We start from the raw sequence: 115,343 nt of genomic DNA on the forward strand, positions 1-115,343 counted from the left end.
CAGCCGACACACAGCATTTGGGCAATGTGTATTACTCCAGCGAGCCATTTCAGGCGCGCTCTTAGCGTAAGCGAAATCCAGCGCTTACGGAGACTTATGCGTGAGGGCTCTCCCGAACGCATTAGTCGCAGTTAGCGATTAGTTCGCTGGAGCGTTGCGCCGGCGAGTGAGTAATACACATTGTCCAAATGCGTTCGCATTGAAGAACTTTTAATCAATTAAATAGCAACTTTCTTAGCGTCCTAAATAAATTTTCAGAAACTCATAAATTTCTTCTTCAGTTGGCGGACATCCTTCCAGGTGGTTGGTGAAGTGGCGGGTGCAGTGGCCGATTCCCAGGGTGCCTTCCTGGTTTCGGTAACCTTGACCGATGGAGATTCGGGTGGTCAGGTTTGAAAGGAGGCCTTCTTGCTTCAGGCGGTCAAGGGCAGGGATCAGGTTGCCGTAGCATGCGCTGCAGGATTCTACTTCTTCTACAGCGTCGGCAAGCTCTACCACTTTTCGGGATTTAGGAATGGGAGCGCCGGGGTTGCCGTCGAGGGCGTGGATTTCTGCCTGGCGGATGTCGGCGCAGCCAACACCAAGGGTGGCAGCCTTTGTGATGTAGGGAACCTCTTCTACCTGGTAGTACATCATGTCGCAAACGTAGGCATCCATAAGAACCGGATCCACAGCTGCCAGAACGCGGTTCATCTCTACGGGGTTGCCGCCATCCTCGAAATCCAGGTCTCCGCAAATATTGTCTACCACGATGAAATCCTGGTGGATAGCAAGGCCCAGGTGAGCGATGGGGTCATGGAGACCTAATGCGTGAAAACGGCGCTTCTCAGAATTAGGGAGAAGACCTTTCATGTTCTTCAATGCACAGGTGATTTTGGTCTGACAGTGACCTTTTAGTACCGGAACATTAATAAGGAAGTCCAGGTCAAGGACACTTTTACAGATGTTTAAGATCATATCGCCACATTGTACAGGCACTCCCTTTTCCTTTTGCATGTCAAGGAACGGAACGTTATATTTTTCACAGAGGGACTTGAAACCACAGACTTCGTAGGATTCGGAGGTCTTATCTCCTACCCAGGAACCTTCCATGATCACCAGATTGGAAAACCCTTTTTCCTGAAGATATTCTACGATTCCGGCGACTACCTCTGGGTGAGTGGTGCCGCCCCAGTAGGCTTCCATGGGGGCGACCAGGTTTGGCTTGATGCCGATCCGCATATTGTACAAACCAAATTCTGAATTCTGTTTTTCCACAGAATCCGAAGAATAAAAACAGTCCACTTCTGCTTCAGAGTTGTCAATAAGACTGCTCTTTGTTTCAAACTTCGCTTCTGTTATAATCTTCTCACTATTCTGCTGTAAACCTGCCCCGGAATTTTCTGAAAGCACCTTCAATCCGCATTTCTCAAACTTCTTCTCTATCTCCCCTGCCAGATTGCACGCCTCCAGCAGTTCTTTCGTCATCTCCTTATATTCAGTTCCGCATTTTATAAAAATCTGATTCTTCTTCATTTCCGGATCAGTACTCCTTTTTCTCCATAATCTTTATGGATATTGTACAGGAAATCAGAAGCATTAGCAACATAAGAACAAATAGCATCGCCAGACAGACTGGGATTCCAAGGTTCCAAATGCGCAGGCCCAGATTTTTCAGACCTGAAAAATCCACTTTCATTTTCTGGCATAGTTCTACGCCAATCCATCCTACAGCCATGATGCCAAATACAAGAACAAGTAGCACCAGCCTTCCTGTAGAGCTTCCATATTTCAACTGTACCGGAAACACAACCGCATTTGCGAAAACAGCAAGAAAAAGACCGGCAGCTGCAGAAGCGATCAGTTCTTCCCAGGACACCATACGATATCCGGAAGCATTTACACCAATTGCAATTGCAACAGCAACAGCCCACAATACCGTGACCATCCCTGCACCCAGCAGATACTTCTCCTTCACATATTCTTTCCTGCTGATAGGAAAAGTAAAAATATAAGGCATACCATTATCCATATCATCACTTGCTATGGTATTCAGTGCCATAACAGCAGCCAGAACAGACACATAACTGATTAGAAAAGAAGGACCTGCGGAAGTACTAAGGAAACAGAAAATGGCTATAATATATACGCCAATGAACGTTTTCATGTTTCCCCTCATAATTTCCATGTCTTTTACAAACATACCTTTCATAATACTTCCCCCTTGATCATCATAGTAATAACCTTGTCCACAGACCCACGTTCTATTGCAAGCTGCGGGTAGTTCTCCGCATAAAATGCACGCTCATCTGTGAGACAGCTGTAGCCGTATTGCTCCTTCTTCACCTTGAGAATATGCTGCTTATCAAGCAATTCATATTGCTTCTCGTCAGCCTTGATAAGACCATATTCATCCAGCAGCACATCTGTATTCTCATGAAGCACGATCCGTCCCTTATCAATCATATAGATATCATCACACAGGCTCTCCAGATCTGAGGAAATGTGGGAGCTGATCAGAATACTTCTTCCTTCCGTCTCCATATATTCCCGAAGGAGTTCCAGAATGCTGTCCCTGGCAATCACGTCCAGACCGGCTGTAGGCTCATCCAGAACAAGAAGTCTGGCATCAAAGCTGGTGGCTGTCAGCACTTTTAACTTTGCTTTCATTCCTGTGGAAAACTCTTTTAGTTTCTTATCCATGGGGATGGAAAACAGGCTGCACCGCTTCTCAAACATCTCCCGGTCAAATTTCTCATAAGTCTCTGTCAGAATATGCACAATCTGTTTCACGGTCAGACAATTGGAAAAACCGCTGTCAGAAAGTGTCGCGCCTATATCCGCTTTCTCTTTTTTGGAAATCTGCTCCATATCCTTATTAAACAGACGAATCTCTCCTGCATCAGGATGAACCAGCCCTAGAATAACCTTAAAGGTAGTAGACTTCCCTGCTCCATTAGCTCCGATCAGACCGGTGATCTGTCCTTCTTCTATTTCCATACTTACATCCAGGGAAAATCCAGGATAATTCTTCTGCAAATTCTTCAAACTCAGTAGCATATCTACTCCTCCATAATAAGCTCAAACAGTTCCCGGATCTCTTCCTCAGACAATCCGCTGATCCGCGCTTTCCGGATCACTTTCTCCAGTTCTGTCTCAATCTCCCGCTTCCGCTCTTCCATAAGAAGTCCCTGGTTATTCTTGGCAATAAAGCTTCCTTTCCCATGCACCGTAACCACGAACCCCTCTTCCTCCAGAAAGTCATACGCCTTCTTTACCGTAAGAGCACTAATCTTCAGCTCCTTCGCCAAAGTTCTCACAGAGGGAAGCATTTCCTCTTCCTTTAACGTCCCGTCAATGATCATCGCCTTGATCTGATCTGTGATCTGCTCATAAATTGGCTGCATCGACGAGTGATTAATTATGATCTTCATGTGACTCCTCCTTATGTAAACAGCATATAACAGTATTATACTGTTGTCAAGTGTTATATGCTGTTTATTTCCACTTAATTCATAGTTACTTTGAACAATCAGCCTGGGATGGGCAGTGTGTTGCGGACAGTTAGTCAAAAAACGGGATTTTATGAGTATAGCGCAGGTCCATAAACACTGTCTGAGCCCAGCATGGGCGAGTTTGTTTATGGAACCTGCAATCGACGACGGAGTAAAATCCCGTTTTTTGACGTTGTCCGCAACACACTGCCCATCCCAGGCGTCCGCCTTCGCCACACAAAAAAAGACGTGCATACCTGAGTCTAGAGCGTGTTTGAAAAATGCTTTCTGCAAGATGTGCGTCACAATTTGTGGGAGATTTCGCCCGGATGAGGGCGCCGTAGCGGGCTACGGCAACCGAATTCGGGTGAAATCTCCCGCAAAGTGGGACGTGCAGATTGCGGGAATGATTTTTCAAACACGCTCTAAACTCACATACACACGCCAATATTTTTATTCAGCTTTATTAAACACTTCTTTATCCACAGCCCCATTCTGGCAAGCCACAATGGTCGTACAAACAGCATCACCGGTAATATTAACCGCTGTTCTTGCCATATCCAGAATACGGTCAATACCCATGATAATACCGATTGCCTCAACTGGAAGACCAACAGAATTAAATACCATAGTCAAAGTAACAAGTCCAACACTTGGAATACCTGCGGTACCAATGGAAGCCAGTGTGGCTGTTCCGATTACTGTAATATAATCCATAGGAGTCAGCTGGATTCCAAAAGCCTGGGCAGCGAACATAACCGCAACTCCCTGCATAATGGAAGTACCATCCATATTGATAGTCGCACCAAGAGGTATGGTAAAAGAAGAAATCTTCTTGGAAACACCCATCTTCTTGTACAGCGTATCAATAGAAAGCGGAATAGTCGCATTGGAGGTTGCAGTGGAAAAGGCAAAGGCCATAACCGGGAAAAACTTTCTGATAAACTTCACCGGATTCAGGCCTGTGAACAGCTTCAGCAAAATCTGGTATACACCAAAACACTGGATTGCCAGAGCGATCAGAACTGCGATCATATATTTTGCCAGAGGCACAAATGCGCTGAAACCAATGGTTGCAAAAGTTCTTGCGATCAGACTGAATACACCAATGGGAGCCAGACTCATAACCATCATAGTCATTTCCATCATAATATCATTAAACTGGCTGATAAAATTGGAAACGGTCTCCGCACGCTCCCCAAGCTTTGCCAGGATCACACCAATGATCAAAGCAAACACTATGATCTGAAGCATTTCCCCACTTGCCAGGGACTTGATGGGGTTATCTGGAATGATATTGAGAATGGTCTGAACCAGAGAGGTGGACTCCATAGTCTCAATATCGGAAGCATTTACCTGGATCTTACTCATATCAAGACCAATTCCCGGTCTCAAAAGAGTTCCGATTCCAAGGGCAACTGCAACTGCCACCGCTGTTGTGACCAGATAAAATGCAAGTGTTTTTCCACCTACATTTCCCAGCTTCTTAGTATCACCAATAGCCATACTTCCACATACCAGTGAGCAGAAAACAAGAGGTACTACCAGCATTTTCATAAGGCGGATAAATCCCTGCCCAAGAACGTACAGCACTCCCTCAACGATCACATCATTCTTCACACTGCTATCCGGCACCAGGTAATGGAGAACCATTCCTGTGATTGCTCCGGCGATCAGCGCAATAAAGATCATACTGGTTAAGCTGATCTTCTTTTTCTCTTTTACATTCTTTTCTTTCTTCGCGCTCATCTTAGCCCTCCCGTTTTTCTTTCATAAATTCTTCCAGAGAATCCTTCCAGCCAGGCATCTCATATACATCGATAATGCGAAGGATGAAATTATCCAGAACTGCATATGCAGGTCTGGCAGAAGAAAGATCAGACTGCGGGGTAGGTACCGGATTCAGCTGCTCCTCTTTGCCTGCAAGGCGAAGTATCTCCTTTGCAAATTCATAACGATTGCAAACGCCCTGACAGGTTGCATGATAGGTTCCGTACTCATTGGTACGGATCAGATGCAGGATAATTCTTGCCAGATCTTTGGCACTTGTAGGGGAACCATACTGATCCTCCGCTACAGCCAGAGCTCTGCCCTGATCTGCAGCCTCCAGAACACGGTTTACAAAGTTATTTCCCTTTCCGAATACCCAGTTGCTTCGGATGATAAAGTGCTTGTGGGTAAACTCCTTCACATAATTCTCCCCGGCGCACTTGGATTTTCCGTAAACAGTCTTAGGGTTTGTATTGTCAAACTCCGTGTACGGCTTCTGTGCCAGACCGTCAAAAACGTCGTCTGTGGAAAGCTGCACCATCTTTGCCCCTGTTTTTCTTGCTACAAGGCTTAAGTTGCGGGCGCCTAAAGCGTTTACACGAAATGCTTCCTCTGGCTGCTTCTCGCAAAGCTCTACGTCTGTGATCGCAGCACAGTTGATGATCACATCCGGACGGTTGATCTCTCCAAAATGGAGAACTTCGTCTGTTTCTGTAATATCAAGCGCATTTTTGTCTGTATTCAAAACTTCAATTTCCAACGGATCCAGCACTTCATTAATTGCCTCGCCAATCTGGCCTTCAGATCCTACGATCCATACTTTCAGCATGTTTTCTCCTCCTTTTCACACGATAAATAATATTTTAACAAGCCAGGCCATACACTGTCAAGAAAAAAGATTGCGCCCTTTTTCCCAATCTGAAAATTGAATTTCCAAAACAGCTGTTAGCATCTTGAATTTCCCAGTCATACCTTGTATAATTTTTGCCAAATGAACAGGGAAGGATTCAGAATTATGAAAAGAAAAGTAGGGAAACGAAAAAAGCAGCTGCAGCAAAAATATTTCTTCCGAAAACTTCTTCTTACAGAAGGGATCCTGATCATTGCAGCAGTTATTATACTGGGAGGAGTTTTCCTCGTAAAAAGGATACGGGAAAATGTAAATACAGTTTCCATGGTTGAGGAAGCCAGCGGTCTGGACATGGATGACTCCAATTCTCTTGCCGCTGTAAAAGCCGCAATGGCAAGACCGGCAGAATTTTCTCCTAAATGCGTAGATTCCACCAGCCCATCTTTATACATAGAAACCACAGACATTGAGGTGGACGGACAGATACTTGCCAATACTTCGGATTATACCTCCACAGATACCCACTCCTTCGATGCCGGGATCAGCTACACAGATGTGGATGGAATCGTCACCTTCCGCGGAAACAATTTCCGCGACACTGCAGCCTATGGCAATACACAGATCAAAAATGGAAAAATCCAGGATCTCTGGACAGCAAAAACCGGCTCTATTACTTACGGAGATGCCACCTGGTCCGGAAGCGGCTGGACCGGACAGCCTCTTATGGAAAAATGGTCCCAAGAAGTAAAGAAGTCCATGAATATGTACGACTGGGCAAAGGAAAAAGACGATCTTGTAGAAGTGATCTATGCCTGCATGGACGGCTATGTATATTTCCTGGATCTGGAAACCGGCGAGGCTACCAGAGATCCCCTTTACCTTGGTTTCACCTTCAAAGGAGCAGGTGCACTTGATCCCAGAGATTATCCAATTATGTATGTGGGCGCAGGTTATGACAGCAATGAAGGCACTGCCAGGGTCTTTGTTGTGAATCTTCTGGACTGCAGTGTGATGTATACCTTTGGAAATAATGATGAATTTTCCCTTCGCGGAAATTTAAGCTACTTTGATTCCTCCGCCCTTGTGGATGCTGCCACAGATACCCTGATCTATCCAGGAGAGAACGGAATTCTTTATCTGATCAAACTGAATACCAGTTATGCCCCGGAAGCAGGCACCTTGTCCATCAATCCGGATCATATTGTGAAATGGCGCTACTACGGAACACGTACCAGCGTAGGTTCCTACTGGCTTGGCATGGAGGACAGCGCAGCCATCTATGACGGTTATCTTTTTATTGCTGATAACGGCGGCAATCTGATGTGCCTGGATCTGAATACCCTGCAGCTTGTATGGGTGCAGGATATTCTGGATGACTCCAACTCCACTCCTGTTTTGTCTGTGGAGGACGGACACCTTTACCTGTATGTCAGCACCTCTTTCCGTCTGGGCTGGCGAAGCAGCACCACTGCAGAGGTTCCTGTCTGGAAAATTGATGCGGAGACAGGAGAGATCATCTGGCAGACCTCTTACGACTGTTCCTCCGAGGACAGTGTTTCGGGCGGTGTACAGTCTACCATCGCTGTTGGAAAAGAAGAATTGTCGGATAACATTTATGTGACAGTTGCCAGAACCGGCGGACAGGCACAAGGTGTACTTGCATGCATTGATAAAAATACCGGGAAAGTAAACTGGGAACATGAATCTGCCTATGCCTGGTCTTCACCTGTATGTGTATACAATCCGGATGGCAGCGGAAAGGTTCTCTACTGCAACAGCACAGGACATATCTATCTTCTGGATGGAAAAACAGGAGATGTTCTTGACTGCCACCAGATCAGTGAGGGAGTCATCGAAGCATCTCCTGCTGTATATCAAAGTTATATGGTTGTGGGAACCAGAGATTGTAAAATATGGGGGATGGAACTGCAGTGATGCGGTTCCTCCCCATTTTATTTATGCGCTAGGCGAGCCAAAGTTCGTGCCTGCACGAAAAACCTTGGTGACTGACGCGATAACGAATAAAACTCGCAGAGCGTGCTTTGTCTCATTTACTCGATAGGCGAGCCAAACTCGCGCAGCGTATTTATCGCGTTTACTCCGATTTAATCGCCCAGCGCATTTTCGTAGACCGTGCGCGTCCATTCTGGGCACATTCCTGGGCTGACGGACGGATCACGTCTCTGGAATAATCGGAATAAATTCCCTCTTTGTATCCAGCCTTCAGCGCTTTCTTCACCAGCTTATCCTCTCCTGAATGGAACGTAAGGATTGCCGCTCTTCCACCAGGCTTCAGTGCTCCCGGCAACTTCTCCATAAACTCATACAGAACCTCAAACTCCCGGTTCACATCAATCCGAAGGGCCTGGAAAGTACGCTGGCAGGTCTTTTTGATGGTCTCCTTCTTCTCTTTTTCCGGAAGGAAATCCAAAGTTTTCTCAATGACCTGGCGAAGCTTTGTGGTGGTATCCATGTGGTTTCCCTTGCGGATCTCATCTGTGATTGCCTTGGCAAGCTCCTCACAGTATGGCTCGTCTGAATTTTCATAAAGCATTCCTGCAAGCTCATCCCGGGTAATATGTTCCAGGCGCTCTGCCGCACTGATCCCGGCTTCCTGATTCAGGCGCAGATCCAGAGGTCCGTCTGCTTTGAAGGAAAAACCTCTCTTGGGATTATCGATCTGCATGGAGGACACGCCGAGATCAGCAAGAAGGAAATCAAAACCTCCCACTTCTTTTGCGATCTCATCAATGGTACAGAAATTCTGAAGTTTAATGGTAAGAATATCCTCCCCAAAGCCAAGATCTTCCAGTCTTTTCTTTGTCTTGGCTGCTTCCTCATGGTCTACGTCAGTGGCATACATATGCCCCTGTCCCTGCAGGCACTGAAGCATGGCCTTTGTATGACCGCCGTAGCCAAGTGTGGCATCAAAGCCAATCTGTCCTGGTTTGATCTCCAGAAAATCAATAATCTCTTTTACCATAATAGAAATATGCATGCCTGCCGGGGTATTCCCTTTTTGCATTACATGCTGAATGGTATCCTGGTATTTCTCTGGCTGAAGTTCTTTATATTTCTCCTCAAATTTTTTCGGGTATCTGCCCTTGTAGCGCACTCTGCGCTTATGAGACTGCTGCCCCTCCTGCACACTCTGCGCATTCTCATGCTGTCTGTTCTCTTTTTCCTGTGACATTCTGATCTCCTGTATCTTTTTATCTGTTGCCATCTACCAATTTCGCAGAAAAATTCTTTATGCCGGAATTCTCACCCATTTCGTAAACAGCAACTTTCATTTGCTAATTCTGCCGCATCATCACATCAATGTTTCCAAACTACAGCTAACATCTTCTGTAATTACCCCTGCTTCCGTTTCTCCAATTCCATACTGATTTTCGAAACAAACAGATCAAACGCCACGTCATTCTTTCCGCTGTTGATCACAATATCAGCCTTGGAACGAGTGGGCTCTACATAAAGGTAATGCATGGGTTTCACTGTATTTAAGTACTGTTTAATAATTCCATTCAAGTCTCTTCCCCGCTCTTCCACATCACGAGAAATCCGGCGGAGGATACGCTCATCGGCGTCAGCTTCCACATAGACCTTAATATCAAGGAGCTCACGCACTCTGGGATCTGCCAGAAGAAGGATTCCCTCCACAAGGATCACCGGACTTGGGGTGATATGAAGGATCTTGTCGGAACGGTTATGTTGGGAATAATCGTAAACCGGACAGTCAATAGCTTTCCCCTGCCTCAGAAGTTTCAGATGCTCCACCAGAAGCTCTGTCTCCAGGGAATCCGGATGGTCGTAATTCACAGTCACACGCTGCTCAAAAGGGATTCCATCCTGTCTGCGGTAATAATTGTCGTGATAAAGGACTACTACGTCATCTCCAAAACGCTTTTTAATTCTGTTTGTAAAAGTAGATTTACCGGAGCCGGAGCCGGAGCCGCCGGCAATTCCTATAATAAGACTTTCCATATTCTTCTCCTACCTGTCAAGATCAAATTCTTCCGGCATAAATCTCGGACAAATGTTCTCTGAGGTACAAATTACAGTTGAGGAAAGACGGGTACCAATGGCACATGCCTCTCTCATTGTTTTTCCATAGGTAAGACCTACGCACACACCTGCAAAAAAGGCATCTCCCGCGCCTGTGGTGTCAACCACATCTACCTTCATAGCTGGGTAAACGCCCCAGTTTCCTTCCTGATCTGCATAAGCTGCACCATCACTTCCCATGGTAACCACCATCTTTGGAATATGGGCGGACTGGATCCTTTTTGCCAGACACCGGGCCATCTCTTCAGGCTTCAGGTCACCGTAATCCTCAGAAAACAGGATGCCCGCTTCCTGCTGGTTGCATACAAAGCAGGCTGTCCGCCTTAAGAAGTCACGTCTTTCAATGGCAATGGTCATATTCGATACAAGAGCGTATACTTTTTTGCCGTATTTCTCTGCATAGTGAAAGGTCTTCTTCACAATTTCCTTGTCAATATCGATTTCGATCACAACGCTGTCCGCATCCTGGAAAATTTCATCTCCGTGTTCATCCAGGATCTGCTCTATCGGACGATGGTCCGGACGTTTGGAAATAGATGCCACCACATCTCCGTCCTGGTCAAAGACAGCCAGCCAGGTTCCCATGCCGTTTTTTACCTTACGCATATATCTGGTATCTACTTTATGACGCTCCAGTTTGCGGATCACATCATCCCCCATAGCGTCGTCATCTACCAGACTGACAAAGGTTGGTTTCAACTCTATATTGGCAATATCTTCCACTACATTTCTTCCTACACCGCCGTGGATCTGCTGGATCACACCGGCATTTCTTCCTCCAGGAATAAATGGTGCTGTGGAATACCCTTTCACATCGATAAATACATCACCGATTACAACAATTCCCATATTATTACTTTTCTCCTTTGTTACGTGATACCTTTTGGTTTGCGCTGCCTCTTATGGAACCCGCACTGCCCCACGGCTACATACCGGCTATGATTTCCGTCACCAGCTTTTTAAAAGATTTCGCCACTCTGTCTGCAGTCTCCTGAACCTCCTTGTGGTTCAGCTCCTGTTTCGAAATGCCAGCTGCCATGTTGGTGATACAGGAAATTCCGCACACTTCAATTCCCATATGACGGGCTGCCATTGCCTCACATGCAGTGCTCATTCCAACTGCGTCACCGCCCCATATAGCCGCCATTCTCACTTCAGCCGGAGTTTCATAGGCAGGGCCTGTAAACTGCACGTATACGCCCTCCTGGAGACCTATACCACATTTTTCCGCACTGGCGCGGATCACCTCTCTCAGACGTCTGCTGTATACCTCACTCATATCCGGAAATCTGCATCCCAGCTCCTCAATGTTCGGTCCGATCAGCGGACTTGGAATTCCTGTGGTAATATGATCGGTGATCATCATAAAATCGCCTGGTTTAAAATTCGGGTTCACTCCACCGGCTGCATTTGTAAGAAACAGCTTCTTCGCCCCCATCATGCCTATCAATCTTGTGGGAAGAACTACATCCGTCATTGGATAGCCTTCATAGTAATGCACTCTTCCCTGCATGATCACAACCGGCACATTTTTCACATATCCAAATACAAATCTGCCTTTGTGGCCTGCAACTGTGGAGGTTGGAAAACCTTCAATCTCTGTATAGTCAATGGTGGTTTCGATCTGGATCTCATCTGCATAATCTCCAAGGCCGGATCCCAGGATCAGCGCCACTTCCGGTTTAAAATCTGTCCTTTTTCTGACACTTGCAAGACAAGTCTCTAATTTCTGATATAAATCGCTCATGTACACCTTCTCCTTTATCTACAGCTATCCGGCTTATTGCCAGGACAGCTTATAACATTATTTTCATATAAACAGAAAGCCTTCAATACCATGCGTTTTGCCATAGTCTTGTTTTCCGTTTATACGTTGCCGATTTTCTCATCAACAGTCTGCTTTAGCCTTTCGTACTGCTCCCTGTCGATGTAGATCTGATTGCCTTTTTTCACGATCAGCTGTTCTGCTTGAAACTTCTTGATGGCGCGGCTGATGCTTTTCAGGCAAAGGCCTGTCTCATCTGCCAGATTCTGCCGGCTTTCGCCGATGCATAAAATGTCATTTTTGTTATATTTTTCGAACCATTCCGAGAAGAGTACAGCTAATCTGTCAGCCCCTTCCAAAAACAGGTACAGACGGTTCCGCCGCTCTTCCTCCAACAGGGAAGCACAGGTAAGCTTTGCCTCCATGCGAAAAGCTTCCGTATCTGAATAAATCCATTTCTCATACTGCGCTCTTGGAAGCTTGGTAACAATACACTCTGTCTCTGTCTGCAGGGTGGTCTGGTAGGTATCCTGTCCCAGGATCACCTCCATACCACCAAGCGCAATGAGATTCATAGGCTTCATAAAATCATAGGCAATGCCGGAAATCCGGTAATCAGTGGCTTTTACCCTTCCTCTGGCAACAAAGAAAATCGTATCTGCCGGTTCATTTTCCCTGATAAAAGTAGTTCCGGCTTCCATTATCTCACTCTGAAACAGGTCCATAAGCCATAATGGCGCAGTACGGAAATACGCCTCAAATTGTTTCTGTTTCTCACGTTCCAGTTCACGAAGGAATGGAAGTACATCGTGTAAATAGGTGTGTTTCATATGATTTCCTCATCTTCTGCCATGTGCTGCAAATCATTTGTTTCTATCCGGCTTCTGCCGCAAAAGCAGACAATCCACCGGATGAACAACCGCTATCCAACAGCTACTTTTCTATTTTAGCATAATTTCTCAAGAATGGAATGTCCGATAGTTCCTTCCGGCATTTTCACGTCAAAATTATCTGCTACTGATGCGCCAATAACGGAAAAAGTATCCTCGTTTTCAAGGGGGCCACCCTCTTTCATAGTCTTGGAATAAGCCAGGAAGGGAACATACTCTCTGGTATGGTCAGTGCCGTTATAGGTGGGATCATTCCCGTGGTCCGCGGTAAGAATAAGAAGGTCATCCTCCCGAAGCTCTTCCAAAAGAATGCCCAGATTCCTGTCAAACTTCTCGATTTCCTTGCCGTAGCCTTCCACGTTTCGTCTGTGTCCCCACAGGGCATCGAAATCAACCAGATTCACAAAGCAAAGTCCCCTGAAATCCTCTTTGCAGATCTGGATGGTCTGCTCCATGCCGTGTACGGAGCTGTCAGAATGATAGGTCTTTGTGATTCCTTCTCCGCAGAAAATATCGTTGATCTTCCCTACACCGATCACATCCAGCCCATTATCCTTTAACGCATTTAATGCAGTCAGACCTGTTGGCTTCAAAGCATAGTCATGCCGATTACTTGTTCGCCTGAACTCACCTTTCTTTTTGCCAACGTATGGTCTGGCGATGACACGGCCTACACGCCATTCATCTTTCCGGGTAATTTCTCTTGCAATCTCGCAGCAGCGGTACAAATTCTGAAGATCAAAGGTTTCCTCATTTCCGCAGATCTGAAGAACAGAGTCGGCTGAAGTATACACGATCATGGCACCTGTATGGATTTCTTCCTCCCCAAGCTCTTCAATGATCTCCGTTCCGCTGGCGCTCTTGTTTCCAATCACGCGCTTGCCGCAGCGCTTCTCCAGCTCCGCGATCAGCTCCGGCGGAAAGCCGGTGGCTGTGAAAGTCTTAAACGGCTTCTCTGTCTTAATTCCCATCATTTCCCAATGACCAGTCATTGTATCCTTGCCATTGCTGGCTTCGCCTACGCGCATGTAACGTCCAATCGGCTTCTCCACACCTTGCATATTTCCTGCCGGATGAAGATTTAACATTCCAAGCTTCTTAAGATTTGGTATTTCCAGGGAGCCCATTTTATCCAGAATATGTCCGAATGTATCCACTCCCACATCCCCGAATTTCTCTGAATCCGGCATGGCACCGATTCCCAGAGAATCCAGAACGATCACGAAAATCCTTTCATATTTTTTCAAAATAAAATCCCTCGTTTCCAATATTTTATCCTTTTATTCCCAGTTCAGAATACAATCTCGCTTTCACCTCATCAGTGGCAAATGCCGTATCCACTGCATTCTTCATCATCAGCCGTATCTCTTCCTCCTGAATGCCATACGTGTTCTGGATGAACTGAAGCTCTTTGGTAAGGCTTGTGTTGCTCACTGTACGGTTGTCCGTGTTGATGGAAACCTTCAATCCTGTGTTCAGAAATTCCCGGATGGGATATTCTGACGGACTGTTTACTGCTTTTGTCTGAAGATTGCTGATGGGACACATTTCAATTCCAATGCCTCTGTCAGCCAGCTCTTTTTGAATATTATAATGACCTCGCATGGCGATTCCATGTCCGATCCTGCCGGCTCCCGCTTTTACAGCATCCACAATGTTCTGTACGCTTCCGCACTCTCCTGCATGAAGGGTAAAGGGCATCTCCAGCTTACGGGTGTTCTGAAAAAGCTCCATAAACTGTGCCATGGGATATGCTGCTTCCGCACCTGCCAGATCCGCCGCACACACACCATATCCCAGATATTCACGGGCTGTTTTTATCATCCGGCTGTTGTCATCCTGGCTGTGATGACGCATGGCACAGGTAATCACACCAAACTCCGTTCCAAAGTCTGCTCTGCCCCGCTCAAGGCCTTTTAATACCGCCTCGATCACAGCACGGCAGTTCATTCCGGAGGTCTCTGAAAGAAGAGGTGCAAAACGGATTTCTGCGTAGCGTACATTTTCCTGGCTCATGGTGCGAAGTACATCGTAGCCAGCTGCCTCAAGCCCCTTTTCATCCATAATGCACTGACCCGGAAGCGAAAATTTCTCCAGGTATTCTGCAAGGCTTGTGCAGTCATCGGACACGCTAAGCTCTTCCGGCTGTACCCTTCTTCCCAGCTGGCTCTCCATGAACTCCCGGCTTAAAGACCCATCCAGATGACAGTGAAGCTCTGCCTTTGGTAGTGCTTTTAATTGTTCGATTGTCATAATTTTTTCTCCTGCAATTCTTTATGCTGCCTTATAACTGCCGGATTCAATGCCAGATCACTCTGTTTTCGGCATTTTCCGGCATACTTCATAATACTATTCTCCAGTCAGCAGCTTTCATGCCAGATTAGAAGGTCCGAATCCTAACGGCAGGAGTTCTTTTAGTGTATACACATCATAATGCTCTTTGTCCACCGCCAGAATGACCTGGAAGGTTTCCGGGTTGCAAAACTCCATCATGACCTGTCGGCACACGCCGCAGGGAGCTGCATATTCTGTGAGCACGCCAGCCTTACCGCCGACAACACAGATAGCCTGAAAATCCTTCACCCCTTCGCTTACTGCCTTGAAAAATGCGGTACGCTCCGCACAGTTTGTGGCTGTATACCCGGCATTTTCAATGTTGCAGCCTGTGTAAACCTGCCCGTTTTTTGCAAGGAGGCTGCGCCTACTTTAAAATTGGAATATGGTGTATAGGAATATTTCAGCTGGTGGATTGCTGTATCAATCAGCTGGTTAATCATCTCTTTTTCCATTTTCACACCTCTCTTATCATTCACATTTTCTGATTGTCTCTGACAACATAATGCTCTTCTCGATGAACGTCGTTATAATCTGATCAATTCCGGAGACAGCATCTGTTCGCCTTTACAATCAATGACCAGATCAATATCCTGTGGCTTTCTCATTTTTTACAATTTTTATAATTCGGCTGGTTCCCAGTCGGTCTGCACCAAGTGCAAGGAACTTCTCTGCATCCTCCAGGGAAGAAATTCCGCCTGCTGCTTTCATCTTTACATTTGGTCCGATATGTCTGGAGAAAAGCTCAATGTCTGCAAAGGTTGCACCTGCACCGCCAAAACCGGTAGAGGTCTTAATATAATCTGCGCCTGCTTCTGTTACAATCTGGCACATTTTAATTTTTTCCTCATCTGTGAGGAAGCAGGTTTCAATGATAACCTTCAGGATCTTGTCACCGCATGCAGCTTTTAAGGTGCGGATCTCGTTCTCAATCAGGTCATATTTCTGATCTTTCAGCCAGCCGATATTGATTACCATATCGATTTCGGAAGCACCATTTGCAAGAGCATCTTTTGTTTCAAATTCCTTGGCTGCTGTTGTCATGTAGCCATTTGGGAAACCGATAACCGTGCACACTGCCATTTTTCCATTCATGTATTCTGCTGCCTGTTTTACATAGCTTGGCGGAATGCATATGGATGCAGTTCCATATTCCATCGCATCATCACAAATCTGTTTGATTTCTTCCCAGGTAGATGGCTGGAGAAGAAGGGTATGATCCACATGTTTTAAAATCTCTTTTACGTCCATTTATTTTCCTCATTTCTGTTATCTCTTTATATTGCCCGAAATTACTGTATCGCAATTTACTGGCAGGATTCATATCTGTTCTTTATTTGATTGTCTAGTACATCGAATATTAAGTAACTGCAAGATGTTCGTCACAATTTGTGGGAGATTTCGCCCGAATGAGGGCGCCGTAATGGGCTACGGCAACCGAATTCAGGCAAAATATAACGCAAAGTGGGGCGTGCAGATTGCGATGTCACGGTCTTAATTCGACGAATCCTCCCGGATCAGCTTTCTCACAGCTTCAACAGCCACCTGGATTGCCATATCTGTATCATGCACAACCGGATTATCCAGTCCCAGCTTCTCTCTTTCCTGATTTGCAAGCACAAGGAAACAGGAGCCAGCTCTGGCACGAAGCTTGCCAGCTGCGATAAAAAGCGCTGCAGATTCCATTTCGGAAGCAAGACAGCCCATTTTCTTCCAGGCCTCCCATTTGTTGAGCAGCTCATAACCAACTGGCATTGCTTCAGGCTCATGCTGTCCGTAAAAAGCGTCTTTGCACTGGACAACACCTGTATGACAGGAAAGTCCTTTTTCTTTCGCAGCTGCCACAAGGGCGTTTGTCACGTCCAGATTAGCTACTGCCGGATACTCTATGGGGGCATATTCCCGGCTGGTTCCCTCCATACGGATGGCACCTGTGGCAATTACGATATCTCCGCTTTTTACCTCAGGCTGCATACCGCCGCAGGTTCCAATGCGGACAAAAGTATCTGCGCCGCACCGGGAAAGCTCTTCCATGGCAATGGAGGCAGACGGTCCGCCGATTCCGGTGGATGTCACGCTGACTTTCACGCCGTCCAGGGTTCCTGTATATGTGATATATTCTCTGTTGTCTGCAATGAGAACCGGGTTGTCAAAATACTGGGCAATTTTCACACACCTTTTCGGGTCTCCCGGCATGATTACGTAGCGGCCAACTTCCCCCTTTGCAACCTGGATATGATACTGCCTGCTGGCATCTTCAGAATAGTTTTTCATAGTGTCACCTCTGTCCTTTATCGTACGGAATACCTTCCGCCTTCGGCGCTCTGGAATTCTTGGATACAAACACCAGAACGATCAGGGAAATAATATATGGGAACATGTTGTATAATGTGCTGGGAAGCTTCAAGGCTACCAGCGCATCAAATCCTGTGTATACGTTTGACAGCGCACGGAAAAGACCGAACAGAAGGGCTGCCAGTCCGATGTTTACCGGCTTCCACTGTCCGAAGATCATAACAGCAAGTGCAAGGAAACCAAAACCAGCAACTCCGTTCTCAAATTTCCACTCACTTACACCGGCAGTGATATAAACCAGTCCCCCAAGACCGCCAAGTGCGCCGGAGATCAAAACGCCTGCGTAACGCATTTTAAAAACATTGATACCTACCGAATCGGCTGCCTGTGGATGCTCACCACATGCCATCAGACGAAGTCCAAATCTGGTCTTATAAAGTACCACATAAGAAGCAAGGAGGATCAGCAGTGCAAAAAGCATGAACCAGCTGAATTCAAATTTTCCAATTCTTATCAGGAACGCTTTCTTAGCCACCTTGTAGGCAACTGTGGAAGAAACGTTGTCTGGGTTTTCTGCCATGTTGATGGCTCTTACGATAACAACAGCTGCAGCCGGTCCAAGAAGATTCAGGGCCGTACCAACCAGTGTCTGGTCTGCATTGAAATGAATGGCAGCCACACCAAGGAGCAGGGAAAATATCATTCCCACAAGTACACTGGCCAGAACCACCAGAAGGATCACAACTGGTGCCGGAGCGGAATCCGGAAGATATTTCATCATCAGGGCACCGCCAAGTGCACCCATAACCATAATTCCCTCAAGACCAATGTTGATGACACCGCTGTGCTCGGAAAAACAGCCGCCAAGTGCTACGAGAATTAATACAGAAGCAAATATTAATGTATACTGAATCAATAATAACATTATTTTTCTCCTCCTTTTGCAGCTTTTTTCTCATCTCTCCTGTCGAGATAACGGTTTAACCAGAGTTTGAAGAAGAATACAAATCCACACAGATAAATGATAAACGCGGAGATCAGATCAGAGATCTGTGCACAATACATGGTCTTATCCACATAGCTTCCACCACTTGTAATATGCTGGATAAAATAAGAGGAAAAAATTGCTCCGATGGGGTGAAGGCCGCCAAGGAAGGCTGCTGCGATTCCATTAAAGCCCATGCCCGGAACGGTTGTCTGCTGAACCATCCAGGTCTCAATTCCGCTGAGATAGAAAACAGCTGCGCCAAGTCCTGCAAGGCCGCCAGCGATCATCATGGTTACAATGGTATTTCTCTTCTCTTTCATGCCGCAGTATTTTGCAGCATTTTTGTTCATACCTGTTGCGCGAAGCTCAAAACCGAATTTTGTTTTTTCCAGAAGTACCCACACTACGATTGCCATTACCACAGAAATAATAAGACCGATGGATACGAATTTGTTTCCGGAAAAGATCTCGTCCAGTCCACAGTTGGGAAGAAGAGCACGCTTATTGCCGCTGGAAAGATCTACAGTGTATGGAGTAGACTCGGATTTCACCTGGGTAAGAATCATATTCACCACATACAGGGAAATCCAGTTCAGCATGATACAGGAAATAACTTCGTTTACATTGAAGTAAGCCTTCAGTGCACCGGAGATGCCGCCTACCAGGGCTGCGATCACGATTGCTGCGATCATGCATACATACCAGGGCATGCCAAGTTTCAACGCAAAATACAGAGAAGCTCCGGCTCCAACTACATACTGTCCTGCTGCTCCAATGTTAAAAAGTCCAACCTTGTAAGCAAACAGAACGGACAGGGAACACATCAGAAGTGCGGAAGCCTTTACCAGTGTGGTTCCCATATACTTCATCATAGCCTTCTGGCTTGGATAGTAAAAATAATTCTTGATAATTGCAGTAATCGCACCCGCAGCTCCTGCAGGATTGATAATAAGAAGTACCAGATAACCGATGAGAAGACCGATCACAATGCATAAAAGAGAGGCAATGATGGTCTGAACCGCATTGTTTCTCAGAATGCTTTCTTTCTTTTTGGATTCATTATTCATTGCTCTTCGTCTCCTTTCTCTTTGATCCTGCCATGTAAAGGCCAAGTTCCTCTACGGTTACTTTTTTCGGATCAAATTCTCCTACGATTTCACCTTCGTACATTACCAGAATTCGGTCTGATACATTCATAACCTCATCCAGCTCCAGGCTGATCAGAAGAACACCTTTGCCTGCATCCCTTGCCTGTACCAGCTGTTTGTGAACATGCTCGATTGCTCCAACATCCAGACCACGGGTAGGCTGAACTGCGATCAAAAGCTCCGGATTCTTGTCAATCTCACGGGCAATGATTGCTTTCTGCTGGTTTCCACCAGACATGGATCTCGCCTTGGTGATGGCACCCTGACCGGAACGGATATCATACTGTTCGATCAGGCGGTTGGCATATCTGCGAATCTCTTTGCGTTTCAAAAAGCCCAGTTTATTGGTAAACTGTGGTTCGAAATATCTCTGAAGGACGATGTTGTCTTCCAGGGAATAATCAAGTACCAGGCCGTGTTTGTGACGGTCTTCCGGGATATGGCTCATGCCGGAGGTAAGGCGCTCACGGATTGGCATGTGAGTAATGTCTTTTCCATTCATAGTAATGGTGCCGCTCTTCAGTGGCTCCAGACCGGAAAGTCCATAGACAAATTCAGTCTGACCATTTCCGTCGATTCCGGCGATACATACGATCTCACCTCTGTGGACCTGAAGAGAAACGCCGTTGACTGCGTTATTCTTATGATGCTTGGAAGCAACCACCATATCCTTGATATCCAGAACAACTTCACCGGGCTTTGCTTCTTCTTTCTCTACAACAAAGTTTACGTCTCGTCCAACCATCATGGCGGAAAGCTTCTCTTGGTTGGTATCCCTGATGTCTACGGTTCCGATGCATTTTCCCTTACGAAGAACGGTACAGCGGTCTGCAACCTGCATGATCTCACCAAGCTTGTGGGTAATGAATAGAATGCTTTTGCCCTCGGCTGCCAGATTTTTCATGATCTGCATAAGCTCCTGGATTTCCTGCGGAGTAAGTACTGCGGTAGGCTCATCAAAGATCAGGATCTCGTTGTCACGGTAAAGCATTTTCAGGATCTCGGTTCTCTGCTGCATACCTACTGTGGTATCCTCGATAATGGCATCCGGATCTACAGAAAGACCATATTTTTCGGAAAGGGCCATAACTTTTTTACGTGCGCCCTCTTTCTGAAGGAAACCATTTTTTGTGGTCTCAACACCAAGGATAATATTATCCAGAACGCTGAAGCATTCTACTAATTTGAAATGCTGATGTACCATTCCAATTCCCAGGTCATTTGCATCGTTTGGATCTTTGATCTCAACTTTCTTTCCATCTTTGTGAATCTCACCCTCTTCCGGCTGATACAGACCGAACAGAACACTCATCAAAGTGGATTTACCTGCTCCATTTTCGCCAAGCAGAGCGTGGATTTCACCTTTTTTCAACTGAAGTGTGATATTATCATTTGCGATGATTCCGGGAAAACGCTTGGTTATTCCCAGCATTTCAATTGCATATTCACTCATCTTCGCTTTCTCCTTTTTTCATGGCAGATTCACAAACAGAACGCACAAGTGATAAAACGGTTACTGATCACTTCATTCACAAACCCCTCTCGAGCGAACAGTAATATAAGTCTTGTTATGACGGCACTTACGCAAAAAAGGGAAGTGGCCACTGCTCACTCCCCTTTTTATCACTGCATGGCCATTCTTCATGTTAAGACCAGTCTGCTTTCCTGTCGGAACCCTACCCGTGATTTATAATTGCATTTACTATGCGGAGTAGTTGGTTGTCTTATTTGATGCTGCCGTAATCATTTACTGTTATCTCAGTCTCTGGCATTGCTGTGATGTCGCTGCTTACTTCAATCTCGCCATTGTATAATTTCTTTACAAGATCTTTGTAATCATCTACAGTGAAATTGTCATCCCACTGGGTTGTCTCCATTGGGAGCTGTACATAGTTGTCTTCCGGGTTCTCAGATACAAGACCAAGATTGTCGATCTTTCCAGCGTAATCAGATTCCCAATTGCCATCCTTGATCGCATCAAGTGCAGTCTTTACTGTCGGTGCAAGACCCTTCATAGCGGAGGTAACAGTGATGTCCTCACCGATGATTCCGGACTGGTCAGAGTCAACACCGATTACCTTGCCGTCAACCTTCGCTGCTGCTTCTGCTGCAGATGTGTAGATTCCACCGCCGCATGCGAATACAACTTCAACGCCCTTGCTTCCGTACCAGGTATCCATGTAAGCTGTGATGTCTGCATCGCCGTAGAACTGTCCGCCGCATACATACTCAAGCTCAACGTCACTTGTGATTCCAAGCTCTTTGGCTGCTTCGTCTACGCCCTGAACATATCCATATCCAAAACGGGTAACAGCCGGTACAGACATACCGCCGAGGAATCCAAGATGCTTGTATCCAAGCTTCACAGCTGCATATCCAGCCATGTATCCGGAGATCTCTTCCTGATAGGTACAGCAGTAAACATTGTCTGCATTGTAGTAATCGGTCACTTCATAATCATCCGGATTGTAGGTGTATCCTTCGCCAACACCCTTCTCACAGATATCGCCTGCACTTACGTCTGGTGCAATAAACTTCACGTCCGGATACATCTCAGACTGCTCTACGATAGTAGCTGCGAACATATATCCCGGAAGTACGATCACGTTAGCTCCATCTGCTACAGCCTGGTCAACACTTGCGTTACGTGCCTCGTCAGAGTCGCTCTCTGGTTTATAATAGTTGAACTCAGAACCATTCTCTTCGGACCACGCCTTACATGCCTCGTAAGTGGTCTGGTTAAAGCTCTGGTCTGTAATATCACCAGAGTCAGTTACCATGGCGATCTTCATATCTCCAGCCTCAGCCTTCACCTCTGTCACTCCGTAAGCTGGTGCAAGGGAAAGTGCCATTGCACCTGCAAGAACCATAGCTGCAATTCTTTTCTTCATATTATTTTTCCTCCTTTTTTGAAATTGGCTTTGTTATCTCTACAATGACATATGTCTCACTTTTAAAACAGGACACATGTCCCTTTTTCTATATTTATTTTCATTTTCGTACAAAAAGGATATTTTTTCAAGTGTTTTTTAGTATATTTTTTTATATTTGTTTTTTTGTTAAAAGACATATGTCTCTTTTTTTATTTTCCGTATCATATATTTTGCCTTAATGATATTTATGCATCCGCACATTATAGCTGACGCATAAGATCACAGTAGCTCCGCTCCATGCTGCAATCTCTGCAAAGAAAATACCGTCCTGCCCGATAAAATGGGGAAGAATCAGCGCAGCACTGATACGCATGACAAATTCAGCCATACCACTTACCATAGGCATTAACGTATCTCCCAGTCCCTGCAGCGCAGATCTGTACACATACAGGAAGTACAACACCCAGAGCATGGCAGCCATAATAGAAAGGTATTTAAAAGCAATTGCAAGTACCTCCTGTGTCTGCTGCGGTTCACCTGAGATGAAAAGTGAGAGGATATTTTTTCCAAATAAAAACATGGCAGCAGAAATGATCAGTGAGGTAAGCAGGGAAAGCAGCATACTGCTGCGGACACCTTTCCTGATCCTGTCGATCCTTCTGGCTCCCAGATTCTGGCCCACATAAGTAACGATGGCATATCCATAAGAAATCGCTGCCATTTCCAACAGACCATAAAGCTTGTTTGTAGCTGTAAATCCTGCCACAAAAAGAAAGCCATAGCCATTGATCACATACTGGACTACCAGACCGCCTACACCGATAATGATATTCTGAAATACAACAGGAATACCAAGCTTCATCAGACGGGCATTCATTCCTGCGGCAGTCATAAAATCTGCTCTGGACAGATGAACAATATCAATTCTGCGTAAAATCAGAAAACAGTACACGGCGGAAAAACTCTGCGCAATCACAGTTGCGATTGCTGCCCCTGCCACACCCCATCCGAAGCCTGCCACAAAAAGGATATCCAATGAAATATTCAGTACCGATGCGATAATCATTGCAGTTAATGGGGTTTTACTGTTTCCCATAGCCCTTAAAGCAGCGGCAAACATATTATAAGCTGCAGTAGCTGGAATTCCGCAGAAAATAATACGCAGATATAATAATGACATTCCGATAATATTGGAAGGTGTATGCAGCCCTGTTAATACCAGTGCTGCAAAGGACTGGCTGAGAATGAATACTCCCACTGCGATGAATGCGGTCAGCCGATAACTGTGTGCCAGAGATTTACGCAGATTTTCAAAATCCTTTGCACCATAATACTGCGCGAGCTGAATGGAAAATCCCTGAGTGAGACCAGTGGATATTCCTGTGACAACCCACAACAGAAAGTCAACCGCACCCAGTGCAGCAAGGGCCTCCACACCTGCTATCTGGCCAACGACCATAGTATCCACCATTGTATAAAGCTGTTGACAGATATTCCCCAGCATCAGGGGAATTGCAAAAAGAATGATCAATCTCCCCGGCGAACCGGAGGTCATATCCTGAATCTTGGTTTTCATTTGTATAAAATTTCCTTTCCGGAGCATATTCTAGAAACAAAAAAACCTTGAAGAACCGTATTTCTACAATTCTCCAAGGCAATTTTTACGCTTGGACACATATCATACTGAAGTATGACTTAAATATATATTCAGAATGAATTATTTATTCTTCTGAGCGATAGCTGCCTGAGCTGCTGCCAGACGAGCAACCGGTACACGGAATGGTGAGCAGGATACATAGTCAAGACCGATCTTGTTGCAGAACTCTACAGAAGATGGATCTCCACCGTGCTCTCCACAGATTCCGATGTGAAGGTTCGGGTTAACTGGCTTACCAAGTTTGATAGCCATATCCATAAGCTTACCAACGCCAACCTGATCCAGTTTTGCAAATGGATCGTTCTCGAAGATCTTAGCGTCATAGTATGCGTTAAGGAATTTACCAGCGTCATCACGGGAGAAGCCGTATGTCATCTGAGTTAAGTCGTTGGTACCGAAGCAGAAGAAGTCAGCCTCAGAAGCGATCTGGTCAGCTGTAAGAGCTGCACGTGGGATCTCGATCATTGTACCTACTTCATATTTCAGATCTACGCCTGCTGCTGCGATCTCAGCGTCAGCTGTCTCAACAACAAACTTCTTAACATATTTAAGCTCTTTGATATCACCTACTAACGGGATCATGATCTCTGGGCAGATGTTCCAGTCAGCGTGAGCTTTCTTTACATTGATAGCTGCACGAATAACTGCTGTTGTCTGCATCTTAGCGATCTCTGGGTAAGTAACTGCCAGACGGCATCCACGATGTCCCATCATTGGGTTGAACTCATGAAGAGAATTGATGATAGTCTTGATCTCTTCTACAGTCTTGCCCTGAGCGTCAGCAAGCTTCTTGATGTCTTCCTCTTCTGAAGGAACGAACTCATGAAGCGGCGGATCCAGGAAACGGATTGTTACAGGGTTGCCCTCGAGAGCCTCGAACAGACCTTCGAAGTCTTCCTGCTGATATGGAAGAACTTTTGCAAGTGCTGCTTCTCTCTCCTCAACTGTTGTGGAGCAGATCATCTCACGGAATGCATCGATACGTCCCTCACCGAAGAACATATGCTCTGTACGGCAAAGACCGATACCTTCAGCACCAAGCTCAACTGCTTTCTTAGCGTCAGCAGGAGTATCAGCGTTTGTACGAACCTTCATTGTTCTGTACTTGTCAGCCCATGCCATGATACGTCCGAACTCACCAGCGATTGTAGCGTCTACTGTCGGGATGATTCCGTCGTAGATGTTACCTGTTGTACCATCGATGGAAAGGAAATCTCCCTCGTGGAACTCTTTGCCAGCAAGTGTAAATTTCTTATTAGCTTCGTCCATAGCGATATCACCGCATCCGGATACACAGCACTCACCCATACCACGGGCAACTACTGCTGCATGAGATGTCATACCACCACGAACTGTCAGGATACCTTCAGCAGATTTCATACCTGTGATATCCTCTGGGGATGTCTCAAGACGAACGAGGATAACCTTCTCGCCTCTCTCAGCCCACTCTACAGCGTCATCAGCTGTGAATACGATCTTACCACAAGCAGCTCCTGGAGAAGCTCCAAGACCTTTACCCATTGGTGTAGCAGCTTTCAGAGCCTTAGCGTCGAACTGCGGATGAAGAAGAGTATCAAGGTTACGAGGATCGATCATAGCTACTGCTTCTTCCTCTGTTCTCATTCCCTCATCAACAAGGTCACAAGCGATCTTCAGAGCAGCCTGAGCGGTTCTCTTACCGTTACGTGTCTGCAGCATGTATAACTGGCCATGCTCAACAGTGAACTCCATATCCTGCATATCTCTGTAGTGTGTCTCCAGAGTATGGCAAACTTCTGTAAATTTCTTGAATGCTTCCGGGAACTTCTGCTCCATCTCAGCGATGTGCATAGGTGTACGAACACCAGCAACAACGTCCTCACCCTGTGCATTGGTAAGGAACTCACCGAACAGACCTTTGTTTCCTGTAGCTGGGTCTCTTGTAAATGCAACACCAGTACCACAGTCATCACCCATGTTACCGAATGCCATCATCTGTACGTTAACAGCTGTACCCCAGGAATATGGGATATCGTTGTCACGACGATATACGTTGGCACGTGGGTTGTCCCAAGAACGGAATACGGCTTTGATTGCACCAACTAACTGCTCTTTCGGGTCAGCCGGGAAATCGGAACCGATTTTTTCTTTATATTCAGCCTTGAACTGCATAGCAAGTTCTTTAAGGTCGTCAGCTGTAAGCTCAACGTCAAGTTTAACGCCTCTTTCAGCTTTCATTTTGTCGATAAGCTCTTCGAAATATTTCTTACCAACTTCCATAACTACGTCAGAGTACATCTGGATAAATCTTCTGTAGCAGTCCCAAGCCCAACGTGGGTTGCCGGATTTCTCAGATAATACAGCTACAACGTCTTCATTTAAACCAAGGTTCAGGATAGTATCCATCATACCTGGCATAGAAGCTCTTGCGCCTGAACGAACGGAAACAAGCAGAGGATTCTCGATGTCACCGAATTTCTTTCCGGTAACTCCTTCCATCTTGGTGATTGCTTCCATGATCTGACCCATGATCTCGTCGTTGATCTGTCTTCCATCCTCATAGTACTGAGTACAAGCTTCAGTAGTGATTGTAAATCCCTGAGGTACAGGAAGTCCAAGGTTTGTCATCTCAGCAAGGTTAGCACCTTTACCACCCAGAAGGTTTCTCATATCAGCGTTACCTTCTGTAAACATGTAAACCCATTTTGCCATTTTACATTTTCCTCCTAAAAATTTGTTCATTGGTAACTGTTCAGTACCTTCACAGTTACTTTCATAAACATAAACTATGTTTTATACGCACATAGTTATTTTATAGGCTTATTCGTCATTCGTCAAGGTAATTCTGGCAAAAAACAGTCAAATTTTTATCATTTTCTCAATTTTTCTTTTTTCTTCCAGTATTCAGCACCAGATGACGGGGAACACCATTTACCATGATCGGCTGATAATCGCCCTGAATCAGTGGTTTAATATAGTCGATAAAATCTTTGGTCACATTATTTGCATCCTTGTTCATCCAGCTTCTCGGAACCAGCTTCTCTTCATTGGCGATTCGGTGTACATCGTAAATTCCGGTAGCTGCCATATATGGATCGTCAGATACACGGTCGATGACTACCATCTTGCCGGTGTCTCCTTCATCTGCTGCCTTTACGGCTGCACCGCCAACCATCATAGCCTCATCAATATCCACACGGGATGCCATATGGGAAGCGCTTCTCTGAAGAGTGGAAAGCTCTACGGCACGGGTTTTGCAGCCGCACTCTGCTGCCAGGAAATTCGCCAGATAGGTGGCAGTTCCCTGCAGCTGCTTGTGTCCAAATGCGTCCACATAATCTCCTACGCTTCCCAGCTCGCAGACATAGCGTCCGTCAGCCAGCTTGATTCCTTCGGATACAGCAATGACAACGGAGGATTTCTTTTTCAGAAGGTCTTTCACTTTTGCGAGGAATTTCTCAATGTCAAAGGGAACCTCCGGAAGGTAAATGAGGTCTGGTCCCTCGCAGTCTTCTGATTTGGAAAGTGCAGTGGCGCCTGTAAGCCAGCCCGCATTTCTTCCCATGATCTCCATAATGGTGATCATATTTTTCTTATAGGTGAGGCCTTCTGCGTCACGGATCACTTCCTTGGTGGAAGCTGCAATATACTTGGCTGCGCTTCCGAAGCCTGGGGTATGATCGGTAAGTGCAAGGTCATTGTCAATGGTCTTCGGAACACCAAGGAATTTCTGGGTCTGTCCGGTAATGATGGCATAATCAGACAGCTTCTTGATGGTATCCATGGAATCATTTCCGCCGATGTAGATAAATGCATAGATTTCCAGTTTGTTCAGAATATCAAAGATTTTCTCATAGATAGCTCTGTCTTCGTGGATTTCCGGAAGCTTATAACGGCAGGAACCAAGAAATGCAGACGGGGTCCTTTTCAGAAGCTCAATGTCAAGCTCGGAATGAATCTGGGTAGAAAGGTCGATATACTGCTCGTCAAGCAGACCCTGGATTCCGTGAAGCATTCCATATACCTTGTCAAAGCCACGCTCTACTGCATTCTTGTATACGCCTGCAAGACTGGAATTAATTACAGATGTTGGGCCGCCGGACTGTCCTACAATAATATTTCTTTTCTTTGCCATGGTGGTATTCCTCCTCTATTTCGAATGGATGTGGGTGTCGAAAATTTCTATGCCATTCACCCTATAATTGTATAGTTTACCAAAGGCGTATAACAAAGTCAATATGATATTGTACGTTTTGTATATTTAATTATGTTTTTATGTCATTTTTATATGAATTATTTATATTTTGGACAAATAATACAATTTTTTGATAGTGAAATTTACAGATATAGTGATATAATGGAGAAAACGCGCTCTGTGGAGTGCAGCAGACAGAATTCGCGCTCCACATACAACATCACACATGGAGGTTTTACATCATGAAAAGAGTTTTGGAAAATGACTTTCTGAAAGTGACCATTGACGACCATGGGGCTGAGCTGGTCAGCATTTATGACAAAGAGAAAGACCGAGAGGTGATCTGGCAGGGAGATCCCAGGTTCTGGGGACGTCACGCGCCGGTTCTTTTTCCAAATGTAGGAAAGCATTATGGAAATCATTACCGGATCGGTGATAAGGAATATGCTTCCAAGCAGCATGGCTTTGCCCGTGACACAGATTTCACATGTATTGATTCCACACTGGATTCCGTAACCCACCAGATTCGTTCTACAGAAGAGACCAAAGAGGTTTATCCTTTTGATTTTGTGCTCCGCATCCGTCATATTCTGAAGGGACGCACCCTTACAGTCAGCTGGAAGGTAGCTAATAATAGTGATGGGGATATGTATTTCGCCATCGGCGGACATCCGGCATTTCGTGTACCTGTTCTGCCGGATACCAAGAGAAGTGATTACCGTCTTACCTTCGACGGACAGGAAAGCCTTACATACCTTCTTCTTGACCCAGAGAGCGGCACGGCCAAGGCTGAAGAAAAGGCCACTCTGAAGCTGGAAAATGGCACCTGCCAGATTGAGGATCACATGTTTGACCACGACGCACTGGTATTTGACAATCAGATCACAAGAGCCGGCATCCAGCTGCCAGACGGCACTCCTTATCTGGAGCTGCGCTGTGTGGGATTCCCCAATTTCGGAATCTGGTCTGCTTCCCAGGATGCCCCATTTGTCTGCCTTGAGCCATGGATGGGACGCTGCGATGACTGCGGATTCACCGGAGATCTGTCGGAGAAGCCATTTATCAATCATCTGAAAATGGATGAAATGTTTGAGACGGCATATACTATTGAGATATTCTAAAACATGTTTGAAAGGGATTTTCTGCAAGATGTTCGTCACAATTTGTGGGAATGATTTTTCAAACAGGCTCTAAGCAGAGCAAAAAAATATCGGTACACCTTCCGCTCTTCTGGAAGTGTACCGATATTTTATTCACTCAATTTTCAGGCTCAGAAGACATCCTCAGTCTTTTCCCAGATCGTGTCTGAAAAAGGCTTTCTGCAAAATGTGCGTCACAATTTGCGGGAATGATTTTTCAAACAGGCTCTAGCATTAACGTAAACTGCCACCATCACCACAGTGACAGCAAATACAAACATCATCCCATACTGCTGGTATCCCATTGCAAGCAGGCTCCTTCTGCCTTTAAAGCATCTGGACAAGGCCTGCAGAACCGCGTAGTGAAGAACATAGATAAGCATGGAATAGTCTTTTCCCACTTTTGCCAATGCTCTGGTAAGCGAGTTCTCCACATAAAAATTCTGCCAGCCAACAAAAAGAAGAAAGATACAGATTGCCAGAAAAATGGTTCCGGCGTACTCTTCCTGCGTTCCCAGGGCATTTCGCTTTTCCAGCCACTTCTGCTCCATAACAGCCATATTCCAGAAAACAGGAAGTCCACACAGCAAAAGTCCCATTTTCTTCCTGTCCAGAAAGCTAAGAAGAGCCTCCTTTCTGGATCCAAACCAGCAGCCCAGCCAGAAAAAGGGAAGTCCGCAGTACAGGAAGTTCCTTGCATAATAAATGTGACAGTCTTCTTTTCCCACAAAAAACAAGGAATAGCTTCCCTTTATGAGACTTCCTGCCAACAGCACCGGAATCGCCAGATAAGCCAGCTTTCTCAGTCCCAGATGTTCTACAATAAAAGCAATTACAAGCACATAGAGAAGTGCCTGCAGATACCACAGGTGCGGCGAAAGCGGGGAAAAATTCCACAAAATAAAATCCTCCGGAACTCTTTCCTCAAACCTTGCAAGCAATGCTTCTTTTATATTTTCTCTTTTCTCAACTGCCAGAAGGATTTCCCATAGCAGGTAAAACAGATTTGCGCCAATGGTAATGGTGAAGATTTTGCCAAACTGCTTCAGTTCCCGTTTCTTCGCCACTGTTTCCGGGTAAAAGAATCCGGTGATCATAAAAAACACAGGCACTGCAAAGCGGCACAGGATCAGAAATTCACCTCCCCCCTGTATTTCCAGAGGCTTGTGGATCTCAACCACTGCAATAGCAGCCAGGCATTTCAAAATATCAATACACGTCCAACGTCTTTTTTTCATTTCCTCGTAACTCCAATAACTGCTGTTCCTGGCAAATACGGACAGCAAAAGGACCAACCATCTGATTTCAGAAAGTCAGCCCTTTTATTACTTTATATACATTCTAAACGGTTCCCACATGCTGCTGCGGCATTTTTCAGATTCCTGTTATATGAGGATTCTGAACTGCCTGTCACATAAAATCAGAATGTAAATTTATCTGCGAAGTAAGCATCCAGCTCGTCAATCTTAATACGAACCTGCTCCATGGAATCACGGTCACGGACAGTTACCATTCCGTCAGTTTCGGAATCGAAATCGTAGGTTACGCAGAACGGAGTACCGATCTCGTCCTGTCTTCTGTAACGTTTACCGATATTTCCGCGATCATCAAATTCGCAGTTGTATTTCTTGGATAACTGAGCGTAGATTTTCTCAGCGCCCTCGTTCAGCTTCTTGGAAAGCGGAAGCACACCAATCTTAACCGGTGCAAGTGCCGGATGGAAGTGAAGGACTGTACGAACATCGTTCTTCTCTGCATCCAGAACCTCCTCATCATATGCACTGCAAAGGAATGCAAGAACCACACGGTCAGCACCAAGTGACGGCTCGATTACATATGGGATATATTTCTGCTTCTTCTCATCATCGAAATAAGTAAGATCCTGTCCGGATACATTCTGGTGCTGGGTAAGATCGTAGTCTGTTCTGTCTGCGATTCCCCAAAGCTCGCCCCATCCAAACGGGAAAAGGAACTCAACGTCTGTAGTAGCCTTGCTGTAGAAGCTCAGCTCCTCCTTGTCATGGTCACGGTAGCGTACTTCCTCATCCTTCAGTCCAAGAGAATGCAGCCAGTTCAGGCAGAAGCTCTTCCAGTATGCAAACCATTCAAGGTCTGTGTCCGGCTCGCAGAAGAACTCAAGCTCCATCTGCTCGAACTCACGGGTACGGAATGTGAAGTTACCAGGTGTGATCTCGTTACGGAAGGATTTACCGATCTGACCGATACCAAATGGAATCTTCTTACGGGATGTTCTCTGTACATTCTTGAAGTTTACAAAAATACCCTGTGCTGTCTCAGGTCTTAAATATACAGTATTCTTAGCATCCTCAGTTACGCCCTGGAAGGTCTTGAACATCAGGTTGAACTGACGGATGTCTGTGAAATTGTGTTTGCCGCAGGAAGGACATGGAACATTATGCTCTTCGATGAAATTCTTCATCTCTTCCTGAGACCATCCGTCTACAGAGCTCTCAAGCTCAATGCCGTGCTCCTGGCTGTAGTCCTCGATGATCTTGTCTGCGCGGAAACGCTCATGGCACTCTTTACAATCCATAAGCGGATCAGAGAAGCTTCCCAGATGTCCGGATGCGATCCAGGTCTGCGGGTTCATCAGGATGGCACAGTCAACACCTACGTTGTACGGAGACTCCTGAATGAATTTCTGCCACCATGCGCGCTTTACGTTATTCTTAAGCTCTACACCAAGGTTGCCGTAATCCCATGTATTCGCAAGACCTCCATAGATCTCAGAACCCGGGTAAACAAATCCTCTTGCTTTTGCCAGAGCAATAATCTTGTCCATTGTTTTTTCCATGATATCTCTCCTCATTGTTTGATAGATGATTTTCTAATATTATACTCGCAACTTTTCTTTTTGTAAAGTTATACCGCGTACTCAATTCCGTACATTCTGCCGCAAAAACACAATTTCCGCACTTTTAAGCAGCAAATCATGTGCTGCTATCGAAGTATAGAGCAAAGCACGTTAATCAACTTTCCTGTTATGTGCAACATCCAATCCACTTACATCATAACTTCTAATATCTGCAAACTCTTAAATTTCTTATCCGTATTCCCTGCCACATAAGGCTGAATATGCCGTTCCAGCTCCCACAGCACCTCATCGGTCACTGTAAAGCTATACAGCTTCGTCATGGGCGAGCTTACAATGTACTGCATGGTATAAAGTGCTGCCGGGGAAATCCGGCGGGCGGTTCTGGCTTCTCCGGGGCTTGCCTTCTTCAGGCAGTCCCCATCCAGGATTCCATGTGCCTCCTGGGAAAAGAACAGATTCTCTTTTCCGGCGATCTCCTCCCCACAGTTCACACACCGGAAAAGCTCCGGCATCAGCCCCTGCTCTGTCATAGTTCGCAGTTCAAAAATGCACCTTACCAGCCGGTCATCGATTTCCGGATTCAGGAGAGCCTTCACAGTGAGATAAAGAAGATTCATCATATTCTTCTCATCTGTGCCCTCTCTTCCGAAATAATCTGCCAGCTCCAGAAAGTAATAGCCATAATAAACTCCCGGCTGTCTGGCGGCCAGCTCCACAAAATGATGGGTCACGGTCACCTGGTTCAGATTGTAGCTGCTGCGCCCTTCATATAGGGTGAAATTCCCGAACACAAAAGGATTGACAGCTGCCATGAACGGGCTGTTCTGCCGTCTGGCGCCTTTGGCGAAAGCGGAAATCTTTCCCCGCTCCCTGGTAAGAAGCACAATCCGCTTGTCATACTCTCCCACAGGCTGCGCAGAAAGTACAATTCCCTGTACCGTGATCAGATCACTCATTTTCAGATTTCCTTCTTATCATATCCAAAGTTTTTGATCATAAAGTCACTGTCACGCCAGTCTTTTTTCACCTTTACCCAAAGCTTTAGGTTTACCTTGGAGTCCAGCATACGTTCCAGCTCAAATCTGGCGTTGCTGCCGATCTTCTTCAGCATGGCGCCGCCTTTTCCAATGATAATGCCCTTGTGGGAATCCCTCTCGCAAATAATGGTCGCCTCAATATCAACCATAGGATTTTTGCCAGGACGCTCCTTCATTTTGTCAATTGCCACTGCGATTCCATGTGGGATTTCCGCATCCAGTGCGTGAAGCGCCTTCTCACGGATCACCTCTGCCACGATCTGGCGCTGAGGCTGGTCCGTTACAGTATCCTCATCATAGAACATGGGTCCATAAGGAAGATATTTCAAAATACTGTCAATAATATCCTCTGTATTCTGTCCGCGGAGTGCAGAGCAAGGGATAATCTCGGCAAAATCACAGATCTTGCGGTACGTATCGATTGCCGGAAGGATTTCCTCTTTTTTCACTGTATCGATCTTATTAATGATCAAAATGACCGGCACGCCAACGCCCTGGAGCTGCTCTGCAATGTGGCGCTCACCGGCTCCGATAAAGGTAGACGGCTCAACCAGCCACATAATTGCGTCCACCTCTTTCAGGGTACGCTCTGCAACGGCTACCATATACTCTCCAAGCTTATTCTTCGCCTTATGGATACCAGGCGTATCCAGGAAAACGATCTGTCCCTTCTCACAGGTATAGACCGTCTGGATGCGGTTTCTGGTGGTCTGGGGCTTCTTGGATGTGATCGCGATCTTCTGGCCGATCAGATGGTTCATTAGGGTAGATTTCCCAACATTCGGACGGCCAATAATTGCAACAAATCCGGATTTAAAATCTGGTGTCATTAAAATATTTCCTCTTCTTTCTTAATCAGTTCTATATTATCAGCAGCTTACCAGCGGCTTTGTCTCCATAAATACATCCTTCGCCTTCTCGATGGCACTCTCACTTCCAACTACACAAAGCTGGTCATCAGAAAGAACTGCCTCGATCAGAGGAGCAAGTGCATGGATATCCTCCACAGTCGCATCCAGGATCTGGTCACGCTCCTTCTGCAGCATTTCCACAGTGAGACCGCGGAAATAAGCCATTCTGCCAAGTGCACCCTGTGTCTGTGGAGTTCTTGGAACATCCTTTCCACTGATGGTTCCGATGATATATTTGGTCATCTCACGTTCATCCGCTGCGAAGGTGCGCACATATTCCGGCACGCCCTCATATACCTTAAGTGTACGGCTAAGATGAGGATCCCTGTAGGATACAAAGAAGCTCTCGCCGCTTCTCTTAAAGCCGCTCATACAGCCATATGCGCCGCCTTTTACACGGAGATTGATCCACAGATAATCGTAGCTTAAAGCTACCTTAAGGATTTCCAGCGCTCCTGTGTATGTGAAGCCCTTTTTCACAAAGTTACCTGTTCTTGCCACATACTGAACCTGTCCTGAGGTCTTGAAGCCCTCGTTCTTTTTCTCGCAGGTAATGGCAACCTCCGGAACCTGACAGCTGCTCTCATTCAGGCTCTTCTTCAGAGAGCTGCTTAAAGCCTTCAGCTGTTCCACGGACTCTCTTTCACCTGTGTAGCTTACCATGAAGGAATCCTGGCGGATGATCTCCGCCATGGCATTCTCGAGTCCTGCCACGATTTCAGCCTTTTTGTCCTGGAAATTCTTCTCCAGATCCTCTATAAATTTATAATAGCCAACACCAGCCATCTCATCCTGGAATCTTGCCATCGGAGAACCATAGGAAGCGCCGCGAAGCACTGCTGTCTGATGTCCTGAGCCTATCAGGGAAGCCTGTCCTCTGGACTTGATCTCTGCAATAATTTCATAGAGACGCTTGGTATCTGTGATCTTAGAAGTATTCAGAATCTCTTCCATCATCTGGAACAGGAAATCCATCTGGGGATAAAGTGCCTTTCCGCGAATGGTAAACATAGTTCGGAATGCTTCCGGATCATCTGCCTTATCAAAAACATCCACACCACACTGAATACCGCCTGTTCTGGCATTAGTCTCGTTAAACAGCTGACCGTATGTGTAATTCTCTGTATCCACATAACCAAGAACAGATTTCAAAAGTCCCAGATAACGGACTTTCTCTACGGCCATATCCTTGATTTCAAACATAACGTTCACATAACCGATTCCGTTGGTGCACACATCCTGATACAGGAACAGACTGTTATCTACCTGAAGCTCTTCATTGGAAAAACCGTTAACCTCTTTACGGATATCAGAGCGTTTCAGCATAGGAATACACTGAAGATTCTCCGGTCTCTCCTCTGATTCCTGGTAAGCTTCAAGAGCTTTGGTCTTCTCGACCATTTCCTCCAGCTGCCCATCGGAAAGACTGCTTCTGTAAGCCTCCAGCTTGTCCGCCAGTTCCTTCTCTCGCTGAGCGGCAAGCCCACGCTTCGGCACAAGTGTAAGGATCAGACCATGTGTATTATCAAGAAGCCATTTCTGGATCAGTTTCTCGAAATAGCCCTCATTTACAGCCTCCTTTAATCTGTCATAAATAGACAAAAGCTGTACCTGGGAAAAAGCATTCTCATCATCATAGAGCCAGCTTCCCATAATATCCAGTCCATACATCAGCCCCTTGGGGAACTGTCCGAAATCGGCCTCCCGATAGCGGAACTCCATATAATTAATACCCGCAAGAATAGCCTTTTTGTCAATTCCATTTCGCACAATATCCTGAAGGCAATTACGGATAACAGAAACAAATTTCTCCTTCTGGGATGTCTTCGCACCTTTCGCCACAATAGAGAAGAACGGCTGCAGAACACCGTCACTATAATCGCCATAAATGTCCTTACCGATGCCGGCATCCAGAAGAGCCTGCTTCAGTGGTGCTCCGGGTGCGCTGAGAAGCGCATAATCCAGCACATCAAAAGCCACGCCAAGAGTACTGTCCATGGCATTTCCCACAACCATATTATAAGAAAGATACGTATTGTCCTCTTCCTCTTCACTTTCAGAAACCGGATACTCGATCTGCAGCTCCTTCACCTGGGAAAAGGCAGCCTGCTCTTTAATCGCAGAATCCACATCCAGCGCATCAAAGGCAGACAGATATTTCTCATCAATAAAACGAAGCTTCTCCTCCATATCCATATTTCCATAGAGGTAAATATAGCTGTTAGAGGGATGATAATAGGTGCGGTGGAAATCCAGGAACTCCTCATAAGAAAGCTCCGGAATATTCTCAGGATTACCGCCGGATTCCACGCCATAGGTATTATCCGGGAAAAGATTATTCATGATCTCTCTGTCCAGCACCTCGTCAGGAGAAGAAAATGCCCCCTTCATCTCATTATATACAACACCATTATAGGTAAGAGGACCTTCCTTCTGCTCCAGATGGTAGTTCCATCCTTCCTGACGGAAGATCTCCTCCTTCTGATAAATGTTCGGGTAAAAAACCGCATCCAAATAAACGTGCATCAGATTCTGGAAATCCTGGTCATTACAGCTGGCTACCGGATAACAGGTCTTATCCGGGTAGGTCATGGCATTCAGGAAGGTATTCAGTGAGCCTTTTACCAGCTCTACGAAGGATCCTTCAGCGGAAATTCACGGGACCCGCACAAAACGCTGTGTTCCAGAATGTGGGGAACACCGGTACTGTTCTTCGGTGTAGTACGAAAGGCAATGGAAAATACCTTATTCTCATCATCATTCTCAACCAGGACCAGTCTGGCTCCTGTTTTTTTGTGGCGGAGCAGATAGCCGACAGAATGGATATCGGTCAGATTCTCTTGCTTCACAATCTCATATGCAGGAATATTTTCTTTCTTCATCTTTTCCTCCAAATAGTGCCCAATCAGTTTGTTTAAACAGCCGATATTGGGATGTATTTAATTCATTTCTTCGATTATGCCGAATTACACTGCACTTAAAAGCTTTATACAATGCAGCTGATAATTCTGGAGCATCTTCATCAGTTACAATAGGCGATCTCTTAGAGCGTGTTTGAAAAACCATTCCCGCAATCTGCACGCCCCCACTTTGCGGGAGATTTCACCCGAATCGGTTGCCGTAGCCCGCTACGGCGCCCTCATCCGAGCGAAATCTCCCACAAACTGTGACGCACATCTTGCAGAAAGCCTTTTTCAAACACGCTCTAGCCTCTTCAACTTCTTGCATTAGTATAACACACAAAAAAGTATCTTACTACAACAAAATTCTTTTAAAAAGAACCGCCCCTGCGGGCGAATCTGGTAGGATTCTTCCTGCAGGGGCGGTTCTGATTATTTAATTGTGATTCGTTAATCCTGTTCTTTTTTGCGGCGTCTTCTGGTTGTTTCTTCGATTGCGAGAGCTGCAACAAAGAGCAATGCCATATAGAAGCCGATTGGTGTGTCATCACCTGTCTTAACACCTGTGGAGGTGCCTGGGGTTGGTGTAGGAGTTATTGTCTCCTCAGGAGTTACAGTAGGTGTTGCTTCCGGCTGTTCCTGGTTGATGATGGTTACCTCTGCATTGAGATTATTTTCATCAAACAGTACATTTCCATTTTCAACAGTTACTGCGTATCTGAATCCGTCTGTACCATCTACCAGATTTCCTTCTGCATCTGTCTCTGCAACATAGAGCGTAAAGGATTCATCCGGTATTACAACTGCCTGTGTACTCTCAGATACTGTGGAGCCTCCTGCAAGATCAAGTGTCAGGATGTTCTTCTCTGTTCTTGTGGAAAGAGTTGTGCACTCTTTGTCATCAAAGATACCTGCATAGAAAATCTCATCACTTTCCAGGGCATTTCCATCTGCACCAAGAAGCTTCTTGGTTACATTCAGAGTCGCGATCTTGTAGAATCCATCCGGCCATTCGCTGAACTGGTTCTCAAATGTGATGCTGCTCTTTGCGCCATCCTCAGTTACGGTGATTGCCTGTCCCTGTGGATAAACCGGTACATAAACCTTTTCATCCGGCGTCATGCCTGAATCAATTGCTTTTCCGGTTACATCTGTCTCACTTACATAGTAGGTTCTTCCAAGATCCAGATTGGTAAAGGTAACTGTGGAAGAAGATGCATTCTTAAACTCAAGTGCTTTTACATCAGAAGCAGGAATTGTGCATTCTGCATCTGCGAAAAGTGCTGCGTAGAAGGTCATATCCTTAGCGCCTGCAAGTGCATCGTTCAGCTTCAGTTCCTTGGTGATCTCAATTGCAGCGGTCTTGCTCTTTGTCATGGCATCCTTCATCTCAACTGCATTTTTGGTGTCATCTGCATCAACAGTGAAGGTGATCGGCTCTGCGATCTCATATCCTGATGGTGCTTCTGCCTCAACCAGTTTGTAGGTCTTTCCAAGAACAAGTTTCGCTGTGATCACATGTGGTGTACCATCTGAGGTCCACTCTTCCACAACCTTATCCTGGTCATCTACTACCTGAAGTTTTGCTCCTGCAAGAGCTTTCAGGGTGGTGTCGTCTACCTTGGAAATGGTAACCTTGGTAGTATCGTTGACAAATTTCATGGCTGTCTCGGTGTAATCTTCTCCATTTACCTTGGTGGTAAGCTTCAGAGTTCCGTCACGGTTGTCTTCTACATTTACAGTTACTGTATAAACAGTTTTGTCGTATACGTAGGTGTCTGCCTCTGATGGGAGCTTTTCGTTTACGGTGTAGGTAAAGGTCTTGCCAGCATCTTTCTCTGTATAGGAAAGCTTGCTGAAGCTGATCGCACCTTTTTCGTCGTTCTTGACTGTCTCAATTACCTTGCCATCTGCATCTTTCAGTTCGAATTCGAAAGTTCCAAGCTGCTCAGCTTCTACCTTCATGGACTTCTGGGCTTTCAGTTCAAGGTCAGCGGAAGCGCTGTAGGTATTCGTGAAGGTAACTGCTCCAGTGAGGTCTTCACTCTTTACAGGTTCGCCGTTCTTTGTGACAGAAGTAACTTTCGCTGTTAACTTGCCTGCATTGTCGTCTGTTACGTCTACTTTTACAACGTATTTGCTTTCATCATACTGGTATGCCGGTTTCTCATCTTTTACTTCGGTGATCTGGTAATAATGGGTTCCGGATTCCTTGTATGTGATGATTGGGAATGTGATGGTGCCGCCGTCAGCATTCTTCACAGTTTCGTTGTAACCATTTTCTACTGCCTTTCCATCTGCATCCATTTCTGTTGCCTGGAAGCTGAACTGCTCTGCTCCAGTGTCTGGCCTTCCAGAGTCTTGGTTGCACCAAGAGCGATCTGACCAGATGTGGTGTAGGTGTTGGTAAATTCCATACCTGTTACAGTGGCATCCTCAGAGGTTGCTTGGAGGAATGGATGACTGGGGTTACGGTTAAGGTACCGTTGCCTGCATCTGTTACGGTTGCGTTGATGGTGTAGATGGTGTCGTCGTAGGTGTAACCTGCTGCGTCACCTTTCACCTCATTTACGGTGTACTGGTATTCGCCGGTATCATCTACTTTCTTATCTGTGTTGTCTTTTACAAGGCTGTACTTGATTTCGTCAAAGGTTACGTTTCCGTCAGCATCGTTGGTCTTGGTCTGAAGAACAGTGCCATCTTTGTCGCGAAGTTCGAATGTAAACTGACCTGCTACAAGTGGTGTCTCTGTGGTTGTCAGAGTCTTCTTAGCTGTCAGGTTCAGACTTCCGGATGCGGAGTAGGTGTTCTTCATCTCAACCTTGTTGTCGATGTCATTCTCACTTACAGTAAACTCAACAGGATCTGCCAGGGTATAACCAGCTGGAGCGGATTTCTCAACTAACTTGTAGGTTTCGCCGAGGATCAGTTTGCCGGTGATTACGTGTGGGTTGTCCTTAGTTGAAGTTGTCCAGGAATCAACCACCTCATTATTCTTGTCGCGAACTTCAAGTTCAACACCAGAAAGCGGATTTCCAAAAGCATCTACTTTTGTAATCGTTGCTTTCGTAGTATCGTTGACAAACTTCATTTCCGGATCTGTGTAATCCTTCTCTCCAATTTTGACTGTCTTAGTAAGTTTCAGAGTTCCGTCACCGTTGTCTTCTACTTTGACTTTTACAGTATAAACATTGGTATCGTATACATATTTAATACCATCAGTTCCATACTGAACCTCAGTAGATGGAGCTTTCTCTCTTACCGTGTACGTATAGGTATTGCCAACATCTGAGAGATTATAATGAATCGGAGCAAATGCGATTGCACCAGCTTCATTGTTTGTAACAGTCTGTGTTTCAATGTTGTCACCGCTAAGTTCGAATTCGAAGGTTCCAAGCTGCTCAGATTCTACCTTCATGGACTTCTGGGCTTTCAGTTCAAGGTCGGCGGATGCACTGTAGGTATTATTAAAGGTGGCTGTCTTATTTTCTACAAGCTTACCGTCTTTTGTGACTGATATAATTGCTGCTGTTAATTTACCTGCCATATTATCTGTTACATTTACAGTTACAACATATTTGCTTCCATCATACTCGTATGCCGGTTTCTTACCATTTATTTCTGTAATTTGATAATAATAGGTTCCGGTTTTCTCATATTTAATGGTTGGGAATACAATGGAACCGTCTTCCGCATTTTTAGCAGTCTTATTGTAACCATTTTCTACTGAATTTCCATCTTCACCAATTTCTGTTGCCTGGAAACTAAACTGCTCTGCTTCCAGTGTCTGACCATCCAGAGTCTTGTTTGCGCTAAGGACGATCTGGCCAGATGTCGTATAAGTATTGATAATTACTGGTGTCTGCAATGCATTTTTGCAGTTTTCATCACTGTAATAACCTACCTTTGTCTTATACTCGTTTCCTTCTTTTCTTACACTTACCTTTGCATAAAGCACGTCACTTGAAACAGTCCATTCCGGATGCTCTCCGGTGATTCCCGTCTCACTGATCTTATAGATATAATCCTTTGCTTCCTTATAGCCGGTGATCTTTTCAAATGTTACCTTTGACCCGGTATTGGCTGCCTCTTTGTTGGACGGTTCTGGTGCCCCAGAAGTCAGCGCTTCCAGCTTGAATTTGAAGTAATTCGGGATTTCCCCTGTCCAGCTCGCAGTTGCGGCTTTCTGGATCTCAATCTCTGCGCTTCCCTCAGTCGGTGCTGTATAAGTATTGGTGATCACTGGTGTCTCTACTGCTGTCGTGCAGTTTTCATCACTGTAATAGCTTACCTTTGTCTTATACTCGTTTCCTTCTTTTCTTACACTTACCTTTGCATAAAGCACGTCACTTGAAACAGTCCATTCCGGATGCTCTCCGGTGATTCCCGTCTCACTGATCTTATAGATATAATCCTTTGCTTCCTTATAGCCGGTGATCTTTTCAAATGTTACCTTTGACCCGGTATTGGCTGCCTCTTTGTTGGACGGTTCTGGTGCCCCAGGAGTCAGCGCTTCCAGCTTGAATTTGAAGTAATTCGGGATTTCCCCTGTCCAGTTCCCTGTTGCTGCCTTCTGAATCTCCAGTTCTGCGCTTCCCTCTACATCTTCAGCTTTCTTATTACTAATTTCAATTGTTCCAACCACAGTTGAATTACTGAGAACAGCAATTGCGTCCTGAAGCCCCATTTTTGCTAGCTCATCTGCTGATTTACTATAGTCAGTAAAATAAAATTCAATAGGACTTCCTGTTTTATAACCACTAGGTGCAGTAGTCTCCACTAACTTATATTTCACATATAAATCAAATACTGTTTTATCTAACTGTTTAGATAATTGAATTGTATCAGTTTCACCATTAGCTTTTGTTGTAATGCCTTGCTTTAAAACTTTTCCACTTGAATCCTGCAATTCAAATACCGCATTCTCTAATCCCCTTGATGCATTTTCTTCATCGTATTTGTACAACAAAAGTTTAAGACTGCTGACTTCAACATTTCCACTTGAATTTTGCTTTTTTTCTACATTATTACTAACTTTGCTGTAATACTCATCCCTTCCATTTATAAAAGCTGTATTACCATATTCAATGTTACTTCCAATACTTCCAATTACTGTTGCCTTATATTCAATTACATATGTAGCACCCTCTACAGGTTTTAAACCAGAATCTTCATTCCAGTTGATGTTGGTACCACATTATAATCTGTATTAGCTACAAGTGTTGCTTCCCCTTGTTTTACACAAAATGTACTATAATCAATTTTAAGATTTGTACAATTGTCATCAATTTCTAAATAACCATCTGAATTTTTATAATCATCTGTATATTTTACAGTAATTTTAAAACCAGCTTGATAGCCGTTTGATGCACTAGGTTTCGAATTTTCCTCTTTGGTAAACAATGGTTTTTTATAAACATAATCGAAACTAGCGTCTCCAGCCGCCTCCTGTCCATTTGCTTTTACTACTACACTATTGCTCAATACTTTTCCATCACTAGAAGTTATTAATGATTCATCAATTTCCATCTGGTAATACAACTTGTACACACAATTTTGGCCATTATATTTTTGTGTCAGCTTACCAAGATCAAGTTTTAATATAGTCGTACCATTTTCTGTTACAGTGGGATCAGTCAACCAACCAGCCTCGCCTTCGTTACGATTAGCATGAATATAGTTCACATACACATTTTGAGCCCACATAAGTTTTGCACTACCAGCGACATATGAAAGTGAAGAGCTGTGTGTGTCCGTTATAATAACATTTTCTGTTCCTAAACCAATTCTGTCTTTGTCAATTGTAATACAATAACTTACCTTATTTCCTTCAGTCTTCCATTCATTTCCTGCATTATTATAAACAGCTGCTTTTTCCTTTTCCACCTGCAAATTTCCAGGAATATATCCCTTTGCTGTACTTTCCCAACCATTACCAGAAGCAGTATTACTAACTAAAGCACCAAGTTTATATGATACATCATTGCCTGCAGCATTCTGATATTTATTAAATGTTTCATATTCTATTATAATATCTCTTGCTACTCCGGTTCCTTCAATTTCCGAATTAACTTTATTGGACTCTATATCACTTCCTGAAAAAGTCTTTGATCCAAAGAATAAATAATTACATTTTTCTCCCTTTTCTTGTATATATTTTATCTTAGTTTTATCAATTTTTCCGCCTGGGTCTGTAACAGTAATTGACGATTCATCAATCCACCCCCATTTGTTCCAACCATCAGCATCCTCATTATCTGACGCTTGTCTTACTTGATCCTTAATAAAAAACTTCATACCGCCAGCTGGAACATGAATAGTAATTCTCCATTTCATTTTATCTTGTGTTCCAGAAATAAATGTCTTTTCGGGATTAGGAACTTTACCTGTTAATGGACCTGAGCCAGATGCCCCCGGATGATTACGGTTGCCATCATCAACATCATTTTTTACGCTAACTGAACCAATAAGACTATCTAATTTTGCCTCATCAACCAGAGTCTTATATGAAAAAGTATATTTGTAAATCAAACTATCGTCAGTATAATTATCTCCTGAATTTTTTCCGATCGTATATGACCATGTATTTCCATCTGCTGGTACAGTAATATCAAACTCAACACCATCAGATCGTTTAACATGAATCACATCTCCCTTCTTAAATTTCGTATACTCGTTATCCTGTAAAGTATCTGTTACCGTGTTTCCTTTAACAGGTTGTTTTCCATCAACATTGTATACGAAAGACCACTCTAAGTATGTCTTACCACCTTCTGTAACTAATTTAGCATTATCCTTCTTAAACCACTGATTATTTTTGAAATTATTTCCAATATCAACTGATGGCTCATTGCTGATGATATCTTTGCTGCCATTTTTACCTTTTACAACTACGCCATTATTAGTAGAATAACTTTCCCCATTTCTTATCTTCTCTAATACACCATCTTTAAATCTTGCCTTATAAACTAACGTAGCTGTTTTATCTTTAAGCAATTCACCTACTGTTACTTCATAACCATTTCCTGTTACAGCAAACTTTCCCGGCGTTGGTGTTCCGCCATCAACGGTAAGTGTATACTCATTTCCTTGTGAATCTTTCACAAGCTCCAAGTCACTTCCCAGCTTATCAATAATTTTAACGTCAGTTGCATTTCCATTTTCTGCTTTAGTTATAATTGTATATGTTATTTCTCCAGTTTTTTCATCATATGATGCACTTTTTTCTGTATAAAGGTTTACATCTCTATTAACATGAATCTCTTTTTCAATTGTGGTTCCTGGTACAGTTATTTTTACTACTTCGTCCGTAACCGTATTTTTTATTTCTGCTGAAAACGTGAAATTCCCCTTTACAAGGCCTTTATCAGCCTGCTGCATAAACTCATCTGTAAAAACAACTGAAACATCTCCCGCATCATTAATAGTATAATCTCCAACAACAGTCTTATTATCATCCGCATATAATTTTCCACTTTCCGGCCAATTTGTCAAATTGTTAGGCATAGAAAAAGTCATATTTTTCTGAATGTGTTTTCCCTGATTAACAAGCTCTGAAGTTTCGGCAAATGAAATAGTAAAGTCATATCTCGCAGAAGGACTGATTTTATCATTTGATGAAATTTCTTTTCCATCGACTTTAATTGTCATTCCTGTTATAAAATCGGACAATTTACTACTTCCAGTTTGTACCGCCACATTTTGTACTGTCGTCACGCCACCCACAATTGAAAAACTATCCTGCGTAAAACCCATAGAGGTGATCTCTCCGTCTGCGTTTGTGTTTACGTACTCGGTTACAACCTCTGCCTGACCTTCATTGTCCAGATGTACAACATCTTTATTTACGACGTCACCGTCAACGGTGCTTTTCTGAATCTCTTTGAAGCTCATATCTACTTTTACATTTCCGCTTTCCGGCTCGATTCGGCTTCCGTCGGCGGTCAGAAAATATACATCGTAAAGTACGTACTCAGCTTCCGTATTCTCAGCGTCCAATCCCAACTGGCTGCTCAGCTGGCTGTTGAATGCAGCTACTGCCGCATTGTAGCGATCAGTGCCAGGTGCAATATAGTCAGCTTTGATTTCTGCATCCTGTGGAAGGTTTGCATCTTCCGGAGCTGTTGCTGTAATCACTACACGACTGTCTTCATATCTGAAAGAAGTCTTCGGTGTTTCTGTCGGAGTCGGTGTCTCACTTGGGGACGCGCTGACTTCCGGTGTCGGTGTTGCAGTTGCCTCGGCAGCTGGTGTTGCTGTAGCTTCCGGTGCTGCAGGAACTTCCGTCACTTCTGCAGGTGCCGCTGTGGGCTCTGTTGCAGGTGCTTCTGTCGGAGCTGCTGCAGGTGCTTCTGTTGGCTGCTCTGCTGGTGCTTCCGTCGGCTGCTCTGCTGGCGTTTCTGTTGGCTGCTCGGCTGGTGCTTCCGTTGGCTCCTGAGCTTGTTCCGCAGCAGGAGTTTCCTGCACTTGCTGAGGTTCTTCCTGTTTCTCAGCAACCGGTTCCGCTCCCTCTGTTGCGTATGTTTCTGCTTCGTTTTCAGACGGAGTCGGTGTTGCCGTCGCGTCCTCAACGTAGGTATCGTCCGTTGCCAGAACAGTCAGACTAGACTGCTGGAATATCATAGATACCGCCAGAAGTATGGCAAAAAACGATTTCAGCCTTGAATTCTTTTTCATGTTACAGCCTCCTTTTTAAGATTGGGTTTTCCTTTTTTCAGTGTGGTTTTGCAGGCAGAACTAGCCCAAAACCCATTTTCATCATCATATCACACTGATTTTAAAGGAGCAATAATTTATGATCACCTGAAAAATCCCTGTTTTCTGCTGTTTCACTAAGAAACCGGTCACTAATCGGTCTTCATTTTCGTGTTTTTATAGTGTGTATTTTGGTGTACTAGTGCTATTTTCGACTTTTCATTGAAAAAAGCATACAATTTCTTATTTTTTCTGCTTTCACAGGACAAAAAACTACATGTTTACTCCATTTTCCCCTGTTTGAATTTCAGCATTTTGCACAATTTCACTCCCTGTTTTCTAAACTATATTCGCTCCAATTTTCGTATTTACTCATGGTGTATCTTGATGTACGCTCTTTCGTGTGCTATAATAAATGCCAGAAAACCAATGCACTTATACAATTGACAAACAAGGAATACGCACCATCTTCATTTTCAAATGATAAAGCATACAGGAGGACCCCCTATGTTTCTCAAAAAGACCCCTAAGGCAAAGGGAACTTACCTTGCCATCACCGAATCCTACTACGATAAAGAGAAGAAAGCCACTCGTCAGAAAACCATTATGGGGTTGGGATATCTGGAAGATTTAAAGAAGGATTACCCGGATCCCATCAGCCATTTCGAGAAGGTTGTGGCTGATATGAACCAGGAGCGAGAAGCCAAAAAGAACTCTGTGGTATATGTTGACCTTACTACTGCTCTCTCTCCGGGAGAACACTCTCTGAAAAATGTAGGCTACGGCATTTTGAAATACCTTTATAAGGAGCTTCAGCTGGACATTTTCTGGCGTACCAGGACCTGGAATCTATCTCTCCCCTATAATATAGAAGAGCTTTTCCGATATATGGTCATTTCCCGTGCGCTTTACCCGAATTGTACCTGGAATGAAGCTATTGAAAAAGGACTCTACTTCGAAGATCCGGAAGCATCTCAGACGAAGACCTGGATTCTGCCTTTCATGTTATCGTGAAACTGCAAAAAGATCTGCAGAAGTGGATTTATGAGCATTCCGGCAGTATCCTTTCCAGAGATACTACTTCTGCATTTTTGGATCACACCAGCTATAATTTTTCCATTCCTGGAAGCATGCCCTCTGACACGCAGCCCAATGCCAGACGTACAGATTCCACCCTTCACCTGGATCTTCTCACGGACAGAAATGGACTCCCCATTGCATATGACCTGTCTACCAGTGGTACTGTGTTGAACCAGTCTGTTTTTAATGCCGTAAAGCAATTAAAGAGAGAGAATCCCAGAACCCGTTTTTATAATACTGCCCCTGCGCGTCCGGAGGAGGAGCCTTTTATTTGCAATGGAGTACCGGCAGACGGATATATTTATGGTCTGCCGGTACATACTGCGAATGCAGAATTTAAGGATTGGGTACTGAAGGATGGTTATCAGGAAATGAAAATTCTGAATGAAAAGCATCAGACTATCCCTCTTCTTTATAAAGAGCGGATTTTTGAGGATAGGGAAAAACAATTTGTATATTACCATGAGCTTCAGGCCAGACAGCAGCGCCTTGCCAGGGAGTCTTCCGGAAAGCGTACCGGATTGAAGCTGGACGGATACACTGCCATTGCTACTGATAATCTGGAGGCGGATAACCTTTCCCCTTATCGTCTTTTCAGCGGACTTCGTCATATGGAGAAAATTTTCCTTGATTCCAAAAGCCAGTATGACTCCTCTGCTACCTTCATCTGGACACCGGATAAGATCAATGCCCATTTTGTGATTGGGTTTGTGTCCTTTACCTTAATGCGTATGCTGCAGGCGAAGCTTGATTTCCAGTTTTCCATGGAACAGATCGGGACTTCTTTGCAGCGGTATAATTGTGTACAGATTGCAGGAAATATTTATCAGTTTACCTATTATGATGTGATTCTGGATGCATGTGAGAAGGCACTGGGGCTGGAGCTGCATAATAAATACCGCAGCCAGCTCCAGATTCGGAGATTGCTGCGGTACTAAGAACTTTATAATTTTATATCTTTTATACATGTCAGGCTTTTTTTGCCTGACATGTTATCTGTCTGCTCCCAGGCTTCCCTCTCCTGGAAAATGCAGTTCGTACATTTCCCGGGCGGCGCGGGTGACGATTCCAAGCTCTTCTTCCATCTTCAATGTCTGCGGAAGCACCACGGCAGTATCATAAATATCCGCTTTCAGCTTGTCCTTGGCGCGCTCACTGCTCATTTTCATAATCCCAAACAGTGTGCTGTTATAAGCCTTATCCGACTCACTAAGCTCCATATAAGTCTTCACCATATGGCAGCACTCTCTGTAAAGAAGCTCTTCATAATCCTTACCCTTGGCGCAGATTTCCTGAAACTTCATTTTATTCAGCTGCTTCATGATCTCCTTACGTCCGCCGCGGACTCCCATAAAGCGCTTGCCGCTGTCCTTATTAAACTCCATCAGCATCCACAGTGCGATCAAACCGTCAGCACGAGTATCACCGCCAAGCTCAGACGGATCCTGATAACGGATGTCCCAAAGCTCCCTGCGGATCTGATTCAGCTCTGGCTCCTCTCCTGCCTCAATGGACATATTCAAAAGTGCCAGACGTCTGGCCGGGTCCGATTCTCTGTAGTATTGTGTAATAGTCGGGGTATCCATAGTATTCTCCTTTATACTTCTTCGTAGGTCAGCTCGGTCTCAGCCATATTAAGAGCTTCCTCAATTACCTTGTCCATATCCATATAGCGGTACATGCCCAGTCGTCCACCGAAGAGTACATTCTTCTCTTCTAATGCACGACGCTCATACTTGTCAAAGAGCTCGTCATTCTTCGGATCATTAATGGGATAATATGGCTCTTTTCCCTTCTCCCATGCTGCCGGATATTCTCTTGTGATAACAGTCTTCGGCTGTGTCCCAAACTCGAAGTGCTTATGCTCAATAATACGGGTATAGGGCACCTCATAATCGGTATAGTTCACAACCGCATTTCCCTGATAGTTCCCCATATCAAGCACTTCTGTCTCAAAACGCAGGGAACGGTACTCCAGCTCACCATAGCAGTAATCATAAAATTCATCGATCATACCGGTAAAAAGGATCTTATCTGCCTGTGCAGTGAGCTCTTCTCTGTTTGCAAAGAAATCCGTCTTCAGGCAAACCTGGACACCCTCCAGAAGCTTCTTGATAATACGGGTATAGCCTCCCTTCGGAATACCCTGATAGGGATCCTTAAAATAGTTATTATCATAGGTGTAACGAAGAGGAAGTCTCTTGATAATAAAGGACGGAAGTTCCTTACACTCTCTTCCCCACTGCTTGCGGGTATAGCCCTCTACCAGCTTCTCGTACACATCCTGTCCCACCAGCGCCAGTGCCTGCTCTTCCAGGTTCTTCGGGTGTGTGATGTGCATACGGCTGATCTGCTCCTGAATCTTCGCCTTCGCCTCTGCCGGAGTCCGTACCCCCCAGAGCTGATGGAATGTATTCATATTAAACGGAAGATTATACAGTTCATCCTTATACACTGCAATAGGTGAATTTACAAAGTGGTTAAATTCTGTAAACTGGTTCACATAGTCCCAGATTTCCTTCTTAGAGGTATGGAAAATATGTGCGCCATACTTGTGGACCTGGATGCCTTCTACTTCCTCTGTGTAAATATTACCGCCGATATGATCACGCTTGTCGATCACCAGGCAGGTCTTGCCCTTCTTAGTAGCTTCGTGAGCAAATACAGCTCCAAAAAGTCCGGCTCCTACAATTAAATAATCATATTTTTTCATCTTGTGTTGCCCCTTTCTGTTATGGGAATGCAGATTTATTACGTCCGTTTTCTGCCAGACACTGATATACAATGTCTTTCGTTCCCAGATAAAGATGTTATTATTATAACAAATTTTCAGAAAAAAAGGTAGCCCTTTCCATGTAAGGACTACCTTTTTTATAAACTTTCTTAATGGTCGCATCGTAACCTGTAACACGCTTCACGATGGTCAACGATCATGCAATCGCATTATTTCGCAGCAACTCTGTCAAACTCATCTGTGATTTCTTTAGATGGAACCTTCGTAACAAGGCTGACGATTACAATCATCACCAGACTGAACAGGAAACCAACTGCCAGGGAATAAAGTCCTGTATAGGTTCCCAGTGTCTGTCCTCCAACTAACGGAATATAGTCCCAGATAATAACGGTAAGTCCGCCAGTCACCATACCTGCAATGGCACCTGGAAGATTGGTTCTTCTCCAGAACAGGGACATTACCACGATCGGTCCAAATGCGGAACCAAGTCCTGCCCATGCATTGGAAACCAGTCCCATAATACTGCTGTCCGGATTCCATGCAATGGCAAATGCAATCACTGCAATCACAATAACCGTGATACGGCTTACTTTCAGAATTTCCTCTGTGTCAGCATCCTTCTTGATAAAGCTGTGATACAGATCCTCAGATACTGCAGAAGCAGTTACCAGAAGCTGGGAATCCGCTGTGGACATGATCGCTGCAAGGATTCCGCAAAGGAACAGCCCGCCGATAAAGGGAAGCGCAAGCTCTGAGGTAAACACCTTACGGATCATCTCAATAAATACGCTCTCAGAAGAAGCGGCTCCGTTCTCCCCAAGAATAACAGGAAGCAGGTAAGCTCTTCCGATCACAGCGATTGCAAATGCAGCTGACAGGGAAAGAAGATCCCATACAATGGCAATCGCCCAGGATTTCTTTAATTCTTTCTCATTCTTAACTGCCATAAATCTTACCAGTACGTGAGGCATTCCACAGTATCCAAAGCCCCATGCCAGCTGGGAAAATATCTCTATAAAAGTATATGGCCTGTCTCCATTCATAAACGGATTCAGATAAGCGCCTGCACCGCCGGTCACGCTGCTCTGGGAGATCAGGTCTGTAAGATTGCCTGGAAGCAGGAAATATGCCACCAGCGGAACTACAAGAAGTCCGATAAGCATCAGGGTTCCCTGCACAAAATCTGTTACACAGACCGCCATAAAGCCGCCCATGAAGGTGTAGCAAAGAATAACCGCTGCTCCGATAGCCAGAGCTACATGATAATCAAGTCCAAATACGGTATTGAACAGCTTACCGCCTGCTGCCAGCGCAGAAGCTGTATACACCAGGAAAAAGATTACAATTACCACTGACGAAATCAGAAGCAGGATCTTTTTCTTATCACGGTAGCGGTTCTCGAAAAATGCCGGGATGGTCATGGAATTGTTTGCTGCGATGGTGTATTTACGAAGTCTTCCGGAAATACATACCCAGTTGAGGACAGTTCCGATAAAAAGTCCCACTGCGATCCAGATCTGTCCGGATCCAAAAGAATAAATGGCTCCGGGAAGACCCATCAGAAGCCATCCGCTCATATCAGAAGCCTGTGCAGAAAGTGCTGCCACCCATCCGTTCAGTCCTCGTCCTCCAAGGAAATAATCCTCTGAGCTGGAGGTCTTTTTCATGTAAACCGCGCCGATGACGATCATCATGGCAAGGTAAAACACAAAAGCAATCAGAATTATCACTGTTGTACCACTCAATTTTTTCTCCTCCTCTGTTATAAAATCTGCTGTCCCCAAATCATCCGGACAGCAAAATAACATATTTCATACTTTACCACAGAAGAGTATGAAAGTGCAAGTGATATTGTATATTTTTTTGAAAGTCTGCGCTTGATAAACACGGAATATGAAACTACTTATCCTTCCCTTTCAGATAAACATGCTTAATATACCATAAAGCCTTTTCTTCCCCCTTGTCACTAAGGATCCGAAGCAGCCCCTCTAACTCTTTTTTCGTCTGGGGATGTACAAACCACAGCTTCGGCTTGCTTTTCAGGAAATATTCCAGCGGCTCGTGATTGTCATATGCGTCCCCAAGATAAGTCCTGGAGGCACTGATCCGGTCCATCACCATCTCTGCCACATATCTGCGGGGCATTTTCGCCCCCATGATCACATGCTCCGGATCATTTATGGAATAATCCACCCAATGCTCATAATGATGCTTATTGCGCCCTTTATGATGGAGCCAGGCGGTAGACACGCCCGTATCCTCACGTTCTGCGTTATTTGGGCTTCTGTTTCCCTGATAATATTTGCAGCCCACCAGAAATTCCGACGGGGTATATTTGGAAAGGTCATGGAGAAGCCCCTGCTTGTAAAGTCCGATTCGGAAGCAATAGTGCATAACCATCAGCTTATGCTTTGTGATTGTTTTAAAGTGAAGCCATGGATGCATTGTCGCCGGACCTCCTTTCCTTATTCTCAGCTTCTGTCACAGTATTGTCTGAAGCTGCAGTTTTCTTCGCTTCTGCGCCTGGCAGTTTTTCATTCTTTTTTCCTTTGCCAGTATGCTTTCTTTCAGGCTCCGGTTTCTTCACACCCTGAAGTACAACCACTGTACGCGGTCCCACCTCCACGGCTCTTTCATAGACCTGGCCATTTTCCCCATAAAATCCGTCACAGGTCAGATCTCCGGTATCCATCACTTTCTTCCACTCCATCCCCTCTGGCAGATTGGGAAGAGCAATATCCCTGGTTTCCCAGTGAAAATTATAGCCTGTATAAAGGAAATCATCCTCACTTCCGTCCGGCAGCTTTGCATATGCCCCGCACAGCATCACGCCGATCATGCGGCTGGTATTTTCCATGTTGCAGAACCATGCACGTTCCCCATGAAAAGACATATCCGGAAATCCCTTGCCCAGGTAATCTGCTTCTTTCATGCTCTCACTCATATGAAGGACAGGATGAGCCTTCCGAAGTGCAACTGCCTTTTTTACAAAGGCAAGCATGCTGGCATTTCTTCGCAGTCCCCGCCAGTCAATCCAGCCAATGGAATTGTCCTGGCAGTAAGCATTATTGTTTCCTTCCTGGGAATTGCCGATCTCATCACCGCCATAGATCATGGGCACTCCCTGGGAAAACAGCATCATAGCAAAAGCAGCACGCATCTGGCGCTCCCTCATCTGACGGATCCACTGCTTCCGGCTTGGTCCTTCAATGCCGCAATTCCAGGAATAATTATAGCTGCAACCGTCGTTATTGCCTTCCCCATTTGCCTCATTGTGCTTATAATTGTAGGAAACAAGGTCATTTAAAGTAAAACCGTCCTGGCAGGTAATATAATTGATCACTCCATGGTCATCTGGATTATGACGGATGCGGTACTGCACAGCCGGAACCATATCCTCATCGCTTTTCAGGAATCTGCGCATATCCTGCAAAAATCCCAGATTATATTCCGCAAAGCATCGCTTTCCTGGTCTGCGGTTCTTATAAAGAGCAGCCGTATCCATTCCTTCTGCCATGATCTTCGTTCCTGCAAGCAGTCCGTCCTTCATGATCAGGTCAAGAGGTGCCCCTTCTCCCAGAATATGAAAGCCGTCCACATGATAATTCTGTTTCCAGAACTGCACTGCACGAAGTGCCATTAAAGGATTAACCTCCGCCGGAAAATACATTTCCATGATACAGCCAATCCCTGCTTTGTGAAAAGCCCTGATCATGTCACAAAATTCCCTGTGGGGATCCCGGGTAGCGCAATAAGCACTCTTTGGCGCAAAATAAAGACCATTTCCATATCCCCAGTAATTTACCTCGTCTTTTTTCCCCTTCTGGGAAACAAGACCGTCTGGCTCCTTTGGCGGAACCACCTCCATAAATTCATAGGCCGGCATAAGCTCTACTGTATTAATGCCAAGCTCCTGCCAGTATGGGATCATCTGTACCAGACCGGAAAAAGTTCCCCGGAGACCTGTCGGCAGCTTAGCCTGCCTGGTGTATCCCCGGACATGTACTTTATAGAGGATCATATCTTCAAAGTCTGTTTCCGGTGCTTTCTCATCCCCCCAGTCATAACCATTTCCGGACCAGAAGCTGCAGCGCACCTTGTGTGGATCTTCCTCCCACGCTGCCCCAAAATGCTCTCTTCCGCTGATCCTGCTGGCACAGGGATCCAGATAGATTTCCCCGTTTATCTTAAAATTGTACTCCAGATTGGTTACATTTAATTTTTTCATAAAGACAGAAAAAATCCGTCCTGTACGATATTTTTCATCCAGAAGAAGCTCATAAAAGGGCTCTCTTCCCCTCTTCCTGTAAAGGAGCAGGTAAACCTCAGAATCCTCTTCCGCTTCCACTGCAAAATTATATCCATCTGCCATCTGGGTTACCCCAAGTAAAAGAGGATAACCGTATGTCACAACAACGCTCTTATTTCCCGGTATTGGCACTTTATAAGCCCTCCTGTCTTTGTCTGCTGTCTCGTCTGTAGCCATTTTTGTACACAGAGCACGTTTCCCAAAGGGAATCTGCACAATGCAATCTTTCTCATGAAATAAAATCATCCGATGATATCTGTTTATCCCCAGATCCTGCCATACAGGACTCCCTATGGTCTAAAATTTCAGATCCAGTTCTACAGGACAATGGTCGGACCCCATTATCTCGCTGTGAATCTTCGCATCCTCCAGATTCTCTTTCAAGGACGGAGAGGTGATGAAATAATCAATTCTCCATCCGGCATTCTTCTCTCTTGCCTTAAATCGGTAAGACCACCAGGAGTAGGCGCCCTCAAGCTCCGGATAAAAGTAACGAAATGTATCAATAAATCCAGCTTCCAGAGTTCTGGTAAAGCAGGCTCTCTCTTCATCTGTGAAGCCTGCGTTCATCCGGTTGGTCTTAGGATTCTTCAGGTCAATTTCCTGATGTGCCACATTCATGTCTCCACAGCAGATCACAGGCTTTTTCTCCTGAAGCTTCAGAAGATAAGCCAGAAAATCTCTTTCCCATTCCATGCGGTATTCCAGTCTTCGAAGCTCTGACTGGGAATTGGGCGTATATACGGTAACCAGATAAAAATCGTCCATCTCTGCAGTGATCACACGGCCTTCTTTATCGTGTTCCTCTATTCCAAGTCCGTAGGTCACGGACAACGGCTCTTTTTTCGTAAAAACAGCTGTTCCGGAATATCCCTTGCGGTTCGCATAATTCCAATATTGATAATAACCTGGAAGCTCCAGCTTCACCTGGTTCTCCTGACATTTGGTCTCCTGAAGGCAGAAAATGTCTGCATCCAACTTCGCAAAGCTTTCTTCAAAGCCCTTGGTGATACAGGCACGGATTCCATTTACGTTCCATGATACAAGCTTCATGTTGTTCTCCAATCTGTAAAAATTTATATGATGCACAAAAATCCTTCTGTACATGATTTTGCCCATTTTTTCAAAGTTTCCAGTGAACTTCATTCACCCAAAACCTCTCATAAGATATTGCCTGTGAATATTCAATATATTCTAACACTTTCTTCATTATAACACAGATTTCCCTATTCACAAAACCCTATTTTTCTGGTACAATCTAAATATTGTCCGGGCATACCGTTACCAGTGAAAACGAAGCTAAAGAAGTCCCGGTGTTACCTTGTTTTACAGCATGAACATGTTTTTTCACAGGTAACATATAAATACAAATTTTTTATAAAGTGAGGTATTTTTAATGAGTGATTCAGATATGACAAACTCCTGCAGCAGCTGTGGAAGCAGCTCATCCTGCGGCGGTTCCGACTGTTCCACATGCGGCGGATGCAGCACTGACGCAAACCAGCACAGCACCATTACTCTTACCATGGAGGATGATACTGAGGTAGAATGCGCCATCCTTACCATTTTCCCGGTAGATGCAAAGGAGTATATTGCGCTTCTTCCTCTTGACGAAGAGGGCCAGAATCATGACGGTGAAGTTTATCTGTATTCCTTCACCCGCACTGCAGAGGGTGCTCCCATGCTTTCCAATATTGAAAGCGACGAAGAGTACAATAAGGCTGCTATCGCATTTGACACTGTTTTACAGAATGCGCGGGAAGCAGAAGCTGCCGGAACACCTTTAGAGTAATCTCTCCGGTGATCTTTAAAGAAATTTCCTGCGGGAGCATCAAAGTAATCTTCCCGGTGGTCTTTAAAGAGATTTCCTGCGGGAGCCTGTTTGAAAAAGGCTTTCTGCAAAATTTGAAAAAAGCTTAAGAACAATAAAAGCAGGTATCTGTGATTGATAAATTCATCACATTTACCTGCTTTTGTATTTCCCATAAAACTGCGAGGATGCCGCAGCGGGTTACTTCGTCGTACTTCCAAACCCGCCATTTCTCACATCTGTCACATCATCGTCTACGGTAATCCCATACTCAACGAAGATTCCCTGCATAAAGCCTGTATCTGCCTTCAATTCTACCACTTTGTTCTCATTGGTGTCATTTGTCAGCTTGGCAAAAATATGACCTTCATTGTCAGAATAAAAATAATCGCTGTCAATAATCCCCACCGTATTATTCAGCTGCAGACGGAATTTAAATCCCAGGCCGCTTCTTGGATAGCATTTCAGCACCCACTCCTGATCCATCTCCACACGGATCCCGGTCGGAATCTTGATGGTCTCTCCTGGCTTGATGGTAAAATCAGCCGGGGAAAAGAAATCATAGCCTGCGCTTCCGGCAGTAGCTCGTCTTGGAAGACGGATTCCCTCATAAATCTTCTCTGCCTCATCAGCAGACACGCCCTCAAAAGTATCCATCCAGTCTGCCACAAAGCGCTCTTTACTTACTTTATGAAATTTTGCAATTCTTTTCATGTTTCCTCCTGTTTGTCCCGTGCAGACGCCTTTTCCAAAGCTCCGACTCTGCAGCGGATATAAAGAATGCCGGGCACATCTGTCCGGCATCCCCCAAGCTGTCACTGTGCTTTTCATACACAGTGGCCTTGCATTTTATTCTTATTTTGCCTCTGCCGGAACATCCTTGATGCTGAAGCTCATTCTTCCCATCTTGTCTTTTCCAAGGCATACAACAGTTACCTTATCTCCAAGTGTAAGAACATCCTCTACGCGGTTGATTCTCTCCTTGCAGATCTTGGAAATGTGAACCATTCCCTCTTTGCCAGGTGCGAACTCAACAAATGCGCCAAACTCCTTGATGCTTACAACCTGTCCGGTAAGGATCTGTCCCTGCTCGAAGTCAGAAGCAATGATCTCAACCATGCGCTTTGCTTCCTGCATGTTCTTGTCATCTACGCCGCAGATAGATACAGCACCCTCATCTGTGATATCGATTTTAACGCCTGTGCGCTCGATGATGGTGTTGATGGTCTTACCTCTCTGGCCAACAACATCACCGATCTTCTGAGGATCGATCTGGATCTGGATGATCTTCGGAGCATATTTTCCAACAGTTGTACGAGGTGCAGGGATACATTTCTCAATAACTTCATTAAGGATGTACTCTCTTGCTTCCTTAGTACGTCTGATTGCTTCTTCTACGATCTGTCTTGTAAGACCGTGGATCTTAATATCCATCTGAATCGCTGTGATACCGTCATGAGTTCCGGCTACCTTGAAGTCCATGTCGCCAAAGAAGTCCTCAAGTCCCTGGATATCAGTAAGAACGATATAGTCATCATCTGTGTCACCTGTTACAAGACCACAGGAAATACCTGCAACCGGCTTCTTAATCGGTACACCGGCAGCCTCAAGAGACATGGTGGATGCACAGATACTTGCCTGGGAGGTAGATCCGTTTGACTCAAAGGTCTCAGATACAGTACGGATTGCATATGGGAATTCTTCTACGCTTGGAAGCACCGGTACAAGTGCTCTCTCAGCAAGTGCTCCATGACCGATCTCACGGCGTCCCGGTCCTCTGGATGGCTTTGTCTCACCTACAGAATAGGATGGGAAATTGTAGTGATGCATATATCTCTTGCTTGTCTCAAACTCGTCAAGTCCGTCAATTCTCTGTGCCTCTGCAAGAGGTGCCAGAGTAGTAATGGTACAGATCTGAGTCTGTCCACGGGTGAACATAGCGGAGCCATGTACTCTCGGGATGATGTCAACCTCTGCTGCCAGAGGACGGATCTGTGTGATCGCACGGCCGTCCGGACGTTTGTGATCTTTCAGGATCATCTTACGAACGGTTTTCTTCTGATACTGATAAACAGCCTCACCAAGAACAGCAAGCCACTCTTCCTTCTCTGCAAAAGCTTCTTTCAGCTTGTCTGTGATCTGGGCAATATTATTCTCTCTTGTCTGCTTGTCATCAGAGAATACGGCAACTTCCATTTCTTCCGGAGGAACGATCTCCTTGATGGCGTCAAACAGCTCCTGCGGAACTGCACAGGACTCATAGCTGTGTTTCTCTTTCCCGCACTCAGCGATGATCTGATCGAAGAATCTGATGATCTCCTGGTTTACTTCATGTGCTTTATAAATAGCCTCGATCATCTGATCCTCCGGAACCTCGTTGGCACCGGCCTCGATCATGATAACCTTATCTCTTGTGGAAGCTACTGTCAGCTGAAGGTCAGAAATATCCTTCTGAGCCAGTGTAGGGTTCACAACATACTCTCCATTGATCAGGCCGATCTGTGTCGTTGCACATGGGCCATCAAATGGAATATCAGAAATACAGGTAGCAAGGGAAGAACCAAGCATAGCCGGGATCTCCGGGTTGCACTCCGGATCTACAGACATAACCATGTCTACCAGTGTTACATCGTTTCTGTAATCCTTCGGGAACAGAGGACGCATAGGTCTGTCGATAACACGGGAGGTAAGGATTGCGTGCTCGCTTGCCTTTCCCTCTCTCTTATTGAAACCGCCCGGAATCTTTCCTACGGCGTACATTTTCTCTTCATATTCAACGCTTAACGGGAAAAAATCGATTCCCTCTCTTGGCTCCTTGGATGCAGTTGCTGTAGCAAGTACAGTGGTATCACCATAATGCATAAGTGCTGCGCCATTGGCCTGTTTCGCAACACGTCCGATATCTACGGTAAGTGTTCTTCCAGCTAATTCCATGGAATAACTTTTGTACATGTCTTCTCTCCTTTTTCATATAAAATATTGATCTGAAGCCACCCTACACTTCTGCAGAAACTGTGAAAACCAGTTCTGACCAACGTATATTGCAGCTCTCTTTGCCTCTGTCACAACAGAAGTCCGAAACGACTGAAAAACACATTTGATATTGCTGTAGACAGGTTTCTTCAAATGTCCTTTTCAGAAGTCTCGGAAATCTTTATCTGTCAGGTCGCCCTTACAGACAATAGTGCCTCTATTGTGACACTTGTCACTATCCACAAAAGCTCCGGTAGGAAGCTTGTCTGTGAACAATCATAACTTTCCTTACATCTTAAAATAGGGCGGATGGATATCCGCCCCTTCCGCATACTAATTATTTTCTTAAACCTAATTTCTCAATCAGTGCACGGTATCTTTCGATGTCTGTTTTCTTTAAGTAAGCTAACAGTCCACGTCTCTGACCTACCATTTTCAGCAGACCACGTCTGGAATGATGATCCTTGTGGTTGTTCTGTAAATGCTCAGTAAGCTCCTGGATTCTTGCAGTAAGAACAGCTACCTGTACCTCTGGTGAACCAGTATCTCCCTCACATCTTGCATACTCTTTCATGATTGCTGCTTTCTTTTCTTTTGAAATCATTTTGATTTCCTCCTTATTTTTAATGGTCGCCCATGCAGGTAATCCTGTGGGAACGTAATCGCCGCATATTAAGAGACGGTCGGAGTGTCCAACCCCTGAATATGGGCTGTCTGATATGTGAACAGTAACACTAAACCTGCTCACACCTTGCCTAGTATAGCATACCCGCCAGATTCTGTAAACTGTTTTTTTCGTTTTTCTTCCCGATATTATTTCTCAGTTTTCTCAAAATATCTCCGGCCGTCCTCTGCATCTGCCAGAAGTCTGCTCTTCAGCGCCTCTAGAGACGGAAATTTCCTTTCCGGCCTCAAAAACTTTTTGAAATCCACCCGGCATTCCTCTCCGTAGAGATCTTCCCTACAGTCAAAAAGATAGGTTTCCACCCCTATAAAGCTCTCACCAACCGTAGGCTTACAGCCAATGTTGGTAATTCCGTGGTATATCTTATCTCCGAAATAAGAGCTTGTCACATACACGCCGTTTGGGGGCAGGATCTTGGTCCTGGGAGGCACGAGATTGGTAGTGGGAAGCAGAACCTTATGTCCCATTCCCCTGCCATGTACCACCTGACCTTCCACAAAGTAATCCCTTCCCATAAGGGAAGTAACTTTCTCCATATTTCCTTTTTTCAGTTCTTCTCTGATATAGGTACTGCTGATCTTCCTGTGTCCATCCATTTCTTTGGAAAGGATTTCCACATCAAAGCCATACTTTTCTCCAAATTCCATAAGAAGCCGGGGCGTACCTTTCCGCTCGAAGCCAAACCGGTTGTCTTCTCCCACTACTACGTAGGATGCCCCAAGATCTCCCATAAGAATCTCTTTTATAAAATTCTCAGCCTTCATATGCCGGATCCTGTCATTTAACTGGCATTCTACCAGCACATCCACGCCAAGCTTTTCAAGAATGGAAGCACGTTCCTGCCTGGTAAGGATCATGTTGCTGGAAGCATCAATAGCAAAAAGGACAGCCTGTTCTCCAAGTGTCTTCCGCTCCCTGATCTTCTCAACCAATTTTCTGTGGCCACGGTGGATCCCGTCAAATTTTCCCATTGTTACTGCACAGTTGGCAAGTTTTGGAAACTCACCCTCTATCTTCAGGTATTCCATAATCTCTCCTGTCAAACCAGTTTATGCCTGATTGGTAACTGTTCAGCACCTGCTGAATCGTCACTTTATTATTCAGAACATTTTCACCGGATAATATTTCTTCTTCCCTGCATCCCACTGAAAAATACCTGTAAAAGTTCCGTCACTGGCGTACATGCGCACCCAACCCTCTTTGTGCTGGGGACGAACCAGATTGTCGGACAGCGGATTTCCATTTGCCAGAAGCCTGTCCCCGTAAGAATCCGCATAAAGAGCGGGGTACTCAGCCAGAACTGCTTCCACCGGGTCGATCATATCCTGGACGGTTCCATCTGCCACAGCAGCTTCCACCTGGGCAAGCGTATGGCTCTCAAAGAGAGAATACCGACCAACCCTTGACCGGAGCAGTTCTTCCATACAGCCGCCACAGCCAAGCTTCTCGCCAATATCATGGCACAAGGTGCGGATATAGGTTCCCTTACTGCAGGTCACTCTTATTTTCACCAGCGGAAGATGAAATTCCAGAGGCTCTATCTCGTAGAAACACACTGGCCTGGCTTTTCGCTCAACCGTTTTGCCCTCTCTTGCCAGCTCATAAAGTTTCTTTCCATTTACCTTCAGAGCAGAATACATAGGCGGAACCTGAAGCTGCTCCCCTACAAAGCTTTTCAGTACTTTTCGCACTTCCTCCTCGGTCACATTCACCGGACGCTCTTCCAGAACTGTTCCGGACATATCCTGAGTATCCGTGTCGATTCCCAGATGAAGCACTGCCTCATACGTTTTTTCCTTATCTGTAAGAAGATCCACCAGCTTGGTGCCTTTTCCAAGAGCTACCGGCAAAACACCGGTAGCATCCGGGTCAAGAGTCCCTGTATGTCCTATTTTTTTCATATGGAGAATTCCCCGAAGCTTGGCTACCACATCATGGGAGGTAAAGCCTTTTTCCTTGTGAATTACAATGATTCCCTGAAAATCTGCCATTACTTATCCTGTCCTAAAAGCTGTTTTTCGATCTGCTCTGAAATATTATTGATAACGTCGTACATGGAACCGGCCAGATCGCAGCCTGCTGCTTTCACATGTCCGCCTCCTCCGAAATAGGAAGCGATCTTGCTTACATCTACAGAACCGTTGGAACGGAGTGATACCTTGAATACCTGGCTTTCATGCTCGTAAATAAACATTGCCACTTCCACACCTTTCGTAAGACGGAGCTGGCTTACGATTCCATCCAGGTCTGACGGCTTTACCCCATAGAAATCCATGTCTCTCAGCTTCATGTAGCCAACGATACATTTGCCATCCAGAAGCATAATGCTCTCTGCCAGAACACGTCCCATGACCTGATTCTGAATGTAGCTTTTCTGATAGAAGGATTCGTCAATAATATTGGAAAAATCAACGCCTTTTTCCATCAGGTCACCGGCAATACGCATGGTGTCCGGAGATGTGGAGGAATACTGGAATACACCTGTATCGTGGATCATTCCGGTATAAATAGCAGTTGCAATATCCAGATTGATTTTTTCTTTGTCAAGAAGCTTATACAGAACCTCGCTGGCAGAGCTGATCTCACCATGTACGTGGTTCACATCTGCAAATCCCGGATTGCTCACATGATGGTCAATGCAGACGGTCTTTTTCGCAGAAGCAAAATAATCAGCCGCCACTGCCAGACGGTCAGGAGCGCTTACATCACAGGTCACAAAAAGATCATACTCTCTGGGCTCACCTGCTTCATAATGTACCTCATCCATGCATGCAATATGTCCGAATACCGGCTTCGGCTTCTCCAGATAGATATCTGCCTTGATTTCAGGATACCATTTCTTTATATACAGATAAAGTGCCATGCAGGAACCTACACAGTCACCATCCGGGCGAACATGTCCCCCAATTCCCATGGTCTTTACGCCATCCAGAATTTCTTCGATTCTCTCCATTCCCTTCACCTCGATTTTTACTCTTCGTCTTCAGTTTCTGCTGTATCCTGTTTTTCCCCGTCCTCACTCTCAGTGCCCTTCGAATGGTCGTGTTCGATCACGTCATCAATGAGTCTGGACATATTTACGCCATATTCAATGGACTCATCCAGAATGAAGCGGATTTCCGGCGTATTGCGAAGATTCAGGTTCTTCGCAAGCTGACGGCGGATATAGCCTTCTGCACTTTTCAGCCCTTTAATTGTGGACTGCTTGGATTCCTCGCTGCCAAGGACACTGATAAATGCCTTGCAGGTCTTAAGATCCGGTGCAACCTCCACAGCCATGACAGATGTCATGGGATGGATGCGGGGATCCTTGATCTCACCGCGGATAATGTTGCTCAGTTCTTTCTGAACTTCTGCATTGATCCTTGTATTTTTAATGCTGTTTTTTCTCATTTTTTGGTCTCCTATATGAGTGCAGGCTCTGGACAACGGAAAATTGGGGGCAATGAGCTTGCCCCCAACTGACACCTGCGATTACTACGCTCTAGCGCGGCACCTCAACCATAATATATGCTTCAACTTTATCTTCTTCTTTAACGTCATTGAAATCCTGGAATACAAGACCACACTCATAGCCTGCACGAACTTCTTTGACATCATCTTTAAATCTCTTAAGGGAAGCCAGCTCACCTTCGTAGATCTGCTCCTCGTCTCTGGTGATGCGTACCTTGCATCCTCTCTGGAAGGTACCGTCAAGCACATAGCTTCCTGCGATAGTACCGATACCGGAAGCCTTGAACAGCTGACGAACCTCTGCATGACCGATTACCTTCTCCTCAAATACCGGATCCAGCATACCCTTCATGGCAGCTTCCACGTCCTCAATTGCCTGGTAGATAACACGGTACAGACGAAGGTCAACGCCTTCCTGCTCTGCCAGCTGTTTCGCTGTGGTATCAGGACGAACGTTAAATCCGATGATGATCGCATTTGATGTAGCAGCAAGGCTGACATCAGACTCATTGACAGCACCAACGCCGCCATGGATCACTCTTACAACAACCTCATCATTGGAAAGTTTTACAAGACTCTGTTTTACAGCCTCTACAGAACCCTGCACATCGGCTTTGACAATAATCGGGAGCTCCTTAAGGTCGCTTGCCTGAATCTGGTCAAACAGATTATCCAGGGAAAGTTTACCCTTAGTTTCCTCAAGAAGACGGTTCTTATTCTCGGAAACAAATGCTGCTGCAAAATTCTTAGCCTCTTTATCATTCTCAAAGGACATAAGAACCTCTCCGGCATTCGGAACATCGCCAAGACCAAGGATCTCTACAGGAGTAGACGGACCAGCCTGTTTTACACGGCGTCCCTTATCATCCATCATAGCACGTACTTTACCATTGCATGCTCCGGCTGCGATAAAATCTCCAACATGAAGAGTACCCTTCTGTACAAGGATCGTAGCAACCGGTCCTTTGCCTTTATCCAGCTGAGCCTCGATCACAAGACCTCTTGCTGCACGGTTCGGGTTTGCCTTCAGCTCAGAAACCTCTGCTGTTAAAAGGATCATTTCAAGAAGATCATCAATGCCCTCTCCTGTCTTGGCAGATACCGGAACGAACGGAGTTGTACCGCCCCAGTCCTCAGGAATCAGCTCATACTCGGAAAGCTCCTGTTTTACACGTTCAATGTTTGCACTTGGCTTATCGATCTTGTTGATGGCAACGATGATCTCAACACCAGCAGCCTTTGCATGGCTGATAGCTTCTACTGTCTGTGGCATAACACCATCATCAGCTGCAACTACAAGAACAGCGATATCTGTGGAGTTTGCTCCACGCATACGCATGGCAGTGAATGCCTCATGTCCCGGTGTATCAAGGAAAGTGATCTTCTGTCCGTTGATATCAACTACATAAGCACCGATATGCTGTGTGATTCCACCAGCCTCGCCTCTTGTTACGTTTGTCTTACGGATTGCATCCAGAAGAGAAGTTTTACCATGGTCAACGTGTCCCATTACACAGACTACCGGTGGTCTTGAAACCATTGTGGATTCGTCTTCCTCTTCCTCTTTCAGAAGCTCCTCAATTACATCTACTTTTTCTTCTTTTTCTGCAATAATGTCAAATCCAAGAGCAATCTCTTCTGCCTGCTCGAAATCGATCTCGTGGTTTACCGTTACCATCTGACCTTCCATGAACAGCTTCTTAACAATTGCAGATGGCTGCATCTTCATCGCTTCTGCAAGCTCGCGGATGGTAAGCTTCTCCGGAATTGTGATCTCCTTGATCTCCGGTTTCTTCTCTTCCTGTTTCTGCTGCGGAGCAGGTTTCTGAAGTGCTTTCGGGATTCTGGACATCTGGTTTCTGCCGCCCTGGTTTGGTCTGTGTCCGCCACCTGATGTCTTATCGAAATCTTTCTTTTTATTCTTGTTCTCTCTGTCACGCTCACGCTTGCTGTCCTTGGATGTCTTGGTCAGCTCTGGTGTAAAGATTGCGTCAGATCCGCCGCTTCTTCTTGCACCGCCGGAGCGCTGTCCACCCTGGTGGTTCTGTCCGCCAAAGCGTCCTTCACTACGGTTATCTCCGTCTTTTCCTCCGAAACGTCCCTGACCGCCCTGTGGTCTTCCCTGGCCAAATCTGCTGCCATTTCCGTTTCCATTTCTATTGTCTCTGTTGTCACCGCCCTGACGGAATCCACGTCCGTTTCCATCACCCTGGCGCGGTCCTCTGTTCTGGGAATCTCCCTGTCTTACAGGTCTTCCCTGACCATCATTATTTCTGTTTCCGCGGAATCCACCCTGGCCGCCCTGTGGTCTTCCCTGGCCGAATCTGCCTCCGTTCCCATTTCTGTCACCACGATTGTTATCCCCGCGATTATTGTCGCGGCCTTCGCCTTGACGGAAATTACGGTTGCCCTGGCTATTTCCCTGACGCTGCTGGCCGTCGTTTCTGTTCTGCTGTGCAGCTGGTCTCTGGGATTCTGTCCTTGGAGCTTCTGCTTTTGGTGCAGCCTGAACCGGTTTTGCAGGCTCTGTCTTCGGTGCGCTCTTTGGTGCTTCTGCCTTTGGTGCTTCTGCCTTTGGTGCTTCTGTCTTAGGAGCTTCAGCCTTCGGTGCACTTACCGGCTTCGGTGCACTTACCGGCTTCGGTGCTTCTGTCTTAGGAGCTTCTGGCTTCGGTGCTGCCTTTACAGGTGCCTCTGCTTTCGCTGCCGGCTGTGCCTGTGCTGCAGGACGTGTGCCCTGTGGACGTGGCTTTCTCTCTCCAGCTGGTTTCTTTCTGTTCTTCCCGCCGTCACTTGCATTCTGTGCATGATATACGCGGATAATATTTTTTTTCTTCTTCGGTGCCTCTGCACCGTCGCCTTCTTTCTTTACTGACACTTTCTGCTCTTCTGTCTTAGGAGTCTCCAATGTTATTCCTTTCTCCTTTCCCGTATCTATAACTTTTTTCACTCTGTTTTTATTCTCTCTGTTTTGCTTATTTCTGTCTTTGGCAGGCTCATGTGAATTTATCACCATATGCCATTCTCCCTTCACCAGTACGAGTCAGGATACGCTTTCACAAGTTTTCCGCAGCTCGTATTATCAAAAATCATTTCCCGGGAACATTTAAAAGCATTCCCCGGAACGCTTTTTCCTCTTTGGTTCAGGTCGTTTTCTCAGACAACAGTGGTATGCTCTAGAGCTCCTTCCCCTCATCCTGCAGCACCTTCCTAATAGCTTCTGCAAAATTCCAGTCCTGTACAGCCAGGCTGGCACGGAATTCCTTACCCATGGCATGCCCTAACGTTTCTTTATCTGAAAGGATATACAAGGGCACTTCGTAAAATTCACACATGTTCCGGAATTTCTTCTTGGTGTTATCAGAAGAATCCCCGGCTACGATTGCCAGATATCCTTTGCCGGTCTTAATGGATTTCTCAGTGGAAAACTCTCCGCTGACTGTCTTTCCGGCCTTTGTTGCAAGTCCGATCAGGGACAGCGCTTTATTATTCTTCAATACTATCAAACTCCTTCTCAAGGCTATCATAAACCTCATCCGGGATAGCTGCTTTCAAAGAACGCTCCAGTCCGTGATTCTTTCTGGCTTTCTCCAGGCACTCACGGCTCTTGCAGATGTAGGCTCCGCGACCGTTTTTCCTGCCTGTAGCATCCAGAATGATCTCATCCTCTGCGGTTTTCAACACCTGATCATTTCTTTTTTATTCTTCATTTCTCTGCAGCCAGTACACTGGCGCATGGGAATTTTATTCTTCGTCTTCATTCTCTACCGCATCCTCAGTCTCTTCAGACTCTTCACCGGCAGCTGTTTCTTCGCTATCCTGAGAAATTTCTTCTGTAGCGGACTCCTCAGACTCTTCGTACTCGTCATCCTCATAGTACTCATCGTCATCCTCGTCATAATCATAGAAGTCGCCGGACTCTCTTGCCTGGGTTTCACTCTTGATATCAATCTTAAATCCAGTCAGACGTGCTGCAAGACGTGCATTCTGTCCTTCTTTACCGATTGCAAGGGAAAGCTGGTAATCCGGAACCACAACAAGTGCAGTCTTCTCATCCGGATCTGCCATAACAGCGATTACCTTCGCCGGGCTTAATGCATTCTCGATCAAGATTGCAGGATTTTCATCCCAGTTGATGATATCAATCTTCTCACCGCGAAGCTCATTTACAATCGCACTTACACGGGCACCATTTACACCAACACATGCTCCAACCGGATCTACATCAGGATCGTTGCTCCATACTGCCAGCTTGGTACGGGAACCTGCCTCACGGGCAATGCTCTTGATCTCAACAGTTCCGTCTTTCACCTCAGCAACCTCAGACTCAAAGAGGCGTTTTACAAGGCCAGGATGTGTTCTGGAAACAAGGATACGAGGTCCCTTCGGTGTATCCTTTACCTCAAGAATATACACTTTGATTCTCTCAGTAGGCTTGAAGGTCTCACCCTTCACCTGCTCATTCTCAGCAAGGATTGCATCTGCCTTGCCAAGATTTACGCTTACATTATGTCCTACCACACGCTGTACAATGCCGGTAACAACCTCTTTCTCATTGCCGTGATACTGGTCAAACAGAACTTTACGCTCTTCCTCACGGATTTTCTGAAGGATTACGTTCTTTGCATTCTGTGTTGCAATACGGCCAAATTTGTCAGAGTGAACCGGTACCTTCAGGATATCGCCAACCTCTGCATTGGTATTCTGCTTCTGTGCTTCTACAAGAGAAACCTCTTCAGCAGGATCTTCTACGAATTCTACAACCCTGCGGTCTGCATATACACTGAAATCGCCTGTTTCTCTGTTAATGGTAACATGTACATTGTCAGCTTTTCCAAAATGATTCTTGTATGCCTGGATCAGGGACTGCTCAATGGCATCCAGCAAAGTTTCCTTGCTGATATTTTTCTCGCGTTCCAGTTCGTCCAGAGCACCCATTAACTCCTTGTTCATTTTTCTTATTTCCTCCTTTTTGCTTTCCAGCATAATCGCTTATTTCTTAAATCGGACATGTCGCCGACTGGCAGCATCTTCCTATATGAAAGTCAGCTGTTCCGCGCCTGTGGTACTCCCACAGCTGCCGGTCCGGACTTTCATGGTAACTCAAAAATCAATCGCCAGACGCACCAGTGCAATGTCTTTCTTATCGAAAGTGCGAGGAGTTCCCTCCTCATCAATGGTCACACTGTTATTATCATATGCTGTCAGTTCACCACAAAATTCTTTCTGTTTCTCGATTGGCCGGTAGGTTCTGATTTCTACCAGTTTGCCAATGCTTCTGGCAAAATCTTTTTCTTTCTTCAGAGGTCTGTCAAGTCCCGGAGAACTGATCTCCATGATGTAGCTGTCCTCAATGAAATCATCTTCGTCAAGCCTGTCGCTGAAAGCCCTGCTTACTGTCTCGCAGTCATTCACTGTGATTCCGCCTGGTTTGTCAATGTAGCCGCGAAGATACCAGTTTCCTGCTTCCTTGACATATTCCACATCTACCAGTTCGAATCCATTGCTTTCTACGATCGGAGATAACAATGCTTCTGCTTTCTGTTCATACTCTTCTTTTCTGCTCATTTTTCCCACCTGCCTCTCTATCCTTATCATCAAAAAGAGTGGGCTCACGCCCACTCCTTTGTCAACAAGTTCTGATTTCTTGTATCATTCTAACACCTTTAAATCCAAATTGCAAGGGCTTTTTCTTATAAATGCCCATTTTACAATGGTTTTAACCCATTTTGACAGTATTGTTAAGCTTATTTCACCAATAACAGCTTTTACTTTCAGCTCTTTTGAGCTTCTGCTGCACAACCTGTATAACAGCCTTTTCTTCATAATCTGCTGCTTAAATTCTGGGCTTCATACCCTTGGTATCACGTTTGGCCAACTTTACCTTGTTCAATGCATACGGCTTGTCGTGATACTGGATGGTGTACTCCTGTCTCGGTTCCACCAGATAGGCATGCTCAAGAACATCCCCGTCCCCCAGCTTCATTCCTCTTACACCAACAGAGGTCTTCTTCATGGTAGAAACATCTGTTTTCAGAATACGGAGGAAATAGCCATTCTGACTCTGGAATACCACCTGTTCCATTTCATCTGCCGGACCTACAAAGATCAGCTGATCCTCTTCTCCAAGTTTGGTAGATGCAATCGTTCTCTTTGCCACATCGAATTCCTCACCTGCAACAAGCTTGCACATGGAGGTCTTAGTCACAAACAACAGGGTGGATAATTTCACCTGTCCTGCAGGTGCCACATAAAGGATCTGCTCCTGGCTGCTGTCGTAGTTACTCAGATTATCAGCCGGAGTTCCCTTGTCACGGAAACGCACCAGTGGAATGTCTGCCACTTTAATGGAATGCATGCGTCCCATATCTGTGAAAATGCAGATCTTGTCTGTATTCATGCAGGTAAAAATAAATTTATTCTCTGCATGGGCAGCCTCTTTGTTTCTCTCATAAGCATTCTTATCAATAAGGCGCATATAGCCGAAGCGATCCATAAGGAAGCAGACCTCTGTCTCTTCCATCTTCTTTTCTTCGTAAACTGCCTCTTCTGCGTTCTCGATCACAGTTCTTCTCTTGGTGCTGTATTCTTTTTTGATTCCATCAAGTTCTTCAATAATCACTTCACACATGGAATCATAGTTGTTCAGAATATCTTCATAAGAAGCAATATTTTTCATAGTCTGGTCATACTCTGCCTGAAGAGCCTCAATTTCCAGTCCGATCAGACGGTACAGACGCATTTCCAGAATGGCTGTAGCCTGATTCTCCGTAAATTTCAGATTCTTTGCAGCTTTCTCACTGGCTTTTGACTTGAATTTGATTCCCTCTGTGATGCCCTCTACCAGACACTTCTTAACCTGGTCACGGCTTTTGCTGCCTCGAAGGATCTCAATGATCAGATCGATTACATCACAGGCTTTGATAAGACCTTCCTGGATTTCCTTTTTCTCAAGCTCTTTTCCCAGAAGAGTCTTGTACTTGCGGGTAGTCACCTCGAACACAAAATCCACATGGTGCTCAACCACCTGCTTCAGGCTTAATGTTTCCGGACGTCCGTCTGCAACAGCCAGCATATTGACTCCGAGGTGTCTTCCAGTCTGGTTTTCTTGTAGAGCATGTTGGTAAGATTCTCTACATCTGCATCTTTTTTCAGTTCCAGTACAATACGGATTCCTTCCTTGGAGGACTGGTTGGAAATGTCCACAATATCTGTGGTTTTCTTGGTTTCTACAAGGGAGGCTACGTCGTTAAGGAATTTTCCAATATTGGCACCAATCATGGTGTACGGAATCTCGGTAATCACCAGCTGCTGGCGGCCGCCTTTTACTTTTTCCACTTCCACTTTACCACGGAGACGGAGCTTGCCGCTTCCGGTTTCATAAATATTCAGAAGATCATCTTTATTTACAACCAGACCACCTGTAGGAAAATCCGGTCCTTTCAGATAACGCATCAGGCCTTTTACACTGATGTCGTTGTTCTTTATATAAGCTTTCACTGCATCCACAACCTCTCCAAGGTTATGAGGAGGAATGCTGGTGGCCATACCTACGGCGATACCATCTGCACCGTTTACCAGAAGGTTTGGAATCTTCACCGGAAGTACCTGGGGCTCCTTCTCTGTCTCATCGAAGTTTGGCATAAAGTCCACTACATTTTTATCAAGGTCTGCCAGAAAAACCTCCTGGGTCAGTTTCTCCAGTCTGGCCTCTGTATATCGCATGGCAGCGGCACCGTCTCCCTCAATGGAGCCGAAGTTTCCGTGGCCGTCTAACAGAGTTTTGCCTTTCTTGAAATCCTGTGCCATTACAACCAGTGCTTCATAAATCGAGCTGTCCCCGTGAGGGTGATATTTACCCATGGTATCTCCAACGATACGGGCGCATTTACGATATGGACGGTCGTAACGGATTCCAAGCTCGTACATATCATACAGAGTTCTTCGTTGTACCGGCTTCAGGCCATCGCGGACATCCGGAAGTGCCCTGGAAATGATAACGCTCATGGCATAATCTATATAGGATTTTTGCATCACGTCCGCATAGTCCGTGGCAATTACATTCTCCTGCTTTGTTTCCATAATCTGTTTTCCTTTCAAACACACTCTAGAGCCTGTTTGAAAAATCATTCCCGCAATCTGCACGCCCCACTTTGCGGTATATTTTGCCCGAATTCAGTTGCCGTAGCTCGCTACGGCGCCTTCATCCGGACAAAATCTCCCACAAATTGTGACGCACATCTTGCAGAAAGCCTTTTTCAAACATACTCTAAGCTAAAATCTGAGGTTCTCTTCTTGCAAAATACTCTTCTATATTATGTTCAGACCATATTCTGCTTTTTCATCCGAAAAATCCTGCTCTTTCGGATTTCAGCCTTCTTAAATATCCAGTTCTGCATCAGTTGCATGCTCGTAAATAAATGCCTTTCTTGGCGGCACGTCGCTTCCCATCAGGATCTCTGTCACGCTGGAAGCCATACGGGCATCCTCGATTTCCACCCGCTTCATTCTCCGGGTTTCCGGATTTAAGGTTGTCTCCCAAAGCTGCTGGGCATCCATCTCTCCAAGACCTTTGTATCTCTGGAGGGTAAAGCTTCCCGGCTTGTGACTGCGACGGTATTTCTCCAGTGCCTTATCATCATACAGGTACTCTTCGGCACCTTTCTTCGGCATTACTTTGTAAAGAGGGGGCATGGCAATATAAACATGTCCCTCGTAGATCAGTTCTGGCATAAAACGATAGAATAAAGTAAGTAAAAGTGTGGAAATATGAGCACCATCCACATCCGCATCGGCCATAATCACAATCTTGTCGTAACGAAGTTTAGTGATATCAAAGTCATTTCCATAGCCTTCGGAAAATCCGCATCCAAATGCATTGATCATAGTCTTAATCTCTGCGTTTGCAAGCACCTTGTCAATGGTGGCTTTCTCCACATTCAGGATCTTACCGCGGATCGGAAGGATTGCCTGGTAATTACGATCTCTGGCAGTCTTTGCAGAGCCACCAGCGGAATCTCCCTCTACGATAAAGATTTCACAAAGTGAAGGATCTTTTTTCTCGCAGTTGGCAAGCTTTCCATTGGAATCGAAGGAATATTTCTGCTTGGTGAGAAGGTTGGTCTTGGCACGCTCCTCTGTCTTACGGATCTTGGCAGCTTTTTCCGCACAGGACAAAATGGTCTTCAAGGTTTCCAGGTTTCGGTCAAAATAGAGTACCAGCTGCTCAGACATTACTTTTCCCGTGGCACGGGCTGCATCCTGATTGTCCAGCTTGGTCTTGGTCTGCCCCTCAAAGCGTGGCTCCGGGTGCTTGATGGAAACAACCGCTGTCATTCCATTACGGATATCCGCTCCTGTGAAATTAGCATCTTTTTCCTTCAGAATACCGATCTCACGGGCGTAAGTATTCATCACCGTTGTAAAGGTTGTTTTAAATCCGGTAAGATGAGTGCCGCCTTCTGCATTGTAAATATTATTGCAGAAGCCAAGTACGTTCTCACGGAATTCGTTGGTGTACTGAAATGCTACTTCTACCTGGATTCCGTCAGCTTCTCCTTTCAGATAAATCGGTTCGTGGAGAGCTTCGGAATTGTGATTCAGGTCTTTGATATATCCCACGATTCCATCTGGCTCATGATAAGTAATATCTTCAGGCGTATCACCACGAAGATCCATGAAATGAATGGTAAGGTTGGGATTCAGGTATGCAGTCTCATGGAGACGGCTCTTTACTTCTGTGGATGAAAATCTTGTTTTCTCAAAAATCTCCGGGTCTGGAAGAAAATTTACGCAGGTTCCGGTCTGTCTGGTCCTGCCAAGTCTGGGGAGAAGACCCTCTTCCAGTTCAATCGTAGGGATACCTCTCTCGTAGTGATCGTGATGTACAAATCCGTCACGGCTGATCTTAATATCCAGATATGTGGACAGGGCATTTACAACGGAAGAACCAACGCCATGAAGTCCACCGCTTGTCTTATAAGCAGAGTTGTCAAATTTACCGCCTGCATGGAGGGTGGTAAATACAAGACGCTCTGCAGATACCCCTTTCGCATGCATATCTACCGGAATACCGCGTCCATTATCAGTGACCGTACAGGAGCCGTCTTTCTCCAATGTTACTTCAATTTCAGAACAGTAACCGGCCAGATGCTCATCTACCGCATTGTCCACGATCTCATAGATCAGGTGGTTCAGGCCTTTTCTGGATACGCTTCCGATGTACATTCCCGGACGTTTCCGAACAGCTTCTAATCCTTCCAGGACAGAAATACTACCCGCGTCGTAAGTGTCTTTCTTTGCCATGGTGTTAATTCCTTTCTTACTATCATTCAGACTGTTACCAGTGAACAGTAACTTCAGGCTCTGCTGTCCCATATTCTTCTTTTATGCATCCAGTGTACCGACAGGATTGTTCGAGGAATCAACTTGTAAGTGCACGAAACAACTGCTCATTTCATTTACAGCTCTACATTTCATGATGCACTGTCTGGGCTTCAGCATTTATTCCAATGGTTGTGAAAAGCGGACAATACGTCCGCTTCTTTTCCATTCTTATCTTCTGTTCAAACATTCGTTCTATATCATACCCCAGTTTATGGTATTTTTGCAAGTAAAATTTGGTTTTTCTATTTTGTTCAAATTTTTTTTGACACCGCAAACCCGCTTATTTCCTGGCTTTTTTCGGAGTTTTTCAATTTTTCGCAAAAAAAATAAAAAAAGTGCTTGCATTCTCCTGCAAAGTAAGATATACTAAGCGAGTCGGTTGACAAGGCCAGTTGGTCAAGGGGTTAAGACGTCGCCCTCTCACGGCGAAAACACGAGTTCGATTCTCGTACTGGCTGCTAGGAACTTCCGAAGTGATTCGGAAGTTTTTTTGTTTACCGGATTTTATGAAAGTTTTTTTGTATATTGTTGCATTTTTCTATAATTTAAACAAGAAACCAACTCCATTCACTCTTATGGAAAAACAAGTTCCCATAAATATTGTTAAATTCTTTTTTTCAAAAAGGTGCCGCAGCGCGACTGCTATATCAGTCTGCCCTGCGGCACCCTTGATCCGGCTTTACAAGTATAAAGTCAGGATTTTAGTTTTTACTGGAAATCTTCGGAAGCGAAGTCGTCTGCATCTGCCTCAATGCTTTCTCCAGCATTTTCTGTGAAATCACCGGAACCAGCTGTAAATCCGTCAGCCTCTGGTGTGCTTTCGCCCTCTTCTACGAAACTCTCGTCACCAAATGCGGTTCCTTCGGTATCTGCTACTACTGCTTCATCAGTGAATCCGTCAAATTCTGGTAAAGAGAGCATATCCACGTCATCCCCTGCAAAAATCACTTTGAACGTAAACGTATAAACACCGTTCTCATTCTCAAATTGTCTTATTCTGCAATAATAAGTTTCACCAGCCAGCAGATATGCATCTTCAACGAAACCGTCACTAGAATAATCAACTCTTATTCCATTCTTGTACAGTTCAATATATACATCACTATAATCAGAAGTTATATTTTTAATATTGTACCAACCTGTTTTCTCCGGTACAAACGTATAATCCGCATATTCGCCTTCCTCCAGAGATACTTCATACTCAGTGTCACACTCAATTGCAGAAGCTTCTAACATTGTGTATTTAACCGAATATGTAACAGTAATATTATATTTGCTGTTTGTTACTACAATTTCTTTTACAACGCCCTGTTCATCCTTGTTAATCTGTACAGATTTATTTTCGTCATCATTTGTTACAGACAAGTCTGTCAACGTTGCTTCCGTTCCTGTTACACTAATAATATTGTTAATATTACTTACAGAATATGAAACAATACCTTTTCCAGAAATTCTGTCCGGACGTACAAGTTTAAAGTCTCTTTCATATTCAACATAATATTTAAAAGTTTTTTCTCCGGATGTTAATGTAATTACTACATCACATTCATGACTTCCATCATCCTCGCTAATTGTATATTCAATACCCTCAGCTGTATTTACTGTAAATTCTGGCAAGGACTCTGAAACTCCATAAATTGCCATCCATCCACTGGTATCATAGGTTTCAATATCAACCCGCGTAATCATACTACCTACAATATCATCTTCATTGAGGCTGAATATTTCTCTTAAATCCATTTCATAAAAGATTTTCCAAACTCTAGAGATACCATATTTAGCATTAGTAGCCGTAACCATTTTTACATAATCTTGACCAGATACATCTGCTACTTGAACATCTGCCTTTTCTCCATTTTCGTTTGCAAAAGTTATTTCCAGATTTCCAATATTTTCACCTTTGCCGCGGATTAGGATTCCATCACAGTCTTCTTCATCATTATACACTTTCTCATAGTCAGCGTACTCACCGTCTATTATAACATTTTCCACATTTGAAACACTGTCAATGGCATCTATAATATCATTCAGCTTCTGAATCATTGCCTTAATATCATCTATATTATCTGAAGTACTATTCACACTCTTTGCTTCAGAAAGGAGGATATCAAGGTCAGCCTTAAATGCATTATCTACAAGAGCCGCTTTCTGTTTTGATACTTCGCTGATCTTTCTGTCCAATTCTGCTTTCAAAACATCAGTCTCAGACATACCAACAGTATCGCTTCCACCATTTGGCCAGTAACCAACTGTATTAATACCGGTTACCCTGCCAGTAACAGAATCATAATCGCACACATGCCACAGATTTCCAGCCTGACCAGTCGGTACACTAAATGTATTCAGAAGGGTACTTCCTCTGTAAACTGTGACAATTGCACCAGACTTGTTAGACATGTTGGTGCTTTCTTCATCAGACTGATCTGTAAAATCATAAATATAGAAACTATAAGTTCCTGCCGTCTGTTTGTAAATTGTGGTTGTCTCTGGTCCTTCCCAATCTGTATCATCTACATCCAGATCTGCATAGGTCACATAATTCTCCTGTGTGTCTGTATCTCCATATGTCTTATCCGAATAATAGGTATGGAATTTACCATTTCCGCTTGCTTTTGGACCAACCAGATGAGAATCAAGGTCAGAAGGTGCGTCAGACTCCTCATCGCCCCATCTCAGAACGAAACGAATCTGATCATCATTGATAATCCTCGTTACAGAGAAGGTCTTGGTTACTGTCTGTCCGCTTACTACTGTTACACTGAACGGCGCAGCAACAATTTCAGACTTTGCATCTGCTGATACTACCTGAATGGTGTACGTTCCGATTGGAAGCTCTTCTATTGTGCATTTTCCATTTTCAGACACATCTACTGCGATCTCTTTTAATACTTTTCCAGAAATATTGTTTGCTCCTTCACGAATTTCAAGGGCAACTGCATAATCAATAACGCTTCCTGTTGCAGCATCTACAAATGTAAGATCCACGCTGCCTGTCTCATCTTCGCCGCCAGCTACAAGGCTAATTATCTCACAGCTGAATGAGTTTTCATTTGCACTTGTGATCTCTACAGTCTGTAATGCAGTGCGGTATCCGTCTGCAACAACTACCAGATAATAATTTCCCCATTCTGCTTCAAACGCATAATTTCCGTCTTCAGCTGTATCTGCCACTTTATTTTCTACAGTCAGATACTGGGAAACATTTCCTGCATTGATTCCTGCAACATAGTTTAACAGATATACAGAAGCACTGGAAAATGCAGTGTTATCCCCTGCAATTTCTACTTTACCGGTTACAGAAACCTTATTAACTGCCACATTTTCATCTTTCTCTGCCACTACTGTATCCAGAATTTTACCTGAATCAGAATCTTTTACCTGAACTTTTCCAAGACCTTTTACATCTGGAATATTAGCTGCGTCAGATACAGTAGCTGTTGTGCTTTCTGCACCTGCGTTCAATGTCAGTTCTACCTTGCTCTCAGCTTTCAGATTTAGGTTCTGACTGGTGGAAATGGTACTTCCCCCTGCTGAAGCCGTACTGGTAACAGGAATTGCCGTTGCAGTAATTTTGCCGGATACATTTACATCTGCCTTTGTGGACAGGGTAAGTTCGGATACAGTTCCGTTATTTACCAGATCAAGCTTTGGTGCTTCGGACTCACCTTTGTTTACTTCAATGTTTGCGCTTGCGCCTTCATCAATTGCCACACGTCCGGTTGCTGCCTGGAATATAATGTTGTTACCGGTTGCTTTCTCAATAAAGGTATTGGATGCAATTGCTTTGATTACAATTTCTTTGAAATTACCATTGTTGACAACTTCGCCGTTTGGTGCATTTACTACAAGTGTTAAATCAGACTTGTCTTCCTTTGGAATTTCGAAGCTGCTTGCTCCGCTCTGCTCAATTACTACTTCTTTCAAATCCGGATTCGGTGAAGCGAGTGCTGCATTCAGTTCAGCCTGAGTGGAAACCACCTGCTGAGTAATTGGAGTAGGGGTTGGAGTTGCAGTTGGTGCCGGGGTCGCAGTCGGCACTGGAGTCGCAGTCGGTGCCGGGGTTGCAGTTGGCGCCGGAGTTGCGGTTGGTGCCGGAGTCGCAGTTGGCACTGGAGTTGCGGTTGGTGCCGGGGTTGCAGTTGGTGCTACGCTGACAGTTACTGTGCATTTGTAGCTTTTTCCATTCGCGCCCTTAAATGTAACGGTGCATTTTCCTGTCTTTTTACCTGTGATCACACTTTTTTTGTAATAGTCGCAACTTTCTTATTACTGCTGGATACAGATTTGATCTTTGTTCCATTCAGCTTTACAGTTGCTTTTGAGCCAACTGTTACATTCAGCTTTTTCTGGCTCAGAGCCGGTGCTTTTACCGTAATCTTACAGGTATAGGTTTTCTTTCCTACTTTGGCTTTGATCGTAGCCTTACCTTTTTTCACTGCGGTAACTTTACCTTTGCTTACTTTTGCTACTTTTGCATTTGAGCTGGACCATTTTGCTTTTTTGCTGGTTCCTGTAACCTTGAGTGTAACTTTTTGGCCTGGATACAGGGTTGCTTTTGCCTTATTCATTTTTACGGCTGCTGCCTGAACCGAAAGGCTCATAGTCAGCACCATAACAACCATAAGCAAAAGTGCAGAAAGCTTTTTCCACATTTTCTTACTCATAATGCTCCTCCTTCGTTAAAATATTTTTCCGGTTTACCGCGATAAACTAGACTAATTTAATAATAAAATATTCTTTCTTCTATTTCAAGTACATTTTGGTTAAATTTTGTAGACAAAAGAAAGAAGCCGCCATATTGTAATCTCACATCACAATACAGCGGCTTTCCTTATTTTTCCTAATTCACTTTAAATTCTTACTCTTCCACATCCTCAGCCGGTTCTGCCGGGATGAAGACTCTGGAATTTTCATGTTTCTCTTTTTTCTTTAACGCTTCTGCTTTCTCAGTGGCTTCCCTGCAGAATTCCATCTGGGAATTGATCAGAAGCTTGCCTCTCTTGTCCTGCTTCTCGTAAGTTCCATCAGGCTGAAGAATATGGGCTTTTACATTATCACGGAACTCCAGATCCAGAACATGCTTGATCTCATTCTTGATCTGATCGTCCTCAACCGGGAAAACAATCTCCACACGGCGGTCTAGGTTACGAGGCATCCAGTCCGCGCTTCCCATATAAATCTCGTCGCTGCCATTATTGTGGAAATAGAAGATACGGCTGTGCTCCAGGAAGTTTCCTACAATGGAACGTACATGGATATTCTCGCTCACACCCGGGATTCCCACTCTCAGACAGCAGATGCCTCGGATCAGCAGGTAAATCTGCACGCCACAGGAAGATGCATGATAAAGAGCTGCAATGATCTTCGGATCACAAAGAGAGTTCATCTTCGCTACGATCATAGCCGGCATTCCTTTCTTCGCGTGCTCTGCCTCTCTCTCGATCAGCTTCAGGAAACGATCCTTCATCCAGATTGGTGCCACGATCAGACGATTCCAGTTCTTCGGCTCAGAATATCCGGAAAGCATGTTAAACACTGCAGTTGCATCCTCGCCGAAGCGCTCGTCACAGGTAAAAATGCCGCAGTCTGTATAAAGCTTTGCAGTGGAGTCGTTATAGTTACCAGTTGCCAGATGGACATAACGGCGGATTCCGGTGTCCTCACGGCGAACCACCAAAGTAATCTTACTGTGTGTTTTCAGACCAACCAGACCATAAATAACATGGCAGCCTGCTTTTTCCAGCATTTTCGCCCACACAATATTGTGTTCCTCATCAAAACGTGCCTTCAGCTCTACCAGAACCGAAACCTGTTTGCCATTCTCCGCTGCCTGGGCAAGTGCTGCAATGATCGGGGAATTTCCGCTGACACGGTACAACGTCTGCTTAATCGCCAGCACATCCGGATCCTTTGCCGCCTGGCGTACAAAATTTACAACCGGGTCAAAGCTCATATATGGGTGGTGTAAGAATACATCGCCCTCACGGATCACCTGAAAAATATCCTTGCTGGTATCTGCAAATGCAGGCACCACAGCAGGGGTATATTTCGGCTCTTTGTACTGATCAAAGCCATCCTGTCCATAAACCTTCATCAGCATGGTAAGATCCAGTGGTCCGTTAATATAGAAAATATCCTCTTCTTTAATGTCAAATTCCTTTTTCAGAATGCCAAGAAGTCTGGAGTCCGTTTTATCCTCCACTTCCAGGCGGATCACCTCACCCCACTGGCGCTTCTTCAGCTGCTTCTGGATTTCCACCAGAAGATCCTCCGCCCCATCCTCATCTATGGAAAGGTCCGCATTTCTCATAATACGGTAAGGATGTGCACAAACCACATCATATCCAAGGAAAAGCTTGTCAATATTGCGCTCGATAATCTCCTCCAGAAGGATCACAGTAGTGTCCTCTTTATTCCCGGATGGAATGACAACCACACGCGGCAGTACAGATGGCACCTGAACAGTGGCAAATACCAGTACATCCTTGCCCTTTTTCTTATCCTTCTTGGAAATCAAGGCGCCAATATTCAATGTCTTATTTCGAATCAACGGGAAAGGTCTGGAAGAATCCATTGCCATAGGAGTAAGAACCGGATAAACATTATCCTCGAAATAACGGTCCACATACTCCTGCTGTTCTTCATTTAATTTCTCATGCTCCATCACCAGGTGAAGTCCTACCTTCTCCAGTGCCGGAAGAAGGGAACGGTTCAGAGTGCTGTACTGGGAACGGACGAGTTCATGTGTCTGGACACTGATCTCCTTCAGCTGCTCTTTTGGTCCCATTCCTGCAATATCTGTTTTCTCATAGCCGGCATGAACCTGGTCCTTCAGAGAAGCCACACGAACCATGTAAAACTCATCCAGATTGGACGATACAATGCTGGTAAATTTCAGTCTTTCAAACAATGGCAGACTTTTATCTCTTGCTTCTGAGAGAACACGGTCGTCAAACTTCAGCCAGCTCAACTCCCTGTTCACAAAATACTCCGCTTTTTCAAAATTTTTCAGATCCATTGTGCCCCTCCTCACACTTTTCTCTTACGCCTGAATACCAGACGGATACCAAATACCTCTTCAAAAAATTCGACTTTATCCATAAGAAGTCCAAGCTCCAGGGAGATATCCTGCTCAGAATCAACTGTAAGAAGCAGGGTTCTGTCCTTCAGCATAGCCTTCATATTCTTTACCTTCTGATAATGGCTGCGATCCATGGCATTTGCAATACGAAGGATTGCAGTCAGCTTGGCGATCAAAAGATATACGGAACGATCCATTCCGACTTCTCCTGCGATCTCGCTGTAATAAACAAATTCTGTGGTATTGTAGCGCACCGCATTTGCAATGATCTGACGTTCTTCTGTGGAAAGTCCGATGATCTCCGTAGCCATAATGATCTGATAGGAGCACTCTGCCACATCTCCCATACTGATATATTTGCCACAGTCATGAAGCTGCACTGCGATCTGAAGAAGCAGACGCTCTCTGTCTCCCATTCCGTGCACTTTCTTCATGCTGTCAAAAATCGCCAGGGCAAGGTCGGTAGTACCCTTAATATGATCCTTTCCAGTAGAATAACGTTTGGCAATGTTTCTGGCTGCCACCAGAATATCATTTTCAAAATTATGTGCGCTCTTAATAAAATTCTTCTTTTCCCCGAAATCATAGGCAATGCCATCAAGAAGAGATACACCTGGCATCCAAAGCGCTTCTGCATTGAAAAGATCCATAAAATCTTTACAGATAACCATAGTTGGCACGATCAAAGCGGCATACTCCGGATCAATATCCATTTCCTCTGACAGTGAAGTCTCGGTCTTATAAACCGTATTCTCATACCGCTTCTCGAATTCAGCCCGTGTAATAATGTTATCCTGTCTCTCCTCACGGAAAATAGTCTCAGTAAGAAAATCCCCCATAAGGATCAAATTCTTTATCTCGCGGTCTTTCAGATAAAGACGCTTAAACCCGGTCAGGTCATTACGGATAAACTCCTCCACCAGCTGTGCATAATTCGTATTGGTTTTCTCCAGCTCCTTCAGACGTTGGCGGATACGCACGCTTCCCATTTTCAGGCTCTGGGTGGTTACAAGCGCATCTTTGTCAAACAGGGAAATCTGCAGGTTTCCACCGCCCACATCCAGAATAGCGGTTCCTTTCTGGATCATTTTCTTAAAGCCATTCTCAATGGCCGCAATAGATTTATAGCCCAGAAAATGCTGCTCGGCATTGCTTAAAACCTCCACATGAATTCCGGTTCTTCTGAAAATCTGTTCAATGATAATCAGCGGATTCTTCATCTCACGGAAAACACTTGTGGTACAGGCGCGGTAGTCTTTCACACCGTACTCTGCCATGATCCTCTTAAAGTCGTTAAGTACTTCACAAATAGTATCTACCTTATCCACTTCCATGGTTCCGCCGGAATATACCCCTACTCCAAGATTCAGACGATACCGGATATCGTCCACAGTCCGGAAACCACCCTTTTGGGAAAATTCAAAAATTTTCATGGTGATCTCATAAGAACTGATATCAATTGCCGCAAATGTGGTCACTGCCATACTTTTCTCCCTCCTGCCAAGGATTATTTCTTCTGTCTGTGCCTGTAAGTCAGACACAAGCAAAAGCTTTTTCTATTGTACTGCCCGCTTTCGCCAAAACCTAGAGCGTGTTTGAAATAACTATACCACTCACTTGTCTGTGAATCCGATTGCACAGGTATAAATTTCAGATAATCTCTGGTATTCTTTTACTGTTCCTCACTTGTTCCCAGAACATGATCAATAAACTGCTGCGCCGTTCTTCCAGTGAGACCGCCGTGAGAAAGCTCCCAGGCGTTTGCCTTCATCAGAAGCTCTTCTGCAGGCATTGTAACACCATAGCGCTCTGCAAGTGTAGTAACAATATTCTGGAATTCCTTCTTGTTCGGTGCACCAAAATAAATACGTACGCCAAAACGGTAAACCAGAGAAAGCTTCTCCTGCACAGTATCGGAGGAGTGCAGATCTTCATCGTCTGCCACCTCCAGCTTATCCCCGGATTTTTCCCGAACAAGATGACGTCTGTTGCTGGTTGCATAGATCAGAATATTGTCCGGCTTTTTCTCAAGGCCGCCCTCGATCACTGCTTTCAGATATTTATATTCGATTTCAAATTCCTCAAAGGAAAGATCATCCATATAAAGAATAAATTTGTAATTACGATTTTTGATCTGTGCGATCACATCATTCAGATCCTGGAACTGGTGCTTGTACACCTCGATAATGCGAAGTCCTTCGTCATAATAACGGTTCAGGATACCTTTGATGCTGGAAGATTTACCAGTTCCTGCATCACCAAAAAGCAGGCAGTTATTGGCCTTTCTTCCTCTTACAAAAGCCTCCGTGTTCTCGATCAGTTTCTGCTTGGGGATTTCATATCCAACCAGATCATCCAGATTCACATGGGCGATTCTGGTAATCGGTGCGATCACCGGCTTGCCATCCTTGCCATGCTCAATACGAAATGCCTTGTTCAATCCCAGCTTACCTACGCCGAAATCTTTGTAGAACTGCACCATATCTGCCATAAACTCTTCCACTGTAGAAGCCTCTGCCAGTGTTTTGCTCATATCACAGATTCTGTCGCAGATACGCTGGTTGTATACCTTGCTGTTACATCCTGTATTCACATAATTACAGAGAAAATCAGCACAGTCTGTTCCAAACACCCTGTCAAAAACAGAAAGATCATAGTCATAGAGTTCTTTGAAAATTCCAAAATCATGAAGAGCCAGATGGTTAATACTTCCCTCCACTGCCCCTCTGATCTCGGAAGCGGTACTGAATGCATTCTCGTGATTGACCAGAAGCTGCGTCAGATAAGTGTGCCACAGATTCCCGGAAAACCCATACATTCCTGCCATTTCCACCAGGCTTCCTGCCATATGGAAAAATTCCTCTTTACGATTCTCAAAGCCTTCTTCACCAGCCTCATAGCTGTTCATCAGTGATGTCATTATGTCCAGTACCTCACCGTTGTCGAAATTGCGGTAAAGGATACATTCTTCTGTTCTTGCCATTTTTGTTTCCTCTCAATTCCATGGCGCATTTGCGTGTCTCTTCTCCTTTTTGCTGCCCGCACAATTCATGGCAGCATACTTTCGGATATACAGGCTCTCGCATTTGCAATGTTTTTCATTCTACTTTTCTTATATTAAAAACAGATAAAATCTTCTTAAATTCTTTGGTTAATTTTAACAATAAATGAAATTGCTGCCACTCTCTGCCTTCGCAGCTATAATCTTAATAATTGCCCAGAATTTTCAAATAGCTGGTCTCTGCTTCCATGCCCCGCAATGCATTCTTTACCGCGCTGTCCCGCAGATTTCCCTCGAAGTCCACGAAGAAACGGTATTCCCAGGTTTTTCCCGGAATAGGCCGGGACTCGATCTTGGTCATATTCAGACCATTATAAATCATATGGGAAAGTACATTGTAAAGCGTTCCGCTTGCATGATGTGCCTCGAAGCATACACTGATCCTGGAGCTGTTATTCTCATAAACCGGTTTCTTTGCCAGAATAATAAATCTGGTCACATTGCTGTCATTTTTGCAGATATTCTCTGCCAGAACCTTCAGATTGTAAATCTCTCCGGCAGCCCTGCTGGCAATCGCTGCGTGGGTCTTATCCTGATCTGCGCTGACCTTTTGGGCCGCTGCGGCGGTGTTGGTTACCGCTGTGGTTTTCCACCCTCTATGCTCTTCCAGATATTCCTTACACTGGGCAAGCCCCTGAGGATGGGAATATACCCCGGCAATATCGGAAAGCTCAGCCTCCTGCAGGCCAAGCAGCACATGCTCAACTTTCAGGATCTGCTCTCCCACGATAAACAGATTATATTCTGTCAAAAGGTCATAAATATCTGCCACAATCCCAGCTGTGGAATTTTCAATAGGAAGGACTGCGTAATCTGCTCTTCCTGCTGCAACTTCTTCCATGGCATCCCGGAACAGTTTCACATGATAGCTCTCAATGTCTTCCTGAAAATAGGCGCGCATGGCACCATAGCCGTAGGCGCCCTCCACCCCCTGGAAAACAACAGTCACATTATTTCTGGGAAGCTGCTCCACCATTTGGAAGTCTTCCTTTTCTTTCGGACCATATTCGGTGAGAAGCTGATACTGACGCTTTCTGCTGATGGCCATGATCTGCTGAAAAAGCTCCTGGGCTCCAAGTTCGTTGAACTCACCGTGCGCTTTTTTCCTGATCTCTTCCAGTTTGGCATGCTCTCTCTCCGGATCCAGCACTTTCTTTCCGGTATGGATCTTATACTCTGCAACCTCCTCGCAGACCTTCATCCGCTTCTCAAAAAGTTCCACCATCTGATTGTCAATTTCATCTATTTTTCGTCTGCATTCCTGCAAATCTGTCATATTGTTTTCTCTCCAGTTTTTGTATTTAATCATGCAAATTCAGCTGCTGCACACTTCAATTTCCACAATGTACTGCCATTACCGTTCAATCCGTGACCAGTAACACGCTGCCATTTCAGTACCCGGCACTTATCCGACATATTCTTCCACCGCATTTGTAAGCGCTCCAATAAAGGAAAGTGAACCAAATGCCAGAATCACACTGTTCTCGTCATCTCCTGCACAGGAAAATGCCTTTTCTACAGCATCTTTTATACTTTTTGTACTCTCGGCACTGGAATTATATACCCTTGCCGCCTTCGCCAGTTCCTCTGCCGGCAGTGCACGGGGATTATCCGGTGTCTCTATGGTATAGATTTTTTCTGCAAAATGGGCTGTTTTTTCAAGGACAATCTTATATTCCTTGTCTGCAAAAACACCCATAATGTAGATCAGTTTTTTCCCATTAAAATAGTGCCGGACAGATTCTGCCATCTTGTCGGCTGCTCCGGCATTGTGAGCGCCGTCTACAATAAAAAGAGGCCTTTTATTGATAACCGTAAATCTTCCCTTCCAGCTTGTGTGGAGAAGACCGTCCTTCCGCTGTTCCATGGTAGTAGTCCAGCCAAGTCTGTCCAGTTCTTCAAGGGCATTTAATGCCAGCACTGCATTTTCTTTCTGGTAAACACCGGCAAGGGAAATTGCAAATTCCTCTCCTTTATAAGAAAAGGTCTGACCGAATACGCTCTCTTTTTCCAAAACAGCCTCATCAGGGTCAGATACCACACAGGGTACATGAAGCTTTTTGCAGGTATCTGCAATCACCTGTGCCGCTTCCGGCTTCTGCTTTGTGGTCACAACCCGGCAGCCAGGTTTGATAATTCCCGCCTTCTTCTCTGCGATTTCTCCAAGGGTATTTCCAAGAAATGACATATGATCCATGCTGATAGAAACCAGCACAGCCAGTTTGGTATTCTTCACAATATTGGTGGCATCCAGATTACCGCCCATTCCGGTCTCCAGAAGGACCAGATCACAATTTTCTTCCTTAAAATATAAAAACGCTGCTGCGGTCTCAATCTCAAAAGGGGTGGGATGATTCATGCCAACCGCTGTCATCTGATCAATTGACCTGGAAATTTCTGTCACATACTTTGCAAAATCTTCCCGTGAGATCTTCTCGCCGGCAATCTCAAGACGTTCTCTGTAAGAATAAAGAGTTGGGGATATGTATCTGCCCACTTTATAGCCTGCCCGGGTAAGGGTGGTGTATAAATAAGCAATCACGGAACCCTTTCCATTGGTTCCGGCTACGTGGACATAAGGAACTGCATCCTGAGGATTTCCAAGCCTGTCCAGCATTTCACGCATATTATCAAGTCCCAGCACGGAACCGTATTTCGCCGAATCATCGATATATGCACGGCATTCCTGATAGTTCATAATAAAAGCTCCTCGTTTATCAAATATCTTTTTCTCTCCATTATAACCTTGCAGCATAAATTTAGCAAGAATGGGAATGTTATTTTTATCATTTTACCCAAGGAGACCAAGCATATGAAAAAATACCCTTTTCTCTTCTGTGGTTTTACCGGTCTGTGTCTGGAGATTCTCTGGACCGGGCTCCATTCCCTGCTCCGGGGAGATGCTTCCATGAAAGGCACTACCTCTCTTCTTATGTTCCCCATTTATGGCTGTGCATCCCTGATTCTGCCTGTATACAAAAAGCTGAAAAGCCTTCCGGCACTTCTGCGCGGCTCCCTTTATACTGCCGGATTTTACCTGGCAGAATTTACCAGCGGTTCTATCCTGCAGGCTTTTCACATGTGCCCCTGGGACTATTCTGGAGTGCCCCATCAGTACAAAGGAATCATCCGTCTGGACTATCTCCCGGTCTGGTTTCTCACTGGATTGTTTTTCGAAAAAATACTTACAAAATCTTCTTGAAAAATCATTCCAAGTAGTATATGATAGGTCGAAGAGATTTTGCGTTACCACTCACAGAAGATCCTTTTTGAAAGAGTTTTCGTGAACCGTAACACTCTACCCCAAAACCACACACTCATAACGGAGGTATATCATGAGACACTTAATGAGTCCGCTGGACCTTAGTGTTCCGGAGCTTGAGAAGCTTCTGGATCTTGCCAGCGATATTGAGAAAAACCCCAAAAAATACGCACATACCTGTGACGACAAACGGCTTGCCACACTTTTCTATGAGCCAAGTACCCGCACCCGTCTCAGTTTTGAAGCTGCTATGATGAACCTTGGCGGTAAGGTTCTTGGTTTCTCATCTGCAGATTCCAGTTCCGCAGCGAAAGGGGAAACTGTTGCCGATACCATTCGTGTTGTTTCCTGCTATGCAGATATCTGTGCTATGCGTCATCCCAAAGAAGGTGCTCCGCTGGTAGCTTCTATGGTTTCTAATATTCCTGTTATCAATGCCGGTGACGGTGGTCATCAGCATCCAACCCAGACTCTTACAGACTTACTTACCATCCGTTCCTTAAAGGGACGTCTTGACAACATTACCATCGGTCTGTGCGGAGATCTGAAATTCGGACGTACTGTTCACTCTCTGATCGAGGCGCTGGTTCGCTACAACAATGTTAAATTCGTACTGATTTCTCCGGAAGAGCTTCGTATCCCAAGCTATATCCGTGAGGACGTGCTGAAGAAGAACAACATCGAGTTCCTAGAAGTAGAACGTCTGGAGGATGCTATTCCGGAGCTTGACATTCTTTACATGACACGTGTTCAGAAGGAGCGTTTCTTCAATGAGGAAGATTATGTTCGTATGAAGGATTTCTACATACTGGACAAGCAGAAGCTTTCCCTTGCAAAGGATGACATGTACATTCTTCATCCGCTTCCACGTGTTAACGAAATTGCAGTCGAAGTAGACAATGATCCGAGAGCCGCATACTTTAAACAGGCCCAGTACGGTGTATATGTTCGTATGGCCCTGATTCTTACATTATTGGAGGTGGAACTGCCATGTTAAATGTTGGAGCACTTCGTGAAGGTTTTGTATTAGACCATATTAAAGCAGGCAAGGCTATGACCATTTATCATGATCTGAAGCTGGATAAGCTTGACTGTACCGTAGCGATCATCAAAAATGCAAAGAGCAATAAGATGGGCAAAAAGGACATCATCAAGGTTGAGTGCCCGATTGAAGATCTGGATCTGGATATCCTTGGTTTCATTGATCACAATATCACCGTAAATATTATTAAGGATGAGAAGATCGTTGAGAAAAAAGACCTTCGTCTTCCGAAGCAGGTTGTAAACGTAATCAGATGTAAGAATCCCCGCTGCATCACTTCCATCGAGCAGGGACTGGATCAGGTGTTTGTTCTGGCTGATGAGGAGAATGAGGTTTACAGATGTAAATATTGTGAGGAGAAATACTCTGGTCACAGAAACAAATAAGTTATCTCTCTAAATCATTGTTTTTTATAACAATATTGATATTTATTGTGGAAGCTGAATACAGCTTCCACTTTTTTGCCTTAAAGCGTGTTTGAGAGTGGAAAAAGACCTTTGGGTCCTGGTATCGGAGCGTTTTTATGTAATAGGAACATTACGGAGTAATTTCCTATTATATAAAAAACCTGAGAAAATCCAGCAGAACTGAACCTTCTCAGGTTAAATATCACATTATATGTATCATACAATCCGATTCTTAAATACGCAAGCAGACCGATAAGCCGGGTTATGTCGTTGAGTGATCATCTGTCTAGGCCTTCCGTTGCCGAAAGGCTCAAGCGACCTACCTGAAAGCACGACGGGCCGCCGTATCGCTTTCTGCTCGGTCTTGCTTCGAATGGAGTTTACATGTGCCCGGCCTGTTACCAGGACGGCGGTAGTCTCTTACACTGCCTTTCCACCCTTACCATGGCAAGCCATGGCGGTTTATTTCTGTTGCACTGGTCTGGGAGTCACCTCCACCGGACGTTATCCGGCATCCTGCCCTGTGAAGCCCGGACTTTCCTCGTCTGAACCCTTTCGTCTGTTCAGCCGCGATCACCTGGCCTGCTTGCGCAAGTGCTATTTTAACATTATTGTGGAAAGATGTAAAGTGTTATTTGAATCGTTGCAGATAATCACTTAGGCAAATTTTTATATTCATCACTGTTAAGCGCATCCTGATATGCAGAATAAGCAGCAGACAAATTATCATATTTCTTCCCTGCATTAATAATATTCAGATAACCTGCTGGGGCAAGATGATCAGCTATTGCCATATATTTTCCATTCCTGCTGGCAACCTTTGATTTGGAAACATAATATTTTCCATCGCCAGTTTGAATCAGAATTGGTATTTCTGTGTCAGCCGCTATTGCCTTTTCACCTTTTGCATTTATATCTAAGGAAGTCCAGAACAAATATCTTTTCTTCTCATCTATGCCACTTCCCAAATATGCCCATGTGCCAGTCTGTAGCAAACTGTTAACACCAATTAGATCTTTAATTTTTGGTACATATGTTTTCGAATCAGTTCCAGAATCAAATTCAAAATTCGAATTATCCTTTACCAAATCCAGACAGCCACTATCCTTTAATACATTAAAGAAATCCTCACTCATATTATAGCTATTTGACGTTGATGATACATCCCCACTCCACACAAATTTGGTTCCCTTTTTCTGTTCAAACGAAATCTGACATTCTCCATTTGCTCCTGGTATTCCAATCCAGTTCTCCGTATCGCCGTCCTTTACCGAATGGCTGATTCCCCCAATTGTAATTACATCCGCCGACTGCCAGTCATACTGTTTCTGTTTCAGCTTGACAGTAACCGGTTCATTATAAATCCCCATATTTGCCTCAGTCAGCACCTTCGCATAAGCAGCGCGTACATTTGCAAGGTCTGCTGCTTCCCTGCTTTTTTCCAACTGACTTCCGAAAACAGGTATTGCAACAGCCACCAGCACCGCAATAATTGCAACCACGATCAAAAGCTCAGCCAATGTAAAGCCTTCGCGACTTTTTTTCATAAAATACTCCTCAATTTCTTACAAGCACATCTGCATCATCAGGTGTTAAAACAGCTTCCCCCTATAAATTCTCTTAGCAGGGAATTATTAGGCACTTCCTCGCTTGGCACCGCTACAAAATAATCAAAAAATTTCAGCAGCCTGTTTGCCTCCAGATATTCCGGCTCCTCTTTGGAAATTCCGAAGAGAAGAGGCTCTGCGTATACCTTCAGACAGGCCAGTTCATAGATCAGTGCCGAGTTAAACATAACATCCGCTTCTTCCTGGTATGGAAAAATATTCTTCTCTTCCCCTCTTCTTACAGAAGGCCACCTTGCAATGGTATCCTTGGCAGAGGTTCCTCTTGTTCTTGCATCCCGGACGATTCTGCGGATCAGTCTTCCATCTGTGGTAGGAATCCGGTTGTGTTCATCAATGTTCAGCTGGGTGAGGGCGCTGATATAGATTTTGAACTTGCTCTCCTTCGGAAGTGCGTAGCTTAATTTGTCGTTCAGACCATGAATTCCCTCAATAACAAGGATGTCTTCCTTCCCCAGCTGGAGAAAATCGCCTTTATATTCTCTCTGCCCGGTCTTGAAGTTAAACACCGGAAGTTCTACTCTCTCTCCATTAAGAAGTGCCAACATATCTTTGTTGAACTGCTCCACATCAATAGCTTCCAGACACTCATAATCCTTTTCCCCGAATTCATCCAGCGGGGTATGCTCTCTGTTTACAAAATAATTGTCAACAGCAATAGGATGTGGCTTCATTCCGTGCGCCGCCAGCTGAATGGACAGCCTGTGGGAAAAGGTAGTCTTGCCGGAGGAGGACGGACCCGCGATCATGACGAACTTCTTGTTTCCAGCCTTCACGATCTGCTCTGCAATTCTGGCAATTCCAGACTCCTGGATGGCCTCCTGCATAAGAAGGATCTTCTGTATCCCCTGGGAAACGATCTGGTCATTCAGCTCACCTACTGTGGAGATTTCCAGCTTTCTGCCCCACTCTTCAGAATCCTTCTGCACCTGGAAGATTTTCTCCTGGAGCTGGAATTCCGGAAGCACATCCGGAGCCTTAGCATCCGGCAGAATCAGCACAAAGCCTTCATCATACAGCTTCAGGTCAAAATATGGCACATAACCGGTATCGTAAGCCATTGCCCCGTAAAAATAATCCTCAAAATTCTCTATGCTGTAAATATTCACCCTGGAAACCCTGCGATAGCGGAACAGCTTCTCTTTATCATACATTCTGTGATGATGAAAAAGTGCAATTGCTTCATCCGTTCCTACACTTCGTTTCTTCACCGGGATTTTCTGCTCCACCAGTTCTGTCATCCGCTTCTTTACCTGGTCAAGAAATGCCTGATCCAGCTTCTGTTCTCCCGCCATAGTAAAGTAAAAACCGCTTCCTACAGAATAATGAAGCACCACTTTATCTACTTTTTCTTTGCCTGCAAGATCGTAAATTGCCTTTAAAAGCACCAGACATGCAGTTCGCTTATAGGTTTTATTTCCAATGCTGTCTTTTGTGGTAACCAGCCGGACTTCACCATCCCGTTCTGCTTTTTTATGAAGCTCACAGATCTTGCCTCCTGCAATTACAAGAATAACAGGGGCCGGGCTGGTCTTTTCGTACTCTTTTACAACTTCTTTATAGGTAATTCCCATGGGAAACTCTCTGGTTTCCCCATTGATTGTAAGTTTCACTGCATGATCCATAAAATCTCCTTTTCTGATCTGAAAGATCAATTAGGCTAAACATAAATCACATTTTCCAAAACCAGACAATGTTATTCTGACAACTCATTTTATCTCCGGGCGGGCGAACACCATCACGCCCATCCGCACCAGGTCTTAACCTTATAATATCGTATACGGGCTTCTCATCTTTGCACAGCTGACTGTAAGCTCCGGAAACGCTTTTGCCAGTCTTTCCTTCATATCTTCCATAAAAATATATTCCGTACCGTAATGACCTGCGTCAATGATTGCAAGCCCCTGGGCTACGGTGTCAATTCCGGTATGGTGGTCAATATCACCTGTCACATATACATCTGCCCCGGCTGCAAGCACATCCTGGATCATGCTTTTACCAGAACCGGTACATACGGCAGCCGTTTTCACAGTCTGTTCCAGATTTCCGTACACTTTCACATCTGAAAGCTTCAGTTTCTTTTTTACAAGAAGGGCGTACTCCTTTAAAGTCATCTCACAAGGCAGATTTCCCACACGTCCAAAGCCAATGGGCTCCCCGTCTTTTTCCCCGGTAGCACAAAGTACCTTCGTATCTGACAGTTCCAGATATCCAGCACTTAAATCTGCCATTCCCAGAATATCATAGTTGGTGTGCATTGCATAATAAGATATTCCATGGCGCACCAGACTGATAATCTTCCGTCCTGTAAAACTATGATTGTTAATCTTCTTAATACCGGAAAAGATCATAGGATGATGGGTAACGATCATGTCAGCGCCAGCCTGGATAGCCTCGTCTAACACCGCTTCGGTAAGATCAAGGGCAAGAAAGACATGTTTTACCTCACTCTCGTCATCTCCTGTAAGAAGTCCCACATTATCCCAGTCCTCTGCAACTGCTGCCGGAAAATTTCCTCCCAGCCATTCTGTCAGTTCTTTAACCTTCATATTCTGCCAGCGCAGCAGCGATCAGCTGCGCCTCCTCCTTTACTTCCAAAATGCGGGCAGTAACTGCCTCTGCCTTCGGTGCCGTTTCCAATTGGTCCAGAATCTGGGATCGGATCCGGGATTCCCGCTGAAGATAATGGTAAAGCACCTGGTTCTTTTCCTGAAGAAGATATTTGCCAAAGGCTTCCTCCAAGGTGTAAGCAGCTGGATTTTCCGGCATTTCTGCCCATTCATCAGCATGTAGGTTCTCAGAAGAAGCGGCTTTCGCAGACGTATTTTTTGTGAAAGAATCCACGTTAAGTTTCAAACTGCTGTGAACATTTTCCCCAGGCACCACCCGCATCATGGGATAAAATTTCCCATCCTCTTCCACCATTTTCTCTTCTGTGATCTCCCAGCCTTCAGACTGGATAAATCTGCGAAAATGGGGAATGTCGGACTGTGGCTGTAAAATCAGCTCAGAGAAAGAATTTCTCACAGACCTGCCATCTGTGAGAATCCTTTCCATAAGGGGACCGCCCATACCTGCGATTACAAGGGTGTCACCCTCTCCGGCTTTCAAGCCTTCAAGTCCGTCTGAGAGCCGGGTCTGTATGTATTCCTCCAGTCCATACTGCCGGATATGTTCCTGCGCCCTGGAAAGGGGTCCTTTTCGCACATCCATTGCAATGGCGGATGGAATTTTTTTCTGCTGTATCAGGTATACCGGCAGATATCCATGATCGCATCCCACATCTACCAGCCGGTTTCCTTCTGTCACCAGGTCTGCGATTGCAGACAATCGTAAGGATAACTGCATAGCCCTCTCCTTAATCCAGGTAATCCTTCAGCTTGCGGCTGCGGCTTGGATGACGGAGCTTACGAAGAGCCTTTGCCTCAATCTGACGGATACGCTCTCTGGTAACATTAAACTCCTTGCCAACTTCCTCAAGTGTTCTTGCACGTCCATCATCAAGCCCGAAACGAAGGCGAAGAACTTTCTGTTCTCTCTCAGTAAGAGTACCAAGAACTTCTACCAGCTGTTCCTTCAAAAGAGTAAATGCTGCAGCATCAGCCGGAACCGGAACATTGTCATCCTGGATGAAATCTCCAAGATGGCTGTCCTCCTCTTCACCAATAGGGGTCTCCAGAGAAACCGGCTCCTGGGAAATCTTCAGGATTTCACGCACGCGGTCAACCGGCATGTCCATCTCTTCCGCGATTTCCTCCGGAGTAGGTTCACGTCCAAGCTCCTGGAGTAACTGTCTGGAAACGCGGATCAGCTTGTTGATCGTCTCAACCATATGAACCGGAATACGAATGGTACGCGCCTGGTCTGCAATGGCTCTTGTGATAGCCTGACGGATCCACCAGGTAGCATAGGTACTGAACTTGTAACCCTTTCGGTAATCAAATTTTTCGACAGCCTTGATAAGACCAAGGTTACCTTCCTGAATCAGATCCAGAAAAAGCATTCCACGTCCTACATAACGCTTTGCAATGCTGACAACAAGACGAAGGTTGGCTTCTGCCAGACGCTTCTTGGCATTTTCGTCGCCCTGTTCCATTTTCTTTGCAAGCTCGATTTCTTCTTCTGCTGAAAGAAGCGGAACTTTACCAATTTCTTTCAGATACATACGAACCGGATCCTCAATGCTCACACCTTCCGGAACAGAAAGATCGATCTTGTCCAGCTCTACTTCTTCCTCATCGTCCAGACCATCAATATCCATGTCATCGTCCAGCATAAGGTCATCTGCACTGTTCTCTGTGATACGCAGCACATCTACCCCACTTGCCTCAAGGAAATCGAAGATCTTGTCCATCTGTTCCGCATCCAGTGGCTGGTCTTTGAAATAATCACTGATTTCCTGATATTCCAGTACGTTTTTCTTCTTTTTTGCAAGCTCCAGAAGTCCCACCAGTTTCTCACTGAATTTGCCCATATTCATTTCCATAGGTACTCTAACCTCCATATAGTGTTAATATTTTATCCTTATTCAAAAGAAATATGCAATTGCTGCCTTTTTCTTCCAAGCTCCTCCAGATCCTTCTTGGCCTTTACAAGCTCCTGTAAAGCCCCCATATCTGCAGGATCCCAGTTTTTATTTTTCTCCGCCAGACTCTCCTGCTTAATGCGGATCAAAGCATCGGAAAATGCTCTCTGCTGTTCCTCCTTTGTCTCAAGGTGGATCGTGGCATTAAAGAGAGAGGCCACCTCTTTCTGCTCTTCACTGTCTGTAAAAGCATTCAGAAGTCTGGCCGGATTCACATCTCCCTCTTCGTGCTGCTTCCAGAGCATTTCTGCCACCTCTTTATAAAGAGGAACTACAAAATCTGAAGGGGAAAGATATTTCTCCACAGTATCAAAAATTGCCGGATAGGTAACCAGCCAGGTAAGCATCAGCTTCTGGGATTTATCTGCCGCGCTCTCCTTTTTTCTCATTGGAGAACCGCCGGATTTTGGCTGGATACGCTTCTCTGCAGGCGTACCCTTCAGAGCAAGGGTGTTTACACGCTTCCGAAGGTCTTCCACACTGATTCCATATCTGCGGTATTCTTTTACAATTGCTTCAATATACAGATTCCGCTCCAGTTCATCAGAAAGTTCCAGAAGATACTGGGCACACCGCTCAAAAAACCGGTTTTGTCCCTGTGGCTCATCCATAGGAAAATCACCGGAAGCAATACTTACCCGGAACATAAAGCTGTCCGTAGCTGCCTCCAGCCTTTTCTCAAAAGCCTCTGCGCCTTCTGCTTTGATAAATTCATCAGGATCCTTGTGAGGCCGTAAATTCACCACTCTGGAATTCACGCCGGCTTCCCGTAGAATGGGAATGGCTCGCAAGGCGGCTTTTACACCAGCTTCATCACTATCGTAAAGAAGAAGCACTTCCTGTGTATACCTCTTCACCAGACTGGCATGTCCGGATGTAAGCGCCGTTCCCAGAGAAGCCACTGCATTGGTAAATCCCGCCTGGTGCATGGAGATTACATCCATGTAGCCCTCGCACAGAATCAGGTAATTTTTCCTGGTGGTTCTGGCTATATTCAATCCGTACAGATTACGGCTCTTGTCAAAAATACGGGTCTCTGGCGAATTCAGGTACTTGGCTTGCCGTCTCCCATCACTCGCCCGCCAAATCCAATCACCCTGTTATTGACATCCATGATTGGAAAAATAACACGATTCCAGAATTTGTCATACATGCCCTGGCGTTCATCCACATTGAAAAGGCCGGATTCCCGAAGAAGTTCATCACTGTAATTCTGGGATTTCAGATATTTATACAGGTCATCACTGTACTTGTCTGAATACCCCAGACCGAATTTCCTGATCGTCTCTTCGCTGAGACCTCTGCCTGTAAGATAATCGTGGGCATTTTTTCCACCTTCACGGCGCAGCTGGTAATAAAAATACTGAGCCGCTTTCTTATTGATCTCAAGCAAGGCTGCGCGCTTCTCCGCTTTCGCCCTTGCCTCCTTGGAATATTCGATCTTGGGAAGTTCCACACCGGCACGCTCTGCCAGATGGGAAAGTGCTTCTCCAAATGAATAATTCTCATATTGCATTACAAAATTGTATACATTTCCTCCAGCTCCGCAGCCGAAGCAGTAATACATCTGCTTGGACGGCGTTACGGAAAAGGAAGGGGTCTTCTCATTATGAAAAGGACACAGACCAAAATAGGAGCTTCCTCTTCTGGTCAGTCTTACATACTGGGATATCACGTCTACAATATCATTTTTCATTCGCACTTCTTCAATGATATCGTCGGAATAGCGCATGCTTATCCTCCTTTGATTTGATATGCCGCATATCCAAGAAAATGCGACATCTTTCGCGTAAATAAATATTATATCTCATTGCAAGAGTTTTGTCCACGTCCTAATAAACCTCCCAGGCTCTTGGTATGAAAATCTCCTTGAATTTCTTCATGGAATACTGATCCGTCATTCCTGACAGCCAGTCACATACCGCCCGGTCTTTGGGAACTCCCTTTTTCTCAATAAGAGCAACGTACTCCCTGGACATTGCTTCCGGGTGATCTATGTAATAGGCGTATAATTCTGTCAGCATTTTGATTGCCTTGGATTCCTCACGCTTCGCAATGGGATTCAGATATACTTTCTGGAACATCTCTGATCGAAGATCCATGAGTGCCTGCTCTACAGGAGCCGACATCTGAATGGAAGGCTGGTCAATGCTGTGCTCAATCACATCATGTACAAAGGTATTCAGCCTTTCTCTTGTGGTCTGTCCAAGAAACTCCCTGAGACTGGCAGAAATATCATTCTCTGTAATGATCCCAGCTCTCTGGGCATCGTCCATATCATGATGAACATAGGCGATCTTATCAGAAAAGCGGACTACCTGTCCCTCCAAAGTGGACGGATGACCGCTGGTACGGTGATTCAGGATTCCGTCTCTTGTCTCCCAGGTAAGATTCAGTCCGTCTCCGTTCTTCTCCAGTACTTCCACCACGCGGACGCTCTGACGGTAGTGGGCAAAGCCTCAGGATGAACGGTATTAAGTGCGGTCTCTCCTGAATGTCCGAAAGGCGTGTGACCAAGGTCGTGTCCCAGTGCAATCGCCTCCACAAGATCCTCATTCAAGCGAAGTGCCTTGGCTATAGTACGTGCGATCTGGGATACCTCCAGAGTGTGCGTCAGCCGGTTCCTGTAATGATCTCCTTCCGGAGCCAGAAAAACCTGAGTCTTATCTTTCATCCTGCGAAAAGCCTTGCTATGCAGGATCCTGTCCCGGTCTCTCTGGTAAACTGTCCGGACGTCACACTCTTCTTCCTCCCGGTCTCTTCCTCTGGAACGTCCACTGTATGCGGCATAGGGACTCAGCAGTTCCAGTTCTCTTTCTTCCATGCTCTCTCTGATATTCATATATCTTCTATCCTCCAAAGACTGACAGGTACGCCGATAATCTTCCTCCTATTAATTATATTCTACACAAAATTTCAAATTCCTCTTTTTTTCAAAAAAAACTTGAATTTTTTTAATTTTTTTCAAAAAATGTGTTGACAATCATATACCCCTTTGTTATACTAATATCCGTCGCAGCGAGAAAGAAACCTTTCTCCGAGAAACGCGATATGCGGAAGTGTCGGAACTGGCAGACGAGCAAGACTAAGGATCTTGTGAGCATTGCGCTCGTGTGGGTTCAAGTCCCATCTTCCGCATGACTATTTAATAGTCACAATTTCATATTTTATCGCGCAGAGGTTTTTTCTCTATGAATGCGATATGCGGAAGTGTCGGAACTGGCAGACGAGCAAGACTAAGGATCTTGTAAGCATTGCGCTTGTGTGGGTTCAAGTCCCATCTTCCGCATTTTTTATTGCTTAAGAAACATTAAAGACCTGCAAACCATCCGTTTTGCAGGCCTTTTTATTACCGGTGTACTTTTATCATTCTATTTCGGAAGTTCTGTCACTGTCTCCAGCTTAAATCCTTCCCACATATCAGCAGAAATATTCCATTCTCTTAAATCTGTAACGATCTTATGATAGAACGCCTGTCCGCCACGCACAATATCATAGGTGCGGGCATCGCCTCTTGCCTCAAGGTGACGGCCAAAGCTACAGTTGGTTACATCCTCCGGACCATAGTCGTCCACATCTCCGCCCGGCCAGAAAATATAAAGCCTTGGGATATCATCAATCTGGCGAATACCAATTCCTGCAAGTTTCAGAAATTTCTTTCCAACAGACTCATGCGCCGTAAATACATGAGAATATCGCCATACAGTCCTTGTAAAATCAGATACACGGAACTGGCCCAGCCAATCCTCATCCATCATTCCGTCTGCAGTTTCTCTTGAGACGATCACAACAACAGGGAATAAACGCCCTGAATCTTTCAACGCTGCAATAAGATTCCCAAACATATCCTCTCGCAAAATACGTCTTCTGTTAGAACATTCGATTCCATTTACAATTCCGATATTGTCAACAATCGTCTTATAATATCCAGGATAACTGAAGAAAGTTACTCCCGGGTCCTGGATGGTGTGTTCTCTCTCCGGCTGTGCATATCCATTGCAAACCTTCAGAATCACTTCATCCTGACGCGACACTTCAAGTCCGGCTTCTGAATACCAGATTCTGCCGCCCACTTCCATATCCATATGTCTTACATGCATATTCAGCCGATGATTGTCCGGATCATAATTCACAGCTACATGATAAGCCAGAATGTCAGCATGATAAGTACTGGTCTTCTGTGGCATTTCCTTAAACAGACCGCCATATTTCCCCACGATCCAGCCATATATCGCATCTGCTGCCTGCTGGAAAATCTCTGCAGCAGATGCCGGTTTCTCTTCCTTCAGACGGCTTCCATCCACCTGTGTGCACATCTGGAACACGTTGTGGCGGATAAGAGGCTTCATCTCATAATGCCAGGATTCTCCGAGGCTCTCCTCGCGACCATCATTATAAACATCACGTTCCTTAAAAATAGCTGTCAGACGACTGTCGTGGAACTGACTGTCGTTTAACAGGGCAATGATCGTATTTACATTGATCGGTACCTTGCGGCTGCGGTGAAGCAGCTGGTCTACCAGTGTCTGCTTGCTGGTCTTATAAATACGCTTGGCCAGGTTCTCCACCTGCTGGTCACAATCCTCATCCAGAAGCTTCGCCACCTCAGGATAAAGCTGTCCCTCTCCCAGTTTCAGGCGGAAATGGCTCTTGATCATATCACTCCATCTGCCTGATTTATAAAGGGAATGTCCCAGATCCTCAAACAGGGTAACCATGGATTTATCACAAAGCTCTAAAGTTGCCAGAATACTGTTAAAGTATCTGGAAAAGCCCTTGTAATTCTTCCACAGTTCCTCTCCTTTATAGCGCATATCGTGCTCGATCTCATGCCAGCCCTCGAAAAACATGGTCTTAATCTGAATCTCGAAGGTATCATCAATATACATATCCCAGGTCTCTGTTGAAATTTCTGATCGCAAATATTCCGGAAGACGGCACACGCCGTTTAATTTCGTAGGTTTGAACTCCTCCTCGCTTCTTTCCGAAGTGGACCAGCCAATCACATCAAAGGTATTTTCCACAATATTCTGGCAGATTTCTACATCATCATCAAAATACAGGTTAATACGGACACCTACCAGGTCCTGCAGTTTCTTATTCTCCGCTCCATAATCTTTCAGAGCAAATTTATGAGCCATAGAAGAAGCTGTCTTGATTCTGGAAAAGCATCTGTAATACAGACCGCATTGTTCCAGGCGATCACTGATAATGCGCTTCAGATCCTGCTCCACGATAGCCGGAACCTTTACCTTCGCAGCCAGTTCCTCCTTTGTATAAATTACTCTTTTCTGTTCACTCACTAATTTTACACCACCAATTTATTTATAACTGCCGGAGCCCTCACGGATTACGGTCCGAAAACTACACAGTTATTATATTTTATATTCCGTACGTTCTACTAAGCATACACTTTAGAGCCTGTTTGAAAAATCATTCCCGCAATCTGCACGCCCCACTTTGCGGTATATTTTGCCCGAATTCGGTTGCCGTAGCCCGCTACGGCGCCCTCATTCGGGCAAAATCTCCCACAAATTGTGACGCACATCTTGCAGAAAGCCTTTTTCAAACACGCTCTAGTATACCAGAATTTCCCCAAATAAAAAAGGGATATTCCGAAATATAATGGAAAATTTCGGTTAAATATATATAATCAAAAGCACTTCTTACAAGCTTCATATCCTTGAGCCTCAGCCTGTGAGACTGGCTCCTGATATGCCTTATCCGGATTCATATTTCCACAGTCAGGAATACTGTGATATTTACTTCCTGTAGCAGATATCCATACCATTTCCTCCTGACTGTCATCTGCTGCAGCAATCTGTTCTGACTTTTCTGATGCTGCAGCTGCATCAGTTCCGCTATTATCTTCAGCTGTAAATCCATTCTCCCCTTCACTTTGCCCAGCTGTTTCTCCATCACCTGAAGTATAATCATTGCAAGGATCTGTACTCCAGGTAATAGCACTTCCATCCGAAGAAGCTACAATGGTTCCCTGTTCATCAGAGCGATATACCTGAATTCCCATATCTGACAGTTTTTCCATGGTATCCGCATGCGGATGACCATACATATTTCCTGCGCCGCAGCTGATCACTGCAAATTCCGGAACTGCAGCCTGAAGAAAATCCCAGCTTGTGGATGTAGCAGATCCATGATGGCCCACACTTAACACGTCGCAGCTCAGATCAAGCCCGGAATTCACCATATCTGCCTCACAGTTAAAATCTGCATCCCCGGTAAAAACGAAACTGTTTTCTCCATTCGTCAGCTTAATTGCCACCGAATTAGCATTACTCTCTTTGCTGATTTCCTTTGGTGAAAGAATTGTAAATTCTCCCGAGCCAAATGTATACTCCGCCCCCACTGCCGGATGCTGTACTTCAAGCCCATGTGCTGCCACTGCATCCATAAAAGAGCCATAAAGGGAAGAATCATGGATATAATCTGCTCCAATCACATTGTCCACCTGAAATGCATTCAGACAGCCAATCAGTCCGCTCACATGATCCTCATCGTAATGGGATGAAATCAGATAATCAATTTCTGACACATTCTGCTCCTGCAAATAGGACACCACATAGCTGGACGCGCTTCTTGGACCACCATCATACAGCAGATTCTGTCCCTCTGACTGCACCAGAATGGATAATCCCTGTCCCACATCCAGGAAATGCACAGTCATGCTGCCGCCAGATGCCAGAACCTTTTCCCCACTTCCAGGGAATACGATTCCTGCCATAAGCAGAATAAGCGTTAAAAGATAGCCTGCAATTTGTTTTCTTAAGTGTTTCATTTTATTCCTTCTTTCGTTTTTTTCACCGTAGGCACCGCTGTCCTGCTGCCTCTTTACTATTATAATATATTCTCATCCCCACAAACATCCCTGAATTATGTTTTCACAATTGCATTTTTAGCATATAATACCTGGAAGAGCATTTTATGAGGTCGTCCATGTATTACAGAAAAGCCTTATGTGCACAGCAGGAAAATGTAGACCAGGGTACCTTACAGATAACGGTCCATTCAAAAACAGACAACCGCCCTGTGGAAAATGCACTGGTCCGTATTTCTTATACAGGTGATCCAAACAGTGTCATTGAAGAAGTCCGCACGGATTCTTCCGGCAACACCCCTGTCCTTCAATTAAAAACGCCTCCTCTGGAATACAGCCTGAATGCTTCCGAGGAGGCGCAGCCTTATGCAGAATATTCCATGCAGATCAAAGCCGAGGATTTTCACCAGGAGGAAATCGCAGGCACAGAAGTCTTGCCTGCGGTTCTGGCCAAACAGCCTGTCCTTCTGAATCCCAGGCAAGACACTGTTTCGGAAAACAGAATTGTCATTCCTCCCCATACACTTTTCTATGAATATCCACCAAAAATACAGGAATCTGAAATTAAACCAGTACACGAAACTGGCGAAATTGTTCTAAGCAAGGTCGTAATTCCGGAATACATTGTAGTGCACGATGGGCCTGTAGGTGATAACTCCGCCTCTAATTATTATGTCCGCTACCGCGACTATATCAAAAATGTAGCAAGCAGCGAAATCTATGCCACCTGGCCTGACGACACTATCCGCGCCAACATCCTGGCAATTATGTCCTTTACCCTAAACCGGGTATACACGGAGTGGTACCGCAATAAAGGGAAAGACTACACCATCACCTCCTCCACCGCCTACGACCACAAATGGATCCGCGGACGAAACATCTTTGACTCTATCGACCGCATTGTAGACGAACTTTTCGAGAATTATCTATCCCGTCCTAACGTCCGTCAGCCAATTCTTACCCAGTACTGCGACGGAGAGCGGGTGCAGTGCCGGGACAGAGGATGGATGACACAGTGGGGAAGCAAGCGGCTTGGAGACCAGGGATATTCTGCTATTGAAATCCTACGGTATTTCTACGGAAACGATATGTATATCAATGTAGCAGAAGAAGTCTCCGGGATTCCTTCCTCCTGGCCAGGATATGACCTGGATATTGGTGCTTCCGGCAGCAAAGTACTCCAGCTTCAGGAACAGCTAAATGCTATCAGCCAGGCCTACCCTGCTCTTCCAAAAGTAAATCCGGACGGAATCTATGGTGCCCAGACTCAGGCCTCTGTCCGCAAATTCCAGAATATTTTCGGTCTTCCGGAAACCGGAATCGTAGATTATACCACCTGGTACAAAATTCAGGAAATTTACGTAGGCGTCACCCGGATTGCAGAATTACAATAAACATAATATGGCGGGATTTTCTCTCCCGCCATAAAATTCTAATCTAAACCTTATAATCTAAACGGACATGCCGTTTGTCAGCAACATCACCATATAGGAACCGGCTAACCATCAGCCTTCTGCCAATTCCCGCATCAATTCATGCACTGAAGTAATTTTGTCAATCCTTCCAACATTTGCCCCACAGAACATCAATCCATTCTCTACATCTCCCTCCACCGCATCGATCAATGCCTTGGTAATGCAGTACGGAACCTGTCCTGGATTACATTTTTCCAGGCAGTTATAGCACTTCTTTACTGGAATCCGTCCATTCTCTACCAGTTTCATAAAAGGATTGCAAAGCGCCCTTCCAGGCATTCCTACAGGCTCTGGATAATCTGCACATCCTCTTTCCTTGCATTTACATACGCCTGTTTATACCTTTCATCGGCATCGCATTCCTTTGTCGCCACAAACCGGCTTGCGATCTGCACACCATCTGCCCCAAGTGCCATAGCATGATCAATATCTTTCCGGTCAAAAATTCCGCCAGCAACTACCACTGGAATTTCCCGGCCAAACTTTTCCTCATATTCCTTTTTACATGCAATAATATCCCGGATTTCCTGGTCAAAATCCATCTCATCCCTGTGAGCCAGCTGATCCCTGGAAAATCCCAGGTGTCCTCCTGCCTCCGGTCCTTCCACTACGATCAGATCTGCAGTCCGGTTATATCGATGTGCCCACATTTTCAGAATCAGATTTGCTGCCCTTTTTGAAGAAACAATAGGCGCAATCTTTGTTCTGCAAAACTCCGGTACCAGCTCTGGCAGATTCATGGGAAGTCCTGCGCCACTGATGATCACATCTGCACCACATTCCACAGCTTCCTTTACATGCTCTTTATAATGTTTCAGCGCTACCATAATATTAACACCGACCAGCCCTTTTCCCTTGGCAATCTCCCTTGCCTTCCATATGTGCTTTCTTATTGCCTTCAGATTGCATCCCGCCTGGTCTTTCTCAAAGCCAGCCTCATCATATCCAATCTGAGCTGTGGAAATAACTCCCACTCCTCCTTCTGCTGCCACCGCGCCAGCCAGGGAGCTACGGCTCACTCCCACGCCCATTCCCCCTTGAATAATAGGAAGTTCTGCCACCTTATCTCCAATTTTCAAACATCTCAAACTGCTTTTGTATTCTCTATCCAAAACAATATCCTCCATGCTTTAATTTAGTTTGATTTTAAAACTATTTTAGTATAAAGCATTATTGTTTTTATGTCAAGTTTTACTTTTATTCGACACTTTATTATGTAGTTTTTATTACTACATATTCGGAAGTTTTCCCTATAAAAAGGAATCCCCTTGCAAGATTTGCCGCCTGCAGCAGACCATCCCCCTCATCTGCATTTCCGTTATTTCCTCTCACTGCCTGGAAAAGCTTTTTTGGGTAATAGGAATTTGCTGCAGAATCGTCTGATGCATCAAAAAAGGCTATGCATATCCGTTTGATACACATAGCCTTCGCTTTCATTTTTTTACAGCTTTTTCATTTCAAAAAGATTAAAAAATCTTCAAAATATCATTATACATAACTACAACCATCAAAAGCATCAACACCATCAAACCTGCAAAATGAACCATGCCCTCAATCTGTCTGTTCACCGGTTTTCTCCGGATAGCCTCGATAATCAGAAATACAAGCCGGCCACCATCCAGTGCAGGAAGCGGAAGCAGGTTCATAACACCAAGGTTTGCAGATAAAAGAGCTGCCATATACAGCATATTTACCCAGATTGTCAGCATGCCCTCACTCTTACTTGCCTCATAGGTGCTGCCAATTGCATCAACTACGCCAACCGGACCGCTTAAATCCTTTACGCTCAGTCCGCCGGTAAGAAGCTCTTTCAGGCTGAGTAAGGTAGAGCGGATCATATATTTTACTTCCAGCGTTCCATACTTCAGCACTTCAAATCCCTGTGTCTTCGTGTACGCCAGATTATAAGAAAAATCAAGTACTGCTGTGCGGGACTCCGATGGAGTTACCTCAGCGTTGTATTCCAGGCCATCACGCTCATAAGTTATGGTCACAGGCTCACTTGTGAGAGGATGCTCTGCAAGATATGCAGTATAATCGTCCGAACTCTCCAGTCTGGTGCCATTAATGGAAGTGATCACGTCCCCAGGCTCCACGCCAGTTTCAGATAAGCCCATTCCCGGAATCAGGGATGCCACCTCAAGAGAATCGGTACTCTTTCTGTTAAAGCCAAGAAGGTATCTCACCTGTACGTCTGGTTTGAAGGCCAGCTCCACATCTTTGCCATCCCTCTCCACAGTCATATGAATGGTCTCATCCTCCTGTGGATTATTCAGATACATATACAGATAAAGATCTCTTGCCAGATCAATATGATACCCCTGATATTCTTTGATAATATCCCCTTCCTGAAGACCAGCTTCAGCCACAGTAGAACCACTCTCCACCTGCGTAACCTCTGCCGGGTCATAGCCCACCAGCGTAACAATGAGCACTGCAAACACAAAGGCCAGGATAAAGTTAAATACCGGTCCTGCTGCAACTGTAGCGATTCTTCCCCACACTGGTGCACCATTGAAAGTCCCCTTGGACTCATCCTCCATATCTTCTCCCAGCATGGCACAGGAACCGCCAAGAGGCAAAAGCTTCAGAGAATACCTTGTTCCATTCTTCTCTGTGCTAAGCAGCCTTGGTCCCATTCCAAGGGAAAACTCCGTTACTACGATCTTATTTTTCTTTGCAAGAAGGAAATGCCCCAGCTCATGAAAAAGAATGATCGCACTGAAAATCAATAATGCCAGAATAATCTTCAACCTACCACCTGCTTTCAATCCATTTATAAGTCTCGTCTTCTACGGCCAGTATCTCCTCCAGTTCCGGATTCCGGATCACTGTATGTCTTTCCATAGACTGTGCAATAATGTCGTAAATATCCAGAAAACCGATTTTTTCCTGTAAAAACTTCTTCACAGCCAGCTCATTTGCTGCGTTAAACACAGTAGGCATACTGCCTCCTTTTCTTGCAGCATCCATAGCCATTGGAAGCCCCAGGAATGTGTCCATATCCGGATCTTCAAAAGTAATCTCTTTCAATTTATGGAAATCCAGTCTCTCTCCATCCAGATATCTGCGTTCCGGATAATAGAGTGCGTACTGGATTGGAAGCCGCATATCCGGAGTTCCAAGCTGCGCCATAACCGCACCATCTTTAAACTCTACCATCGAATGGATAATGCTCTTTGGCTGGACAACAACCTGAATATGATCCAGATCCACATCAAACAGCCATCTGGCTTCCATAACCTCCAGACCTTTATTGACCAGGGTTGCAGAATCTACTGTGATCTTCTGTCCCATTACCCAGTTCGGATGCTTCAGGGTATCCGCAAGCGTCACATGTTCCAGTTCTTCTCTTTTTCTCCCACGGAAGGGACCGCCGGAAGCTGTGATCAGAAGTTTCTCAACCTGCGCCCGCTTTTCCCCATGAAGAGCCTGGAAAATAGCACTGTGCTCACTGTCTACCGGAAGGATCTGAACTCCATGCTCTTTTGCCATCGGAATGATCAGATGACCTGCTGTTACCAATGTTTCTTTGTTTGCAAGGGCAATGTCCTTGCCCGCCTTGATTCCCTCCATTGTAGGACGGATTCCAATCATTCCCACAACAGCGGTAACCAGAATGTCTGTCTGGGGCATACGCGCAAGCTCCAGAAGTCCCTCCATGCCATACACAATTTTTACATCCATATCTGAAAGGAGGACAGCCAGATCCTTTGCCGCATTTTCATCCCACACTGCAATCAGCTGAGGATGAAATTCTCTTGCCTGTTCTTCCAGCATTTTCACATTTCTTCCTGCACTGATTCCCAGTACCTCTATATCACCGTTAGCTCTCACTACATCCAAAGTCTGTGTACCGATAGAACCGGTTGAGCCTAAAATTGCAATTTTCTTCATTTGAAATTCCTCTCAGTCCATTTCAGGGACAAATCGCATCTTATCATTTCCACACTTCTTATTCCTTTATGCTTCCCGCTGCCAATCCGGAATCAGATTCCCAGCACAAGCTTCGCCAGGAAATAAATAGCCGGAGCTGTAAAGATCACACTGTCAAATCTGTCCAGGATTCCACCGTGTCCCGGGATCAGTTTGCCATAGTCCTTGATTCCCTGATTTCTCTTAATAGCAGAAGCAGCCAGGTCTCCAACCATGGAGATCAGTGCTCCGACTGCACAAATCAGCGCATACTCTGCAATCTTTCCGCCAGTTGCTGCTGCATAAATTGCGCCCAGAAGCGCAGCGCCTGCCACGCCGCCTACTCCACCTTCTACTGATTTCTTCGGGCTGAGGATTGGTGCCATTTTGTGCCTGCCGATCAGCATTCCCACACAATATGCGCAGGTATCGCATCCCCAGGAGCATAAAAAGATCAGCCATACCAGAAATTTTCCATCTGGAAGGTTCCGGGTAAGATAAATAAAGGAGAGCATCACAGCCACGTATACCACCCCAAAGAACGCCGGCATTACCTGATCTGCCTTGAACTTGGGATAAGTAAATACGTAAACGAACATAAACATCATGAACGAAATGATCACGCCCATCATTCCATATTTTTCAAAATCCAGCGACATCAGCACATAGTAGATCACAGCTCCAAGATAGCCTGCAATTTCCAGGGCATTAAAATGGTCTTCCCGGACCTTCATAACCTTATAAAGCTCCTGCATTCCGATCAGAGAGATCCCAAGCAGTGTAAAAAACAGCACATAACCTCCACTGATAATAGTCAGAAGCGCAACTGCGACCAGCACAATACCGCTTAAAAGACGTGTTTTAAACATCTTACTCCTCCTTCACACCGCCATATCTTCTGTCTCTTTGATTATATTTCTCAATAGCCTGTACTAATTCTGCTTTATGGAAATCCGGCCATGCCACGTCTGTAAAATAAAATTCCGTATAAGCCAGCTGCCACATAAGGAAATTGGAAAGTCTCTGTTCTCCGCTGGTGCGTATCAGAAGATCCGGATCCGGAACTCCTGCAGTATCCAGGTAGCTTCCAATCGTATCCTCTGTGATCTGATCCGGAGAAACTTTTCCATCCGCCACATCCTGTGCCATCTTTCGCATTCCTCTTGTAATCTCATCGCGGCTTCCATAATTCATGGCGATCTGGAAGTACAGCTCATCATAATCCTTAGAAAACTCCTCCAGTTTACGGATGCTTTCCTGAATATCCGGTGCAAAAGCAGAGATATCGCCGATAATTTTGATTTTCATCTTATTATCCCGGGATATCTTGATACATTTCTTCAGATAGCTGCGAAACAGCTTCATAAGCCCGTCCACTTCTTCTCTGGAGCGTTTCCAGTTTTCCGTGGAAAAAGCATATACTGTCAGATATTTCACGCCCAGATCTTTAATATCATAGCAGACCTGCTCCAGATTGGCGCAGCCCTTAACATGTCCATAGCCACGAGGCAGTCCCTTTGCCTTTGCCCAGCGGCCATTGCCGTCCAGAATAATGGCAATATGATTGGGTACGTTCATATTTTTCTCCTTGTGTTTTGTTTTTCTTTTTTCGTTATAAGCGTTCAGATTATTCGTACAATTTCATACAAAAGGGCAGAAAAGAGCTCTTTTTAAAGAGCTCTTTTTACTGTTTCTTTATAAAAGGATCCTGTTTTGCAGATTTTTAGTCCAAACGGCTCTGCGCTTCAGGTAATATGCCCTTATACAGTCATAATCTCCTTACCTTTTGCTTCTACTGCAGCATCTACATCCTTGATGTATTTGTCTGTAAGCTTCTGAACTTTGTCCTCTAACTCTTTGATCTCGTCCTCAGATACATCCTCTTCTTTTTTCAGCTTCTTGTATGCATCGTTGGCATCACGGCGGATGTTGCGGACAGCAACCTTAGCTGCCTCACCTTTTTTCTTAACATCTTTAACCAGATCTTTACGGCGTTCCTCGGTAAGCTCCGGGAAAACAAGACGGATTACTTTTCCATCGTTATTCGGGTTCAGACCAAGATCAGAAGTAAGGATTGCTTTCTCAATTCCCTTGATCAGGCTGGATTCCCATGGCTGGATCTGGATCATACGAGCTTCCGGAACTGTGATATTTGCCACCTGCTGAATCGGTGTAGGGCTTCCGTAGTAATCTACTGTCAGCTTGTCAAGGATATGCGGATTGGCACGTCCTGCACGGATAGTAGTCAGCTCTGCTTCTAAGCTGCCCAATGTCTTTTTCATTTTCTCTTCATACTTCTGAATTCTTTCATCCATAAAATTAATCTCCCTCTTTATGATTTTCTGCCGGTAAGCAGTATTATCCTATTTTCTGCGCAACGCGCTTATACAGTAACCTTTGTTCCGGAAAATTTTCCGTGAACAGTGTTGATAATGCTGTTCTCCTCATCAAGAGCAAATACCATCATCGGCATTTTCTGCTCCAGACACATAATAGAAGCTGTAAGATCCATGGCTGCAAGCTTCTTGTCAACAACCTCCTGAATAGAGATCTCATCATACTTCACAGCGTCAGGATTTACCTTCGGATCGCTGTCATAAATACCATCAACTGCCTTCGCCAGAAGAATCGCATCGGCCTCGATCTCAACTGCACGAAGAACCGTAGCTGTATCAGTAGAGAAGTACGGATGTCCTGTACCGCCTGCAAAGAATACCAGCTTGCCCTGTGCAAAGCTCTCTTCTACGCTGTCCTTGGAATACAGTTTGGTAAATGCACCACATGCAAATGGTGTATAAATCTCAGTCTTCATACCTGTATATCTGCAAAGGTCAGATACATAAATACAGTTCATAATGGTAGCAAGCATACCGATCTGGTCTGCCTTGTTGCGGTCTATCGTCTCACTGGTACGTCCTCTCCAGAAGTTTCCACCGCCGATCACAATGCCGATCTGTACTCCCTCATCAGAAATTGCCTTGATCTGCTTCGCTACTGCAAGAACAGTCGCCTCGTCAAATCCTGTTTTCTTCGGTCCGGCAAGAGCCTCACCGCTTAATTTTAATAAAACTCTTTTCATTTCCATGCTTTTATCCTGCCTTATTTTTTATTCTTTAATTTTACCATACTCCGGCAACAATCTCATTTCCGCTGTCATCAACAGTAGTAGAAACTGTGAAAGAGTCATAATAATGATATCCTGTCTCTCCGGTCTCCGGCTCGTTCTCATAATCACTTCCGTTAGCCTCTCCCAGTGCTGCAACCAGACTGGAAAGCGGCTGTCCGATATATTGTTTCGCCTTATCTGCATTGGAATCATCCGGTGCAGTATTACTGCCGCCATTATTATCCGGGGTACTTGTAGGCTGCGGTGCAGATGTAGGTGCAGCAGTGGAATCTGACTGCTGCGGCGCAGATGTAGGCGTTGGTGCTGTATCCGTTTCCTGAGAATCATCCTCAGAACTGTCTTCGCTGTCATCAAGACCAAGACGCGCCATCACTTCACTCAGGGTAGAAGTTTCTGTCTTACTCGTTCCTGTCAGATAAGTAGCATAAGGAATTCCATCCTCAGCAGTTCCATCCATATGAAGAGTGATCTTTGAAATTGTCTTCAGCGGAAGCTTACGGAAATAACAATCTGTATAATCCTCGTCCTCATACGTGATCCGGATGTCATAGCTTGTCACCGCATTTCCATCTGCATCCTTCTCGTCCGGCTCATAATAGTAAAGAGCCTTGTCACCATCATTCAAAGTAAACAATCCATTGATCAGCTCTGTGCCCCAGTCATCATCGTCATCCGTAGTCGGACGAACGTAAAGTCCCTTCACAGCAGCTCCTGTACCGTTCACAAGAATCAGCTTGGAAGCTGTGGAAGTCTTATCACCAATCACATTCTTGATATCTGCATCGTCAGATTTCTGCATATCTACCAGGGAACTGTCATCACTTGAAGCTGTATCTGTATTCTCAGCCGGAGCCACGGTTACCTGGCCATCCTTACCTGTATCTTCAGTCTGTTTCTTGCCACATCCAGCTGCTGCCAAAGCAGTGACCAAAAGTGCTGCAAGAATCACATAACGTTTTTTCATAATCTATATTCCTCCCACAAAATGGAATTAAACTCCTCTAATATCCACTTTTTGTTCTCCATTATTATTACAGAGTATGACAGACTTGTCAACCGAACGCGGGATGATTTCATACAATTTTTAAACTTTTCGTTACTGTTCACTCCATTCACAGTAACACGCTTCGCGATGCACAGAAATCATGCTTTGCACGATTTCGCGCCGCAACTCTCGGGTTTCTTTTCCCCATTCTCTCTGGTGCCTTCACCGGGAAGGAAGATCCTGCGTACTTCTTCTGTGAACAAAAAGAGCCAGGGACAGTTTTCTCTATCTCTGACTCAAATAGTTTTTGACAACATGTCTCAATGTTTAAAACCCGGCGTCTCTTCGCTCTTTACGCATATCCCTGCGGAGCAGAGCTGCCTCATGGCGTCCTTTCTCAGCTTCTGTGTGGATAATAAGGCCGGGGATTCGGGTAGGACGCTCATCCTTATCCACAGCTACCATCACAGAAAAAGCACGGTTAACTAGGTAACGCATTCCATCCCCGCGCTCCACATAGGAATCAATTTCCACTTCCATGGAGGTATTTCCCACATAGGTCACATAGCCGATCATCACAAGGATCTCGCCCTCGTAAACGGGCTCCTTAAACTGCAGATTGTCCACAGCTGCAGTTGTGACACGGTAAGTTCCGCAATGACGCATGGCAACCACGCCGGACACCTCATCCACCCACTGCATCAGCATTCCTCCGAACAGCCTGCCGCCGGCATTTAAGTGCTGGTGCATGATCAGATGAACCTGCTCCGTTCTGGAATCCTCTACGGTTTTCATCGGACGGTTTTCTTTTATTGTTTCCTTTGCTTCCTGTGTTTTCTCTTTTATTTTCTCTTCCATAGCCAACCTCTTTTTACTGTTTTCATGCTGCCTGTACAGCGAATATTAAATAAATACCATATTGACCTGTCTGACTTTTTATATGCTGCATCTTTACAGCTGATCCCCTATAAATGTTTAACAGAAATTTACGAAAGCCGGGAATTTTTCATCATAAAAATCCCCAGCTCCCATTGTTTTTAATATAAATTCTTCACCTTGAAATCACGCTCTGCTTCTCGTCTCTGATCTTTCTTAGCGATATCCTGACGTTTGTCATACAATTTCTTACCTCTTGCCATACCAATTTCCACCTTCACAAGGCTGTCCTTGAAATAGACCTTGATTGGCACAAGGGTAAGACCTTTTTCCTTCAGTTTGGCTTCCATCTTGTTGATCTCACTGCGGTGAAGGAGAAGTTTACGGATACGAAGGGGATCTTTATTGAAAATATTGCCTTTTTCGTATGGGCTGATGTTCATTCCATAGATATAAACCTCCCCATTCTGAATCCGCACAAAAGATTCCTTGACGCTGCATTTTCCCATACGCAGGGATTTTACTTCTGTTCCTGCCAGGGCAATTCCTGCCTCATACGTGTCTTCTATAAAATAATCGTGAAATGCCTTTTTATTATTTGCAATCAGTTTGATTCCTGGTTTCTTTGCCATAAGTTCCTCCCTATATGGATTTCCGCCTGCAGGCGGGCGTTCAAAACAAAGGGTTGCTGTTCTAGAGCGTAGTTTCTATGCATCGCAAAGCGTGTTTTTGATCGCAGAATGAACAGTAACTTCTAATTACCACTCTTGCTCCTCTGCCAGAACAAAATCCACAGTTTTCAGCATGGTATCTGCTTCCGCAACTCTCACACGCACCTTCTGTCCCAGTGCAAACACCTTGTGTGTCACATCGCCGATCAACTCGTAAGCATCCTGATCAAAGGTGTAGTAATCATCCCTCAGTGTATTTACATGAACCAGTCCCTCTACCGTATTTGGAAGTTCCACATAGAAGCCCCAGCCAGTAACACCGGAAATGATTCCTTCAAATTCTTCCCCAATATGGTAAGACATATATTCTGCTTTTTTCAGCTTGTCAGATTCTCTCTCTGCTTCGTCCGCCCGGCGCTCACACACACTGGACTGGCGTGCCACATCTTCCAGAATCTCTTTATAATGCTCTGTTTTTCCCTCTCTTTCCAGACGTCCCCGAAGCTTATCCTTAATAATCCTGTGAATCTGAAGATCCGGATAACGACGGATTGGAGAAGTAAAATGGCAGTAATATTTCGCTGCAAGTCCAAAATGGCCGCTGCATTCTGTAGTATACTTCGCCTGTTTCATGGTTCGAAGAGTAAGGCGGCTGATCTGTGGCTCATTTGGAAGTCCCTCAATGCTCTCCAGAATAGTCTGGATCTCCTTCGGGGTAATCTCCTGTCCATGCTTCTGCACCGGCACTCCCTGATTATGAAGAAGTGTGAGAAGGCTCTCCACTTTCTCGGGATCCGGTGTCTCATGGGTACGATAAACAAACGGCATATCATCCCTGCAGCACTCCTCTGCCACAGTCTCATTTGCCATAAGCATGAAATCCTCAATGATCCTTGTTGCCACATTTGCCTCATATGGCTTAATGTCAATGGCTCTTCCTGCTGCATTTAAGATAATCTTGCTCTCCGGAAAATCAAAATCAATGGAGCCTCTGTGATGGCGGTTTCCACGAAGGATTTCAGAAAGCTCTTTCATCAGGAAAAACATGGGAACAAGTTTTTCATAGCGTTTCTTTGCCTCTTCGTCAGTATCCTCCAGAATGTTTTTCACATCTGTATAATTCATTCTCTCATCTACACAGATCACAGTCTCTGCAATCTTATGGGAAATCATATTTCCTTTTTTATCAATATCCATAAGACAGCTTAAAGTAAGACGATCCTGCCCCTGGTTCAGAGAACAGATTCCGTTGGAAAGCCGTACCGGAAGCATGGGAATTACGCGGTCTGCCAGATATACACTGGTTCCCCGCTTCAATGCCTCACGGTCAAGGGCGCTTCCTCCCTGTACATAATTGCTTACATCTGCAATGTGAACGCCAAGATGATAGATGCCATTCTCCTTTGTCAGAGTAACTGCATCATCCAGATCCTTGGCGTCTTCTCCGTCGATTGTGACGGTCTGAAGATGGCGAAGATCCAGTCGGCCATCCCTGTCAGCATCCAGAACATGATCCGGCACACGGTCAGCCTGACGGATTACTTTATCCGGAAATTCGCTTGGAATGCCAAAGCTTTTTACAATGGCAAGGATATCTGTTCCAGGTGCGCGGCAGCTTCCCAGATTCTCTACGATCTTACCTTCCGGATTGCGGTTCTTGCTTCCGTAGCTGGTGATTTCCACCACTACCTTATCCCCGTCCTTGATTCCCTGGGAATCTTTTCTCGGAATAAATACATCCCTGGAAAATTTAGGATTGTCACTTACCACAAAACCAAAGTCACGGCTGTTCTCGTAAGTTCCCACAATCTGGGTCATACCTCTTTCCAGAACTTTTACTACAATTCCCTCGCGGCGTTTTCCTTCCTGCGGCTCTTTTGTGATTATAACACGAACCTTATCCTGGTGCATAGCCGTTCCGGTACAATCTTCCGGAATAAATACGTCGTTGTCTTCCCCCTCGATTTCCACGAAGCCAAAGCCCTTGGGATGACCGATGAAGGTGCCTTCCACAGATGGACTGTCCGGATATTCGTTGTACTTATCTTTTCCCCTGCCGTAACGATCGTCGGGCTTGCGGTGATCATACTTTCCAGCCTGCTTATCATTATATTTCTTATCGGAATGTTTCTCATCTTTCTTCCCGGTACGTCTCTCGGAGCTTTCTTCTGCATATTTCCCGGAACGTTTACCCGAAAACTTCTCGTCACGTTCTTCTCTTTTTCCACGCTGCTTCTCTTTCCCGCGCTTTCTTCCAGTTACTTTGGAATAACGTCCCTTGGAATCCAGGTCAGCCTTTCCCTCTGCTACCAGATCATCCAGAACACGGTACAGATCTTTCTTCTCGTCCTTTGAAAGGCGCAGAAGACCTGCAATTTCCCGGAAGCGCATAGGCTGGTACACTGGATCACCAAGAAGCTCCATCATAAATTTTTTTCGTTTGTCAAATTCTCTGTCTTTACTCAATTTTTCTCCTTCTTAATGCCTGTGTAAAAAATTAATCCCTTATGACATAAAAAACACCCTTGCGATCAGATCAACAAGAGTGTTTCCCACTTTATTCTTAGAAATTCAGGTTCAATACAACTGCCAGTACAAAGAACAAAACTCCCATAACTGTAGTTGCCTTAACAAGACCGCCCTCCATGGAACGTCCTTTGTTCTTACCCCAGTATGTGTCTGCAGCTCCGGCGATCGCACCAAGCCCCTGTGACTTACCTTCCTGCATAAGGACTACTACGGTAAGGGCAATACAATCTATAACAAAAAGAATTGTTAAAATCGTTCTTAAAATCTGCACGTGGTTACACCTCCTAATCAACTAGGAGATATTGTACCATAGCCAGCATTTGATTTCAACTCTTTTTTATCTTGAATTTGGACAAATTACGCTATCTTTTTTCATGGTCAGGCAAACGGATTCTCATACACCGACATTCTGCCAAGCTGCTCATGAATTCTCAGAAGCTGATTATACTTGGCATTTCTATCTGAACGACATGGTGCGCCGGTCTTGATCTGCCCCGCACCAGTTGCCACTGCAAGATCTGCAATAAAGGGATCCTCTGTTTCACCGGAGCGGTGAGAAATAACAGAGCGATAACCAGCCCGTGCAGCCAATTCTACTGCCTCCAAAGACTCTGTCAGGGTTCCGATCTGATTTACCT

Annotated in this window: 91 protein-coding genes, 3 tRNA genes, 1 other RNA gene and 10 pseudogenes (1 of these 105 running past the window's edge); 16 read left to right on the top strand and 89 right to left on the bottom strand. The window is 45.0% G+C overall.

Features of this window, described 5'->3' with window-relative positions:
• Window positions 1-234: 234 nt before the first annotated feature.
• Genes DW904_RS06460 through DW904_RS06475 form a run of 4 tightly spaced genes read right to left on the bottom strand, consistent with a single transcriptional unit; the run spans window position 235 to window position 3,413 of the window.
• Window positions 235-1,515 (bottom strand): DUF362 domain-containing protein, encoded by a 1,281-nt coding sequence (locus tag DW904_RS06460; RefSeq protein ID WP_243110326.1) that lies wholly within the window; start codon window positions 1,513-1,515, stop codon window positions 235-237.
• A 7-nt stretch (window positions 1,516-1,522) separates the two neighbouring features.
• Window positions 1,523-2,191 (bottom strand): ABC-2 transporter permease, encoded by a 669-nt coding sequence (locus DW904_RS06465; protein ID WP_118578594.1) that lies wholly within the window; start codon window positions 2,189-2,191, stop codon window positions 1,523-1,525.
• Window positions 2,188-3,039, bottom strand: a complete 852-nt coding sequence (locus DW904_RS06470) for an ABC transporter ATP-binding protein (protein WP_118578596.1) — start codon at window positions 3,037-3,039, stop codon at window positions 2,188-2,190. The genes DW904_RS06465 and DW904_RS06470 overlap by 4 nt, the downstream gene beginning before the upstream one ends.
• 2 nt (window positions 3,040-3,041) lie before the next feature.
• Complete coding sequence (locus tag DW904_RS06475) at window positions 3,042-3,413, bottom strand: GntR family transcriptional regulator (protein WP_118578598.1); 372 nt, start codon at window positions 3,411-3,413, stop codon at window positions 3,042-3,044.
• 208 nt (window positions 3,414-3,621) lie between these two features.
• On the opposite strand from DW904_RS06475, the pseudogene DW904_RS25075 reads away from it, so the two are divergent.
• Window positions 3,622-3,852 (top strand): annotated as a pseudogene (locus tag DW904_RS25075) (DUF6783 domain-containing protein); the annotation flags it as partial.
• Here the strand turns inward: DW904_RS25075 and DW904_RS25080 are convergent.
• From DW904_RS25080 to rfbD, 3 genes and pseudogenes are all read right to left on the bottom strand, one after another.
• A pseudogene (locus DW904_RS25080) lies at window positions 3,796-3,921 on the bottom strand (DUF6783 domain-containing protein); the annotation flags it as partial. The pseudogenes DW904_RS25075 and DW904_RS25080 sit on opposite strands and share 57 nt — an antisense overlap.
• Window positions 3,922-3,926: 5 nt before the next feature.
• On the bottom strand, window positions 3,927-5,222 hold the full coding sequence (locus tag DW904_RS06485) for a dicarboxylate/amino acid:cation symporter (RefSeq protein WP_118578602.1): 1,296 nt from the start codon (window positions 5,220-5,222) through the stop codon (window positions 3,927-3,929).
• Between the two features lies 1 nt (window position 5,223).
• Window positions 5,224-6,072 carry a dTDP-4-dehydrorhamnose reductase gene (gene rfbD, locus DW904_RS06490; RefSeq protein ID WP_118578604.1) on the bottom strand — a complete coding sequence of 283 codons (849 nt, stop codon included), beginning with the start codon at window positions 6,070-6,072 and terminating at the stop codon, window positions 5,224-5,226.
• Between the two features lie 186 nt (window positions 6,073-6,258).
• Between rfbD and DW904_RS06495 the strand changes: the two genes are divergently transcribed.
• Window positions 6,259-8,028, top strand: a complete 1,770-nt coding sequence (locus tag DW904_RS06495; RefSeq protein WP_118578606.1) for a PQQ-binding-like beta-propeller repeat protein — start codon at window positions 6,259-6,261, stop codon at window positions 8,026-8,028.
• 160 nt (window positions 8,029-8,188) lie between these two features.
• Here DW904_RS06495 and rsmH read toward each other — a convergent pair whose 3' ends face one another.
• The 10 genes and pseudogenes from rsmH to DW904_RS25085 form a co-directional block, all read right to left on the bottom strand.
• On the bottom strand, window positions 8,189-9,286 hold the full coding sequence (rsmH, locus tag DW904_RS06500; protein WP_118578608.1) for a 16S rRNA (cytosine(1402)-N(4))-methyltransferase RsmH: 1,098 nt from the start codon (window positions 9,284-9,286) through the stop codon (window positions 8,189-8,191).
• 161 nt (window positions 9,287-9,447) lie between these two features.
• Window positions 9,448-10,077 carry a uridine kinase gene (gene udk, locus DW904_RS06505; protein ID WP_118578610.1) on the bottom strand — a complete coding sequence of 210 codons (630 nt, stop codon included), beginning with the start codon at window positions 10,075-10,077 and terminating at the stop codon, window positions 9,448-9,450.
• A gap of 9 nt (window positions 10,078-10,086) precedes the next feature.
• Window positions 10,087-11,007: a PfkB family carbohydrate kinase gene (locus DW904_RS06510; protein WP_118578612.1), complete on the bottom strand. Its 921-nt coding sequence runs from the start codon at window positions 11,005-11,007 to the stop codon at window positions 10,087-10,089.
• Window positions 11,008-11,083: 76 nt separating this feature from the next.
• A complete protein-coding gene (locus tag DW904_RS06515) occupies window positions 11,084-11,905 on the bottom strand; it encodes a purine-nucleoside phosphorylase (RefSeq protein WP_118578614.1) in 822 nt (273 codons plus the stop codon).
• Between the two features lie 119 nt (window positions 11,906-12,024).
• Window positions 12,025-12,753, bottom strand: a complete 729-nt coding sequence (locus tag DW904_RS06520; RefSeq protein WP_118578616.1) for a Crp/Fnr family transcriptional regulator — start codon at window positions 12,751-12,753, stop codon at window positions 12,025-12,027.
• 116 nt (window positions 12,754-12,869) lie between these two features.
• Window positions 12,870-14,060: a phosphopentomutase gene (locus DW904_RS06525; protein WP_118578618.1), complete on the bottom strand. Its 1,191-nt coding sequence runs from the start codon at window positions 14,058-14,060 to the stop codon at window positions 12,870-12,872.
• A 25-nt stretch (window positions 14,061-14,085) separates the two neighbouring features.
• Entirely contained in the window at window positions 14,086-15,066 is a 981-nt protein-coding gene (add, locus tag DW904_RS06530; protein ID WP_118578620.1) for an adenosine deaminase, read from the bottom strand.
• Between the two features lie 117 nt (window positions 15,067-15,183).
• A pseudogene (locus DW904_RS06535) lies at window positions 15,184-15,602 on the bottom strand (cytidine deaminase).
• A gap of 130 nt (window positions 15,603-15,732) precedes the next feature.
• Entirely contained in the window at window positions 15,733-16,398 is a 666-nt protein-coding gene (deoC, locus tag DW904_RS06540) for a deoxyribose-phosphate aldolase (protein WP_118578622.1), read from the bottom strand.
• 109 nt (window positions 16,399-16,507) lie between these two features.
• A complete protein-coding gene (locus DW904_RS25085; RefSeq protein WP_334297251.1) occupies window positions 16,508-16,603 on the bottom strand; it encodes a DUF6783 domain-containing protein in 96 nt (31 codons plus the stop codon).
• Here DW904_RS25085 and DW904_RS25090 point away from each other — a divergent pair.
• Entirely contained in the window at window positions 16,571-16,645 is a 75-nt protein-coding gene (locus tag DW904_RS25090) for a DUF6783 domain-containing protein (protein ID WP_334285891.1), read from the top strand. The genes DW904_RS25085 and DW904_RS25090 overlap by 33 nt on opposite strands.
• On the opposite strand, the gene udp is transcribed toward DW904_RS25090, so the two are convergent.
• The 8 genes from udp to DW904_RS06580 form a co-directional block, all read right to left on the bottom strand.
• Window positions 16,642-17,421 carry a uridine phosphorylase gene (udp, locus tag DW904_RS06545; protein ID WP_118578624.1) on the bottom strand — a complete coding sequence of 260 codons (780 nt, stop codon included), beginning with the start codon at window positions 17,419-17,421 and terminating at the stop codon, window positions 16,642-16,644. The genes DW904_RS25090 and udp overlap by 4 nt on opposite strands.
• A gap of 4 nt (window positions 17,422-17,425) precedes the next feature.
• Window positions 17,426-18,367: an ABC transporter permease gene (locus DW904_RS06550; RefSeq protein WP_118578626.1), complete on the bottom strand. Its 942-nt coding sequence runs from the start codon at window positions 18,365-18,367 to the stop codon at window positions 17,426-17,428.
• Window positions 18,367-19,497 carry an ABC transporter permease gene (locus DW904_RS06555; protein WP_118578628.1) on the bottom strand — a complete coding sequence of 377 codons (1,131 nt, stop codon included), beginning with the start codon at window positions 19,495-19,497 and terminating at the stop codon, window positions 18,367-18,369. Before DW904_RS06555 ends, DW904_RS06550 begins: the two co-directional genes overlap by 1 nt.
• A complete protein-coding gene (locus tag DW904_RS06560) occupies window positions 19,490-21,031 on the bottom strand; it encodes an ABC transporter ATP-binding protein (protein ID WP_118578630.1) in 1,542 nt (513 codons plus the stop codon). Before DW904_RS06560 ends, DW904_RS06555 begins: the two co-directional genes overlap by 8 nt.
• 271 nt (window positions 21,032-21,302) lie before the next feature.
• Entirely contained in the window at window positions 21,303-22,469 is a 1,167-nt protein-coding gene (locus DW904_RS06565) for a BMP family ABC transporter substrate-binding protein (protein ID WP_118578632.1), read from the bottom strand.
• Between the two features lie 217 nt (window positions 22,470-22,686).
• Window positions 22,687-24,027: an MATE family efflux transporter gene (locus DW904_RS06570; RefSeq protein WP_118578634.1), complete on the bottom strand. Its 1,341-nt coding sequence runs from the start codon at window positions 24,025-24,027 to the stop codon at window positions 22,687-22,689.
• Between the two features lie 141 nt (window positions 24,028-24,168).
• Window positions 24,169-26,799 (bottom strand): pyruvate, phosphate dikinase, encoded by a 2,631-nt coding sequence (gene ppdK, locus DW904_RS06575; RefSeq protein ID WP_118578636.1) that lies wholly within the window; start codon window positions 26,797-26,799, stop codon window positions 24,169-24,171.
• Window positions 26,800-26,965: 166 nt separating this feature from the next.
• Window positions 26,966-28,222 (bottom strand): 6-phosphofructokinase, encoded by a 1,257-nt coding sequence (locus tag DW904_RS06580; RefSeq protein WP_118578638.1) that lies wholly within the window; start codon window positions 28,220-28,222, stop codon window positions 26,966-26,968.
• A 302-nt stretch (window positions 28,223-28,524) separates the two neighbouring features.
• Between DW904_RS06580 and DW904_RS06585 the strand changes: the two genes are divergently transcribed.
• A complete protein-coding gene (locus DW904_RS06585; protein ID WP_118578640.1) occupies window positions 28,525-29,403 on the top strand; it encodes an aldose 1-epimerase family protein in 879 nt (292 codons plus the stop codon).
• Between the two features lie 212 nt (window positions 29,404-29,615).
• Here DW904_RS06585 and DW904_RS06590 read toward each other — a convergent pair whose 3' ends face one another.
• The 6 genes from DW904_RS06590 to DW904_RS25095 all read right to left on the bottom strand — a co-directional run bounded on the left by DW904_RS06590 (window position 29,616) and on the right by DW904_RS25095 (window position 37,087).
• Window positions 29,616-30,659 (bottom strand): acyltransferase, encoded by a 1,044-nt coding sequence (locus DW904_RS06590; RefSeq protein WP_118578642.1) that lies wholly within the window; start codon window positions 30,657-30,659, stop codon window positions 29,616-29,618.
• 182 nt (window positions 30,660-30,841) lie between these two features.
• Window positions 30,842-32,236 (bottom strand): glycine--tRNA ligase, encoded by a 1,395-nt coding sequence (locus DW904_RS06595; protein WP_118578644.1) that lies wholly within the window; start codon window positions 32,234-32,236, stop codon window positions 30,842-30,844.
• Between the two features lie 209 nt (window positions 32,237-32,445).
• Entirely contained in the window at window positions 32,446-33,213 is a 768-nt protein-coding gene (gene recO, locus DW904_RS06600) for a DNA repair protein RecO (RefSeq protein ID WP_118578646.1), read from the bottom strand.
• 2 nt (window positions 33,214-33,215) lie between these two features.
• The gene (gene era / locus DW904_RS06605) at window positions 33,216-34,124 is read right to left on the bottom strand and encodes a GTPase Era (RefSeq protein WP_118578648.1); all 909 of its coding nucleotides are present in this window, start codon (window positions 34,122-34,124) and stop codon (window positions 33,216-33,218) included.
• 39 nt (window positions 34,125-34,163) lie between these two features.
• Entirely contained in the window at window positions 34,164-36,797 is a 2,634-nt protein-coding gene (locus DW904_RS06610; protein WP_347562040.1) for an insulinase family protein, read from the bottom strand.
• Window positions 36,798-36,835: 38 nt separating this feature from the next.
• Entirely contained in the window at window positions 36,836-37,087 is a 252-nt protein-coding gene (locus DW904_RS25095; protein WP_347562041.1) for a hypothetical protein, read from the bottom strand.
• Window positions 37,088-37,295: 208 nt separating this feature from the next.
• On the opposite strand from DW904_RS25095, the gene DW904_RS25100 reads away from it, so the two are divergent.
• Window positions 37,296-37,436 (top strand): DUF6783 domain-containing protein, encoded by a 141-nt coding sequence (locus tag DW904_RS25100; protein ID WP_347562044.1) that lies wholly within the window; start codon window positions 37,296-37,298, stop codon window positions 37,434-37,436.
• 119 nt (window positions 37,437-37,555) lie between these two features.
• Here the strand turns inward: DW904_RS25100 and DW904_RS06615 are convergent, their stop codons facing one another.
• The 4 genes from DW904_RS06615 to DW904_RS06625 all read right to left on the bottom strand — a co-directional run bounded on the left by DW904_RS06615 (window position 37,556) and on the right by DW904_RS06625 (window position 45,781).
• Window positions 37,556-39,412: an FctA domain-containing protein gene (locus tag DW904_RS06615; protein WP_118578650.1), complete on the bottom strand. Its 1,857-nt coding sequence runs from the start codon at window positions 39,410-39,412 to the stop codon at window positions 37,556-37,558.
• Window positions 39,388-39,522 (bottom strand): hypothetical protein, encoded by a 135-nt coding sequence (locus DW904_RS24495; protein ID WP_279254384.1) that lies wholly within the window; start codon window positions 39,520-39,522, stop codon window positions 39,388-39,390. The genes DW904_RS06615 and DW904_RS24495 overlap by 25 nt, the downstream gene beginning before the upstream one ends.
• Window positions 39,523-39,527: 5 nt before the next feature.
• Window positions 39,528-42,074 carry an FctA domain-containing protein gene (locus tag DW904_RS06620; RefSeq protein WP_118578652.1) on the bottom strand — a complete coding sequence of 849 codons (2,547 nt, stop codon included), beginning with the start codon at window positions 42,072-42,074 and terminating at the stop codon, window positions 39,528-39,530.
• 188 nt (window positions 42,075-42,262) lie between these two features.
• Entirely contained in the window at window positions 42,263-45,781 is a 3,519-nt protein-coding gene (locus tag DW904_RS06625) for a hypothetical protein (RefSeq protein WP_118578654.1), read from the bottom strand.
• Between the two features lie 525 nt (window positions 45,782-46,306).
• Between DW904_RS06625 and DW904_RS06630 the strand changes: the two genes are divergently transcribed.
• Together DW904_RS06630 and DW904_RS06635 are read left to right on the top strand one after the other, a co-directional pair.
• Window positions 46,307-46,813, top strand: coding sequence for a hypothetical protein (locus tag DW904_RS06630; protein ID WP_118578656.1), 507 nt, complete (start codon window positions 46,307-46,309; stop codon window positions 46,811-46,813).
• A complete protein-coding gene (locus DW904_RS06635) occupies window positions 46,810-47,817 on the top strand; it encodes a hypothetical protein (protein WP_118578658.1) in 1,008 nt (335 codons plus the stop codon). The genes DW904_RS06630 and DW904_RS06635 overlap by 4 nt, the downstream gene beginning before the upstream one ends.
• Window positions 47,818-47,871: 54 nt before the next feature.
• On the opposite strand, the gene DW904_RS06640 is transcribed toward DW904_RS06635, so the two are convergent.
• From DW904_RS06640 to DW904_RS06665, 6 genes are all read right to left on the bottom strand, one after another.
• A complete protein-coding gene (locus DW904_RS06640; protein WP_118578660.1) occupies window positions 47,872-48,465 on the bottom strand; it encodes a DUF6553 family protein in 594 nt (197 codons plus the stop codon).
• Between the two features lie 11 nt (window positions 48,466-48,476).
• Window positions 48,477-49,592 (bottom strand): UDP-galactopyranose mutase, encoded by a 1,116-nt coding sequence (gene glf / locus DW904_RS06645; protein WP_118578662.1) that lies wholly within the window; start codon window positions 49,590-49,592, stop codon window positions 48,477-48,479.
• A 230-nt stretch (window positions 49,593-49,822) separates the two neighbouring features.
• Window positions 49,823-51,358, bottom strand: coding sequence for a sodium/proline symporter PutP (gene putP, locus DW904_RS06650; RefSeq protein ID WP_202187679.1), 1,536 nt, complete (start codon window positions 51,356-51,358; stop codon window positions 49,823-49,825).
• A gap of 154 nt (window positions 51,359-51,512) precedes the next feature.
• A complete protein-coding gene (locus DW904_RS06655) occupies window positions 51,513-52,058 on the bottom strand; it encodes a DUF5662 family protein (RefSeq protein WP_118578666.1) in 546 nt (181 codons plus the stop codon).
• A complete protein-coding gene (locus DW904_RS06660; protein ID WP_202187680.1) occupies window positions 52,036-54,168 on the bottom strand; it encodes a Type II secretory pathway, pullulanase PulA and related glycosidase in 2,133 nt (710 codons plus the stop codon). Before DW904_RS06660 ends, DW904_RS06655 begins: the two co-directional genes overlap by 23 nt.
• A 51-nt stretch (window positions 54,169-54,219) precedes the next feature.
• Window positions 54,220-54,975: an exodeoxyribonuclease III gene (locus DW904_RS06665; RefSeq protein ID WP_118578760.1), complete on the bottom strand. Its 756-nt coding sequence runs from the start codon at window positions 54,973-54,975 to the stop codon at window positions 54,220-54,222.
• A gap of 343 nt (window positions 54,976-55,318) precedes the next feature.
• Here DW904_RS06665 and DW904_RS06670 point away from each other — a divergent pair, with 343 nt between their 5' ends.
• Window positions 55,319-55,714: a DUF1292 domain-containing protein gene (locus tag DW904_RS06670; protein WP_118578668.1), complete on the top strand. Its 396-nt coding sequence runs from the start codon at window positions 55,319-55,321 to the stop codon at window positions 55,712-55,714.
• A 219-nt stretch (window positions 55,715-55,933) separates the two neighbouring features.
• Here the strand turns inward: DW904_RS06670 and DW904_RS06675 are convergent, their stop codons facing one another.
• The 16 genes and pseudogenes from DW904_RS06675 to DW904_RS06740 all read right to left on the bottom strand — a co-directional run bounded on the left by DW904_RS06675 (window position 55,934) and on the right by DW904_RS06740 (window position 73,148).
• Window positions 55,934-56,446 carry a deoxyuridine 5'-triphosphate nucleotidohydrolase gene (locus tag DW904_RS06675; RefSeq protein ID WP_118578670.1) on the bottom strand — a complete coding sequence of 171 codons (513 nt, stop codon included), beginning with the start codon at window positions 56,444-56,446 and terminating at the stop codon, window positions 55,934-55,936.
• Between the two features lie 141 nt (window positions 56,447-56,587).
• The gene (locus tag DW904_RS06680; protein ID WP_118578672.1) at window positions 56,588-58,684 is read right to left on the bottom strand and encodes a polyribonucleotide nucleotidyltransferase; all 2,097 of its coding nucleotides are present in this window, start codon (window positions 58,682-58,684) and stop codon (window positions 56,588-56,590) included.
• Between the two features lie 358 nt (window positions 58,685-59,042).
• A complete protein-coding gene (gene rpsO / locus DW904_RS06685; protein WP_117853474.1) occupies window positions 59,043-59,309 on the bottom strand; it encodes a 30S ribosomal protein S15 in 267 nt (88 codons plus the stop codon).
• 209 nt (window positions 59,310-59,518) lie between these two features.
• Complete coding sequence (locus tag DW904_RS06690; RefSeq protein ID WP_118578674.1) at window positions 59,519-60,418, bottom strand: bifunctional riboflavin kinase/FAD synthetase; 900 nt, start codon at window positions 60,416-60,418, stop codon at window positions 59,519-59,521.
• 72 nt (window positions 60,419-60,490) lie between these two features.
• Window positions 60,491-61,381: a tRNA pseudouridine(55) synthase TruB gene (gene truB / locus DW904_RS06695; RefSeq protein WP_118578676.1), complete on the bottom strand. Its 891-nt coding sequence runs from the start codon at window positions 61,379-61,381 to the stop codon at window positions 60,491-60,493.
• A complete protein-coding gene (locus DW904_RS06700) occupies window positions 61,381-62,343 on the bottom strand; it encodes a bifunctional oligoribonuclease/PAP phosphatase NrnA (protein WP_118578678.1) in 963 nt (320 codons plus the stop codon). Before DW904_RS06700 ends, truB begins: the two co-directional genes overlap by 1 nt.
• Window positions 62,344-62,360: 17 nt before the next feature.
• A complete protein-coding gene (gene rbfA / locus DW904_RS06705) occupies window positions 62,361-62,783 on the bottom strand; it encodes a 30S ribosome-binding factor RbfA (protein WP_118578680.1) in 423 nt (140 codons plus the stop codon).
• Between the two features lie 91 nt (window positions 62,784-62,874).
• Window positions 62,875-65,859, bottom strand: coding sequence for a translation initiation factor IF-2 (infB, locus tag DW904_RS06710; protein WP_118578682.1), 2,985 nt, complete (start codon window positions 65,857-65,859; stop codon window positions 62,875-62,877).
• Window positions 65,860-66,019: 160 nt separating this feature from the next.
• On the bottom strand, window positions 66,020-66,340 hold the full coding sequence (locus tag DW904_RS06715) for a ribosomal L7Ae/L30e/S12e/Gadd45 family protein (RefSeq protein WP_118578684.1): 321 nt from the start codon (window positions 66,338-66,340) through the stop codon (window positions 66,020-66,022).
• Window positions 66,330-66,604: pseudogene (locus DW904_RS06720) on the bottom strand (YlxR family protein). The gene DW904_RS06715 and the pseudogene DW904_RS06720 overlap by 11 nt, the downstream one beginning before the upstream one ends.
• Window positions 66,588-67,796 carry a transcription termination factor NusA gene (nusA, locus tag DW904_RS06725; RefSeq protein WP_118578762.1) on the bottom strand — a complete coding sequence of 403 codons (1,209 nt, stop codon included), beginning with the start codon at window positions 67,794-67,796 and terminating at the stop codon, window positions 66,588-66,590. Before nusA ends, DW904_RS06720 begins: the two are co-directional and overlap by 17 nt.
• A gap of 150 nt (window positions 67,797-67,946) precedes the next feature.
• Window positions 67,947-68,411, bottom strand: a complete 465-nt coding sequence (rimP, locus tag DW904_RS06730) for a ribosome maturation factor RimP (protein WP_118578686.1) — start codon at window positions 68,409-68,411, stop codon at window positions 67,947-67,949.
• A gap of 84 nt (window positions 68,412-68,495) precedes the next feature.
• The gene (locus DW904_RS22785; protein WP_202187681.1) at window positions 68,496-68,669 is read right to left on the bottom strand and encodes a hypothetical protein; all 174 of its coding nucleotides are present in this window, start codon (window positions 68,667-68,669) and stop codon (window positions 68,496-68,498) included.
• 10 nt (window positions 68,670-68,679) lie between these two features.
• Window positions 68,680-70,925, bottom strand: a pseudogene (locus DW904_RS06735) (DNA topoisomerase (ATP-hydrolyzing)).
• A gap of 69 nt (window positions 70,926-70,994) precedes the next feature.
• Window positions 70,995-71,084, bottom strand: a pseudogene (locus DW904_RS25105) (DUF6783 domain-containing protein); the annotation flags it as partial.
• 138 nt (window positions 71,085-71,222) lie between these two features.
• Window positions 71,223-73,148, bottom strand: coding sequence for a DNA gyrase subunit B (locus DW904_RS06740; RefSeq protein ID WP_118578764.1), 1,926 nt, complete (start codon window positions 73,146-73,148; stop codon window positions 71,223-71,225).
• 467 nt (window positions 73,149-73,615) lie between these two features.
• Here DW904_RS06740 and DW904_RS06750 point away from each other — a divergent pair.
• Window positions 73,616-73,687 (top strand) — tRNA-Glu (locus tag DW904_RS06750).
• Window positions 73,688-73,937: 250 nt separating this feature from the next.
• On the opposite strand, the gene DW904_RS22790 is transcribed toward DW904_RS06750, so the two are convergent.
• The 7 genes from DW904_RS22790 to DW904_RS06785 form a co-directional block, all read right to left on the bottom strand.
• Window positions 73,938-77,465, bottom strand: coding sequence for a hypothetical protein (locus DW904_RS22790; protein ID WP_202187682.1), 3,528 nt, complete (start codon window positions 77,463-77,465; stop codon window positions 73,938-73,940).
• On the bottom strand, window positions 77,462-77,893 hold the full coding sequence (locus tag DW904_RS06760) for an Ig-like domain-containing protein (protein ID WP_118578690.1): 432 nt from the start codon (window positions 77,891-77,893) through the stop codon (window positions 77,462-77,464). Before DW904_RS06760 ends, DW904_RS22790 begins: the two co-directional genes overlap by 4 nt.
• 194 nt (window positions 77,894-78,087) lie before the next feature.
• Window positions 78,088-80,247 carry an RNA degradosome polyphosphate kinase gene (locus DW904_RS06765; protein ID WP_118578692.1) on the bottom strand — a complete coding sequence of 720 codons (2,160 nt, stop codon included), beginning with the start codon at window positions 80,245-80,247 and terminating at the stop codon, window positions 78,088-78,090.
• A gap of 11 nt (window positions 80,248-80,258) precedes the next feature.
• Window positions 80,259-81,794 (bottom strand): HD domain-containing protein, encoded by a 1,536-nt coding sequence (locus tag DW904_RS06770; protein WP_118578694.1) that lies wholly within the window; start codon window positions 81,792-81,794, stop codon window positions 80,259-80,261.
• A 188-nt stretch (window positions 81,795-81,982) separates the two neighbouring features.
• Complete coding sequence (locus DW904_RS06775; RefSeq protein ID WP_118578696.1) at window positions 81,983-83,293, bottom strand: ATP-binding protein; 1,311 nt, start codon at window positions 83,291-83,293, stop codon at window positions 81,983-81,985.
• Between the two features lie 223 nt (window positions 83,294-83,516).
• Window positions 83,517-84,647 (bottom strand): prephenate dehydratase, encoded by a 1,131-nt coding sequence (gene pheA / locus DW904_RS06780; RefSeq protein WP_118578766.1) that lies wholly within the window; start codon window positions 84,645-84,647, stop codon window positions 83,517-83,519.
• A 129-nt stretch (window positions 84,648-84,776) separates the two neighbouring features.
• The gene (locus DW904_RS06785) at window positions 84,777-86,069 is read right to left on the bottom strand and encodes a folylpolyglutamate synthase/dihydrofolate synthase family protein (RefSeq protein ID WP_118578698.1); all 1,293 of its coding nucleotides are present in this window, start codon (window positions 86,067-86,069) and stop codon (window positions 84,777-84,779) included.
• Window positions 86,070-86,183: 114 nt separating this feature from the next.
• Between DW904_RS06785 and DW904_RS06790 the strand changes: the two genes are divergently transcribed.
• The 3 genes from DW904_RS06790 to DW904_RS06800 all read left to right on the top strand — a co-directional run bounded on the left by DW904_RS06790 (window position 86,184) and on the right by DW904_RS06800 (window position 88,061).
• Window positions 86,184-86,573, top strand: a complete 390-nt coding sequence (locus DW904_RS06790) for a hypothetical protein (protein WP_118578700.1) — start codon at window positions 86,184-86,186, stop codon at window positions 86,571-86,573.
• 133 nt (window positions 86,574-86,706) lie between these two features.
• Entirely contained in the window at window positions 86,707-87,630 is a 924-nt protein-coding gene (pyrB, locus tag DW904_RS06795; protein WP_118578702.1) for an aspartate carbamoyltransferase, read from the top strand.
• On the top strand, window positions 87,624-88,061 hold the full coding sequence (locus DW904_RS06800) for an aspartate carbamoyltransferase regulatory subunit (RefSeq protein WP_118578704.1): 438 nt from the start codon (window positions 87,624-87,626) through the stop codon (window positions 88,059-88,061). The genes pyrB and DW904_RS06800 overlap by 7 nt, the downstream gene beginning before the upstream one ends.
• Before the next feature lie 258 nt (window positions 88,062-88,319).
• Here the strand turns inward: DW904_RS06800 and rnpB are convergent.
• The 8 genes and pseudogenes from rnpB to DW904_RS06840 all read right to left on the bottom strand — a co-directional run bounded on the left by rnpB (window position 88,320) and on the right by DW904_RS06840 (window position 97,134).
• Window positions 88,320-88,671: RNase P RNA component class A (gene rnpB / locus DW904_RS06805), an RNA gene on the bottom strand.
• Window positions 88,672-88,735: 64 nt separating this feature from the next.
• Window positions 88,736-89,629 carry a prepilin-type N-terminal cleavage/methylation domain-containing protein gene (locus DW904_RS06810; protein WP_118578706.1) on the bottom strand — a complete coding sequence of 298 codons (894 nt, stop codon included), beginning with the start codon at window positions 89,627-89,629 and terminating at the stop codon, window positions 88,736-88,738.
• A gap of 38 nt (window positions 89,630-89,667) precedes the next feature.
• Window positions 89,668-91,332, bottom strand: a complete 1,665-nt coding sequence (locus tag DW904_RS06815; RefSeq protein WP_118578708.1) for a nucleoside kinase — start codon at window positions 91,330-91,332, stop codon at window positions 89,668-89,670.
• 141 nt (window positions 91,333-91,473) lie between these two features.
• Window positions 91,474-92,256 (bottom strand): Nif3-like dinuclear metal center hexameric protein, encoded by a 783-nt coding sequence (locus DW904_RS06820; RefSeq protein ID WP_118578710.1) that lies wholly within the window; start codon window positions 92,254-92,256, stop codon window positions 91,474-91,476.
• A complete protein-coding gene (locus DW904_RS06825; protein WP_118578712.1) occupies window positions 92,246-93,055 on the bottom strand; it encodes a class I SAM-dependent methyltransferase in 810 nt (269 codons plus the stop codon). The genes DW904_RS06820 and DW904_RS06825 overlap by 11 nt, the downstream gene beginning before the upstream one ends.
• Before the next feature lie 10 nt (window positions 93,056-93,065).
• Window positions 93,066-94,193 carry an RNA polymerase sigma factor RpoD gene (gene rpoD, locus DW904_RS06830; protein WP_118578714.1) on the bottom strand — a complete coding sequence of 376 codons (1,128 nt, stop codon included), beginning with the start codon at window positions 94,191-94,193 and terminating at the stop codon, window positions 93,066-93,068.
• A 38-nt stretch (window positions 94,194-94,231) separates the two neighbouring features.
• Window positions 94,232-96,024: pseudogene (gene dnaG / locus DW904_RS06835) on the bottom strand (DNA primase).
• Between the two features lie 100 nt (window positions 96,025-96,124).
• Window positions 96,125-97,134 (bottom strand): annotated as a pseudogene (locus tag DW904_RS06840) (deoxyguanosinetriphosphate triphosphohydrolase).
• A gap of 211 nt (window positions 97,135-97,345) precedes the next feature.
• On the opposite strand from DW904_RS06840, the gene DW904_RS06845 reads away from it, so the two are divergent.
• Window positions 97,346-97,430, top strand: a tRNA-Leu gene (locus DW904_RS06845).
• Between the two features lie 66 nt (window positions 97,431-97,496).
• A tRNA-Leu gene (locus DW904_RS06850) sits at window positions 97,497-97,581 on the top strand.
• An 82-nt stretch (window positions 97,582-97,663) separates the two neighbouring features.
• Here the strand turns inward: DW904_RS06850 and DW904_RS06855 are convergent.
• A complete protein-coding gene (locus DW904_RS06855) occupies window positions 97,664-99,595 on the bottom strand; it encodes a hypothetical protein (RefSeq protein WP_118578716.1) in 1,932 nt (643 codons plus the stop codon).
• Between the two features lie 98 nt (window positions 99,596-99,693).
• Complete coding sequence (locus DW904_RS25110) at window positions 99,694-99,840, bottom strand: DUF6783 domain-containing protein (protein WP_306797103.1); 147 nt, start codon at window positions 99,838-99,840, stop codon at window positions 99,694-99,696.
• Here DW904_RS25110 and DW904_RS25115 point away from each other — a divergent pair.
• Window positions 99,778-99,918 (top strand): annotated as a pseudogene (locus tag DW904_RS25115) (DUF6783 domain-containing protein); the annotation flags it as partial. The gene DW904_RS25110 and the pseudogene DW904_RS25115 overlap by 63 nt on opposite strands.
• Window positions 99,919-99,945: 27 nt before the next feature.
• Here DW904_RS25115 and DW904_RS06865 read toward each other — a convergent pair.
• Window positions 99,946-101,088 (bottom strand): ComEC/Rec2 family competence protein, encoded by a 1,143-nt coding sequence (locus DW904_RS06865; RefSeq protein ID WP_118578720.1) that lies wholly within the window; start codon window positions 101,086-101,088, stop codon window positions 99,946-99,948.
• 158 nt (window positions 101,089-101,246) lie between these two features.
• Between DW904_RS06865 and DW904_RS06870 the strand changes: the two genes are divergently transcribed.
• Window positions 101,247-102,521, top strand: a complete 1,275-nt coding sequence (locus tag DW904_RS06870) for a peptidoglycan-binding domain-containing protein (protein ID WP_118578722.1) — start codon at window positions 101,247-101,249, stop codon at window positions 102,519-102,521.
• Window positions 102,522-102,632: 111 nt separating this feature from the next.
• Here the strand turns inward: DW904_RS06870 and DW904_RS06875 are convergent.
• The 14 genes and pseudogenes from DW904_RS06875 to eno all read right to left on the bottom strand — a co-directional run.
• A pseudogene (locus DW904_RS06875) lies at window positions 102,633-103,729 on the bottom strand (nitronate monooxygenase family protein).
• An 85-nt stretch (window positions 103,730-103,814) separates the two neighbouring features.
• The gene (locus DW904_RS06880) at window positions 103,815-104,039 is read right to left on the bottom strand and encodes a hypothetical protein (protein ID WP_147422301.1); all 225 of its coding nucleotides are present in this window, start codon (window positions 104,037-104,039) and stop codon (window positions 103,815-103,817) included.
• Window positions 104,040-104,068: 29 nt separating this feature from the next.
• Window positions 104,069-105,355 carry an RIP metalloprotease RseP gene (gene rseP / locus DW904_RS06885; protein ID WP_118578726.1) on the bottom strand — a complete coding sequence of 429 codons (1,287 nt, stop codon included), beginning with the start codon at window positions 105,353-105,355 and terminating at the stop codon, window positions 104,069-104,071.
• Window position 105,356: 1 nt separating this feature from the next.
• Entirely contained in the window at window positions 105,357-106,499 is a 1,143-nt protein-coding gene (dxr, locus tag DW904_RS06890) for a 1-deoxy-D-xylulose-5-phosphate reductoisomerase (protein ID WP_118578728.1), read from the bottom strand.
• Between the two features lie 92 nt (window positions 106,500-106,591).
• On the bottom strand, window positions 106,592-107,386 hold the full coding sequence (locus DW904_RS06895) for a phosphatidate cytidylyltransferase (RefSeq protein ID WP_118578730.1): 795 nt from the start codon (window positions 107,384-107,386) through the stop codon (window positions 106,592-106,594).
• Window position 107,387: 1 nt separating this feature from the next.
• Complete coding sequence (locus DW904_RS06900) at window positions 107,388-108,095, bottom strand: isoprenyl transferase (RefSeq protein ID WP_118578732.1); 708 nt, start codon at window positions 108,093-108,095, stop codon at window positions 107,388-107,390.
• A 182-nt stretch (window positions 108,096-108,277) separates the two neighbouring features.
• A complete protein-coding gene (frr, locus tag DW904_RS06905; protein ID WP_118578734.1) occupies window positions 108,278-108,832 on the bottom strand; it encodes a ribosome recycling factor in 555 nt (184 codons plus the stop codon).
• Between the two features lie 68 nt (window positions 108,833-108,900).
• The gene (gene pyrH / locus DW904_RS06910) at window positions 108,901-109,602 is read right to left on the bottom strand and encodes a UMP kinase (RefSeq protein WP_330590253.1); all 702 of its coding nucleotides are present in this window, start codon (window positions 109,600-109,602) and stop codon (window positions 108,901-108,903) included.
• Window positions 109,603-109,636: 34 nt separating this feature from the next.
• Window positions 109,637-110,608, bottom strand: coding sequence for a hypothetical protein (locus tag DW904_RS06915; protein WP_118578736.1), 972 nt, complete (start codon window positions 110,606-110,608; stop codon window positions 109,637-109,639).
• 348 nt (window positions 110,609-110,956) lie between these two features.
• A complete protein-coding gene (locus DW904_RS06920; RefSeq protein ID WP_330637356.1) occupies window positions 110,957-111,487 on the bottom strand; it encodes an acyl-CoA thioesterase in 531 nt (176 codons plus the stop codon).
• A 179-nt stretch (window positions 111,488-111,666) separates the two neighbouring features.
• Entirely contained in the window at window positions 111,667-112,137 is a 471-nt protein-coding gene (gene smpB, locus DW904_RS06925; RefSeq protein ID WP_021926591.1) for an SsrA-binding protein SmpB, read from the bottom strand.
• A 126-nt stretch (window positions 112,138-112,263) separates the two neighbouring features.
• Window positions 112,264-114,642, bottom strand: a complete 2,379-nt coding sequence (gene rnr, locus DW904_RS06930; protein ID WP_347562042.1) for a ribonuclease R — start codon at window positions 114,640-114,642, stop codon at window positions 112,264-112,266.
• A gap of 97 nt (window positions 114,643-114,739) precedes the next feature.
• Window positions 114,740-114,976, bottom strand: coding sequence for a preprotein translocase subunit SecG (secG, locus tag DW904_RS06935; protein ID WP_118578738.1), 237 nt, complete (start codon window positions 114,974-114,976; stop codon window positions 114,740-114,742).
• 107 nt (window positions 114,977-115,083) lie between these two features.
• Window positions 115,084-115,343: the end of a phosphopyruvate hydratase gene (gene eno, locus DW904_RS06940; RefSeq protein WP_118578740.1), read on the bottom strand. The gene runs 1,060 nt beyond the window's last position; only the last 260 of its 1,320 coding nucleotides appear in the window; its start codon lies off the right edge, out of view — the gene reads right to left on this strand; it ends in the stop codon at window positions 115,084-115,086.

Source organism: Ruminococcus sp. AM42-11 (assembly GCF_003480145.1).
In the GTDB taxonomy this organism is placed as follows: Bacteria; Bacillota; Clostridia; order Lachnospirales; family Lachnospiraceae; genus Blautia_A; species Blautia_A faecis.

Excerpts from the sequence above, each read along its gene's own strand:
- DW904_RS06460 (WP_243110326.1), bottom strand. The coding sequence starts at position 1,515 with ATGAAGAAGAATCAGATTTTTATAAAATGCGGAACTGAATATAAGGAG.
- DW904_RS06465 (WP_118578594.1), bottom strand. The coding sequence starts at position 2,191 with ATGAAAGGTATGTTTGTAAAAGACATGGAAATTATGAGGGGAAACATG.
- DW904_RS06470 (WP_118578596.1), bottom strand. The coding sequence starts at position 3,039 with ATGCTACTGAGTTTGAAGAATTTGCAGAAGAATTATCCTGGATTTTCC.
- DW904_RS06475 (WP_118578598.1), bottom strand. The coding sequence starts at position 3,413 with ATGAAGATCATAATTAATCACTCGTCGATGCAGCCAATTTATGAGCAG.
- DW904_RS06485 (WP_118578602.1), bottom strand. The coding sequence starts at position 5,222 with ATGAGCGCGAAGAAAGAAAAGAATGTAAAAGAGAAAAAGAAGATCAGC.
- rfbD (WP_118578604.1), bottom strand. The coding sequence starts at position 6,072 with ATGCTGAAAGTATGGATCGTAGGATCTGAAGGCCAGATTGGCGAGGCA.
- DW904_RS06495 (WP_118578606.1), top strand. The coding sequence starts at position 6,259 with ATGAAAAGAAAAGTAGGGAAACGAAAAAAGCAGCTGCAGCAAAAATAT.
- rsmH (WP_118578608.1), bottom strand. The coding sequence starts at position 9,286 with ATGTCACAGGAAAAAGAGAACAGACAGCATGAGAATGCGCAGAGTGTG.
- udk (WP_118578610.1), bottom strand. The coding sequence starts at position 10,077 with ATGGAAAGTCTTATTATAGGAATTGCCGGCGGCTCCGGCTCCGGCTCC.
- DW904_RS06510 (WP_118578612.1), bottom strand. The coding sequence starts at position 11,007 with ATGGGAATTGTTGTAATCGGTGATGTATTTATCGATGTGAAAGGGTAT.
- DW904_RS06515 (WP_118578614.1), bottom strand. The coding sequence starts at position 11,905 with ATGAGCGATTTATATCAGAAATTAGAGACTTGTCTTGCAAGTGTCAGA.
- DW904_RS06520 (WP_118578616.1), bottom strand. The coding sequence starts at position 12,753 with ATGAAACACACCTATTTACACGATGTACTTCCATTCCTTCGTGAACTG.
- add (WP_118578620.1), bottom strand. The coding sequence starts at position 15,066 with ATGACAATCGAACAATTAAAAGCACTACCAAAGGCAGAGCTTCACTGT.
- deoC (WP_118578622.1), bottom strand. The coding sequence starts at position 16,398 with ATGGACGTAAAAGAGATTTTAAAACATGTGGATCATACCCTTCTTCTC.
- udp (WP_118578624.1), bottom strand. The coding sequence starts at position 17,421 with ATGAAAAACTATTCTGAAGATGCCAGCAGGCAGTATCATATCCAGGTT.
- DW904_RS06550 (WP_118578626.1), bottom strand. The coding sequence starts at position 18,367 with ATGTTATTATTGATTCAGTATACATTAATATTTGCTTCTGTATTAATT.
- DW904_RS06555 (WP_118578628.1), bottom strand. The coding sequence starts at position 19,497 with ATGAATAATGAATCCAAAAAGAAAGAAAGCATTCTGAGAAACAATGCG.
- DW904_RS06560 (WP_118578630.1), bottom strand. The coding sequence starts at position 21,031 with ATGAGTGAATATGCAATTGAAATGCTGGGAATAACCAAGCGTTTTCCC.
- DW904_RS06565 (WP_118578632.1), bottom strand. The coding sequence starts at position 22,469 with ATGAAGAAAAGAATTGCAGCTATGGTTCTTGCAGGTGCAATGGCACTT.
- DW904_RS06570 (WP_118578634.1), bottom strand. The coding sequence starts at position 24,027 with ATGAAAACCAAGATTCAGGATATGACCTCCGGTTCGCCGGGGAGATTG.
- ppdK (WP_118578636.1), bottom strand. The coding sequence starts at position 26,799 with ATGGCAAAATGGGTTTACATGTTTACAGAAGGTAACGCTGATATGAGA.
- DW904_RS06580 (WP_118578638.1), bottom strand. The coding sequence starts at position 28,222 with ATGGCAAAGAAAAGAAATATTATTGTAGGACAGTCCGGCGGCCCAACA.
- DW904_RS06585 (WP_118578640.1), top strand. The coding sequence starts at position 28,525 with ATGAAAAGAGTTTTGGAAAATGACTTTCTGAAAGTGACCATTGACGAC.
- DW904_RS06590 (WP_118578642.1), bottom strand. The coding sequence starts at position 30,659 with ATGAAAAAAAGACGTTGGACGTGTATTGATATTTTGAAATGCCTGGCT.
- DW904_RS06595 (WP_118578644.1), bottom strand. The coding sequence starts at position 32,236 with ATGGAAAAAACAATGGACAAGATTATTGCTCTGGCAAAAGCAAGAGGA.
- recO (WP_118578646.1), bottom strand. The coding sequence starts at position 33,213 with ATGAGTGATCTGATCACGGTACAGGGAATTGTACTTTCTGCGCAGCCT.
- era (WP_118578648.1), bottom strand. The coding sequence starts at position 34,124 with ATGACACCAGATTTTAAATCCGGATTTGTTGCAATTATTGGCCGTCCG.
- DW904_RS06610 (WP_347562040.1), bottom strand. The coding sequence starts at position 36,797 with ATGACCTACCCGGATAAGACCTGTTATCCGGTAGCCAGCTGTAATGAC.
- DW904_RS25095 (WP_347562041.1), bottom strand. The coding sequence starts at position 37,087 with ATGAAGAAAGAAAATATTCCTGCATATGAGATTGTGAAGCAAGAGAAT.
- DW904_RS06615 (WP_118578650.1), bottom strand. The coding sequence starts at position 39,412 with ATGGATGCAGATGGAAAGGCAGTAGAAAATGGTTACAACGAAACTGTG.
- DW904_RS24495 (WP_279254384.1), bottom strand. The coding sequence starts at position 39,522 with ATGGAATTTACCAACACCTACACCACATCTGGTCAGATCGCTCTTGGT.
- DW904_RS06625 (WP_118578654.1), bottom strand. The coding sequence starts at position 45,781 with ATGAAAAAGAATTCAAGGCTGAAATCGTTTTTTGCCATACTTCTGGCG.
- DW904_RS06630 (WP_118578656.1), top strand. The coding sequence starts at position 46,307 with ATGTTTCTCAAAAAGACCCCTAAGGCAAAGGGAACTTACCTTGCCATC.
- DW904_RS06640 (WP_118578660.1), bottom strand. The coding sequence starts at position 48,465 with ATGGATACCCCGACTATTACACAATACTACAGAGAATCGGACCCGGCC.
- glf (WP_118578662.1), bottom strand. The coding sequence starts at position 49,592 with ATGAAAAAATATGATTATTTAATTGTAGGAGCCGGACTTTTTGGAGCT.
- DW904_RS06655 (WP_118578666.1), bottom strand. The coding sequence starts at position 52,058 with ATGCATCCATGGCTTCACTTTAAAACAATCACAAAGCATAAGCTGATG.
- DW904_RS06660 (WP_202187680.1), bottom strand. The coding sequence starts at position 54,168 with ATGATTTTATTTCATGAGAAAGATTGCATTGTGCAGATTCCCTTTGGG.
- DW904_RS06665 (WP_118578760.1), bottom strand. The coding sequence starts at position 54,975 with ATGAAGCTTGTATCATGGAACGTAAATGGAATCCGTGCCTGTATCACC.
- DW904_RS06670 (WP_118578668.1), top strand. The coding sequence starts at position 55,319 with ATGAGTGATTCAGATATGACAAACTCCTGCAGCAGCTGTGGAAGCAGC.
- DW904_RS06675 (WP_118578670.1), bottom strand. The coding sequence starts at position 56,446 with ATGAAAAGAATTGCAAAATTTCATAAAGTAAGTAAAGAGCGCTTTGTG.
- DW904_RS06680 (WP_118578672.1), bottom strand. The coding sequence starts at position 58,684 with ATGTACAAAAGTTATTCCATGGAATTAGCTGGAAGAACACTTACCGTA.
- rpsO (WP_117853474.1), bottom strand. The coding sequence starts at position 59,309 with ATGATTTCAAAAGAAAAGAAAGCAGCAATCATGAAAGAGTATGCAAGA.
- DW904_RS06690 (WP_118578674.1), bottom strand. The coding sequence starts at position 60,418 with ATGGAATACCTGAAGATAGAGGGTGAGTTTCCAAAACTTGCCAACTGT.
- truB (WP_118578676.1), bottom strand. The coding sequence starts at position 61,381 with ATGGCAGATTTTCAGGGAATCATTGTAATTCACAAGGAAAAAGGCTTT.
- DW904_RS06700 (WP_118578678.1), bottom strand. The coding sequence starts at position 62,343 with ATGGAGAGAATCGAAGAAATTCTGGATGGCGTAAAGACCATGGGAATT.
- rbfA (WP_118578680.1), bottom strand. The coding sequence starts at position 62,783 with ATGAGAAAAAACAGCATTAAAAATACAAGGATCAATGCAGAAGTTCAG.
- infB (WP_118578682.1), bottom strand. The coding sequence starts at position 65,859 with ATGGTGATAAATTCACATGAGCCTGCCAAAGACAGAAATAAGCAAAAC.
- nusA (WP_118578762.1), bottom strand. The coding sequence starts at position 67,796 with ATGAACAAGGAGTTAATGGGTGCTCTGGACGAACTGGAACGCGAGAAA.
- rimP (WP_118578686.1), bottom strand. The coding sequence starts at position 68,411 with ATGAGCAGAAAAGAAGAGTATGAACAGAAAGCAGAAGCATTGTTATCT.
- DW904_RS22785 (WP_202187681.1), bottom strand. The coding sequence starts at position 68,669 with ATGAAGAAAAGGCTGTTATACAGGTTGTGCAGCAGAAGCTCAAAAGAG.
- DW904_RS06740 (WP_118578764.1), bottom strand. The coding sequence starts at position 73,148 with ATGGCAAAGAAAGACACTTACGACGCGGGTAGTATTTCTGTCCTGGAA.
- DW904_RS06760 (WP_118578690.1), bottom strand. The coding sequence starts at position 77,893 with ATGAGTAAGAAAATGTGGAAAAAGCTTTCTGCACTTTTGCTTATGGTT.
- DW904_RS06765 (WP_118578692.1), bottom strand. The coding sequence starts at position 80,247 with ATGGATCTGAAAAATTTTGAAAAAGCGGAGTATTTTGTGAACAGGGAG.
- DW904_RS06770 (WP_118578694.1), bottom strand. The coding sequence starts at position 81,794 with ATGGCAGTGACCACATTTGCGGCAATTGATATCAGTTCTTATGAGATC.
- DW904_RS06775 (WP_118578696.1), bottom strand. The coding sequence starts at position 83,293 with ATGGCAAGAACAGAAGAATGTATCCTTTACCGCAATTTCGACAACGGT.
- pheA (WP_118578766.1), bottom strand. The coding sequence starts at position 84,647 with ATGACAGATTTGCAGGAATGCAGACGAAAAATAGATGAAATTGACAAT.
- DW904_RS06785 (WP_118578698.1), bottom strand. The coding sequence starts at position 86,069 with ATGAACTATCAGGAATGCCGTGCATATATCGATGATTCGGCGAAATAC.
- DW904_RS06790 (WP_118578700.1), top strand. The coding sequence starts at position 86,184 with ATGAAAAAATACCCTTTTCTCTTCTGTGGTTTTACCGGTCTGTGTCTG.
- pyrB (WP_118578702.1), top strand. The coding sequence starts at position 86,707 with ATGAGACACTTAATGAGTCCGCTGGACCTTAGTGTTCCGGAGCTTGAG.
- DW904_RS06800 (WP_118578704.1), top strand. The coding sequence starts at position 87,624 with ATGTTAAATGTTGGAGCACTTCGTGAAGGTTTTGTATTAGACCATATT.
- DW904_RS06810 (WP_118578706.1), bottom strand. The coding sequence starts at position 89,629 with ATGAAAAAAAGTCGCGAAGGCTTTACATTGGCTGAGCTTTTGATCGTG.
- DW904_RS06815 (WP_118578708.1), bottom strand. The coding sequence starts at position 91,332 with ATGGATCATGCAGTGAAACTTACAATCAATGGGGAAACCAGAGAGTTT.
- DW904_RS06820 (WP_118578710.1), bottom strand. The coding sequence starts at position 92,256 with ATGAAGGTTAAAGAACTGACAGAATGGCTGGGAGGAAATTTTCCGGCA.
- DW904_RS06825 (WP_118578712.1), bottom strand. The coding sequence starts at position 93,055 with ATGCAGTTATCCTTACGATTGTCTGCAATCGCAGACCTGGTGACAGAA.
- rpoD (WP_118578714.1), bottom strand. The coding sequence starts at position 94,193 with ATGGAAATGAATATGGGCAAATTCAGTGAGAAACTGGTGGGACTTCTG.
- DW904_RS25110 (WP_306797103.1), bottom strand. The coding sequence starts at position 99,840 with ATGTGCGTCACAATTTGTGGGAGATTTTGCCCGAATGAGGGCGCCGTA.
- DW904_RS06865 (WP_118578720.1), bottom strand. The coding sequence starts at position 101,088 with ATGAAACACTTAAGAAAACAAATTGCAGGCTATCTTTTAACGCTTATT.
- DW904_RS06870 (WP_118578722.1), top strand. The coding sequence starts at position 101,247 with ATGTATTACAGAAAAGCCTTATGTGCACAGCAGGAAAATGTAGACCAG.
- DW904_RS06880 (WP_147422301.1), bottom strand. The coding sequence starts at position 104,039 with ATGAAAGCGAAGGCTATGTGTATCAAACGGATATGCATAGCCTTTTTT.
- dxr (WP_118578728.1), bottom strand. The coding sequence starts at position 106,499 with ATGAAGAAAATTGCAATTTTAGGCTCAACCGGTTCTATCGGTACACAG.
- DW904_RS06895 (WP_118578730.1), bottom strand. The coding sequence starts at position 107,386 with ATGTTTAAAACACGTCTTTTAAGCGGTATTGTGCTGGTCGCAGTTGCG.
- DW904_RS06900 (WP_118578732.1), bottom strand. The coding sequence starts at position 108,095 with ATGAACGTACCCAATCATATTGCCATTATTCTGGACGGCAATGGCCGC.
- frr (WP_118578734.1), bottom strand. The coding sequence starts at position 108,832 with ATGGATGAAAGAATTCAGAAGTATGAAGAGAAAATGAAAAAGACATTG.
- pyrH (WP_330590253.1), bottom strand. The coding sequence starts at position 109,602 with ATGGAAATGAAAAGAGTTTTATTAAAATTAAGCGGTGAGGCTCTTGCC.
- DW904_RS06915 (WP_118578736.1), bottom strand. The coding sequence starts at position 110,608 with ATGAAAAAACGTTATGTGATTCTTGCAGCACTTTTGGTCACTGCTTTG.
- DW904_RS06920 (WP_330637356.1), bottom strand. The coding sequence starts at position 111,487 with ATGGAAGAGAAAATAAAAGAGAAAACACAGGAAGCAAAGGAAACAATA.
- smpB (WP_021926591.1), bottom strand. The coding sequence starts at position 112,137 with ATGGCAAAGAAACCAGGAATCAAACTGATTGCAAATAATAAAAAGGCA.